Raw genomic sequence first — 115,343 nt, 5'->3', positions numbered from 1 at the left:
TTTAAAATCTTTCCACCTAAATTTAGTATTATTTCTTCATTAATACCCTTACTGCTTAATGTAACTTTTAGACCTAGAGTCTTTGTAGCCTTTTCAAGTTCAATTACATCTATTATTTTTCCCTCTTTTATTACAGCTACCCTATCACATAAACTTTGTACTTCGTTCAAATTGTGAGATGATAAGAAAACAGTATTTCCTTTTTCCTTCTCTTTCACTAATATATTAAATAACTTTTTTTGCATTAGAGGATCTAGACCATTAGTAGGTTCATCTAAAATTAAAAGTTTTGGATTTTGAACTAAAGCTTGTGCAATTGCTACTTTTTTCTTATTTCCTAAACTAAGTTCTTCCATTTTCTTTTCCATGTCTAATTCTAAATCTGTACATATTTGTGATAATTCTTCATCACTAACATTTGGATAAAAACTTTGAGCATATTTCATTATATCCTTTACTTTAACTGTGTCGTAATATTTAACTTCACTAGGCACATATCCTATGCTTTCTTTTATTTTACAATTATCTTTTACAATATCCATTCCAAATATGGTTGCACTTCCACCAGTTGGATATATGAAGTTTAGTAATGTCTTTATTGTAGTAGATTTTCCTGCACCATTTGGTCCAATAAATCCGTAAATTTCTCCTTCATTTACACTTATATTAATATTTTCAATTCCTCTATTTTTCTTATACGATTTTGTTAGGTTCTTAGTTTCAATTATCTTCACTACAAATCCCCCATTTTCATTTTATTTTATAATATTAGTATAGAGTTAGTTGCCTAGGCTTTCAAACATTATATTCTAATATATAAAAAGATTTACTAAGTCTTATAACCTAGTAAATCTTTTTAGCTTGACTAAATCTAAATGGATTTAATCTAATTGCATTGTTGTATAAAAATGGATAAGATTTATTTAAATACTTTAAGTAATCAACCCATTGCATAGCAATATTTTTATAAACTCTTAAAATATCTTTTTCTAAATGACTAATATCTAACTGATTGTTTTTATCATTTTTGTAAAAAATAATCTCGTCTCTTAAATGTATTACGGACATAAGTAAATCTGTAAATATTTCATGTTCTGTTATATTTTCATTACTGATTAAATTCACTAATAGGTTGCTATTTTCAAGTAAAACATCCTTTATTTCATCCAGATCTATATCCTTCATATCAATAGTATAATTATGTTTTTCCACTTGATTTTTTACTTCATCCAAATTATTAAAAGAAGTTATAGAGTTTTTACCTCCTTTATCTGCTTTTATAATTAGACGCATCAATTTGTATCCTACTTCAGTAAAAAATAGTCCAATTAACATACTAAGCTTTTCCATTCTTTCTTGCTTAGCTTTATAATCTATTAATCTTTCCAATATTAATGTGACAACTAAACTGTTTACAGGAATAAAACATAAATTCATTAATGAATAATATGCTGTGTTTACAGCTTGGCCAAATACTAAGTAATGTATTAGAAACATAATAGCAGATAAACCTACTAATACTAGTGATACTACAATATAATATTTTTTATTCTTCATTATTTTCCTCCTAATTTTACCAATACCTTGATTATTATATCATAGGAAGAAATCTTTGACTTATTATATTTATAATATTCTATCACTTATATTTATTATCCTAGTAAAACATCATTCATATCGTATAATCCATTTTCTGCATTTACAATAAACTTAGCTGCCATAACAGCGCCTTTGGCAAATATCATATTTGAACCAGCTTTATGTTTTATTTCTAGTACTTCATCATCTCCTGCAAAAATCACATCGTTGTCTCCTATAATTGTTCCACCTCTTATAGTATGTATGCCTAGTTCATTTTCTTGTCTTTTAGCATTTTTTCCATGTCTTCCATAAATATTTGTAAGTTCATTTCTTACTTCTTTTATAGCATCTGCTGTCATAAAAGCCGTTCCACATGGACAATCTTCTTTTCTATTGTGGTGTTTTTCTATTATTTCTATATCAAATCCATCTAATAATCTAGTGGCTGTTTTTACTAATTGAAGCATTACAGTTATACCAATTGATGTATTTGAAGATTTAAATACTGGTATTAATTTTGATACTTCTTTAACTTTCTCATTTTGTTCATCACTGTGAGCTGTAGTACCTATAATTACTGGTGTTTTAGTACTTACACCATAGTCTAAAATTTCTTCTAGTCTAGATGCTTTCGAAAAATCTATTATTACATCTGCTTTTCCTTGTATATCACTAAACTTTGGATATATTTTAAAATCTACCCCTTTTAAATCATGATCTGAAACTGCACAAAATACTTCTACTCCCTCAGTTTCATTTATACATTTTACTATTTCTCTTCCTGTATTTCCAAGACCACTTACTATTATTTTTATCATCATAAAATCTCCCCTGTACAATAATATGTATTTCCACTATAATGGTAATTTATTTTATGCATTTATGTCAATTAATTCACATAAAAATACCCTATTCTCCAAATGAAAATAGGATATTTTAATTATTTTTAAATATCGTCTTCTCTTCTATGAATAGATTTTTCACTATCAAATCCATCAGGATATCTTTTTTTCAATTTATCAATATTCATTTTAAATATATCTTCTAATGAATATCCTAAAGCAGTAGCTGTTTCAGCTAAATACCAAGCAACATCACCAAGTTCCTTTGCCAAATGCTCTTTATCCAATTCATGATTATGAGCTATATGTTTTTTTACAATGTCTATCGCCTCTCCTGATTCACCACAAAGTCCCATAACTCCATTTATTAACATATCTTTTTCACTTAAATCTTTATTCATTGTTCTCTTTGCCAATTCTTGATATTCATTAATTTTCATATATTCCTCCCAAAATAATACTATCCTTGAAGTCCGCTGGCTTGTCTATCCATATTTTCAATTACAACATCATGAATATCTCCCTTTGAAACGCAGTATTCAAGAACCTTCCATGGAGTGTTAGTGTGGAAGTGAATTTTAATTAAACTTTCATCACCAACAGCCAGTAAACAATCTCCTTCAATATTTTCTGTTATGTAGTCATTTATTTCATTTTCACTAAGATCAGTTCCTTCAATTAATAATTGTGTATCAAATTTATACTCTAACATATTCATACTCCTTTTTCTAATTTATTATCTTATGTAATATATTTTTACTAATAATTATATTATACACTAGTAATATAGGGTTCTAAACATTTTACTATTAAAAGAAATAAAACCACCACCTCCTTAATTTGAAAGTGATGGCTAAATGTTTTTAATATACTAATAAGACATTTTATTTTTTTTATTTTTTTCAGCTACAAGATAAATCATAATAAGTACTACTGAAATTGACATGGCCACAAGTAAATCTATAAATATTTTTGAATTACTTCCATTATTTAAAATCTGGTTAAATGCTGAATTTACCCAAGTTAAAGGTAGTACTAATGAAAAATTCTGTACCATTTGTGGCATAAAATTAGTTGGAACAAATCCTCCACTTAATAAGCATATAGGTATGACTATCATAGATAATAAGGTGTAATACATACTTGAACTATTTGATATACTAAGTACAGTTAACGCTAGGGCTATTCCTACAACAGAAAGTACAAATGACAATAAAATCATATAGAAAAAGTTAACATTAAAATCAGGATTAAAAAAATAAAATGATGCAACTAATGTAATACTTTGAAGTAAAAGTAAAATAAAACATCCTAATATATGGCCTAGGGCATATTCAACTTTACTCACCTTTGAAACTAAAATTCTTTTATCAATTTTTAATTCTTTTTCTTTCAATAAAGGATTTATTCCCCTCCCTGCTATAAATAAAAATGCCATTGTAAATAAACCAAACATGTTCATATAAAGAACTACTTCTTGTATATTTGTCTTTTCATATACAAATTTATATTTTTCATTTTCATATTTTTTATAAAGATTGTTGTATTCTTCTAGATTATTTCCAAAAGCCCATATTTGACTAAGACTTGTGTTTAAAACACTAAGCACATATTCTTTGGCGCTGTCATTTTCACTTCTTATAACTTCTACAATATCTTTTTCATTATTTTTTACATCTTTGTATATATTCTCGCTGTTTATTACAACTCCAACTGACACATTTTCTTTTTCGAAGGTCTTTTTTACATCTTCTTTACTGTTAACATAAAATACCTTAGAAAACTTTTCTTTAGGCATAATTTTATTTACAATTTCACTTTTGTCTTTAGAATAAACTACTATATTAAATGAATCGTTCATTATATTCTCATTTGTATTAACTCTATTTATCATTACATTTACAAATAAATTTATAGCTATGGGAAAAACAAGTATTAATAAAAACCATCCCTTCATTATTGACTTTAAATTATGTTTAAGTATTACTAAAATATTCTTCATTTTATCTCACCACTTTTCTTTTTAATAATATTGTAGATATAACCATTAAAATTAATGATGCAGTTAAAGTTATGACTACTGTCATAAGTAAGTTTTCACTACTATTGTAGGCTACAAGATTATTTAATTCTTTACTTATCCATAAAAAAGGATTTAATTTTATTAAAGATATCTTATCAAAACTATCACTCATTTGTGGCATAAGCTGTCCTGATGCTAAGGCAAGTACTGTAACTATAAAAGAGCAAATATTGTCTCCACTGTTTTTTTTATTACCTAAAGCTGTGGTAAAAATGCCTAGACAAACAGCAAATAAACTAAGTAAACCGATTATGGATAATATTGGTAAAATATTGTTTATGTTTACATTTACTCCGTAAAATATAACTGCAGCTCCTAGCATTACTAACCCTTGGGAAAATATAAGGAAAAATGATCCTACTAATTCTAAAGATAGAAGTGATGAAACTTTTGCAGGAGATATTTTCACCCTATTTCCTAACTTCTCTTTAATATAAAATGTATTTTTAAAAGCATGAATACTTCCTACTAAAATCGCCATTTCTAACATTACTAAGGCAAAATACTCACCATATTCCATATCATCTAATATGGATTTTGATTTTTCACTTACATTATACTTTTCATTTTTTATCATGTTTGTTACATTTGTTGGTGTATAATTCTCTTTGTTTAATGACTCATATACAGATATAGAATTGAAAAACTCTTCAGTAAGTTTTTTTACTGATTCTTGTCCCATACTAATATCGCTACTTTCACCAACGTTAACTTTTTTATCTTTCTCATCAATATTTACTATTAAGCTATTGCTTTTTGGTAAATTATTTTTATCAAATTCATTTTCACTGTAAATTTTATAATCTATGTTTATTTTACTATTATTATCATCAAATTTTTCTAAAGCTTCGCAATAAGAGTTTATAATTGAACTTTTAGTATTACCAACAATAGCTAAGTTAATATCTTCTTTTCCACCTTCAAAAGAGAATATTATTGAAAATATATAAGGAAGGAGAAGAGCCAAAAATATATTTGATAAGACTGTGTTTTTATCTCTAAGTCCTCTTTTTATGGAGGATAATATTATATTCATAAATACGTCCCCCTTAATCCCTAAGTTTTCTTCCTGTTAAGTTTAAAAATACATCTTCTAAAGTTAGTATTTGACTTTTTATATCTAAAATTTTAATATCTTTACTACTTAAATATAACAAAAGCTCATTTAATCCATTAATTTCTCTATCAATACTTACAATTACTTTGTTGTCTTTAAATTCAACGCTATCTATACCTTTTATATTATTAAAATCTTTTTCGTTTACAGAAGTAATATCATTTACTATAACTTCAAATTTGTTTTTGTTAGTGATTAAATTTTTTAAACTTTCTTTACTTCCCTCTGCTATTACTCTTCCCTTATCAATAATTGCAATATTATTACAAAGTGCTTCAACTTCCTCCATATAGTGTGTTGTATAAATTACAGTACATCCATTTTTGTTCAAAGTTTTAATGGACTTCATTATATGATTTCTAGACTGTGGATCTATGCCAACAGTAGGCTCATCCAGAATTAAAAGTTCTGGATTATGAACTATACCACAAGCTATATTTAGTCTTCTTTTCATACCTCCAGAAAAAGTTTTACTTAATTTCTTACTTTCTTCCAATCCTACAAACTGTAATGCACTTAATGATTTCTCTTTTAAATCTTTTCCTTTTAATCCATACAAACTACCAAAAAACATTACATTTTCCAATGCCGTCATATCTTCAAATATAGCTAAGTCCTGAGGTACTATTCCTAGCTTACCTCTCATATTTGCATCATTTTTTCTTACTTCTTCATCACATATTTTTATGATTCCCTTGTCTTTTTCAAGTAGAGTTGTAAGTATATTAATAGTTGTACTTTTTCCAGCTCCATTTGGTCCAAGCAAACCAAATATTTCACCTTTTTCTATAGAAAGGTTTAAGTTTTCTAATGCATTTATTTCCCCAAAATTTTTATATAATCCTTTTATCTCCACATACTTCATTTCATCACCCCTCATATTTTTTCTTTATGCTTTAATTATATGAAAATTAATGAATAGTTTTAAGTACACATGGTCATAACTTCAACATGACTAAAGTCACGAATAATAAACTTAATCATTCTAAAATCTGTATTTTTAATAAAAAAAGCTGACATTTAATTTTGTCAGCTTTACTATTTTCCATTTAAATATGTAATAGCAATTTGAGTTCTATGTTTTAAATCCATTTTAGATAAAATAGAAGTTATATGATTTTTTACAGTTCCTTCTGATAAGAATATTTCCCCGGCTATTTCCTTATTGGAGAAACCTTTTGCAATAAACTTTACTACTTCTTTTTCTCTTTCACTTAAATCATATTTTTCTAATATATTGCCTTTAGTATTATCATCACTGTTGTTATTATTAATCACAAGTTTGGATACTATGTCAGCTTCAAAAACTCCGTTACCCATATACATTGACTTTATTCCACTTATTATTTTGTCTGGTTTGCTGCTTTTTAATAAATATCCATTGCTACTATGTTTTATGGCTGATGAGATTAAATTTTCTTCATCAAAAGTTGTAAGTATAAGAACCTTCACATCTATTTTTCGCCTTCTTATTTCTGCTAATACTTCTTCTCCACCCATTATTGGCATTCTCATATCAAGTAAAATTATATCAACTTTATTTTCATTTAAAAATTCAATACATTCCTTCCCATTTTCTAATGTTGCCACAACTTCTATTTCCTCATCTATTCCAATAATTATTTTTAAACTTTCTCTTATTAATATATCATCATCAACAATAACCAAACGTATCATATTTTCACCTCTTAAGTATAATTAAACTTGAAAAACCTTCTTCATTATTAAAATGTACATCTCCACCTAAATTTACAATTCTTTCTTCAATACCAAGAAGTCCCATGCCTTTTTTTATTTCCCCTTGGTAATTACCATTATCTTTTATATGAACTCTAATAATTTTATTGAAAACACTTATATGTACATTAATTGAGTCTCCGTTGCAGTATTTAATACTATTCGTAAAAATTTCTGACATACATTCTAAAATATTCTTCCAATATATTAAGTTGATTTCATTTAAATCCCCCTCTAGCGTCAACTCTGTTTTAATGTTTGATTTTTTAGAGAAATTATCCATCATAACTTTTAAATTATTAATATTTAGCTCCTCCACATTAGGCTTTATCTTTTTTAAAGTATATCTAATATCATCCATACCTTCTCTTAAATTTTCTATTATTTTATCTAAAATAATAAATCCTTTTTCTTCATCACTTTTTATAATAATTTTAAGAGCCTCTAACTGCATAATACTTCCAGCTAACGTATGACCAATTTTGTCATGAAGCTTTTGAGAAATATTATTTCTTTCTTCAATTTTTACCGACTGTATACTATTATAGTTAATTTTATTTTCTTCTTTTCGTGTCTCTTCCAAATGAAAATTTTTATCCTTTAAATCATAATTGTACTTTTCCAACTTATATATTTTTTCTTCATATTTTATAATATTATAAATAAAAATACATGCAACAAAACCTAAGAATATGTTAGTATAGCTGAGATTAATCTTAATAGCCCCTAAAAAATATACAATTATAAGAGAATATAAATAAAATACATCATATTTTTTCTCTAAAATATACTCAACACTCAAGATTACCAAAATCATAAAACATGGATTATAAAAGTAAGTAACTATTAACATAAATATAATATTTATGAGTAGCAAATTGTCATTTATTTTAATTATATATAACATATACAATGATAAACTAATGCAAATTAAAATAGCTACTATTGGGTAACTAATTTTATTAAGCAACACATGATTTTCTAAACCATATATAAATATATTTACACTAATTATCAAATTCAATATTATTTTATATATCATCTTTTCTCTCCCATGAAAAATAATGACCACCCCCAAAACCATGAAGGTGGTCGTAAAAGTTTATAACTCACAAAATATTTTTTACTTATTTAGTTGATTTTGCCATAAATTTAGCCATGTGTCTGTTAATATAATCATCAATGTCATCTTTATCACTATCAAATCCCCAGTTGTCTTCTAAAACTCTTATACTTCTATATGTTAGTCCTACGTCACCTTTTAGTTTAAAATCTATTAAATCATATAGCCAACATTCACGAGCATTTTCTTCCCAAAGGTTATTAGATTTAATATACTCATCTAAAATTAATTTGTATCTCAATAGAGTGAAACGGTCTATAGTTATATTATTTATTCCCACATTAAATTTACTTCCCCTTGTCATATGTTACCCCCTAAGATATATTTTCAATTAAATTATAGCATAGGTAAGTACATTTTAGGATTATTTGTCAGTATAAACAATTTTTCCTTCACTAATTGTGTATTTAACTTTTCCTAATAGTTTTTCACCTATAAAAGGAGAGTTGCTTGATTTAGAATCAAAATCTTTTACTATCCATTCTTCACCTGGATTAAATATTAAAATATCTGCAATAGCTCCCTCTTTAATATATCCTCTGTCTAAATTATACAGTTTTGCAGGGTTTATAGTCATTTTTTCTAATAAGCTCATTAAGCTTAAATGGTTCTCTTTTACTAAAGATGTTATGCCTAAAGCTAAAGATGTCTCCAAACCTATGATACCACTTGGACAAGCGGCAAATACACGATTTTTTTCTTCCATAATATGTGGTGCATGATCTGTTGCTATTATTTCTATTGTATTATCTTTTAATCCTTCAATTATTGTTTGATTATCTTTATCTGTTCTAAGTGGTGGATTCATCTTTGCCAATGACCCATGTTTTAGTACATCTTCTTCAGTTAAAGTAAAGTGGTGAGGCGCCGCCTCTGCATAAACTTTTGCTCCAAGTGATTTTGCAAACCTTACTGTTTCTACTGCTACACCTGAACTTATATGCTGTATACTTACTTTTGCTCCTGTTTCCAAGGCAATCATACAATCTCTAGCTACCATAATATCTTCTGCACAAGTTTTTGCTCCACCTTTAAGACCTAATTTTTTAGCTATTTCACTGTCATTTACACCAGCAGTTTCTATAAAGTTAGAATCTTCTTCATGAAGGCTTATCGGCACATCAAGTTCCTTTGCTTTATTCATTGCTTCATACAAGATTTCTGTATCCATTATAGCTATACCATCATCACTAAATCCTACAGCACCATTTTCTAAAAGTTCTTCAAAGTTTGTTAATTCTTTTCCTCTAAAACTTTTTGTTATACTACCAACTTGAAGTACATTAATGCACGCTTCTTTTGCTTTTTCATTTATATAATTCAAAGTTTCAACATTATCAACTACAGGTTTTGTATTTGCCATACAAATAACAGTTGTAAATCCACCTCTTGCTGCAGATTTTGCTCCAGTTAATATGTCTTCCTTGTATGTGAAACCTGGATCTCTAAAATGCACATGAACATCAATTAGCCCTGGAGAAACTATATATCCTTTTGCATCTATTATTTCCTTAAATTTTTCATTAACTTCTATTTTGCCAATTTTTTTAATTTTTCCATCTTCAATAGCTATATCTACTACTTCATCTTTTTTACTCAATGGATCAATTAATCTACCATTTTTTATTAAAATCATAAATATCTCCTTTGCAATATCTATTTATATATAAATTATAAATATTGTACCATTTTTTATAAAAAAATAAAAAAGAATTTTACTAATACATATATAAAATTCTTTTTATTTAATATTATTCAGTTTTTACCATAATAGACACTTAAATGAATTCTTAAAAATATTCATATTTTAAACTTTATAATTTAATGAAATTTTTAGAATTTATATAAAATTTTGCTTTTTGAAATTTTTTGTCGAAAAATGTGTTTACAAATTAATAATTATAATGTAAAATGTTTTTTATACGTAAGAGGAAATCTTTCATCAATTGAGGAAAGGCTTATCCTTGAAAATTTAATTCCTTAAACTATTTCAGAGGAATTAGCAATAATTTTAGGAGGAAATCGATATGATTCAAATTTTAACAGGTACTGCTTTATTATTAGTAGTATTAGCACTATTTACTTTATTTAGTTACAAAGCGCCACAAGGTATGAAGGCAATGGGTGGACTTGCAAACGCTGCAGTTGCATCATTCTTAGTTGAAGCTTTCCACTTCTCATTCTTTGGTGAAGTTTTAGGAATAAAATTCCTTGAAAACGTTGGAGCAGCAAACGGTTCATTAGGTGGTGTTGCAGCTGCAACTTTAGTACCATTAGCTCTTGGAGTTTCTCCAGTATATGCTGTAATGGTTGGTCTTACATGTTTAAACTTCAAGATACTACCAGGATTTATAGCTGGTTACCTAATATCATTTGTAATTAAGAAGTTAGAGGAAAAAGTTCCTGCTGGACTTGATTTAATCGTTATAATATTAGTTGCTGCACCACTTGCTTTCGGTATAGGACAATTTACTAGTCCAATTGTAAACGGTGTTCTTGAAACTGTTGGTACAGTATTAACTCAAGCATCATCTGCATCTCCAATATTAATGGGTGTAATACTTGGTGGTTTAATAACAGTTGTTGCTACTGCTCCACTTAGTTCAATGGCTTTAACAGCTATGATAGGTTTAACTGGTGCTCCAATGGCAATAGGTGCATTATCAGTATTTGGTTCTTCTTTCATGAACTTTGTATTCTTCTCAAAAATGAAGTTTGGTTCTAAGAAAGATAATATATCAGTTGCTATAGAGCCATTAACTCAAGCTGACTTAATATCTGCTAATCCAATACCAGTATATGTTACTAACTTTATAGGTGGTGCAATGTCTGGTGTAATAATAGCTTTAATGGGACTTGTAAACAACTCTCCAGGAACTGCTACTCCAATAGCTGGTTTCGCAGTAATGTTTGCTTACAACCCACCAATGCAAGTTTTAATAACTGCTGCTGGTTGTATCGTAGTATCAATAGCTGCTGGTTTCATAGGATATGCAATATTCAAAAATTACAAAATAACTACTGCTGATGTAGTTCGTGGAACTAACTCAGATGATATAGCTGCTTAATATATTTAAATAGCAAATTAAAAAGCTTAAAGGTTTAATATAAATTATTCCTTTAAGCTTTTTTTTTATTCAAATAATCAATTTCCATATTTTAATTTAAATATTATCCTTTCTCAATTATTTTTTACAGTTTATTTGCATAAATTTTCTCTTCTCATTGTAGATTTTATAAATAATTCTTCTAATCCTTTTTTATCTTCATCTTCTATACATTTTTTTATTTTATTTACTTCCTTTTCAAAGCTATTTATAACAGTAAGCACATTTTCTTTATTTCCTAAAAATAATAAACTCCACAATTCCTCATTCATATTTGCAATTCTAGTTAAATCTTTATAGCTATCACCAATAAATGCTCCTGTATTTCTATCGTCCCAATCACTATTTATTAAGGCTACAGCAAGAACATGTGGCAATTGGCTTGTAAATGCTATCATTTCATCATGAAACTTAGGAGTAGTTCTTCTAATATGCTTAAAACCCATTTCATAGGCAAGTCTTTCTATTAGTTTTAAATTTTCTTCTTTATTTTTATTATTTTCAATTATTAAAAAATTTGCACCTTCAAATACTTTATTTGTAGCATAATCTATGCCTTTTTTTTCTCTTCCAGCCATGGGATGAGCAAATACAAAATCAATATTTTCTGGCAAGATTTCAGTTATATCATGAATAAATAACTCTTTTATTCCTGTCACATCTGTAATTAAAGCATTTTTCTTAAATTTATTTTTATTTCTAATAATAAATTTTTTTACTAAATTAGGATATATGGCAAGAACGATTAAGTCCATCTTAGAAATTATTTCATCTTCATTTATAAAACCTTCTTTTATAATACCTAGTTTTTTTGCTTTATCTAAAGTGCCTGCATTTTTGTCTACTCCATAAACTTCTTTATATCCTGCTTCTTTTAGGGCCATTGCATATCCTCCACCAATTACGCCAAGGCCTACAATTAATATTTTCATAAAACACCTCTTAAATTTCTTTCTTTTTATAACACCCCAGTAACTTAAAATACTTACTTTTTATTTCGATTATATTTATGGCATTTTTTACATTTTCATCGTTAATATTACCTTCAAAATCAACATATAAAACATATTCCCACAACTTGCTTTTACTTGGTCGAGATTCTATTTTTACCATGTTAATTTTATTTTCTGCAAAATGTTTAAGAAAATTATATAAGGTTCCTGATTTGTTATCTAAAGAAAATGTTACAGTCATTTTATTACAATCATTACTTAACTCTAGTTTTTTGCTAATTATTACAAACTTTGTATTGTTACTTTCATTGTCGTTTATTTCTTTGTCTATTATATCCAGTCCATAAATTTTTGCTGCTCTTTCACTGGCAATAGCTGCCTTGCTTTTATCATTTAAATCTGAAACATGTTTTGCACTTATGGCTGTGTTGTAAAAGTATATCAATTTCAAGTTATCATGATTTTTCAAGAAATTTTTACTTTGTTCAAAACCTTGAGGGTGAGAATAAACTTCTTCAATATCCTCAAGTCTAGAACCGTTTATCCCCAACAGATTCTGTTTTATTTTTATACACTCTTCTCCCACAATGTAGAATCCATATTTTGATAACAGATCATATACAGCAGTTATTGCTCCAGTACATGAATTTTCAAAAGGTAAAATCCCATAATCTATTTCATCTTTTTCTAAAGCTATAAACACATCTTCAAATTTGTCATAGCTTACTTCATTTTGATTTTCTCCAAAGAATTCAATCATTGCTTCTTCGCTGAAAGATCCTTTTATTCCTTGGTATCCTATTTTTATATTACTTTTGTTTTTAATTAAAGCTTCTTTTCTATAGTCATATAAATCCACTATTCTTCCCCCTATTTTATCTATTTTTAATAAGATCTAAAATTCCAATGGCACTAACTCCTTCTATAACAGGTAACGCTCTTTGAACAATACAAGGATCGTGTCTTCCTTCAATTTTTAAAGTAGTTTCTTCCATAGTTCGTATATCCACAGTACCTTGTTCTTTATATATTGAGGGAGTTGGTTTTATTGCCACCCTAAATATTATTGGCATACCATTTGTTATTCCACCACTTATTCCACCATTATTATTAGTTTTTGTTTTAATTTTTTTTTCATCTAAATAATACTCATCATTGGCTTTTGAACCTTTCATCTCTGTTATATTAAATCCTCTTCCAAACTCAATTCCTTTTACAGCTGGAACTGAGAACATCAAATGAGCTAGAGTTGATTCAACAGAGTCAAAAAAAGGACTTCCTATCCCTGCTTCCACACCTAAAATTATACATTCTATAACTCCTCCTACTGAGTCACCTTCTTTTCTAGCATTTAGAATTTTATTTTTCATTTTATCTTCTAAATTTTTATTTATTAAAGGAAATTCTCCATATTTTAAAGAGTTTATTAATTCTTTATCTAAATCACAGTCTAGAAAACTTTTATCCTTTATCTCTCCTATGGATTGAATATGAGCTACAATTTCAATTTTTTCTTTTCTTAATATTTGCTTGCAAATTGCTCCTGCAAATACCATAGGTGCTGTTATTCTTCCAGAAAAATGACCTCCTCCTCTATAATCATTAAATCCACTGTATTTTACAAAGCCTGGATAATCTCCATGGCCAGGTCTCATCACATCCTTAATCTTAGAATAATCCTTTGATTTATTATCTTTGTTTCTAATAATTGCACAAAGAGGAGTTCCTGTAGTTTTCCCTTCAAAATATCCACTTAATATTTCATGCTCATCATCCTCTTTTCTTAATGTTGAAAGATTATTATTACCAGGAGATCTTCTTTTCATTTCCCTAGTAACTTCTTTCATATCTAAAGTGAATCCAGAAGGCAAATTATCTACATTAATTCCAATAGCACTTCCATGAGATTCTCCAAAAATAGAAATCTTTATATTATTGCCCCACATTCCACTCAACACTTATACCTCCTATTTTTTCAAAATCTTCAAAAAACTTCGGATAGGATTTTGATACACAGTCATAGTCTTTAATTACTATAGGTTTTTTGCATCTACTTGATACTATGGCTAGCGTCATGGCTATTCTGTGATCCTTATGACTCCAGACTTCTACATTACCTTCCAATTCATCTACACCCTCAACTATTATACTGTCTTCTTTTTCAATAATATTTGCTCCAAGTTTATTAAGTTCACTAGTTATAGCAGAAAGTCTATCACACTCTTTTATTCTAAGTCTTCCCACATTTACTATTTCAGTTTTTCCCTTTGCCAAAGCTGCTACTGAAGTAATAATAGGTATTATGTCTGGACACTGACTTCCATCAATATAAGTTGATTTTAATTTTTTTCTTCTTTTACCTTCAATCTCATTTTTTTTTGCTATAATATCCACATTCATTTTTCTTAAAATATTAATAATTTCTTTATCTCCTTGAAGAGAGTCGATATTAATATCCTTACATAAAATCTCATTACCTATGGCATCAGCACATAAGAAAAATGCACCTTGAGAATAATCACCTTCCACTCTGTAATTACGTCCTTCATATTTTTGATTTCCCTTTATTATAAATTCTTCGTAATTATTATTACTTATTTCTATTCCAAAATCTTTTATTACTTTTAAAGTTAAATCTACATAAGATTTTGACTCCAAATCAGTGGTAATTATTATTTTTGAATTTTCTTTTAATAGTGGTAGTGTAAATAATAAACCACTAATAAATTGGGAGCTTACATTCCCCTCAACTTCAAAAGTTCCACCTTTTAATGCTCCTTCTACTTCCAAGTTTAGAATATCTTTTTCAAAAGAGTATTTTATATTTTGTTTATCAAAGATATTGTAGTATGTGGTAAGTGGTCTTTTTCTTAGGTTTCCTCTTCCAATAAATCTACTAGCCCCTTCAAATAACAAAGATATTGGAATTAAAAATCTTAAAGTAGATCCTGACTCATTACAATCTATTACTTTATTTTTTCTTGTATCCTGTATATCTTTGTATACTCCAACTACCTCCACATAATCTTCATATTTTGTAATTATTACTCCTAAAGACTTCATGCCCTCTATTGTTGCGATAATATCATCTGAATAATCTATATTATCAATTCTACATAATTTATCACTTAAAGCTGCACAAATAATTGCTCTATGTGCCATACTCTTTGAAGGCGGTATTTTTAATTCTCCTTTTAACTTTGATGGATAAATTTTTAAATTTCCCATTTTTGCCCTCCTTTCTTTATTTAAGGTGAAATTTATATTTCTCTTCCCACTGCATTTGCAATTATTTTAAGTTCACCCATTAAATCTGCAAATACCTCTGGTTTTATAGATTGCGCCCCATCACACAATGCATTTTTAGGATCGTTATGAACTTCTATAATAAGACCATCCGCACCTACAGCTATGGCTGCTTTTGAAAGAGATTCAACCATCCACCATTTTCCTGTAGCATGACTTGGATCTACTACTACTGGAAGATGGCTTAATTTTTTAATAGCTGGAATTATGCTTAAGTCCAGTGTATTTCTTGTATAAGTTTCAAAAGTTCTTATTCCTCTTTCACAAAGAATAACATTTTCGTTTCCTCCAGCCATAATGTATTCTGCACTCATTAATAACTCTTCAATCGTTGCTGATAAACCTCTTTTTAATAAAATAGGTTTATTTATTTTTCCCAACTCTTTTAGCAAATCAAAGTTTTGCATATTTCTAGCGCCTACTTGAATTATGTCTGCACATTCTACGAATTTTGGTATATCACAAGGAGACATTATTTCTGTTACTATTGGAAGTCCAGTTTCTTTTTTCGCTTTGTTTAACAAATCAAGTCCTTCGTATTTCAGACCTTGGAAACTGTATGGTGATGTTCTAGGTTTGAATGCTCCACCTCTTAAAAATCCTCCTCCATATTTTTTAACTTCTTTTGCAACTAATTTTATTTGTTCTTCATTTTCCACTGAACAAGGACCAGCTATCATAGCAATTTTCTTTCCACCAATTTTTTTACCACAAACATCTACAACTGTATTTTCTGGGTGAAACATTCTATTTGCTTTTTTAAAAGTTTCTTGTACCTTCATAACCTTTTGCACACATTCATGAGATTCAATAAACCACGGATCTATGTTTCTAGTTTCTCCAACTAATCCTAGTATGGTGCATTCTGTTCCCTTACTTTTGTCCACTGATACATTTAAACTTCCTAGTTCTTTTATTATCATTTTTATCTCCTCTTCACTAGTCCCTGGTTTTAAAATCACTACCATTTTTACTTCCTCCTTAATTTTTTGTAATAAAAAAGAGAACTCGTAATGAGTCCTCTGGAATAAACAAATTTAAACTACACTTAATTATTCATGCTTATAGATATATTAACACCTATAATAACCCATTAGAAAAGATTTTATATTTTTTTCTGCAAAATAAGTAGCCAGCGCTAAAATAAAAGCCCCAGAACATAAAATAGAAAAAGTTATAAAATTTTGCAGTTAAATTCTTTTCTAATTTTTCCATGATTTTTCCCTTTCTAAATTTTAATTTAAAACATTAAATTTATTTTGTTAGTTTTTATTAATGATATGCATTTTTTTTCATATTGTCAATCATTTTATTAAAATAATTTTTTTATTATAATATCCACTATATAAAAAAATATGCTCATCCTCACAATAAATAGTTAATAAAACCACTCATTATAAGAAAAAGCATATTTTAATTTGTTGCTAATTTATTTATAGGAAATCTTATCCAAAGTATCTTTCTAATAATCCTAAGAATGCTTTACCATGTCTAGCTTCATCTTTACACATCTCATGAACTGTATCATGTATAGCATCTAATCCTAATTCTTTAGCTCTCTTAGCTATTTTTAATTTTCCTTCAGTAGCTCCATATTCAGCATCAACTCTAACTCTTAAGTTTTCTTTAGTATCAGCAACTACTACTTCACCTAATAATTCAGCAAATTTAGCAGCATGTTCTGCTTCTTCGAAAGCTATTCTTTTGTAAGCTTCAGCAACTTCTGGGTACCCTTCTCTATCAGCTTGTCTACTCATTGCTAAGTACATACCAACTTCTGTACATTCTCCAGTGAAGTTTGCTCTAAGTCCTTCAACTATTTCTTCATCAACTCCTTGAGCTACACCTATTCTATGCTCGTCAGCCCAATTCATTTCACCTTTCATTTCTTCGAACTTTTCAGCTCCTACTTTACATACTGGACATACTTCTGGAGCAGTTTCTCCCTCATGAATATATCCACATACAGTACATACAAATTTTTTCATAGTATTATACCCTCCCAATAAATATTATCTTTTTTACTTATAAGTAATAGATACCCCATGACTTTTTAATTAAACAAATTCTACAAAATTTTTAAAAATATTTTCGATTTTGATAAAATTAATCATGGTTATAGATAATATTACCATTTTTTGCAATTAAAAGCTATAATATAATTATTCTTTTATTATAAATCATATCCTAACATTAAAACTATTTTTTCAACCTCTTCTTTATTTTCTTCATTGCCATTTTCCCCTAAATGGATACATCTGTTTGGTTTAAAACTTCCATTTATTAATTTTGTTGAAAATGCAAGACATGTAGCAACTCCACATTTACCACAGTTTATTTTGGGCAAATATCCATATACATCGATAGGACTTGGAAGTCTTATCATATCTTCATTTGGAGTAATTTTATCTGTTTTATCAGCACAATCATTTATAATATTTTTTATGTAATCTAAAGTTTCAAAAGCATCAGTTTCATTTAATAATTTTGAAACAGCCACTTCTTCTTTGTACATAATAATTATCTTAGGTCCATAATTAAATGTCAGCGTTCCTGCCTTTTTATTATAAATGGCAGTTTTTAAATATGTATTTAAATAAGGAAATAAATCTTCAATATTTCGTGAAAAGCTTCCTTTAATTCTTATCCTGTTTGAATCTGTCGTACAAGGTTGAATAAACTTTAAATCTAATTTTTCTATGTACATTTATTTTCTCCTTTTACAAATTATTTAGTGCATAAGCTAATTTTTCTATTTCTTCTTTTTCATTAAAATAACCCATACTAACTCTTACTGTTCCTATTTCTTTAGTCCCAATTACTTCATGAGCACAAGGAGCACAGTGAAGACCTGCTCTTACCATAATATTATATTTATCGCCAAGTATATGAGCTACTTCTTCAGATTTTTTATTTTTTATATTAAAAGATATTACTGGTGTGATTTTTTCACTATCCTTTGGTCCATAAATTTCTATATTATTTACTTTAGATAAAATATTTAAAGCATATTTAGTTAAGGATTTTTCCTTTTCATAAATATCTTCTACTTTTTCTTTTAATAGGAATTTAATAGCAGATCTTAAACCACAAATACCACTCACATTAAGAGTTCCAGTTTCCAACTTATTTGGATAATAATCTACTTGATACTCATATGCAGAATCTCCACCAGTTCCTCCACTTTTTATAGGTTCTATATTATAATCACAATTTATAATAATACCCCCAGTACCCATGGGACCTAGTAAGCTTTTGTGCCCAGTAAATGTAAGTATATCTATATTATCTTTTTGAATATTTACTTTATAAGCTCCACAAAGTTGTGCTCCATCTACCACAAAAGGAATTTCATTTTTTCTTGCGATTTCGCCAATTTCTTTAATAGGTTGTATGGTCCCAATAACATTTGAAGCTGCAGTGAATATAATAAGCTTGGTATTTTCTTTTATTAATTTTTCCACATCATTTGCTTTAGTCATGCCATTTTTATCACACTTTACTTTACTTATATCTATATTTTTTTCTTTTTCTAAAGTTTTCAACGTTCTCCACACTGCATTATGTTCTAATGAACTTGTTATTACATGATCATTTTCTTTTATCATCCCTCTAAGAACCATGTTTATCGATTCTGTTACATTTGAAGTAAATATAACATTTTTAGGATTATTAAAATTAAATAATTCGCCAATAAGTTTCCTGCATTCGTATATTATAAAGTCTGATTCCATTGCTTTTTTATATGCCCCTCTACCAGAACTTGTACCATTGTTAGTCATAAAATCATACACTGCCTCACTTACTTCTTTTGGCTTTGGAAAAGATGTTGCTGCATTATCTAAATATATTTCCACATTAATTCCTCCCAGATACATTCCTATAATATTACATCTTATATAAATGATAGCATAATTATAATAAGTAAATATGCCATATACACCTTAATTTCATTAATTTTTCACTTTTTTAAAATTATATAAAGTCAACAGTAGAATAATGTTTTTTTTTCTGATAAAATACTAAGGACATTATTTTTAGAGGGTGATTATATAAATGAATAATAAAGGTATATTTATAGCAATAGAAGGCCCTATTGGTGCTGGTAAAACTACTTTGGCAAACTTACTTAACGACTATCTAGGCTATACTCTACTTAGAGAAATCGTAGAAGAAAATCCATTTTTATCGAAATTTTATACTGATATTAAGGAATATGCTTTACAAACAGAAGCATTTTTTTTATTCAATAGAGTAAAACAGCTTGAAGACGTTAATAAAAATATACTTAGCAAATGTAATGGAGTTGTAAGTGACTACCATATAGTAAAAAACCTTATTTTTGCAGGTATTACACTTGATAATAATCAATTTCACAGATACAAGCAAGTTTATAATATATTCGTGAATGATTTACCACAACCAGACATTATCATATATTTAAATTCAAATACGGATGTATTGATGAGAAGAATAGCAAGTAGAGATAGAAGTTTTGAGAGACAAATGGACAGAAATTATATTGATAATCTTCGTAATGAGTACAAATATTATTTCAATCCACTTTCTATTAAACATAACTTTACTGGTAAAGAACCTATCATTATAGAAGTTGATAACTCTGATTTAGACTTCTTAAATAACCAGTCAGACAAAAAATACATTATAGATAAAGTTGAAAAAGCTATATCATCTTTAGGGGGAAATTTAGAATGTTCAAATTAGAAAACAAAAGTGACAAATGTGCAAATAGGGATTTATTTATAACTGTTGCAGGAAATGTGGGAGCAGGAAAATCCACATTAACAAAATTAGTAGGAGAAAAACTTGGATTTGAAACTCACTTTGAAAAAGTTGACGGAAATCCTTATTTAGAAGATTTCTACAAAGACCAAGACAAATGGGGATTCCATTTACAACTTTATTTCTTAGCTCAAAGATTTAAACAGCAAAAAGAGATACGTGCTAACGGACTTAACAATATACAAGACAGAAGTATATATGAAGACGTTGAAATATTCGCTAGAAACTTATTTGACAATGGCAAAATGACTAAAAGAGATTATATAACTTATAGAGATTTATTCAACGATATGGTTCCTCACCTTAGAACTCCAGACTTGATGATTTATCTTGATGGTTCAATAGACACTATAATAGGTCGTATAAAATTAAGATCTCGTGACATGGAAAAAGATGTGGATGTGGCCTACTGGACAAATCTTCATAATAGATATGAAAACTGGATAAAAGAATACAATTATTCGCCAGTATTATATGTAAATATTAACGAAGTTGACTTAATAAACAAACCAGAGCATTTAGATATGTTATGTGATAAAATTAAAGAAATTTTAAATATATAATTATTTATAAAAAAAAGGAATCACCTTAATAAAAAGTGATTCCTTTTTTATTTACTCCATCTGAGATTCCATTATTTTATTTGTGGATTCTTCTACACATTTCTTCTTAAGAAAAGATAATTTAGTTTCAGCAACTATAATTGACACAAAAATTATTATACATCCAACTACCATTCTAGTAGTTAATATTTCATGGAAAATTATCACAGACATTATTGTTCCAAATACTGCTTCAGTAGATAAAATTATAGCTGTTCTTGTTTGATCTACTTTTGATTGACACATAGTTTGCAATAAAAATCCAATGGCAGTAGAAAATATTCCTAAGTATAATGCTCCCATAAGCCCTACTGGCGTTGCATTAAGATTGGTTTCTCCCGTTACCGTTTGTAAAATTAAGGACAATAAAAAAGCTACTACAAACTGTGTAACTGTTAATACGTACGAATTATATTTTTTACTAAATTCTCCTGTAAAGAAAATGTGAAATGCAAAACCAATAGCACATATAAATGTTAAGAAGTCTCCAAAATTAATACTTAAATCAGCTTCTAAAGATAATACTGCAATTCCTACAAGTGCCATAAAACTACTTATAACACCAATTTTATCAAGCTTTCTTTTATATAAAATAAAACCTATAAAAGGTACTATCACAACATTTACAGCTGTAATGAATGCATTTTTTGAAACAGTAGTATATACAAGACCTAATGTCTGTGTCGCAAACCCTACAAAAGAGAATACTCCAAGTAATGCTCCTGCTATTAAAGATTCTTTTGATATATTTTCCTTGATTTTCTTATAAAATATTATTCCTAGTATTAAACTTGCAATGAAGAATCTAAGAGTTAAAGTTTGTACGGTACTAAGTCCTCCATCTAAGGCTAACTTGGTTCCTATAAACCCACTTCCCCATATTATTGCTATTCCAAATAGTCCTATTTCTCCTAAATATTTTTTCATTTAATCCCTCCCTCTTTATGTCTACAATTCTATCATAATCTAGTTACATTTATTTGTAAATCTATAATTAGTTTATTCACTATTATCTTTAATATATGAAACTTAATCCTATAAAAAATACGCCTAGAAACGACATAGTTACATTAAAATTCACTAATGTTTAATATAAGTATCAAGTTTTACATAAGAATATTTTTATAATCAGTATCTAAATAACTCTTTTAAAATCCTACTGTTTTGTATAACCGAAATATTTATAGTTTATATCTTTTCAAAATAAAAATACATTGAAGTAAAATCAATGTATTTTAATAATCCATATTTTTAATTTTTTCTAAATTTTGTTTAAATATCTCTACGATTTTAGGGTCATACTTTGTGCCACTTCCATATAAAATTTTATCTATAGACCTTTGGATAGGATCATCAGCCCCTACATACATACCACGTATCATCTCTAGTACATAGTCATCACATACATGTATAATTCTAGAATAAATAGATATATTTTTTCCCCATAATCCAAATGGGAATCCACTACCATCCCAGTTTTCATGATGTGTTAGTATAGCTCTAGCAACTTTATAATATTGTTGATTTAACTGCATTATTCTAAAGCTTGCTTCCACATTGCTACTTACTATTTTATTAAGCTTATAGTCGTTACTAATAATAAATATTTCTGATATATCTTCATCAGTCATTGTGATCATTCCAATATGATGATATCTAGCAGATAATTCTAAGTCATACATTTCACTCTTAGATAACTTTATTTCATTTCCAATAATTTGAGCACATTTAAGTACATTTTTTGAATGTATTTTACAATATATATTTTTATTTTCTAAAATATTAATAATATCATCTAGTTTTTGTATCACTGAAACTTCATTTTTCAAAATTAATTTTTGCTTATATATTTCTTTATCCGCTCTTTTTATTACGTTTTTCATATTATCATCAGTAGACTTCTTACATGCAACACCTAAAGATATACTACATGGTATTTTATTGCTATCTAGACGTTTGCAATTTTCTATTATACGAAACTCTATTTTTCTTGCAATTTCTTCACTTGTATGTGGCATTAGTATGGCTATTTCATCTCCACCAATTCTAAAAATCAAATCATCTTTTCTACATGACTTTTTTAAAATAGAACATATATTATGAATAAGATTGTCTCCTTCAATATGTCCAAGGGCGTCATTTGTAAGCTTTAAATCATTTATATCTCCTAATATTAAGCTCAGTGGGTAGTTTAATGGTGTATCAAGTTCTTTTATTTTTTTATTAAAATAATCTTTGTTTAGTAATCCCGTATCCCCATCTGTTATACTAAGCTTACTTAGTTCTTTTATTAAATTATTTTTTTCTGTTACGTCTTCTGATATACCTGCTATCCCTAGTAACTCTCCTTCATCATTAAGAAATGGATTTTTAGTAGTTTTTACACATTTCTCTCCAATATTATAATATCTGTGAACACCTTGTTTTGTTTCCAGAACAAATTCATCATCTTTTATATATATATCTGCTTCTTCTTTATTTAATATATCATAATCCGTTTTATTCAAGATATCTTCTCTTTTTAATCCAGTTTCTATTTCAAACTCTTTATTTACAAATACATATTTTCCTTCTAAATCTTTAAGCCACATGGAAAATGGAATTGTATCTATAAATTTAGTCATTAAATGATGTTTTTCCTTATAATTTTCGCATTCATCACCCAGTCTCTTCACCATTTGTTCCTCCTATAATTTTCACGATTCCGTGTATAAACTTAGGATTTGATTTTAATAAGTCTATACAAGCCTTATCTATTTTTATAATATCAAAAATTAAAGCTATTATCTAATCCTTATTTATTAATAGATAAACTTATAGTTTTATTTAATGTTTTTTTAATAGTTTATTCAGTTATTTTCGTTGTTTATGCACCTAGCGAAATTATCTGTTTATTTTAATATAAAAAGTGTGTATATTCTCAATGAATAATACACACTTTTTTAATCATCTTATTTATTTATAGTTACATATAAATTAGAAACATAAGCAAAACCTTTATTGTATACTATTTTATACCATCCTGTTTTTGCATCTGTACCTACTATTTTTACTTTTGTTCCACCATTTAAATATCCTACTTTTCCATAACTTGATGATGGCCCACTTCTTACATTTACTCCTGATTTTGTTGTTCCTGTTTTGATTTCAGCTACATATAGATTAGACGCATAAGCATATTCGTTATTATATTTAATTTTGTACCATCCTGTTTTTGCATCTGTACCTATTATATCTACTTTTGTTCCACTATTTAAATATCCTACTTTTTTATAACTTGTTGATGGTCCACTTCTTACATTTACTCCTGATGTTGTTATTCCAGGTCTTGTTGATTCATTTTCAATACTTACATAAATATTAGATACATATGCATATCCATTATTGTATTTTATTTTATACCATCCTGTTTTTGCATCTGTACCTACTATTTCCACTTTCGTTCCACCATTTAAATATCCTACTTTTTTATAATTTGTTGATGGTCCACTTCTTACATTTACTCCTGATTTTGTTATTCCCGGTGTTATAGATTCTTTTTCTACAATTACATAACTATTAGACACATATGCATATCCATTATTGTATTTTATTTTATACCATCCTGTTTTTGCATCTATTTCTACTATTTCTACTTTTGTTCCACCATTTAAATATCCTACTTTTTCATAGCTTGATGATGGTCCGCTTCTTACATTTACTCCTGATTTTGTTGTTCCTGTTTTTATTACACTAAGTTCAGAATCAGTTTGTCCTTTTATTGATGAAGAGTATTCTCCATATAAAGTTTTACTATCGACCTTTTTATACGCTCTTACTTTATAAGTATAAGATGTCTTAGCTTTAAGGTTAGAATCTGTATATGAATTATTTGCATTTCCTGTAATTGTTTTTAATAATTTATATGAACTAGTGCTATCATCATATTTGTAAACTTCATATCCATCTGAATTACTAACTTTTGTCCATGATAATGTTAAAGAGTTTGTAGTTTTAGATTTTAGAGTCAAACCTGTGACCTTATCTGGAGAATTATTAACTATTTTAAATGAAGTTGTTATATTTCCAGTATAATCTCCAATTCCTGTAATTTTTACAGTGGCAGTACCAACAGAAATATTATTAGAGTAACTAGCCTTATAATCTTTGTCTAATACTAGCTCTTTTCCGCTATAACTTACCTTTATACTTGGTTTTATTTCTTTACCTGTATACTCTTGTTGACTTATTGCACCTACAGTTGCATTAGATAAATCAATTGCTTTAATAGGTTTAGGTAATAAGAATGTATAGTTCATGTCAAAGTACTTTGGACTAGTAGAAGTACCAATACCTTCTATTGTACCCTTATCAGTATATTGCCACATCATATATGGTCTTGGATATGTATTGTAGATGAATACTGAGCTATCCATAAATAACTTGATGAAAGCAACTCATCTGAAAAATATCTACTTCCAAAATCATTATTAGTATACAACCCACCCATATATCCTTGACTTTCAACATAATCTAGAAATGCATTAGACATACTCGTAGCTAAACTTTTTGTCACTGTTACACCTTGATTTAATGCATAATCAACACTATCATACTCAAAGTCAAAAAATACTGGATATGATATTTTATCTTTATAAGGAGCAATAGTTTCTACACATTTTTGTGCTTCTATCTTTGCTTTGGCGCTAGTAGTGGCATAACTAAACCAGTAAACTCCAACTTCAACACCTGCATTTATAGCTCCTTTTATATTTTCATGGAAATATGGGTCAACTGTAGAAGAACCGTAACCAGCTCTTATTATTACATAATCTACACCACTTGCTTTTACTTTATTCCAATCTATTGAACCGTTCCATTTACTTACATCAATTCCTAGCTGTGCTGGACTTAAAGTAATATAAGTTCCTGAAACATATCCATATGTATTATTATAAGATATTTTATACCAACTTCCACTTCTGTCTAAAACTTCCACATTAGTACCACTTGTTATTGTTCCTATAACGCCATAAGAAGTTGATGGTCCACTTCTAACATTTAAATTACTTGTCTTAACCACACCTTGCCCAATAAGGTTCGGTTTAGTAATTGGCTTTACCTGTAAATTAGGTAATGCACGAGTTGTACTATAAAGACTCATCTCATCTTGACGCCCCATATTATACTTTGGGTTTTCTTCTGGATCAGGTTGATAAGAATTGTCATTAATAGCTACTTTGTTTGATGATAATTTCTCAGTAATTTGTACAGAATCTGTCTCTTGTGCATTTGTTATTATCATTATATTTTGAGAAACTATTGTAAACGATAATGATAATGCTAGAAATGATTTTGTATATTTTTTCATAACTTCCCCCCTTCTGCAAGAAATATTTCTTGCAAATTTAATGTAAATTTTCGACATTTTAGGTCAAATTTTCAACATATTCTAAATATATAATAAAATTACAAAATTGTAAACAAATTTGTAAATAATAGGTCAATTTACATAAATGATTTTTAATTCCAAAAATTATAAATTATCATAATAAAGTGATGATATTATAAAATCTCATAGAATTCTATTATTTAAATGGAGTTGCTAGAAATAAAAAATGATCCACATATTATTTATGTGAATCATTTTCTATATCGTTATTATTTATTTTGTTAAATATTACTATACTTCATTATTCTAATTGAATTAATAACAGCTATTAATGTTACTCCCACATCTGCAAATACAGCTTGCCACATATTTGCAAAACCCATTGCTCCCAAAAATAAAACTATAAATTTAACAAATAAAGCAAGTATAATATTTTGCCATACAATCTTTTCCGTTCTTTTTGCAATATTTATGCCATCTATTAATTTAGAAGTTTCATCATTCATTATAACTACATCAGCAGCTTCTATAGCTGCATCTGAACCTAATCCACCCATTGCTACACCTACATCAGCTACAACAAGCACCGGAGCATCATTTATGCCATCACCTACAAACGCCAAAGCACCTTTAGCACCTTTTTCTTCATATAACTGTTCTATTTTCTTCACCTTTTCATCTGGTAATAACTCAGATTCAACCTCATCTAAGTTTAGCTCTGTTGCTACATTTTGTGCTACTACTTTACTGTCACCAGTTAGCATAACTAATTTTTTTATACCAATTTTTCTAAGTCCTTTTATGGCTTTTTTCGAATCTTCTTTAATTTCATCTGAAATAATTATATATCCATAATACTTTGAATCTACTGCTATATGAACTACTGTGCCTGTTTCTACCTTTTCATTATATTTAATTTTTTCTTTATTCATTAACTTGGCATTTCCAGCTAATATCTTTTTATTATTTATGATAACACTTAGTCCATGTCCTGATATTTCATTATAATCTTTTATATTATTTTTATCTATTTCTTTTCCATATTCTTTTACTATAGATATACCTATGGGATGGTTTGAGTAATACTCTGCATACGCTGCATATTCTAAAAGCTCATCCTTAGATACATCCACGTTATTTATTTTTGTTACTTTAAATACTCCCTTTGTAAGAGTTCCTGTTTTGTCAAATACCACAGTTTCAACCTTACTCAAAGACTCCAAATAATTACTTCCTTTAATCAGTAATCCATTTTTAGATGCTGTCCCAATACCTGAGAAAAATCCTAAAGGTATGGAAATTACCAGTGCACAAGGGCAAGATACTACTAAAAATACTAATGATCTATATATCCAATCAGACCATAAATTATTTTTTAATAATAAAGGAGGAATTATGGCAAGTCCTAAGGCAATTATAACAACTACCGGCGTATAGTATTTAGCAAATTTAGTAATAAAATTTTCAGTTTCTGCTTTATTACTACTTGCATTTTCCACTAAATCTAATATTTTAGAAACTGTTGACTCTTCAAATATCTTACTTACTTTTATTTCTAAAACTCCATTATTATTTATTGACCCAGATAACACGTTGCTTCCTTCTTCAACTTTTACTGGCACAGATTCACCAGTAAGAGCAGATGTGTTTAGCATTGACTTTCCCTTAATAACTTCACCATCTAATGGTATTTTTTCACCAGCTTTCACAATAATAATATCATTTATTTTTACATCTTGTGGAGATACTCTTATAGTTTCATTATTTGTTTTTAAATTTGCATAATCTGGTCTAATATCCATCAATGATGAAATTGATTTTCTTGATTTATTAACAGCATAAGATTGAAAATTTTCTCCAATCTTATAAAATAACATAACTGCCACACCTTCTGCATATTGTTTTATAGTAAAAGCTCCTATTGTTGCTGCAGACATTAAAAAATTTTCATCAAATATGTTGCCTTTAAATATATTTGATATTGCTTTTATAACCACATCTCCACCTAATAAAATGTAACTTACAAGGAATAATATAAATTCCTCCCTTGGCGAAAGGTTTAGTATTATAGCCAAGAAAAAAATTATAGAGCCTACTATTAATGAACCCATCTGGCACCTTTTATATTTTTCTTCTTTATCCACTTCACTATCAAATTTATTATCTTCAACAATATTAATATTGGGCTCTACTTTTTTTATTATACTTTTAATATTATCTATAATAATTTCATCATTTTTACTCTTATCTATTTCTACTTCCAACTTTGATGATACAAAGTTTACTGACGAATTTAATACACCATCAATTTTTTTCACTTCAGATTCAATTTTACTTGTACAACTTGCACAATCTATGTTTTTGAGCAATAAAAAGATTTTTCGTGATGACATGTCTATAATGCTCCCTTCTATAAGTAATTATTAATAGTATTGATTAAATTCTATTAATAATGCAATTTATGAAATTTAAAACTAAAAAAAGAGCATTTTATATCCATGCTCTTCAAAATTTTTATAATTACTTACTATATTAAATTTAGTATGTTGTTAATAACAATTTCCTAAAGTGTTTTTTATTCATTTTAATTATACTTTTTTTACCATCCTTAAATTCAACGGAAACTACTCTATATAATTCATATGTATTGTTTGCTGTAAATCCTGCTATTACCCCCAAATATCCTATAATATATACACCTATTACAATCCTTACTATAATATCTATAATACTTTTACCATATTCAGTGTGTATAATTTCATATTTATTAATATCCTCACTAGATAGTTCAATACTATGTTGATTATTTTCCAATACTAATCCCCCTGAGTTTTTTGATAAACAAAGTAAAAAATTTTTATAATCACCCTTAATAACTAAATTGTTCATTAGAATCTCCTTATTTATAAATATATATATTTATTATTATAATTCACAATAATTATAACATATTTATATTTAGTATTATCTGTTATGTTATGTAAAAAGAGTTGTCCCTATATAAAACACAGAGATCAACTCTTTACCATACTATATATTTACAATTTTTAATTTTCTAATGCTCTTTTTATATCTGATATTATTAGATCTTCACTTAAATGATAACGTTCATATAATTCTCTCAATGGCACACTATCAGTAAATTCCTTAGTTGCACCAAAGTTTAATACCCTCATATTTTTATCTCCGTAGAATCTAGATATTTTTTCACCAAATCCACCATCTAGTATTCCATCTTCTAAAGTTATCACTAATTTATGATTTTCTTGCAGTTCATTTAATAAATCTTCATCCACACCAGTAATAAATCTTGGGTTTATTAATGTGGCGTTTATACCCAATGATTTTAATTTATTCTTAACTTTTTTACCTAAGTGGAAAAATGATCCAAGACCTATTATAGCTACTTCACTTCCTTCTTCAATTTTAACATATTTATTTAATTGATTAAAATTAGGTTTAACTTCTATACCAGTTGATACTACTTCCATATTTGGAACACGTATTGCAACTGGGTGCTTGTCTTGTTCTATTGCCCAATCAACCATGGCAAGATGCTCCTCTTTTGTAGTTGGAGCCAAGTATACTATGTTTGGAATATTAGATATTAATGGTATATCAAATAATCCTAAGTGAGTTACGTCTCCAGCACTTATTCCTCCCCAGTAAACCATAATAGTTGCTGGGTTATTGTTTATGGCAAGGTCTTGAGATAGTTGGTCATATGTTCTTTGTATAAATGAACTTATAAATCCTGCCACTGGTTTTGCACCTCTTTTTGCCATACCTGATGCAAGTGCTATGGCATGTTCTTCTGCTATACCAACATCTACATATTGATCTTGTAATTCACTTCTAAATCTATTTACTCCAACTATTCCTGGAGTTGCTGCTGTAATTGCTACTATAGACTTGTCCTTTTTAGCTTTTTCTATTAAAAAATCTTCTGTAATATCTCCATAAGTTTTAACATATTCATCTGTTAATTCTTCCTTTTTATTTTCCAAGTCAAAAGGCATTACCCAGTGGAATGATTCTTTGTTTACTTCTGCATCTTTGTAGCCCTTGCCTTTTAATGTCTTCATATGAATAACCACTGGATGGCCTGTGTCTTTAACTTTTTCAAAAGTTTCTATTAAGGATTCTATATTGTTTCCGTCTTTCACAAAGTGATATTCAAATCCTAGAGATTTAAAGAAATTATTTTCTGCTTTTCCTTCACTTTCACGAAGTATAGCCAAGTTCTCATAAAGTCCACCGTGGTTTTCTGCAATGGACATATTGTTATCATTTACTAATATTATTATATTTTTATTAGATGCTGCTGCATTGTTTAATCCTTCGTAAGCTTCTCCACCACTTAGAGAACCATCTCCTATTATTGCTACTATATTTTCTTTTCCTCCTAATGCATCACGACCTTTTGCCAAACCACAAGCCAAACTTATTGAAGTAGATGTGTGACCTATGGTAAAGAAGTCATGGTCGCTTTCCTTTGGTTCACTATATCCTGTAACTGTTTTAAATTTTTCATGGTTTATAAATGCTTCTTTTCTACCTGTTAAAATTTTATGTGTGTATGATTGATGAGAAACATCGTATACAAATTTATCAACTGGTGAATTAAACACATAGTGAAGAGCTATTGTTGCTTCCACCATACCTAAGTTTGGTCCAAAGTGACCTCCTGTTGTACTTACTTTTTTAATTAATACATCTCTTATTTCACATGATAATAAGTTTAAATCATCTCTGGATAAAGATTTTAAATCTTTTGGCTCATTAATTTTATTTAAAATATTTAATGTCATATTTGTCTCCTTGTAGTTTATTTTTTCTTCCTATGTTTGAAATTATAATATTTGGAGTTAACTCCAAGTCAATAGCTTTTTTTAAATTTATTTTTAATTAAATAAATATTAATATTATACCTAAGTTTAATTCATTTAATATTAGCTTTTTTGTTATAAATTAGTAATTAATAAAATAATGTTATATAAGTTTTAAATATGCTAATCCTATATTTATACATGACATAAATTAAGGAGGACACAATATGGATCTTAATGCTAAAATAGCCTTTAATAATCTTAAAATGGAAATAGCTAACGAACTGGGATACAACTATAACAACATTACAGATAAAGTAGAAAGTAATGCACCACAAGACACTATAATGGGTCACGCTAAAAATGTGCTAGCTGGAGAACAAGTTGGCGGTCAAATGAGTAAAAAATTAGTAGAACTTGGGGAAAAAGCTTTATTGGATAAATATAATTCACAAAACTAAGTTATTTATATTTTAAAATAAAGAAGCTGTCTCCCAAAATTGTGAGACAGCTTTATATTCTTAATTTAATAATATGTTTTTAATTTTCTTTGAATACATAATTATTAGTATAAACGTTGAGATTGGTATTGCTAAAAATACGGATAACTGGGGCGAAATATTCATAATATTATATTTTGAGAATATTAAAGGAATAATTATAGTCAGTGGTATAAGTAATACAACCTGTCTTATTAACTCTATCTTGCTTGCACTTACTTCATCTCCTGAAACCTGCATAAATGTAATTAAAGCATATAAGATTCCCAATAATGGAAAACCTACCAGCACTATTCTAATTATAGGTGTTGCTAATCCTAATAAGCTTATATCATTAGTAAACAACTTAGATACATCACCTGCAAATAAATATATTAGTATAGTTGTACTTATAGAATATATTAAGCTATATTTTATAATCTTATGTTTTACATCTCTCTCTTTATTCTTATCATTTTTGCCATGGAAGTAGGCAATTACAGATTGAGCTCCTTGTGTTAATCCTATCAATGGTAAAAGAATAACCATATTTATATTGCTACAAATGGACCAGGCTCCTATGTATGAAACATTACCATATTTTATTAAAACTTTGTTTATTATTAATCCACTTATACTATTTAATGACTGCATTAAGAACTGAACAAATCCTATTTTCACTAGACTAACTAGTATGTTTTTAAACTCTAAATAATCCAGATGACTTCTTTTTATCCATAATTTTTTCTTCATTAAAAATATTATGGACAATCCAAAGTAAAATATTTCACTTATTAATGTGGATAGTGCAATTCCCACAATTCCCATATTAAATACTAATGTTAGTATTATATTAAAAACAATATTTATAACAGTAGATAAAATTCCAACTATAACTTCAATTTTTGGATATCCAAATGCTCTTATATTATTAACTAACATATATCCAACTGAGCTAAATACATTAAATATTATGGCTATGTTTAAAAACTCTTTAGCCAAAACTTTAACTTGCCCACTTGCTCCAAGAATATTTAATAGCTGGTCTTGTAGTAAGAATATAATTATAGATATAACGGTGCTAGATATAACGCTGGAATAAAAACCTACTTTAAAAGTATTATTTACTTTTTCTTTATTATTTTCTCCTAGCCCTTTTGAGATAACTATACTTGTTGAAACTCCAAATATTAATTGAGCTGCAATTAACAATAAAAGTATTGGATTAAGAATACCCATAGCTGATAATGCAGTACTACTCATGCTTCCTAAATGCCCTGCAAATGCAGTATCTATCATTGATGTTAATGATTCAAGAACTAAAGAGCATATAGTTGGCAATGAGTAGAGAGCTATCAATTGTTGTATAGATTTTTTTTCAAATATATTTTCATTAGTCATACTTATTTTCTCCTAAACAAAGCAGTAAATCTGTGTATTTACACAGGAAATTAACAATTAATTTTAGAAGTAGTCTGAAAAGTATGGAGTTTGTTGCTCTATGGAATCCTCCAACATATCTACTGTTTCATGACTACAAGAAATACGTCCTATTTTATATAAATAGTCTGGACGCTTATATCCAAGCAACATTGTTACCATTGTCTGAATATCTATTTTATCATCTGTTTGTTTTGAAGTACGTGTGACTTTTCCCTTTCCATCAGCATCTATGGTAAGTATGAAATTTCCTTGGTTCCATGAAAGAAGAGGATCATCCATTTTAAATATCCATTCTCTTTTTATTGTGTCTGGTTTAAATGGGTATTGTTCGATAAATCCTTCTAAATCCACAATACGAGCCATAAAGTATGGCGATATAGTTTCTTTTATGTCTGCATCTTCAAGTAAAAATGCCAATGGTTCATCTGTGTAAGTATATCCTTTAACTTTAGTTATCATTGAGAAATGTGCACTTATAAAATTCCAAAGTCCAGTACGAGCTTCTTCATTAATAAATATCATATCTTTTATATGGAATATTTCTTCTTTTATCCAATAGAATATATATCCATCTGGTTCATTTTTTGCATTGTAATATATGGCTGCCATCAAGTCATCTGAATCCCAAAGCCAATATTCATTCCAAGCTAAATCATCTCTAAGCAATGCTCCGTGTGTTTGAAGTGCAAATCGTTCATAAGCTTTTTTAACTTCTTCACTATCTGCATCAACTCTCTCCACATCTCCAGATACTTGTTTGATTTTAGGAAGTTGATAATCATTAATTTCATAGGCAATTCTATCAGATATAATCTCCCATCCTTTTCTACGATAATATGGTATAGAGTAAGGATATAAATAAGATATGGTTTGTTTTCTTTCCTTCATATTTTTTAATGCCTGATACAATAGTTTGTGCATAAGCCCCTGATTAGCATACTCTGGATAAGTACCCACACCAGTAAGTCCTCCCATATCATAAGTTCTATTAAATATACGAACTTCCATAGGATAAACAGCCACTTGAGATATTAACTTTTCTCCATCAAACCAGCCAGAAACATCGGCTTTCTTCAATGTTGGGGATTTGGCCCGAATAATTTCTTTTTCTTCCCATCCAATTTCTTGCAAGTCTTGATCAGTTACTTGGAAAACATATCTTAATAACTGATTGTATTGCTCAAGATGCTCTAAGCCTACTGGCTTCATCTTTAATTCTCTCTTTCTTATCATATAATTCCCTCCATTTTAGTCAATTTTCTTATAATATTTAAAATATTATTTAATTTTTACTATTTATATAATTGTAAACCTAAGTGTTACCCCAATGTCAATCTTAATCTTTGATATTTATTTGCAACTCTGTTATATTATTTGATTGTTAATATGAACTATGCACACTCATTATAATAAAATACCTTATTAACTATCTATTACAATTATATCATAATGATTATATTGTAATTAAAAAAGTAGTTACTAGGATTTCACTTCTAGTAACTACTTTTTATACTCTCCACTTCTCACAGTCCCAAACTTTATTAACAATATCTTTGTAAAATTCCTTGTCATGACTTACTAAGATTATGCTCCCTTCATATGAAATAAGGGCCCTTTTTAACTCTTCCTTTGCTTGAACATCTAAATGGTTAGTCGGTTCATCTAAGAAAAGTATATTACTTGCTTTATTTATAACTTGGCACAGTCTAACTTTTGCCTGTTCTCCACCACTTAGAACAGAAACTTCACTGTTAATATGATCATCTGTTAAACCACATCTTGCAAGGATCTTTCTCACATCTGTTCTATTCATATGAGGAAATTCATTCCAAACTTCATCTAGTACAATATTATCACTTGCAAATACTTCTTGTTCATAATAACCAATATCTATGTGATCATCTAAGATTACTTTGCCACCTATGGGATTTATAATTCCCATTAAACTTTTTAGTAGCGTGGTTTTTCCTATTCCATTTGCACCTGTAATTGCTATTTTATCATCTCTTTCCATTTGTAAATTTAAAGGTTTCGTAAGAGGTTTATCATAGCCAACAACAAGATTTTTCGTTTTGAAAAGAACTTGCCATGGTGATTTAGAGTATTTGAAATTGAAATGTGGCTTAGGTTTAATTTTATTAATTTCAATCTTATTCATTTTTTTAAGTTTCTTTTCCCTTGATTTTGCTTGGGCTGCTGTTGCTGCTCTTGTTTTATTTTTTCTAATATAATCTTCCAATTTATTAATTTCATTTTGTTGCTTATTATAATCTCTTTGTAATTGCTCTTTTTGTAATTCATGCTGCTCTAAAAATTTTTCATAATTACCCACATATCTAGTTAATTTCTTATTTTCCAAATTATAAATTATATTTACTACCTCATTCATAAATTCAGTATCATGTGAAATAAGAATAAATGCATTTTCATAGCTTTTCAAATAAGATTCTAACCAATCAATATTTTCTTCATCTAAATGATTTGTGGGTTCATCCAGTAATAAAATATCCGGCTTTTCTAGTAATAACTTGGCTAGTAGCACTTTACTTCTTTGGCCACCACTCAAGTTTTCAGGATTTCTTAATAAAAATTCTTTTATTCCTATACCATTAGCAATTGCATCTACCTTAGAGTCTATGCTATAAAAGTCACTTTCTTCTAGTACACCTTGTAAATTTGATGCTTTATCCATTATTTTCTGTAGTTCATCTTCTCTTTCGAATTCCATTTTTTCGTATAACTTTGTTATTTTAGTTTCTATTAAATACAAATCTTTAAAAGCATTTTTTAAAAATTCCTCCACACTTTCATAGTCATTTATATTAACATTTTGGTCCATATATCCTACACTTATTTTACTATTCCACTCTATAGTTCCACTGTCTGGTAAAAGTTCATTTGTAATAAGTTTCATAAAACTTGTCTTTCCTTCTCCATTTGCCCCTACAAGACCTATATGTTCTCCTCTCAATAATTTGAAAGATACATCATTAAACAATATTTTGTCCCCAAATCCTTGAGTCAAGTTATTTACACTTAAAATACTCATGTTCATCACTTCCTTTGTCTTTTTACATAATGCTTACAAGTATATATTAAGACTTTTGACATGTAATAGCCAAGTTCATACATATTTCTGTATTAAACTTGCACAAAAATAGCTAAATTTATCATATGCAAATTTAGCTATTTTTGTGCCAAGTCTTTATCTAAATGAAATTAAGACAACTCCTTGCCAATATTTTATTTTATTCTCACTACTTCTTTAGTGATCTTATTATTCTTCTTATACTTGATTGTGTAAGATAATACTCATTAGCCAAATCTTTTACAGATATACCACCAGAGTATTTGATTAATATTTCTTCATTACGTTTTTTCAATTCATTTTTTGTGTTTGTATTTTCTCCCCAAGATTTTTTGTTTTTCTTAGGAATATATATATAACCACCTTCAATATACTCTTGTCAAATTTCTATTATATTTGAAGGTAAAATATCTTGCGCTTTTTCATACTTCATAAGTTTTAGCTCCCATCTACATTTTTATTTGTAAATTAAGCAATAACTTATAGAAAACATGCGCTCTTTTTATTTGAAATTTACTCTATACAAATACTACATGTTTTCTTAGTTATTGCATAGAGCTTACTTCATTCATTTTCTTCATAGACATTCTTACCACCTCACTTTAAATTTAAATTTATATTAAAATAATCTATTTATATTCGAATATCCCCTGTTTATAAATATAGTACTAAAAGATATAATAGTAATAATAACAGGTATTTGATAACATGCTAAAGTTAATACTTTACTTTTTAAACTCCCCTTATTTATTTTTGAAAATAATAAAAAAATCATTACTATTCCATATCCGATCATGCAGCCTAAAGTATTATTTATAATATCATCAATCTCAAATATACCTCTCTTACTTATTAATTGAAGCACTTCAATAAAAATCGTCATACATAATCCTAAAAAATAAGTAATATAAAACTTTTCACATTTTTTGAAAAGCAATGGTAGCATAATCCCAAAGGGAACAAACATCAATATATTAAGAATTAAGTTCCTAAGTTCTAGTAAAGAAAATCTATTCCACACTTTTATATAAGAACTAAATATATGTAAATTTATATTTTCATACATTCCAGGTATTCTATGAACAAATGTAGCTCCTAGTACCATAACAGTATAAATTAAAAATATACTCCATAATAAAACTTTACTGGTATTTAATTTTTTAGTGCCTTTCATAATCTTTTTATATATTAAAAAGTATATTATTAAGAATACACTAATTCCAATGGACACACTTCCTATGCCTAGTAAAAAATATTCACTGGCCATGTGAATAATTGATGAGATTCTCAATTTGCTGCCTCCTTATGTAATATATTTCTAGCTCATCTATAAATTCTAGTTACTTTTTTAGTTTATCATATGCTTGCATAACTTTATATTACAATATGGTAATTTGCAATTATTTCTAACTAAAATAAATAAGAATTTATAGGAAGCCCCTCATCTTTCATTCTTTTTAACTTTCTTTACAAGAATAAATTTAATCACCTATATATTTAACTACTTTGTCAAACAAATGTGGTTGAATTTCTACATAAGTTAAATTATCTGGCAGTAAATCAAAAAAGTTGATCTCTCCAATTTCAAGATCAGGCAACTCTCCAAGCTCATATATTTCTGCAAAAAATAACCCACCGAATGTTGTTACATTTTCTATTGTAACTGAATAAGGGCAAATAGGCATAAGTTTAAATTCTCTTGCTCCTGTTTCTTCTTGCAGTTCTCTTGAAGCAGCAAAATCTATTGTTTCTCCTTTTTCTCTATGACCGCCTGGAATTTCCCAAGTTGATCTTTCTTTATGTTTTGACAAAACCCATTTATTCTTAAATCTTGAAACTATTATTGCATAAAATAAATCCTTGTCATTTACTTCATCCCATTTATGATAATTGACTTTAATCATTTTTAAATATCCCCCCAACACATAACTATTGTAACATAGTAATGCAATTGATAAAATCTTGGTATAAATTTAAAATCTTAATAATAAGCTTACTAAAGTTGTTATTCGAAATTTTCTTAATCACTTTATTTCTAGTGATAACACAATAATTACAAAATTTTGTTATCGGTAAATCTAAATAGGCTATTTAATTATTTTCAAAAGAATCTCATCACTTTAATAATCTAGTTTATATAAGTAATCAGACATAAGAATTAACACAATACTGTGTTTTTTAGATAATGCACAACTATTGGAATCCTCTAAATCCTCCACCATTTTGGGAAAATTTATCATTCATGATTATTAACTATATCCAATATTGTGAATTTCAATGGCTTGAAATATCATAAATTATCTCTTTATAGAATTCTGTTATTGGTTGGCTCATCATTTCAGCATTAATAATAATTATTATCTTTAATATAATTTTAATAAATACTATATATCTAATATTTTATCTTCAATATTGGCTAAAACTTCACAGTCACAATATGCACCATTTTCTTGTAACCACTCTATTGACTCTTGAAAAGGTAAGTTGTTCATTTGTAAAAATTCTTTAGTATATTTTAAAGTATCATCACATCCGTAAGTCTCCAAAATTTCATCTATATAATCAAATAACTGTTCAAATATTTCTTTACTAAAATGAAGTGAGTTTTGAAATTCACATCTCTCTTCATTTTTGAATTTTTTTAGTAATTCTTTCTTCCTTGATTTATCCATACTAATCTCCTTACATAAGATTAAAATCTTACTTATTTTTTTCTAATTCTTCAATTCTTCCTTTTGCATAATCTAATTCATGTTTCATAGTAGTTACATCGTGATTTAATTCATTTATCTGATTAGATAATGATAAAAATCCCCAAAATACTATTAATAACAAAACTAAACATACATATAGTTGTTTCCTCACTGCTTTTAAAATTTCATCTTTACTTAAATATTCTTTCATTGTAAACCTCCCTCTATAACTTCCAAATATTAACTACTTATAAAGCAAATTAATATTATATAATTTATTCAAATACTAACATCTAAATAAATTAAAAAAATATCAATCAATAACTATTGTATCATAGTCAATAATTTCACATTTAAATCAAAATAAATTATATATATATATTATTTTTTATATTAAAAAAGAGCACATATGATGCTCCTTTGTTTAGAATATATTTAATAATCATTAATAATATAATAAATCTTGAATTATTCTAGTATTTCACTCCTATAATATTCTATTTGTCGTAGTTGCTCGTAGAATTATTATTTAAAGAATTTTCATCAATTTCATTATAAAAAGCATATCCACTAAGTAATAACCCTAATCCACCTATTAGGGAAATTACCATTCCACCAGTTCTAAAACTTTCTGTATTTGACTTAATAATCATTTCATATTCATTTGTATCCATTGATCCACCGTTGGCTTGAATTGCATTATCTCCCATATTTTGTCCTATAGATGGTGACATAAATACTAAAATAATTCCTATTACAAAGCTAATTCCCATAACAATAATAGAATTTTTTGCAATCTTCTTTTTCATATTGTCCCCCTATAATTAGTAATTTTTATGCATACAAATACTAAGTGTTTGTCATATATATTTTTTAATGATTTCATTGCTATTTTCATCCACCAGATTAAGATAACTATTAGGTGTTCTCACAATATAATTACCATTATTCTGTGAATCTTAATAAGTATCCATCTGGGTCTTGAATAAGAAACTCCTTTTGGACTTCTTTTTTTCCACCACACATATATACTGTTTCTTTCAATTCCCTATAAATTTCTATATTATTGCTTTTTATATTATGATATAGCATGTCAACATCATTGCAGGCAATAGAAAAGTTTATTCCTCTGCCTAAAGGATATTCTAAAATGTCAACATTCCATCCTTGTGAATGAATTTCCTCAAACACAAATTGATTTTCTCCATATGATAAAAACATAAACTTGTCATCTGTTCTTTCATATTCTAATTTAAAACCTAAAATAGATATATAAAATTGCTTTGTAGATTGAATATCACTTACAGATAATTCAGGTATTAAGGCATTAAATTTCATTTTTTCTCTCCTAATATGTAAGATTTAGCTCCATTTGAAGCACATCTTCTTTTACAAGGTTATCCTGCCACACAAATCCACCTGCAACTGTATTTGTTTCTGCAAATCCTAAAGACTTGTAAACATGAATAGCCCTACTATTACTTTTCAGCACATCAAGCTCAATCTTTTTATATCCGTATGATTTTGATAAATCAATAACTTGTTTTAAAGCATTGCTTCCAATGCCTTTTCCTCTATATTCAGGTAGAATACCCATACCTAAATAACCGATTGTTTCTGTTTTAAGTGAAACATCACACCAACCAACACATTTGTCATTTTCTAAATCAATTATGAACAAATGTGGAAAGTCTTTAACTATGGCACCTTTTATAAATTCCACTGTACTTTCAAAAGAAAATGCTTCATTCATGGCTAAATATTTCCTTTCTTTTGCTACTGTATCAAATGTCTCCCAGTATGAGTGAATGTATTGTTCTTGTGGCTTTATAAATTTTACTTTTCCCATTGTCCAATTCCCCTTTTTAATAACTAATTTGTAAGTTTCCATAAAATAGCATACTTACACAGTTTTGCTACTTTACTTGACCTATTTTATCAAACGGAAATATTCTAATAAAAACTTCTCCTACAACATCATTTAATGAAATAGCTCCTATATATGATTGTCTACTATCATCACTGTTTTCTCTATTATCTCCCATGGCAAAAATATGGTTATCTGGTACAATAATATCTATATCTCCATCTGTGTATACATCTACTAAGTAATCTTCTTCTAAGTGTTTACCATTTATATAAACATTGTTATCTTTTATAATCAAATGTTCCCCTGGTAATGCAATAACCCTTTTTACTAAATTCTTTTTTGGGCTAGAGTTATTGCCACTTAAATCTGCTTTAAAAACAATAACATCACCACGTTGTGGCATATGACTTTTATACGCCAATCTATTTATAAATAAATAATCGTTATTTTTTAATGTGGGGTACATAGATTGACCACTTACCATTGTTGGCTGAGCTACTATATTTATACATATAGCTATTGCTCCTGATATACATATAGTTCTAATCCAATCGATAATTTCATCCTTAACCTTTTTATTCAAAATAATATCCTCCTTAGTAGGTTTTCTTATGGAGTATACTTCAACCATATATTTAATATATTGTCGCTATTTTGAAAAAATCCTTTTAAGAATTATATGAAAAATAATACATAAACCCAGTTAATATCTCACTTTGTGACATAGATGATTATCGTTCTTCTTTACTGTATTTTTTACAAGAATTTTCTTACTTACTAAATATATTTTTTAATAACATAGGAGTATATCTTATTCCATCTGTTATTTGTTCTTCTTGCATTACTGAGAACCCGAAGTGTTTATAAATTTCTATAGCATAAGGAGATGAATTAACAGTAATAGAATCACTTGTACTATTTTCTATAACTATTTCAATTAATTTTCGTCCAATACCTTGTCTATGATATTCACCTTTTACAAAAAATAATGCAATATGATTACCTTCATTTCTAGTTGCAATAATACCTATTAGTAATTTTTCTTTATATGCACCATACCATTGCAATGAATCAACCCATTTAACGTCATTAATACATTCTTTAAATGTTTCAATTCCTTTTTGAGAATAATCTGGTGCTTCATATTCCATAAATACATTTAATACTAAGTCCAAAGCTCCTGAAATATCATCTTGTTTTAACTTTTTTATCTCCATATACACACCTCTCACAAATATAAAAATTCCTCATTACTTGGAACTCTTAATAAAACTATATATTATCTCTAATAACCTGACATGGATTCCCATAGGCTATTTTATTTGATGGTATATCTTTTGTTACTATACTCCCTGCACCAATTACCACATTATCGCCAATAGTCACACCCGGCATAATAATTGCCCCACCACCAATCCAAACATTATTTCCTATTGTAACAGGTGCTGTTTGAGTTTTACAAAACTCAAAAGAACTATCTTCCCTTATTTCTCCAAATCTATCTTTTGCATTTACTGGATGAAAGGCCGTATATATTTGGACATTAGGTGCAATGAGAGCGTTATCTCCTATGATAATTTTATTGTCATCTAAAAAAGTACAATTCATATTTACTTCACAGTTATTTCCAAAATAAATATTATTTCCATAATCCACAAAAAACGGTGAGGTGATCCAAAGATTATCACCACGTTCACCCAATAAGTCAGTTAAAATGCGGTTCTTTTCCTCTAATTTTTCTGAATCTAGTTGATTATAATCTCGAATTAAATTTTTTGCTTTATGCCACTGATCTAACAATTCGCTGTCTCCACAATCATAAAGTTTTCCTGCTAACATTTTTTCTCTTTCAGTCATCTTATTCCCTCCACAAAGTTTCTGCTTATCTATAGTGCTATAAATTCAATCAAAGTATAAATATCTAATATATGCTAATTATAATTCCTTTATCTTTATATATAACTGCACGATAAAATTCCTTCAAATCTTGAAAACATGATAGTAGCTCTTCTCTTATTTCATCTTCATCCTCTTCTAACCAAATACTTGGATATATATCCTTTTTGTCAAAATCCTTTGATGAATAATTATTGCTTAAATCATCAATATTTATCTGTTCCAACGCTCTTACAATTTTAGCTAACCTATCAGGATAAATATATGCAATAAAATCTTCTTCATCTTCACTAAAGGTATTTGTCCCTATTATGGCTTCACTTAACAAATTATTTTCCATTGGAGTAGTAGCGGAGCTCCCTGTTAATAAACAATGTAGACCATCCCACATTTTATCAAGTTCAAAAATATCTAGGTCTTCTTCATCTTCCAATTCTTCAATTTCATCTAATAAATCCTCAGAGTTTTTCTTTTTTAAACTATTTAATAATTCTTTATCTGCTTCTATATAACAAGCTAACATTCCCATATAATATCCCTCACTTTCTAATTACGTAAAAATATTAGTATATAATAAAGTTTTGAACTTCATTATATATAGTCTATAAATTCGTTCTTTTTATATCCATATACCTTTATTGAATCTATAAGTATATCTCCTGGTACATGTATTTTTTGCAATATTCTAATAACTTTATTTTTTACAATATCATTATCAACTTTAATTTCTAGTCATTCAATAGTATCATATCCTCCTATATTAAAATGATAAAACCAATCTGCATCCCAATCACTTGTATGATTACAATCAATAATCTTTGTTCTCCAAAATGTTAAAGATTCGTAGTTATACATAGAAAATCTTATTTCTTCCCATTTGGTATTATTCATTAATTTGTTATAATGCATTTATACTAATCTCCTTGCATTTTCTATAATATAAACTTGAATATATTATAGCAATTTTAACATAATTACTAATTTCCTCATATTAATATAGAAAAAATTTGAACTTAAAAATTATTCTGACTCAATGACATTCATCTGCTTTTCTATATCTTTGAAAATCTATTTATATTTTCCAAATACACATAAATCATAAAAATTATTATTTTTGAAAACAGCATTCTTCATAATTCCTTCTAAAGCAAAGCTATTTTTTTCAAGAACACGTTGTGATGCCACATTTGGTTTATACACTAGACCTGTGATCCTTACAATATTCAGCTGTGAAAATGCAATACAAGTAATTTGATTTACAGCCTCTGTCATTATACCCTTTGACCAGTTTTTTGATAGTAAAAGATATCCAATTTCAGCATCTTTCACATATACATCATTCTTTACTTCCACTGATATATTTCCAACGTATTCCTTATCAACAACAATTGCTCTAAAAATACCTTTTTTACCTTCACTTTCTTGAACCATGTTTAGCCACCAGTTTGCATCCTTTTCTGTATATGGAAAAGGTATTCTGTTTGATAAAAATTTCCTGTCTACATTATTGCATATGTCCGCTAATATGTGTTTATCATCCAGTGTCCATTTTTTTAAGATAACCTCCATACATATCCCCCCTATATTTATTTAAATTATATAGAATTATGTATATTATAATCAATATTAAACTAAAAAAGGGAGCATTGCCCCCCTTTTTTATAATAATATGATTAATCATTATATATTTTTATTATTAATCTAGTTTTGTACTACTTTAACCCAAACTTCCATTTTCATTGTATCTTCGTTATGACCTTCATAATAGTCTATACAAAAAAGTTGTGCGATAACATTATAGTTTGGCAACCATACTTGAAAAATATATCTTTATGCTTTATATAATACATCAATTACTAATGTCTTAAAGTTTTCTACTTCAAATGAACAAACAATATATTCTCCAGTAATAAGCTCCCAATTTATATATATGTACCATTTATGAGATAGGATATCAAATAAAAATTGGAAATAAAATAATCATATATAATGCGAATTTATATATAGAACTATTAATATTAAAATTCATAATCCCCCGAAAACTTATATAAACTTTGCTACTATTAACTTTTAGTCTTTGATTTTTTGTAAAAATAAAATCCTGCCCCTACAATCGATATCCCTATAATTACATAAATAAAACTTGTTGGTATTCCCCACGCATAATTAGTCGCTGAATTCATATGCTTTTCCACCTTTGATTTATTTAAAACAATTGTAGCATAGTAATTAATTTATATCATTATACAAAAAATGGTGTCCACAAGAACACCATTTAATCTATTTATAGTCATCTACATTTAATTTTTTAATATATTCTAACTTTGTATCTCTTCTTATCTTAAAGAGTTTTAGTAAAATAGTAGCTTTTCCCTACTACGGGATAATTCCTCCATATAAAGACTTCCTTATATATAAAACAATATTTTCATCTTCTTCTAATTGGTAACTCTGAAAAATCATTAAAAAATAATTTTTTTATCTCATCAGATGAAATTATTAATTTATTTCTTACTATAACATCTTCAAAATCTCTATCCATCGTTTCCACGTAATTTATATATTTTTTTAAAATATTAGTAAACTCTAGAGAAGTTTTAAACTTAATACTTTTAATCCTATCTTCATAGGTAAGTTTGTCTTTAGAACCAAGTATGTATTCCATCATTTCTGAGGATGTCTCTTTTTTAAATTCATCACCTAATTCCTTATGCATATAGTCATTAAATCTTGTTTGATACATATTGTCTTCACCAAGTTGAGGTAATACATTTGAAATATAGTCATTAAAAATATTGTTTGGAGAAAATATTATTATATTTTCAGGTGTTATTTTATCTCTGTGTTTATATAGCAAATATGCTATTCTATGAAGTGCCACAGAAGTTTTTCCACTACCAGCTGCTCCTTGAACAATTAAGTTTTTATAATTTCATTACGAATCACTTGGTTTTGCTCTCTCTGAATAGTTGTAACTATAGCTTTCATTTTGTCATCAGAATTTTTACTCAAAAGTTCTTGCAACATTTCATCATCAATACTTAAGTTACTGTCAAACATATACTCAATTTTTCCATCGCTGATTTTATATTGTCTTTTCCCAGTTATTTCACCAGATATTATTCCTTCTGGACATTCATAACTCGCTTTACCAGTTTCGAAGTCATAAAACATGCTTGAAATAGGTGCTCTCCAGTCATAAATAAGAAAATCAAAATCTTCATTAATAAGGTTTGACAACCCAATATAGCATTTTTCAGTAGTATCTTCTTTATCTTCAATAAAGTCAATTCGCCCAAAACAAGGAGATTCAAGCATTCTTTCATATTTTTCTTCAAGCTTTTCAGTAAATTCATGATCTATTTTTTGATTTTTCATAATATTCATAAATGATATAAAATCTGAAAGTTGATCTAATCCATTTTCTATAGAAATAGACCCAAGATCATTCCATTTTTATTTATGGTATAATTATAGTGGGAAAGAAACAAGACTTACTCCTTTGCATTAAATCATTGATTATAATATATATAGCATAAAGCTCAGTCATGGTAGCTGTATTAACAAAAATATTATAATAATAAGCAAATCATGCTAAAGTGTAAACACTGATGCAAAAATTGATAAAATCTATATTGGCAAGCAGAAATCCTAGGTATCATTATTTCATAATATTCTTAATAATAAAAGGCAGAGAATAAGTCTCTGCCTAGAATAACATTATATTATTAATTTGTTGGAACAACCAAGGGTTCTTCTTCACCATATTTGGGCTATTGCCAACTACATAATTAAATGCAGGCAAATTATTAACATTATTATTAAGCAGGTGATGGAACTTGTATATCAAAGCAAAGTAATGCTCTTGCAGTACCATTTTGAGTGCTTATTGTTACATGATCTATATTATATGCTGTAAGTGCAGCCGTTCCATTTGGAGGTACAATTTTTTGTAAACTATCTACAACAAAAGTAATGTCTCTTTGTCCTAAGTTTGTTAATATTACTGTTCCAGTTACAGTTAGATTAGAAGAGTTTCTATAAACCTCTGTTCCTGTACCTGATGTAGCAGTTGCTCTTATACTAAATTGTTGCTTAACAAATCCTTCGCAACATTCACTTTTTATATCGCATTCTTTTTTCTTATCATCACAGTCTGGTTCTGGATCCCATCCACCGCAACATCTTCTATCCATATCATACATAATAATTTCATCTCCTTTTAACTAGACAACCTTTAAGATTGCCTGTAATATAAGATATTATTTTTATGATATTTTGTTACACATATTTTTACAATTTTCTACTTTTTTCGTAATGTATAACAGTTATATATTTATTGTATCCTTTAATTTATAAACGTCTGACTTCATGATAAATTAGATATAAAATATTAAGTCACAAATTTGAAATTTATATTATTCTCCCTTAATAATTTGTACTCCAACACCGTTTGGATCATTTACAAAGAAGCACTCCATATGTTCACCTAAAACTGCTGGTTCACTAGAAATAATATTATTTTCTCGACCTTTCTTTAAAAGATCATCATAGTTTGATGAATAAATCCCAACGGAAATATTACTATTGGCTGAATTTTCTAATTTTAAATTTTTATCATAAATTAATTCAATTTTCATTCCATTCTCTGCTACAAAAAAAGCTATACACATAGATTCCTTAGGTGAAAATTCCTTTTCTGATTTCATTCCTAAAAAATCCCCATAGAATTCTTTTGATTTTTCAAAATCCTTGACTTTGATAGTAATCCAATTAATTATCATATTTATTTTCCTCCTTAATACTGCTATTTAATGCGCTTTACTTGTTTATGATTTATGAATACTTGCGATAATAAAAATAATCTAACTTTCAATTGCACTATTAGGTTTCATTAAAAATTATAGATTCTTCTTTAAAGTATATAACCTAATGTTATCAGGAAAACCCTTAATTTCACCACAAATTACATATCCTTGCTTTACATAAAAATGTGGAGCTTGAAAAGAATAAGTAGTCAGGTGAGCAATCTGACATCCTACATTCTTAGCCTGTTCCTCGATTTCTTTCAACAAACGAGATGCAATCTTTTGAGCTCTATAATCCTCCTGTACCCAAAGAACCTCTATTTCTAAAGATGATAAATAAGTAACACCTGAAATCCCCCCTACTATAAACCCTTCTTCATTGCGTGCTATATTAACAACCTCCATATTTGGAACCTTTAATTTACCATTTGTTTTTTTCATATTGTAATTCAGTAAACCGTTTATACGAATTGATTTAAAAAACTCTTGTTCATCACAGTCATTACAAATCTTAACATACATCTTTATCACCTCCACAAAACAAATATAAATAGATAGAATTAGAATATATTTGTCAATATATTAAATTAATAAAACAAAACGAAGAGATTATGGATTCACTATGATACAATTTAATTACTATAATATTTTCATGGAGGTACTGTTATGCCAGTATACCTAGCTCTTTTATTAGCAACGGCTATTACTATTTCTACTTTTATTATAATTATTTTTAACTTATGTGATGATATTATTTTAGATAAAATTTTTTCAAAATTAAGCAAAAAATCTCAGTACATTGTATTACTTATTTCAATTAGTTTTATTTTAATTTATATTTGCTTACTTATATATAATTTATAAGCAACCGTTAAATCAATCATTATAATTAAATTATCTCTGCAAAAATTTCATGTATGTTACCATCTGGGTCTGCAAATAATGCAGTCCTTTGGCTCCAGGGCATATTCTGTGGTTCTTGAATAGAAGTTGCACCCATTGAAATCAATTGCTTAAATGATTTATCAACATCATTTGGATTTTCGCATGGAAAAGCTAGTTCAAAAGACTGCCCATCTGCTTTTTTACTATATTCATTACTATATCCGTTCATAACATTTCTCAAGCAAATGGCAAATCTTACTCCCGTATTATCAAATTCCACATATTCTCCAAGGTCATTTTTAATTCTAAATCCAAGAACTTGATTATAAAAACTTCTCATTCTGTCTATTTCATCTGTCCAAATTGTAATAAGATTAATTTCTGATTTCATATAGTTACCCCCTTATTAATTAAAAAACTCTATCATAGTAATTGTAATACATACCAAGATAGAGTTTTATATTTTCATTAAAGTTTTTTATTTATTTTTTACAACTTTTATAGACTTCGATGGACATTTTTCTACACATGTAGGATTTGAGCATTTCACTATGCAAATATCACTATCCACAATAGCCAAGTTGTTTTCAACCTTGATTGCTTCGTGTTCACATTTTTTAGCACAAACACCACACCCTAAGCAAGATACACTACAGAATTTTTTTGAAACTGCTCTTATATCTTTATTGTTGCATTTTACTTGCACATGAGCATCTATAGGGACCATAGAAATAACTTTTTTAGGACAAGCATTTTCACATTTACCACAACCTGTACATCTGTTTTTGTTTACTACAGGCAAATTATTTTCACCCATTTTTATGGCATCAAATGGACAGTTTTTTACACATGTTCCAAGTCCTAAGCATCCATATTCACAAGCTTTTGGTCCATTTAGAAAAATGTTGGCACTTATGCAATCTTGTATTCCATCATATTCATATTTATCAACACTATTATCTTTACAACCATCGCAGTGAATATAAGCATATCTAGGCTCTATTTCTTCTGCAAATTTTCCAGTTAATTCAGCTACTCTTTTTGCTACAACTTCTTTTCCAGGTATACATAAATTAGGCAAAACGTCTTCGTCTATAACTACGGCTTCTGCATAAGCTAAGCACCCTGCGTATCCACAGGCACCACATTGTCCTTTTGGTAATACATCTTCCACCATGTGTATTAATGGATTTACTTCTACTTCAAATTTTTTATTTGCTATGGCTAATATGAAACCAAATAAAAGGCCTACGCAAGTCATCAGTATTACTATTAATATAGCTACTTCCATATTTTATCCCTCCCCTACAACATTCCTGAAAAGCCTAAAAAAGATAGTGCCAACATACCTGCTATGATAAATGCTATTGGCATACCTTGTAGAGCTTTTGGGACATCAGCATAGACTAATTTTTCTCTTAAACTTGCCATTACAGTTATTGCAAGGGCGAAACCTATTCCTGACCCTAGAGCTTCTACTACGCTCATCATAAAAGGATAATTATTTTCTGCATTTATTAGTGGTACTCCAAGTACTACACAGTTAGTAGCTATTAATAGTAAGTATATTCCCCACATTCCATAAAGAGTTGGTGAATATTTCTTTATAATCAACTCCAGAAGCTGAACAAAACTTGCTATTAAAAGTACAAATACAACTGTTTTCAAAAACATTAAGTTCAATGGAATTAGAACAAAATGCATAACTAACCATGATAAAATAGTGCTTAGTGTCATAACGGAAGTTACTGCCATCCCCATACCAACTGATGCATTTAAATTTTTAGAAACTCCAAAGAATATACAAAGTCCTAAGAAACGTGTTAGCACAAAGTTATTTACTAGGATAGTTGAAATAAATAAAAACAAATATTCCTTCATTAATTTTCACCCACCTCATATTTCTTCATTTCTATTTTTTTGTCATACAACTTCATTGCTCCCATAATATATCCTATTAATATAAACGCCCCCGGTGGCAATATCATAATTAATGCAGGATTATACCAAGAACCCATTACAGTCATTCCAAATATAGTCCCATTTCCTAAGCATTCTCTTATTATTCCTATAGTTACCATTGCTATTGTGAATCCACATCCCATTCCAAGTCCATCTAGAAAAGAAGGTAAAACTTTATTTTTTGATGCAAAAACTTCCGCACGAGCTAATATAATAGCAAATACAACTATAAGAGATAAATATATGCCTAGGTCACTATATAGTTTTGGAGCATAGGCTTGTAAAACAAGCTGAACAACCGTAACAATAGTTGCAATAAAGGTTATATATACAGGGACACGTACTTTACTATTTACAAATTTTCTTGTTAAAGATACTACTGTGTTATTTGCTGTTATAACAAATAACACACATAAGCCCATAGTAAGGGCATTTATTGCACTGGACGTAACGGCTAAAGCTGGACATAAACTAAGTGCTAATCTGAATATAGGATTTTCGTTATATATGCCTTTTGAGAAAACCTTCCACAGCTCTTTACTTGTCATATTACTTACCTCCTATATATTCATTTACCTGTTGGACAGCTTCATGTATACCCTTTGTAACTGCTCTTGATGAAATTGTGGCACCTGTTATAGCTTGAACATCATCTTTATCAGAATGATCTTTAGTAACAACTAAGTGGTCTATATTTTTACCTTTAAATTGGTCTTTAAATGGAGATTTAGTTGTTTTGTCTCCTAGACCTGGTGTCTCATTATGGCTTAACACATTGTATCCAATTACTTGACCCTTTGTATCAACGGCTACTAACAATTTAATTGTTCCACCATATCCTTTAGTCTCACTTTGAGTTATATAACCAATAGTTTTATTATCTTTTAATGCTTCATAAAATTCACTTTTGCCTTTTATAGTTTTGAAATCATTCGCTTCTTTAATCAAAGCTTTCATAGATTCATTTTTTAGAATTTCTGCATTTTTAGCTGCAACTGGAGCTGTAACAAAATAAACTAAAGCTATTATCAAGCTGCAAGCAAAACATGCTACGGTTAAATTTAAAGTAATTTTGAATATGGTTCCTTTATTATCTTCTTTTTTAGACATCTTGTGAAACCCCCTTATGACCAAATATCTTTGGTTTCACTAGCCTATCTATCAATGGTGTAAGTGCATTCATTAATAATATTGAGTAACAAACGCCTTCTGGATATCCGCCTTGTAATCTTATTATTGCCGTAATCAATCCTGCTCCAAAAGCAAATATTAACTGTCCTTTTTTCGTTATAGGAATGGTAACCATGTCTGTTGCCATGAAAAATGCACCTATTACCAATCCACCAGCCATCATATGAAATGCTGGATCACCAGTAAAAAATCCATTTGCTCCAAATATCCAAGTGAAAATTCCCACTGTGCCTATCATTACTACTGGAATTTGCCAGTTTACATATTTTTTATAAATTAAATATGCTCCTCCTAGAAGAAGTAAAATCGTACATGTTTCTCCTATACATCCATTTCTTGTTCCAAAAAACAATGCTTTATAAAGTTCCAAATTGCCACCATAAGTTTGTATTAAAACATCATAACCTTGCATTTTTGCTATATTAAGAGGCGTAGCTGAAGTTACTGCATCTACACTTGTTGTAACTTGTGACCAAGTAGTCATAGCTACTGGCCAAGATACCATCAAAGCTGCTCTACCAATATGAGCTGGGTTAAATATATTTTGACCAAGACCTCCCATGGAATGTTTCCCTATAACTATAGCGATGGCTGCTCCGATTCCAACCATATATGCCGGAATTGTAGGTGGCATACACATTGCTAATAATAAACCGGTTAATACTGCACTTCCGTCAGAAATAGATATAAATTGTTTTCTAAATTTTTGTACTAAATATTCGGCTAAGACAGCACTTAAAATACTTACTATAACTATTATTAAAGCATTAGTTTTAAAATAAATCACACCAAATAGTGCTGCTGGAACTAAGGCAAATACTACATTCCACATTATCTTCGGAACTGATTCATCACAACTTATATGGGGTGATGATGATACTGTATTCATAGTTGCACCTCCTTTTCTTATTTTTTATTACCTTGCGCGTGACACTGTCTTTTAGCATATCTTATGCTTTGAACTATTTTTCTCTTAGCTGGACATGAATAAGCACAACTTCCACACTCTATACAATCTAACAAGTTGTATTCTTCCTTTGCTAACAAATATGCATCTTTATCACTAAGATTTGCCAAGGTGCACGGTAATAAGCCTATAGGACATGCTTGAACACATCTACCACATTTTATGCAAGGATATTGTTTTTGAATATTTGTTTCTTTTTCTGTTAGTAACAATATGCCTGAAGTACCTTTTACTACGGGAATGTCTAATGTATACTCTGCAAATCCCATCATTGGCCCACCCATTATTACTTTTTTATATTCTTCCTTTACTCCTCCACAATAGGAAATAGCATCTTCAAAAGTTGTTCCTATTTTTAGAAGTAAATTCTTAGGATGTGCTACTCCTTCTCCACTTACTGTAACTACTCTTTCTATTACTGGTTTTCCACTGCAAACTGCGTCGTAAATTGCAACAATAGTTCCCACATTTTCTACTACTACAGAAACATCTGTAGGCAGTCCTCCTGATGGAACTTCTCTTCCTGTAATAGATTTTATTAGCATTTTTTCTGCTCCTTGAGGATATTTAGTAGGAAGTTGCACAATTTCTATATCTGTTTTTCCTTCATTTATTCTTAATAACTCTTCTTTTAATTTTTCAATAGCTTCCTTCTTGTTGTCTTCCACACCAATGTATACCTTAGTAACACCTAAGATTTTCATAACTATTTTAGTTCCTTTAATTACTTTTTCTGTATATTCCACAAGTATTCTGTTATCTGCATTTAAATATGGCTCGCACTCTGCTCCATTTAAAATAAGAGTATCCACTTTTTTATTTGGTGATAATTTAACATGAGTTGGAAAAGTTGCTCCTCCCATTCCTACTACTCCCAAATCTTGAATTATTTGTTTTAATTCACTTACATATAATTTTTCATAGTCTCTATAAACCAAAGTATCTTCTGCCCATTCATCTTCTCCATTACTTTCTATAATTACGGATAAGCACTTTCCGATAGTGCCATTGTTATAAAGACAAATATCAACCACTTCTCCACATATGGATGAATGAATATTACTCGATACAAATCCTTGTTGTTTCGCTATTAACTGTCCTTTTTTTACTATATCCCCTTTTTCAACTACAGGGACTGCTTCTGCTCCAATATGTTGTCTAATAGGTATTACCACTTTTTTTGGAATAGGAGCTATCTCTATAGGAACTTTACTTGAAAGTTGTTTATTATCTTTGGGATGAATTCCTCCATAAAAATTTTTAAACATTTTCTACCTCCCCTTTATAAGAAATTATTACAGTTGATCTATTTTAAGAAATAATTTTAATTATAGTAGGTAAGTTATTTCTCTTACCTGCTTTTTTATCTGCTACTTTAATAAATATTATTGATATGATAAAGAAGATAGCTCCAAATACTACTTTTAACACTGTGGCTGATTTATGTGTGTATACAGAAACTAAATATCCAATTATAGATCCCATAAATACTAGTAATAGCGGCTGAATATAAACTATATAAACCGACGGAACTATATTATCCTGTTGAATTTGAACACATACCTTATCTCCAACTTTTGCTCCTATGGTATTGTTTACAGATACGATTAAATTATTGTTTCCCGGACAAGCCCCACAGTTTTTACATTCACTATGCCTTCCAAGCTTAATTTTAGTGATATCATCATTTTGCTCTACCACATATCCAACTTCATTCCTTTTCACGGTATTACCTCCAATTCTTTCTTCTAGTGTCTTCCATTACAAATACATTTTTTATAAATAATTATTCTCTTGCCTAAATAATATTAACTCTCGTGTCCATAAACAATAAAAGTTAATTATTTAACCGTTAAATTAAATTAACATTATTTTTTAAAATTTTATATCACGAAAACGAATCTAATACAATAAATAAAAATGTCCAAGACCATATCATCATTGATACAGCCTTGGACATTTTTATTGTTCTAGTATAAAACTTCATTTTCTTTATTTGATTTATACTCTTTAGTGAGTAAGAATGGTGTAAATAATATTGCATAAGTTAAAATACTATATAAAAGAATTTCCCATGTGTATACTGCCGTATATCCTCCTCCAAATATGATCCCAATAACATTGTTTACCATGTGTAACAACATTGGAGCCCATATATTTTCCGTTTTCATATAAGCGTACCCTAAATAAATACCTAAGAATATGCAAGTGAGTGCATGACCAGCTACACAATATAAAGGTGTTTTGGGACTGTAAAGAGTGAAGCAAAGTGGAGCATGCCAAATCCCCCATATAAAACCTAGAATTATTACACCTATTCTTTTACCATAAAGCTTTTGTAATCTAGGCTGTAAGAAGTATCTCCATCCAAACTCTTCTCCAAAGAATAAATTAAACCCGATTAAAAAATTAGCAATTAAACTCATAATGGCCATTACTATATTTTCCATAAGTTTATCTGAGTTCACTTGCCCATTTATAAATTCTGGTATGTTACTAGCTAAAATAATTACTATAAATATTAATATAACGGTTGCAACTTTTTTAGAATTTTTACCAAAACATAAATTTATATCTTTCATTTCATAACTATTTACTAATACTAAATATAAAAGATATACAGATACAATAGTATCTATAATTGATGATAACCACCCACTACTTGGTAAAAATGATTCACCTATTGTAGTAATTATCCTCAAAATTGTAGCTATTGCAAAAACCTTAAAAAATTTGTCTATCTCAGGTTTAAACTCATATTTTGAAATTTTCTTTAAAACTATAATAGTTGAAAATGCTGGAATATACATAAATAATACAGCAAAGTTAGCAGCTAAATCTTCAGCATTTGTTTTTGATGAAGAAATAAATAAAAATATTGATATAAAGGCTATAATCCCAAAATTGATTAGTAGAAAATTTCTTATTTCTTTTTTTATAATTTTAACATCATTACTCATTATAACTCCTCCTTGTGTAGTCTAATATAATTATTAACTTATTGATAAATCTAAATTTTAAATACCTAGAATTCCTATGTATTCAAGATGATTGTATTCCATTTTGTGGTAGTAGTCAAGTAATATAATTTTATTTATCATAATTAAAAATCACTTTTTTAATATTAAAACAGCACCCATATTAATGGGTGCTCTATGTATGTTTATGTTAATCTATTACAAATTATTATAACAAGTTTTTAATAATTATATTTCTTCTTTATATTCTATTTTTAAACCCTTAGAAGATAAGAAGTCCTCAGCAAAACTACTTTTTTCAACTACAAAAGTAGTAAATTTACTTCCTTCTATGTTTTTACCAAAAATCTTATTGCTAATCTTTTCAACTGAGTTTGGAATTGTTAATTTTCTCAGTTTCACAGAGTCAAGTGAATTTTTTCCCATAGATTTTACTGATGATGGCACATTCAGCTCTTTAAGCTTCCCACAAAAAGCAAACATTCCTTCTGGTATTGCCTTTAAATTTGCTGATAACTTTATTTCTTTCATACACATATTTGATGCAAAGGCAAATTTACCTACTTCCTTAATAGTGTCTGGCATATATACTTCTAAGAGATTTCTTCCTTCAAAAGCTTCACTAGCAATTCTTGTTACTGGCTTATTTTCAATTGTTTCTGGTATGTTAATTATTTGTTCTTTACCAATGTATTCTTTGATTATAATCCCTCTGCCTTTTACTTCATAAACATATTCGTCTTTTTCATTCTCTTTTGTCATCTTTCTGTCTCCCCTTAATATAGATATATATATTATATCTATTTTGAAAATAATGTAAAGTTATCTAACTAATCTGATAAATTTATCATTAAATAAATAAAACAAAAAATAAAATATAGGGTTAATTCACCCTATATTTTTATATATATTATTTGATAAACAACTTATTATTATATACAAAACCTACAACCAAATAGGATATAAATAGGCTATTTATAAATGTAACTATTATCCTACCAATACCAACAAATCCCCTTGTTTTCAAGAAGAAAGTAGTAAACGATATTGTAAGTATAGATGTAATAAATATTATACTTAAACAAATTTTCTTTTTATTTATTACTAAGTAATATTTTTTATTCATTGTGTCTCTGTTTTTATAAATATAAACAAATATAATAAAAAATCCAACTAACGTACTGCCATGCTGAAGTATTTTATAAATTGAAATATTAAAATGTGATACAGTAATACTACTTCTCAAAAAACCAATGTTTTGTACAAAAAAACCTGTGTTATGTGTGAAATCATCCCATAATACATGAGTAATCATTCCTATTAAGCATGAATAAACAAAAATAAAAATATCTCTTTTATTTGATAATATATTTTTATTTTTAATCAAGTACATATATTTGTTTGATATAAAATTAGGTAATGTACAAATAAATAACTCTTGTATATATTTATAAAATAAGTAATTCAATAAAAAACACATGGGTAAGTTAAATAATAAAAATCCCCAAAACGTATGGCCTAAATTACTACTTGGACTAAATAATACAAAGTATATTATATCTGGAGCCATGGATCCGAATATTAAACCACTGAAATTAAAATATTTGCTTTTCAATGGTAGTATAATGGACGGATGGGCAAATGTAAACGGCATATTTTTCCTCCTAATATGTGTCTGCTATTCTTCCCACTAAAATCCAATTAATTCATTTTCTTCTGCATACCCCTTCTCTAGAGCCTCTTCTCTAAGAAAAGCATATAGCTCTGCATATGTGCTTTCCACATATGGATTTACATAAAATATAGAAAGTAATCCTAAAGTTAATGCTGATAATAAATACCAACCTATAAAAGATATATCCAGTAAAAGAGCTCCACCTTTATTACCATACATCATATTTTTACTTATTTCAAAAGCTCTTTTTCTGCTTATATTAGGATTTTCACTTAATATATAAGGTATCATTTTATATTCGTAAGATTTTACTATTCCTGGTATTAAAAATAATAGTGACCACAAATATATGAATAAATCCATCATAAACATGGTGAATATTGAACTTTTAAGTTTTCCACTTTTATAAAGAAATAATATACTTTTTACAGGCTTTTCTTTATGCCTAATTCCCATAAAATAATTATTTTTACCTACAGTTATAGGATAGGCTACTAGTAATTTAATAAGCAAACTTAAAATAATAGCTACTATAAATATGTTTACAAAAAGTAGGACTAAACCATCTGCAAATATATTTTCAAATATACTTGTAGCTCCTCCTTTTATATCTACAGATGCATCTTCGTATTCTTCTGTGTAGTTTTCATTGTATGCGCTGTTGTAATCCTCCCTTATTTCGTTAGCACTATTGGCTACCTGTCCCATACCTCCTGCTAAAACAAATGCTATAAAACTTACTAATACTGCTTTCCAGTAACACCTTTTAAAAGTGATTTTTGCTCTTTCTTTTAACTGGCTACTTTTCCACATATTATCTCCCCTCTCTTTGATATGATTATATCGTAAAACACTGTTCTATAACCTTACAGTTTCGTATCTTTTATTTGTAAGGGTGTAATTTTTTAATATTTAGAATTTCTAATATCTTTTCTTTTAGTACTTTCAATTCTTTTTCTAAGTCTTTTATCAAGTCATCTAAAAAAGATATTCCATCACATTGATCCATAGATTCAATATTTACAATATATTCTTTAATAGCACTTTCATAGGAAATTTCATATTTGTACCCAACTGTATCAACATTAATGTGCATTAATTTTTTTAAAAAAGTTTTTACGCAGTCATCTAATACACTCTTATCTATGTTTTTACTTGGATGCCATATTTCTATAGAACGTGGTTTTACATTTGTTTCATTTCTTTCAGCTTCAAAAGGCACTTCATAAAAATCATGTTCATTTATATTATCGTAATAATAATGATACATTATGGAATTATTCTTCAGGAAACAACATATTTTTTTACAAAATCCTTTTAGTTAATATCTTCCCAATCTGTTTTTTCTGTTAATTCATAAATTCCCCCACCAGTAATCTAAAGAATCTATGCTTACATATATTACATTTTGATTTTCTTTTTTATATTTTTTTAATATGTAGTCGTGTTTTAATTTTTGTATATTTAAAATTAAATATTTAAGTTTTCTTATTATTTTATTCTCACCTAAATTTAAATTCATTTTTTATATTGTTTAATCTCCTATGCTGATTATTGTTTTATTTTCTTTAATTGCTTGAGTACATACATTTATTAGATCATTAGCAAAACTAATATATTCTTTTTCATCTACATTGTGTCGTTTGAATAATCTCAAGTATTTAAGATGTTCTATAAGTTCTTCATCTAACATATTTTTACCTAGCATCAATAACTTTTCAACTTGCTCCTTTGAAAGTAGCTCTTCCCCATAAGCATATATACTAAATAGAACATCTGCACTTCCTTTAGATATAACATCTAAGTATTCCTTAATTTCACCAATAAAATAATCAACTTCATCATCTATTGTAAGTAAACACTCTTTGTACATAGCTTCTTCTATACTATTTCCCAGCATAAAATGCATCGACATAAACACTCACACTTTCCTTGTTGTTTTATATACTACCTTATTATACATTTTTATGGACAAATAAAAAACTACTAAATGCCTACCATGAATCTTTATAAAAAATGGCTATGATTTTATAATCATAGCCATTAAAATAAATCTAAATTGATAACTTTTCACAAATCAAAATCAAAATATTTCTTACATTTTATAGCTCTCTGTCATCCATGTAACTTTTTTCTATAAACTTATGTGTATTTAATTTTTTTTACAAAAACCGTATCACTTGCTTATTTTATTTCTATATTCAGCAAAATAAAAAGGTAGATATAAACTTAATTTTTTTGGAAAAAATCTTCTATCACAATGACGGACAAATTTTTTCTTTCCATCTACAAATTTTATTTTATGGTTAAAAACTAAATTTATCAAATATAAATATGTACCTTTATTATGATTATATTTTAATGCTTTTAATTTTGTTGCATATGAAGGAAATATGGATATAGATATAATTGATAATATACAAATAGCTGATATAATTGATTTCTTAAATTTCATAAAAACCTCCTTACTATTTCATCAATCTAACTCATAACTACTTAATAGTTAAAATATAGCTTTGTATTCTTGTGAAAATTTTGTATTATATCTAAAATTAGAATTCATTTGTAAATGTCTTTTTCTTATACTTTCATTTTTATTTTCCAAAATAAAAAATCTTTCATACCAAACTAAAAATACATATATAGTCCAAATTTTTCTAGCATTATTTCTTTTTCCACAGTAATGATCTTCTAGAAGTTTTAATATTTCTTTATTATTAAATATTTTTTTAGAATATCTACTGTCAAACTTACTTTTAACTTTATTGTAGTAATATTCATCCTTTAACCATATTCTTATTGGCACAGGGAAACCTTTCTTTTTTCTTTTTGACCAATCTTTTGGTAATACTCTTTTAGATGCTTCTCTTAAAATATGTTTACTTTCTCCATTATATATTCTATAGTCTACCGGAATGTTTTGGGCCATGGACATAACCTCTTTATCTAAAAAAGGTACTCTTAACTCCAAAGAGTGTGCCATACTAATTTTGTCTGCTTTTAATAATATATCTCCTGATAACCATAATTTCAAATCTAGATATTGCTTCTTCGTTAATTCATCTTTGTTTAGCACATTATTGTAAAGTGGCAATGTTATTTTTTTTGTTGTTATATCACTTTTGTAATTGTCACGAAGTATTTTATTTGCTTCTCTGTCTTCAAATATTTGCGCTTGCCCTATAAAATAATTTTCTGGTTTTCCACAGTTTCTTATTATAGTCGTTCTTCCTTTGAAATTTGGTAATTTTTCTACTATCTTAGCATTCATTAATCTTAAATTCTTAGGTAATTTTCTATATATTTTTGTTCGAGAGTCTTCTTCATACCACTCATATCCTGCAAATATTTCGTCTGCACCTTCCCCTGATAGAACTACTGTTACATGTTCACTTGCAAGTTCTGCTAAAAAATATAATGGTAAAGTTGAAGGATTGGACTGTGGTTCGTCTAAATGGTAAACTACGTCACTTAAGTTATCAAAACAGTCTGCCCCACTTATTTTTCTTCTATGATTTTCTATTTTTAATATATCACTTAAATCTTTTGCTAAGTCATTTTCGCTAAATCCTTCTTCATTAAATCCCACAGAAAAAGTTTTTTCTGGTTTTAATAAAGCTGTTATATAGCTAGAATCTATCCCTCCTGAAAGAAAAGTACCTACAGGTACTTCACTGTTTTTATGCACTTTAATAGAATCTTTTACTACATTTTCCGTTTCACTAATATATTTATCTATATTTTTATCATAAGAATCACTCTTACTTTTAAAATTTATATCCCAATACCTTTCTACCTTAAATTTATCTTTATCAATGTATACTGTATGTCCTGGTGGTACTTTATAAACACCTTTAAAAAATGTTTCATCTAAAATTGCTGAGTATTGGAAACATAAATAAGGTTGTATTAATTTTTCATTTAAACGTTTTTTAAACTCTGGATGATCAAGAAAACTTTTAATCTCCGAACCAAATAAATAATTATCATTTTGTGTTTTATAATAATATAATGGCTTGATTCCAAAATGATCTCTGGCCATAAATAAACTGTTATCTTTAAAATTATAAATAACAAAAGCAAACATACCTCTTAATTTATGTACCATTGCTTTATTTTCTTCTTCATACAAATGTATAAGAACTTCACTATCTGTTTTTGTTTGAAATATATGTCCTTTATTAATTAACTCTTCTCTTAGATCTATGTAATTATATATTTCACCATTGAATAAGAGTGCTAAACTCTTATCTTCATTAAATATAGGTTGGCTAGGTGCTGCAACATCTATTATACTTAGTCTTCGAAATCCCAGTGTAATATTATCATCACTATACACATCCATTTGGTCTGGACCTCTGTGTATTATTCTATCTAACATCTTCTTTATAACGCTTTTATTATCTTTTATTTTTCCAGTGTATCCTACAAACCCACACATAACTTTTCACTCTTTTCTTTAGTTATTATCATTTTTAAAAATACCTAAGCACTTAAATTTATATACAATTTTTCTATATTTTTTTGAATTTTGTCTTTGAAGTGTACATCCATTACTCACGTTTGTCTTAGGAATGATACTTAATATAAATATCAATATAATACTTGTGTTGAATATTAATGATAATTTTTGTATTCCAACCTTAGTTATCATTAATTTTAATTATGATTATATTTTACTGACTTGAGATATTACTTTTGTATTAGAATTGTTTCAAAATTGTAAAATCAATTATTTTTGTATTAATTTATTGTTTTATAGATAATTTTATGGATTTTTCCACCGACTTTATAATAAATTAAAAAATAACTGTACATTAGTTATTACACTAATGTACAGTTATTTTTTAAGTTTGATATGATTCTTGTTAAGAATCACTATTTTAGATTTTTATTTTTACCATATCTCCATTTTCTTCTTCTATATCTACTAGATATAGTCCTCTATGTTCTTTATTTAGGTATTTCAAGCCCTCTATAATAACAGCCGCATCTTTGGAGCTAAATATATAATTTATTTTGTTATTTTTAAATACTTTGTTAAAATCTATTTTTATAAATGGCTTAGACACTCTTAATAAAGTCGTTATAACGTTTATGGGTGCTATTATATTTATGTTAACATTGTCTTCTTTGTTTTTTACAATTATTCTCATATTTAAACACCTATTGTATTTCTACTATTACCTTGTCGTCTCCATTTTCTACTTCCACAATTCTTCCAACAAATCCATTATCTATTGCATCCATTAATTTAGCTATATCTATATTGTATTTTTCAAGTTCACTGCTGTACATACTTCCTATTCCACCCATTATTTTTATAAATTCTAATGGTATATTAACCTTAACTTTGCTTCCATCTTGGCTTTTTACTCTTACAAATAACATTTTTCCTTTTTTACCATCATTTTTTATATCAAAAAAATCATCATCTTCAATAACTTCCTCTTTAACAACAATATCACATTTTTCATTGGAATCTAGCACATCTAATAATTTTATAGCTTCCTCTGCAGTTATTTTTCCCTCTTCAACCATCTTTAAAATTCTCTTTTTATCTTCCATATTAATCACTCCTTCATACTTTATAATTTTTTTAAAAGATTAATAGCTTCTTCTGAGCTTATCTCCTTGTTTTCTAACATTTCCATTATTTTTTCTTTTTCCTTCTCTGTATCTTTTTTAATTACTAAACCTAGATTGTTATTAATATCGTCAAGCTTACCTCTTACAGTTGGATAAGATATGCCAAGTTGTTTTTCCACATCTTTTATGTTTCCTCTACAAGATAAAAATACTTCTACAAAATTTAGTTGCTCTTTTGATAATCTATCAAATTTTGAAATAGAAAACTCATTTTCTATAATCGTGTTGCAATGATTACATTTTAATTTCATAATCTTCATTTCTTCCGCACAAACGGGACATTTAGTTATAATTTTATGCACATTATCACTTCCTTTAATATAAGTATATTAAATTTTATTAAAAACGCAATAGTATTTTTAAATTTATTAATGTTAACTTTAATATTTTTAATTTTTTTCAATGTATAAATTGATAATATTAATTATAATTTTATTAATTTTAATCATTACGAAATATATATAAAGTTATTTAATTCTTTCAACTAAAAAAGGAAGTCAAACTAAGTTTATCTTCCTTCATCTAATATTAATTTATCTATAAATTTACCACTTTAACAAATTCCTTATTTTTTAATAATTTAAAACATATAATTATTGTTATTACTTCTGCAAAAACTATACTTCCCCATATTCCATTTATTCCAAATATATATGGAAGTATAAAAATACCTATAACTATAAACAATATTCCTCTACTTACTGCAACTATTATAGAAGATTTAGGGTCATCTATTGCAGTAAAGTACGATGATATTAATATGTTAATACCATTAAGTAAAAATGCTATTCCGTAAATTCTTGCACCTGCAGTAGCCATTTCTAGTACCGACTGTCCATCCTTTAAGAAAACATTTATAAGAGGCTCAGAGAACATCTCCATAACTATAAATATTATTCCGCCAATTACTAAATTAGCTATAATTGATGTTCTTAATGTTTTATTTACTCTATTCTCATTTTCTGCACCATAGTTATAGCTTATTATTGGCCTTACTCCATCTGCTATTCCAAACAATACCATATACCCTACTTGGGCTATATAGTTTATTATAGAAAATGCAGCTATTCCATTTTCTCCTGCCATCTTCATCAATGCAGTATTAAATAGAAACATTGAAAGTGCATTTGAAAGTGACGAAATCCCTTCCGAAGAGCCATTGTATACCATTGGAAATAAACAACTTTTATCAAATTTTCCTTTATATAAGTTAATAACAGTTTTTTTACTTAAAAAAGGTATTATATTAATAAAAAATGCTGATGTATAAGATATACCAGTAGCCAAAGCTGCGCCTTTTATTCCTAGATTAAATTTATTAATTAAAAGATAATCTAAAACCACGTTTAATAATACTGCTAAAATCATACTTACTAATGAAATATTTGGTTTACCAATTGTTCTGACTATCATTTCAAATAAAAACATCACTGAAACAAAAATTACAAAGCAAGATATAGTTTTAATATAAGTTGAAGCCCCTTCTAAAAGCACTTCGTTAGCACCTAAGAATATAGCAATCTCATCACTAAAGAATATTCCAATCACCATTACTAATATAGAAATTAAAGTAAGCAAAATTAATGAAGTTCTAAAAATATTTTGTGCTTTTTCATTTTCTCCCTTACCTAAGTTTATTCCAATTATACTTTGTGCACCTACGCTTATTACAAGTGCATAGGCCATTATAATTTGCATATAAGGCTGAACTAAGTTCACTGCTGCTAGGGCATTTCCTCCTATAACATTACCTACAAACAATCCATCTATTATACCTTGTACTCCTATAAATATCATACCTATAATACTTGGAATAGTAAATTTAATAAATAATTTCGAAAGCTTTTCTGTTTCTAATATTTTCTGATCCATACTTATCACCTCTATATAAGTATAAAGTTTTGTGTAACACAAATGTCAATAGATTATTTTATTTTTTTTCATAATCATACTTCCAATGGAATAGTAATTTCCATAAAGTTTATAGTTCCTTTTTCGTTGTAAACACTCCATATCCAACTTACATTTATGTTTAAATTCAATTCTTTATCATTTTTATAGTAGTGATTTAAAATAGAAATAATATACTCTTCTAATTCCTCAAAGGTTCCTACAAATTTAGTTTTAATTGCTTTTCCACTATAGGTTTTTTTGAAGATTTTTTTGCTATCTGGTATTATTAAATTATGTGCGTCTTTTTCATATATTCCCATATTCGCTTCATCATAGATTAATGTGTTGCAATCTTTTGCTCTGTATGATATCATCCATTGCTCTAAGTACATTGACTTTGACAAAGCATCTTTTTGTGTAACTTTTCTATTTATAATAGCTTCATTAGGTATATATATTATAGTATTTTCTTCTTGGACTATATTTAATTGTTCAAAGTTATAGTTATTTTTAAAATTCATCATTTCATTTAATATTTGTTTCTTTTCTTTAGCTTGTTCTTTTATTTTTAACAAGTGGTCTATTTTCTCATCTATTGTTTTTTCTTGCAATTCTATTAGTTCTATGTAATTTTCTATACTTTTATTTCCAATAACCTCTTTAATATTTGAAAGCGGCAGCTCTAAATATTTTGCATCTAATATTAAATCTAACATTTCCATTTCTTTAATTGAATAATATCTATAACCATTTTCTTCATTTATCATTGGTTTAAGTAAACCTATTCTATCATAATGTCTAAGGGTCTCTGCAGTGATATTGAATAGCTTACTCATCTGCCCTACTGTCATCTTCCATTCCATATTTTTTGCTCCTTTTGATAGCTAACAACTTTCTTTGCTAACTCTATTCCACGTGTTTTTCTAAACTATTCAAAGTTATTTTCTAATGTTTCATTTATATTTTCATTACTTTTGTATTCTCTACTCATATTACTATTATACATAAATTTTGCACAAATTTTGAGATATTATAATCCTTGTAAAATTAAAAAAGTAGGAGAATGTTCTCCTACTTTGAAGTTCGTAATATAGTAAAGTTGTTAATTAAATCTGCTATATAAATTTCTATTTATAGCTCTAACAAGTAAATTGGAATTTATTAGGCTGTCAGTATTATAAATTTTTAATTAAAATGGTGATGGATTATATTCAACATATATTCCAGTAGCAATAAATATAATTATAAAAACTACCATCAGGCCAGCTATACTTACACCACCTGCTCTACGCAACTTATCACTTTTTAAATCTTCATCTAAATTAATATTATCATTTATCTTTTTTTTACAATGTTTTAAATATAAATAATTGCCATAAATCCCACATATTAAACGAATCATACATGACACTGGTCTTTCATATTGATCTATGTACATTACTAATATTCTTATACCTAAGGCAATAAATCCTTCTACATACATCTTCCTATATACTAACCAACTAGAAGTAAAGAAAAAACCAGCAAAATTCCAACTTTCTTTACTTTTACTTTCTTTCATATCTTCAAATTTTGGAATATAGTAGTCACATTTTTGATGAACTACTTTAGCAAAATCTTCATTATTAATCATAAATTTATCCCCTAACTTTTCCCACCTATTATATGTTTAGTCTTAATTTTACATACCACTATTGGAACAATAGCAGCTATAGCTAATATTATAGAAATTATTAATATTGATAAGTAAAATCCTATAGCTATAGTCATTATACTAATCAAGTTCATCAATATACTCTTTTGCCTCTAATAACGATATTTTTGTTTTATTTCTAAGTAGTTTGATAGCTTCAACAGTTTTTCCATCCTTCTTTAAATCAACAATTCGCCTCTTTACTTCTGACGAAACCCAATTAGAAGATAAATTATCATTTCCTGTAAGCTCACACAATTTGTTTATACACTCTTCTTGGTCTTTAATTTTTTTCTTCAAATTTTGATTTTCAACATATAATAATAAACCTAATATAGGTACAATCAAAAACATGGTATATTCCATATTATTTTTACCTCCATTCAAATTCCTTTTTTCTGCAACAACTATAAATTTATTTAGTAACACTTAAGAACGATTGCTTACTTTTTATCCCTAATTGCTTGTGTAAGTTTTTTTATATTATTATTAATACAGATTAATACAATTATAATAATTAATCCAATACCAGCTAAAGAACCACTATCACTATAATCTTGACTAAATTCATCTATAGCAGTACTGATATCATCAATAGAACTTGATATATCTCCTAATTGTTCTTCTATACCATCCACATTTTTCAAATTATTCCCCCCCTATACTTTCCTTAACATATCAACTATATAGTATTTGACTTCTTATTATTAATCAATAAATTTACATAACCTTATGAATTTGTAAGTTATCTTTAGCAATCTATAATTCTTTTTACAAAAAAACCGCATCACTTACTTGTGATACGGTCCTTCATCTCTTACTGTGCAAAGGATAATTTAATTCAATGTCTCTGTAGATACTTTCATAATTTTAAATTGATATAATATAAATACATATTATATCAATTTAAAATAAAAATTCATTTTCCCAATCAAAATAGCCAGACTCTTCATATGATAGTGGCCAATGACTACACCAATTAGGAACATTAGGTTTTTCTACCCTATCTATACTTGGAGTATATGGCTTTATATCTAAAATTTTGCTATTATTCATTGCATCAATATAAGTAATATAAATTCTACCCTTATCATAGTCAATATGTGTTATTTCAGTTATAGATAATGCTATTGGGTTTGGTCTTTGTGGTGATCTAGTTGAAAAAACTCCTAACTTTTGGGGAGCTTTTTTGTAAGGTTGATTTACTTCTGTAACTCCTCTATTTTTATTATTGTCACACTTATCAAACCACCAGATTACGTCAATGTGAGAAAAGTCTTCTAATCCTTGGAGCCCCTTTACATACTCATTATTAATTTGAAGAAACATATCTTTTCCTTCCACATTTATTTTTCCAATTTCTTTTAATTGCATAATGTTTACCTCCTAGAAAATTATCTTACAAAAATATAATAGACCCTCACATAATGTGAGAGTCAACAAATTTTACTTTAATGGAATTTGTATCTCAGTAAGGTATTTTTCTGGATTCTTAGTATGGTCCACTCCTATATGACATATTTGCCTAGAAGGTTTATCTGACATCTGTTCATTATGACTTTCAAGATAATATGCTAACATTTCATAAGCTTTTGCTAAATTGCTATATGGTCCGTATACCATTGCATAAGCCATTTTTTCTACACCTTTTACTTCTCTATATATAAATCCGTCTTTGTTTTTGCCTAATTTATCTACTATCATACCAACTTCTACATCTACATTTTCATCCTTATGTTCAATATCATGATATAAAGCAACATTATTATATATATGCTGCTTTATATAAATATTTTCTTTACTAATAAAATCACATAATCTATTCCATAAAAGGCCTTCATGAAAATAAGTTGGAATTTTATCCCTAATAGATAGTATGAATATTTTATCTACTTTCTTAAAGTTTATATTGCAATGAATCTTGAAATTTTTGCCCTCTATTTCATTTATTGCATTATCTATTTTTTTAATTATCTGCTTTTCTAATTCAATTTCTTTCTTAATTTCCTCTTTCTTTTTTTCTAATTCATCTGCTATATTTATTTCTTTATCTTTTAGTATTATGTCTTTTATTTTTGCTGTTGAAAATTTCGTATCTCTTAATAAAATTATTTTCTGAAGAATTGGTATCTGAGCTGCAGAATACATTCTATATCCTGTAGACAAGTCCACACTTGCTGGTTTTAATAGTTCAATTTCATCATAGTATCTTAACATTCTGATAGACACTTGAGTAAGTTTCGAAAATTCCCCAATTTTAAACATGATTTCCTCCTTATATCCAATATATTTCACAATTATAACATACTGATATGTTTACTTTTACATATAAATAAAATTGAGTGAGGAGTAATAGTAATAATATCAAGCTTCTTTAAAAGAGAATATCTCTATTTAGCTTTGGAAAAACTAATTTATAATTTAACAATAAAGGAGAAACTATGCATGAATAAAATTTTTAAAAGTTCATTATTATCATTATTTTTGATAACACTTATTTTCATTCCATTTAAGGCTCAGGCTCTAGACGCTATCTCTTCTAATGATGTATCTTGCAATAAGGCAATCTGCGAATTAAAAATGTTACAAAGAAGACTTTGGATAGATCATGTGTCCTGGACTAGAAGTACTATTATTAGTGATTTATCTTCACTGGAAGATAAAGGCCCTGTATTAGAGAGACTTCTTAAAAATCAAAATGATATTGGAAATTCAATTAAACCTTATTATGGAGAAGAGGCAGGAAATAAACTTGCTTCATTGTTAAGAAAACATATAGAACTTGCAGTTAAAGTTACTGATTCTGCTAAAACTGGAAATAAAACTGATTTAGAAAAATACAATAAACTTTGGTATGAAAATGCTGATAAAATAGCTGAGTTTTTAAGTTCTGCTAATCCTAATTATTCAGAAAAAGTTCTAAAAGACATGTTGCATAAACATTTACAATATGTTACAGATCAAGTTGTTGCTAGGTTAAATAAGGATTGGAATGCAGATATAAAGGCATATGATAAAGGCGAGGATCATATGATTGCGTTTGCAGATATTATTACTGAAGGTATTGTAAAGCAATTTCCTCAAAAATTTAAATAGTTATAAAAAGCGCTGTATCACTTATATATGATACAGCTCTCTTTTATTTTTGTGCTAATCAAATTAAAAGATTTAATTTCTTGTATCGACTTTCATTTGAATAAACTTTAGTACATCAGTATAAACTATTCTTAAATTATTAAATTAGAAAGGACACCAAAATGAAGAAAAAATGCATCCTCGTAAGTCTATTATTAATTTCACTTATTGTGACAAATAATTATACAAGCTTTGCTGAACAATCTGAACTATCAGTACCTCCAATGTATAAAAATTTAAAAGGAAAAGATGAACTATTGGGATTTCTTAATGAAATAGAAACATTGAGAGCAAATATAAATACTATCATCATAACTCCAGTTGCAGTAAAAGATAATTCAAGTAAAATAAAAAGAGAAATAAATTTTTATATATCTCAACTAATATCAATAGAAAATTCAATAAAAATGTTCGAAAAAAAATACAATAACTCTCCACCAGATTTATTATTTTCTCAACAAATTAGTATTTTGTTAAATGCTTATAAGATGAGTTTAAATCAACAATTAGCCCTAATTGACGGACTTATAAACAACGAAGTTGAAGCAGCTTATCTTTTCCATTCCCAATATTTAACATATATATATTATTATTTGAATCTAGGAGATCAGATGATTTCATATATTGAAACATTTTATAATTTATAATATTCTTTTAATTCAATTACTTATTATAAATAAAAAGGTAGATATGGACTTTTATTTTCCACACCTACCTTTTTATATGTAATAAAGTTACTTTTTTATACATTTTATTATTTAATAATGAATTAATCCACGTCTTCCTTTGACTTTCATAAATCCAAAGTTAAATTTTATAGGATAAAATCTACCATCAAAATACCGCACTAATTTTTTCTTCCTACCTGCAACTTCAATTTTGTTTCTAAAATTTGAATTAGTCCAATATAAATGTATTCCCCTCTTTTGATTATATTTTAATATTTTGGGTCCAGTTGTATATGATGGCAACATGAATATAAAAATAATTGATAATACACAAATATATAGTATAATTGATTTCTTAAATCTCATAAAAACCTCCTTATTAATTCCACCTATAATATATACGACGAAATAAGCAATAAGGTTTGTTATATTTTAAAAATTTATTTAATAAGCTACAAACAACTACTATTTCATCAATTTGTTTCATAAATACATAATATTTGAATTCTAGCTTTTAATCATTCTCGAGTAAAAGTATTAACCCCTATATTGTTGCATTATTTAATTCTATAACTTTATTAAAAAAGTTAGATAATAGTACGCATACAAATCCAACTACTAACAATGATATTGAAATTATTCCAGACTCAGCAATTATAGAAAAAAATGCATTTTTATCATGGATATATAAAAATGCTATGATAAAAGTAATAATATTTATCAAACAAAATTCAATAAAAGCACAAATGGAAATTCCTTTAAAAATAGAAGAAACCTTTTTTATCAATTGATTTTCTGATGACAATGATTTACCTAATCTTTTTAATAAAAACAATGCAATTACAAAAGGTACAGAACATATATAAGTTCCTATTGTAACTCCAGTTACTATATTAGGATTTGATAATTGTAGTAATGTAGTACCCTTAAATGCTGCATCTATAATTGATGGTAGTGAAAAAAGAATTACACCTGTAATTATCATACACAGTACTAATAAAGTATTTAATATTTTATAGCTTGTATTCATTTTGTCACCTCTTTTCTTAAGTAGTATATGATTATATCATACCACTCTATTTATTGATAATCAATAAATAAAGGTTGTAAATCAATATATTTTTATTTATAAACATATAATAACTCTCTTGTATTTATTAATAAAAGTGGCAATATTACTAATATTTCTTTACCTGCAACCATAAATATGGTTTTAAATAACATTACAATGCTTAGTAATATATTTTTACTGCTCCTTTTTTAGGTAGTGAGAATATTTTCTTTACTCCGTCAAAACCAAATACTAACCAGAAGCCAATTAATTCAGATAATAAAACAATAAAAAACTTACAGGGATATTATTCATCATCAATATGGCAAATCCTATAATTAATAATAAAAATGCCACTAATAATCGGCTTACTTTAACTTCATCTTTAAATAATAACTTCATTTTTTATACCTTTTTTTAATTTTTTATAATATTAACGCATAATCTTTGATATGGATATATTCTTTATGTTAAATTAATCCATTATATCATTAACTAGTGTATTCTAGCTATTAATATAACTTCTGACTTATTAGTACAATTGCTACATTCATTTACATATATAATTTTATTTCACATGAAAAAAGAGCTTCTCACTGTTTTTCAGTATGATAGCTCCTTAATATTATATTTGCAAATTACATTTTTTTATAAGTTTCTAATAGTCTAATATAATGATTAGCTTCTCTTAGTACATGATCTCCAAGTAGTGGTAATATTATGGATCTTATTTTACAGCTGGCAATACCTTCTGTTCCTGCTTGTTTAAAATTCTTAAGTTGAACAGTTTGATTTAATGTTTGGTCTGTAACACTATTTATGGTCATATCAGTCATAGCCTGAGCCTCTTGCATCAAATCCTTAAATACATCTGCAAATTCATCTGCAGTATCAATTAAACTATCTTCAGTAGGATCAAGTAATCCCCTTATAAATTGTGAATGTTCCATCATAATTTGATCCCAAAATAACTCAGTCTCTCTAGCATCCTTAGAGTCAATATCAACCCTATTCTCAAGGTCATTTACTAATGATAAATATAACTCTGCTTCACGAGTTATATGTTCAATAAGTAATGGATAATTGACTGTAAATAAATTACATGATAAGACATCATTTAATATTCTCTTCTTAAAATTAATAAGTCCATTAAGAAGCCTTTTTGCATTCATATTAAGTTGATTTACATAGTTTACTAAATTAGGGCTAACCTGAGGATTATTTCCACTATGCAACCTTGATTCCATAATAGTTATATTTTGATCTATATCTATACCTGTCAATACTTGAGTTTTTTCTTCTGCTCCCAATGTATAATCAGTTATAATTTCTCCAGAGTTTAAAACATCTGATCTTATTATGCCATTGCTGGCACTTACTGCAAATGATAATAATTTTTCAAATTGATTTTTATAATGTTCTGCCTCTTTAGCAAGCTCTGAGTCTTTAGCTGTAAATCCAGCTTCTAAAAAAAGGCTGTGTTCCTTCATTATCCTTCCAAAGAATAAATGTAGTTCAAGTGATAAAATAGCATACCTTTGATTGTTTATCATATTGCCTCCTAAAAATAACTTTTATACATTTTATGTATTAGAATATTAATTTATGATAAAATTATTATCTTTATATTTTTCAATGTACCTTGTAATATTAAAATGTCCCATAGTAAATATAATTTGGATTTTTAAATAAAAATGAAGCCAACAGTTATAATAAATTTACTTATTTAACTGTTAACTTCATTTTTTATAACTATCTATTTCTTTTTAGACTCACCAATTAAAAAACCAATGGAGCTACACATTAAATCTCTAATTTGAGAAACTGCTGGCAAATTGTCTAAATTATTTGTAATTATTAATATACATATTATAGCTATACATATTATACAAATTGATAATGCTATAATTATTTGAACCAAGTTGATATCTTTATAAGTGTATAATTCCTCTAATTTACACTCATTATCACTTAATTCCATAGTATCATCCAATGAGTCCAATTCTTTTTGTACACTTAATATCTTTGATTTTATTTTTTCTATTTCATTATTTCTTTTACTGCTATTTGCTTTTATATTAGAACTTAATAAAAATCCAAATACAGATGCTAGTGTTGACCTAAAAACAACTTCAAATGAATTTCGCACTTCATCTACTCCATCACTATAGATTGCTGTGAATATTACTACTATAAATAAAATCATTCCAATAATAATTAATGCTTTAAAGGATATATTAAGTTCATCCCAATCATTTATTAATTCTTTAATTAAAAGCTTTTTTCTATTACATTTATCATCTCTTTTTAACATAGCAAATCACCAAACTTTTTACTATATACATATATAATATTAATGATGGTTACATAATGTTACAAAATATGAGTAATTTTCATTCTCCCATTGCATGCTGTATAATCTATGTATCCTACACCCTAGATTGTATTATTCTAACCTTACGTCTCATATATGCGAAGATAAACATTATAGTAGAAAATCAAAAGAACACAGGATTATCCAGTTACAAACAATGTTCTCTGGTTAAAGCTACTTTTTATGCTTTTAGGTGACGAATTATTAAGTTTTTTGTTTTTGCTATTGTTGCAAGTTTATTAAAAATCATAATAAGAACTCCCTTATTGCAACTATTAGTAGTGCTCCATTGAAATCTAATTCAATTATTACTCCTTAGAAAATTATTAAATTACTTAGACAAAGTAGATATTTTATATGGACTTTCTACATAGTCAGGAAACACTTAGTACCATTGGCTGGATACTTCGTGCTATTATTGCTCATCCTTTGTCTGATTAAAGACTTGGATTAGAAAATTTATTAATCATTCACCAATTATGATTGTTAAAAATAGTGAAATTCTTTATAAGGAATTGACAAAATCAAGAATATCAATTGACATATTATTAGAAAAATTACGCAAAAAAAGTAGATGATATGAAAAAAGTAACACTAGCGACTTGGGAGCCTAATGATAAAATTTCTGTTTTTTATATACAGAATACGAACCAATTACACCTTCATCTTTGAATATAAAAATGAATATTGGGTTATTTCCAAATTTAAAAATTTGTATCAAACTGATGCAAAAATGTTTTTCTTGCTACACTTGATAATAAAAACAACTTGAAAGTTCTTTTCTATAAGTAATCTATGTAGGCGTAAACCTATCTATTTATATATAGATTAGTTTAAGTCTCTTTGATTTACTTTAACTTTCTAAAACTCTCAGTTATAACTAATTCGTTTATTGCTATTTTAGCACCATTATATTTTTTTGTAAATTATCATGTTATGAATCTGCAATTGAATATATACTCAACTAATAACTATTTTTTGTTCAGTTACTTATTTTAAAATGATTATTTAGAATTTATTAATAAGATTAAAGTAGTATCTTTATATTTTTAAACGAATAATATTATATATGAATAGTGTTTTCAATTAAAAGCTTCTATTTGTAATTAAATTGTTTATTTAAATTTGGAGGATAAAAATATGAAAAAAATAATTTCTAATATTTATCATAAAACCATATTTCATAAGCCAAACAGGAAGAGCCTAAAAATAAAGCCAATTAAATCAAGACAATCCCCTTATAATGTTGAAGTTGTTGCTGAAAATTTAAATGTTCCTTGGGCTATGGATGTAAGCGACAAGGGCAACATCTATTTTACAGAGAGGCCTGGGTCAATTAGAGTTATTGCAAATGGTATGCTAATCCCCCAACCACTTATTATATTTACACCTCCATTTATAGGCCAAGGAGAGGGTGGCCTAATGGGGATTGCTTTAGATCCTGATTTTTCACAAAATCATTATTTCTATGTTATGCATTCATACTCAGAAAGTAATAGAATCTATAACCGTGTTATTAGATTAATTGAAAACAATAACAAGGCATACACTGACAAGATTCTTATAGATAAAATTCCCGGAGGACAAATACATAATGGAGGCAGGATAAAAGTAGGCCCAGATAAGAAGTTATATATAACAACAGGAGATGCGGGCAACCCTTCATTATCTCAAAATCTTTCAAGTACTGCTGGTAAAATACTTCGAATAGAATTAAATGGTAGTATACCTAAAGATAATCCATTTACTAATTCACCGATTTATAGCTTTGGTCATAGGAACCCACAAGGTTTAGCATGGAATTCAAAAAATATACTATATTCATCAGAACATGGACAATCAGCACATGATGAAATAAATATCATACATCCAGGAAGCAATTATGGATGGCCTCTTGTTCAAGGAGATGAAGAATCTACAGAAGTTACGGTACAAAACCCCTTAATACACAGTGGTGAAGATACATGGGCACCATCTGGTATTACCTTTGCAAGCCAAGGCCCTTGGCAAGATAAATTATTGGTTGCTACACTTCGTGGACAACAACTCCTTTCTATCTCCTTAAATGAAAATGGAAGTGTAGTGGAAAGTGTAGAATCATGGCTTAAAAATGAATACGGACGTTTACGTGAAGTAATTCAAGGAAAAGATGGGTCAATTTATATTACAACAAGTAATAGGGATGGACGAGGAAATCCTGGTATAAGTGATGATAAAATTATCCATATCGTTCAAAAATAGATATATATTAAAATATAGTAAAAACCGTATCGCTTATTCGTAATACGGTTTTTATATGTTTAGTATTTAGTATTTAACCCAGTTTTCTGTTTTAATAATTTTTCATAAAAATTCTATAATATATTTATATAATACTTTGTTTAATATGGAAAAAATGGATAATATGGATATGGCAATAATGATAGTGCTAGTAAAGTAGTAAACGGAAAAACTCTACGTCTAAAACGTCTAAATCTTCTAGGTCTACCAAATTGTCGTTGTTGACTACATGGATTTTCAAGTTCTTCCTCCATTACATCCTCACCAACTAAAACAGTAACACCATTTGAATCTACACTTTCAATAATCCCATCAAATACACTTCCATCTCTCATTGTAAATAAAGTGTGATAATTCATTAACCTTCTACATTCATCATGTAAATTCTGTCCATTTCTATCCTTATTATTTTTTTCTGAATACACTTCTAATCAACCCCTTTCTACTACTATAATATTGGATATTAGAAAGAGTGTTCTCATTATAAGATATAAATCGTTATAAAAAGTTCTACAAATAATTTATATTTCTTTTTAACAAAAAAATTCTGGATAATCCGATATCCAGAATTTCTAATAATGTATAAGTGCTTAGCGTAATCTATGAATAGAGAAAATTTTAGTACCTCTAGATTGTAGACATGCTTTCAAATTTATATACATATTCTTATTAATACTTAATATTTAAAATCCATTTCTCAGCATCTTCAGTGTCACTAAAAACTCTAAAATTATTTGATCTGTTTAATTCATATATTAACTCTCCAAACCTTCCATCAATTTTCTTCTTGTCTTCAATTATGCCTGAAACTTTTATATTATAATTAATAAATTTTTGTAAAGCTATACCTGCTAGGCCTAACTTAAGTAATAACCTAATATCATTTGAAATACATATATCAATAATATCTAATACATCAGACTCACAGGTAATTGACTGTTTTACTTCTATATATTTTTTGTTTGTTTTATCTATAATTTTATAATTCATTTTATCACCTAATTCCTATTTAAATCTTATTATCATCTGTAAATGTAGATATAAAAACTCGTTATATTTAACTACACGCTCTTTGTCAATGCATTTTTCATATAATCTTACTCAATTATTCAACTGATTTTTTCAAATAAAAAAGTATGTATTAACTTTTACATCAATACATACCATAATCATTGCAAGCTACATACTTCATTACTTTTATATAACTTCATATATTATATCCTATATATTTCTAATATTTGAATTCTAAAAATATATCCTCAATAAATCTCTCGAAATTTTCCCTTTGTGTATGATTGTTTCCATAATATTTTTCTCTTAGTGCTAAAACTCTGTTAACTTCCATAGCACTTAAGCTTTTCATTAGTTTATAATTTTTCTCATTATAAAGACGTTGCAATGTCTTTCCTATATAGTAAAGCGATTCGTAATGTTTGGTATTTGAAAAACCTGGTGTCTTCCAATTTTCATCTTGTTTTCCAAAGAATATTGATTTTGCAAGCCAGCCTTTTACTGCTGTGGCATCTAATGTAGTACTTGAAAGAACATAATTTATATACTCACTAAATTCCGTAAATCCTCCTTCTTTAGTTTTTATACCTACAATAGGATACCATAAGCCTTTAATCTTGTTATTATTTGTACCTGAAGATCTGTAAAAAGCTAAGGTAACTCTTTCTATTCCATAGTAAAATTCCATGTCTACATCAATTAATCCAATCACTCTAAATGGCTTTTTGGAGTACTTGTTTACTCTAAATGTATCCTCATATACCTTTACTATTTTAACAACATTTTTTATAACAAAGCGCCTCCTTAATATAAATTATTATTAATAAACCATATAACTTTAAATTTTAAAGCTATATGGTTTATCCTTCTATCTAGATATTTGAATTTTTAATTATAAAAAGATCTCTCATTATTTCATCTGTATTTTCATATGATTTTTCCATTCCCATTAATCTCTTTAAGAAAATTAATTCATCATTTTTCAAATCCAATTCTTCATACCATGGCTTATCTTCTAATTTTAATTTTTCATCATCATAAGATGAATAATATAGGTGTATCAGAAAGTCTGCCATATACCAATAATCTATTTCTTTTTTATATTTATCCTTGTCAATATATCTAGCTAATCCAAAATCAATTAGTACTAAATCTTTTTTTTCGTTCATTATTACATTGGAAATTCTAATATCTCTATGAACAATTTTTTTTTCTTGTAAGGTAATTATGATTTTTAAAATTTTTTCTGCAATATCATATATTTCATTCTTAGTAAATTCATATTCATCAAAGGACAATAACTCATAAAAATCTTTTCCTTCTATGAATTCAATAACATAGAATTTTGTGTCATCATAATCAAATTTATCTATAAAGTTAGGAAACTTTTTATCATCTAAAGACTTCATTATTTCCTCTTCATAAAATAATTTTTCTTTACTTTTTTTCATCATGTCTTTTTTCAATTGTTTTATTACATATTTCTCATTTGTATTTTTTTCACAAAGATATGTTATTCCATATCTACCTTCACCTATTATTTTTATAATAGTATAATCTTTTATTTTTTCACCAGGTGTATAATATTTGTCTATACTATCACCTCCTAGTGTGGTATTTTCTCATACTACTTATAAATTACTCACTATATGGTCTGCTATATGAATCACTTGCACTTGAAGCACTTTGTGATGCACTTGAGCCACTTCCTGATACGCTGGATCCACTTCCTGATACACTAGATCCACTAACAGAGACACTCGTTCTTCTTCTTCCTTTTTTATTGTAATATTCATGACCTCTATCTGATTGATTTTTTAAAGAATCCATTATATCACTCCTCAATCATATATTAATAACTAGGATATCCTAGTCATTAATATAACATATGACATATTAATGCAATTTGCTACATTTATTTTTGCATCTTATAATATTATCATTAATTATTGGATCATCTAAAGTAACATCAAATATATCTCTTAATATCACAAGGTTTTCTATATCTGGATATGCTTTTATTGATAAGTTATCAATCATTGTGTAGTTAAATTTTGTTAACTAATGGTTTCATACTGATATAATATAAAAAACCGTATCGCTTACTCATGATACGGTTACAGTGCTTACTCTAAATAGATCAAATTCGTTTTATTTTATTCTTTTACTTCTCTTGTAGCTTTGCATTTATTTTTTTAGCTTCGTTCTTATTGTAAATATAAAAAACAAACCAAATGATAAATGATATAATTATCATTATAATGATTGAGGTAATAACTACCAGTATTCCTCTTTCTACTGGAATCCACCCTGCATAAAATGCACATACTAAATAAACAGTTAATCCTACTCCCATATGAACCAATACTTGAAGCCCCTTTGAAATTTTATCATTTTCATATACAATGGATGGCAGATAAAATCCTACTCCTGAAACAATCGAACACATAGCATTTATTATAAATTCTTCACTCGTCATTATTAAATATTTATTATCTATAAAAGCAAGGATTATTCCTAAAAGTGTAAATACGCTACATCCAAGAGCGATTCCACATATAATATTACATACTATCTTTTTTATACTTATTGTATTTTTCATATTCGTACTCCTCTCAAATTCCTAAATATTTCTTAAATGCAGGAAGATATTTTCTTGATATATACTCAGAAGTTCCATTTTTTAGTTTTAAACTCATCATACCATTGAAAAATGGCTCAACACATTGAATTTTCTTTAGATTTACAAATGCAGATTTTGAAATTTGTATAAATCCACTACCTAGTTGCTCTCCTATTTCGTATAACCTTTTCTTAGACTTATATTTTTTGTCCTTGCAATGTACTATTACTTCTGACACTTCAATACGAGCCATATAGATTTCATCTTTTTGCAGTACTATAATCTTATCTCCGTCATTTACAGTAATAATACTTTCATCTTCCCCTAATGCAGAGATTATTTTTTGTATTTCAGCTGTAATAGTATTTGTTTGTATAATTACATAAGGCTCTTTTACATCTTGCGACACTTTTACTTCAACCTTCAAATACTTGCACCTCCTTAGATTTTATTTATACATTAAGTATATTTCAACTCTTCATAAATTTATATTGATTTACTACAAGTGGTGTATATTTAACTACCAAATTCAAAAACATACTCTTAAAATACATTTTCTATCACTTCAAATTAATTCTATATATGAAAATTTATTTCTTCCAGCTACTGCGAAATAACTTTGTTCATTATCTTCAAAATTAAAAGTTCTACCAAGGTAAAAAATTCAAAATAAGTCATAGTATTCTCGAAGGATTCATTACGGTGCTAAGAAATATTTAGGCTAAACTTATTTAACATTATAAAAGGTCATATCTTTTTTGATATGACCTTTTAGTCGGCAGTTTTACAAACTCTCCAACTTATTATGATAATGTTTTTTATATTTTACTTTGTCTTAGACTTAATTTTGCTTACTTTTCTTTCTACCAAACTAACTATGCTTCCTAAAACCATTGCAGATATAATTAATAAAGGGAAATAAAAAATAAAGTTATTGCCGCCAGGTTTAGACTCTGCTGCATGTACTACCACAGTATTCGTTCCTATTATCATTAGAAAACTAATAACTAAGGTGAAGATTAAACTTTTGCAATATTTCATTTTTTTCGCCTCACTTTTTATGAATATATCTTTGAAAAATATACTCTTTGTATATTATATTGTCAGGCGTAGAAAAAATTTCATTTATTTATAAATATATAACATGTCATTTGTGTATTGGCATAATTGATGAGAAGGTAATTTTTCCTCTTGCTAAAAAGTCATTTTTAGCAACTCCAGTTTATTTTTGCTGGATTCGACTCATCTGTTATAGCTACTTTGCGTAAAGCATCTTCCATGTTTTTGCACTCTCTTGCTGCAATTCCATCATAAACATCAAGTGTTTCGTTAACACCAACAGTTGAATATGCTATGGATGCACTACCGTAAAATACAAGCCCTAAAGAACTTGTTACAGTGTTAATTGTTGCTGTTGTTGCTCCAATTGCCCTAGCTGCGGCTTGTGCTACCGGATTTCCTTCTGCTTCTCTTGCTGCTATTTGAGCTTCCTTAATAATTTTCTTTGCTTCTGTTAATTTTATGTTTCCTTCCATATATTCATTAATTGCATCTAGTGCATTTTTTAAACGAGAATCTTTTGGATAATATTTTTCATAAATAGGTAGAATGTGCTCCCTTGCATATTCATTGCACCATTTTATAATTGTGTTTTTACTTTGTGTTTCTATTAATCTCATAAGAGATAGAATACATGGTGAGTCTGCTTTTCCAATCATTTTTCGTACTTTAGCCATAATAACTCCTTTTTTAATATATTTTTTAGATTATTATACAATATATCATATTTAAAATCTGAAACCATTTTGTCTAAAATCTAAGGAGCAAGATTATTAAAGTTTTTATTATTTTTCAGCTTTTTTATTTAAATAACTTAATATTGATAAATTTGAACCTAAAGTTATTGTTCCCAAGATAATAATTTTCCCTGCTATGGTATAAAATTTAATCAAATAAGAAACTCCTCCAGCTAACATTAAGATTATACCTATGTAGCTACCAGTTATAGATCTTTTTCTTTTTACCTCTATTGGCGCATTTAATATATCAAAGCTTTGTCTACTAGCATTTTTAGAAATTTCCTTAGAAAAATCAAGAGCCTTTCTCCTACTTTGCAAAGCTTTATCATTTATTGATTTCATTTATACTAATCCCCCTAAGATTGTTTTCAATATTTTTTATTAGCATATCATCTATTACATCTACCCCTAATTGCTTCATAGTAAATTGAATAAATTTGATTCTATTAATCGTTTCTTCATGGGTTCTATTAAATAAAACTGGATTTAGCCATATATTGCATAATAGAAGTAATAATTCAGAACATTCTTTTGGAAAATCTGTTTCTAGTGAGCCGTCTTCTACGCCTTCTTGAATTAACTTATAAAACTTTAGTGAATCTTTATTTACAGTTTGAATGATTGTTTCTACTATTACCTTACTATTATTACTTAGATTAATTAAAAATCTATTTGTTGTATTAATATCATTATTAGTAATTAATTTATTTAATATTTTTGTTAATTTCTCTTTTACACTGTATCCCTCTATTTTAGAAATTATACTATCTAAAAATATATTGTTCTTTTCTTGCTCTCTATTTAAAACAGCATACAGTATTTCTTCTTTTGATTTAAAGTGATGATAAATAGCACCTTTAGATACACCTAGCTCGTTAATAATATCTTGTATGCTTGACTTCTCATATCCCTTTTCTACAAAAAGCTTGTATGAAACCTCTATTATATTATCAACTGTATTCTCTGAAACTTTATTTTTAATCATATTACACCTCCAAAACCGACCGTCGGTATGTTAAGTATAGCATTATATTATAACTAGTATCAATATCTTTTTATTAAAAAAACGTATCACTTGATTGTGATATAGTTCATTCTTATTTATTCTAAACTCTCTATAAATTCGCTCTAAAATATATAGAATATATGTAAAGAGGACTATAAAATTTGTTTTATAGTCCTCCGTAAATTTAATTATTATTTTTTATACAATCGTATTTTTAATCACAATAGATTTTATCTGTTTGGATTGAATTTATACTAAAGACACTTGAAAGTCAATAATAAAATTGAATCTATGGAAATAATTGTAAACACAAGTAGTTTTCAACACGCTAAATAAAAATATTTACTAATACCATCTTTTGCATCTACAATCATCATCATGTTTTTTACATTCACAATGACATTCACACTCATGTTTCTTACATTCACAATCATCATCATGATCATGTTTTTTACATTCACAATGGCATTCACACTCATGTTTCTTACATTCACACTCATGTTTTTTGCATTCACAATGGCATTCACAATGGCATTCACACTCATGTTTCTTGCATTCACACTCATGTTTTTTACATTCACACTCGTGTTTCTTGCATTCACAATGACATTCACACCCATGTTTTTTGCATCTACAATCATCATCATGATCATGTTTTTTGCATTTACAATCATGGTCCATACCTCTATCTACTCTATAATTATAATCATCTTCTATACTTCTATAACTTTTAAACATGATTTTATATCACTCCTATATCTTATATTTAGAGTTCCTCATAGAAACTCTTAATGTAAGATATACATTTCCGACAAAAATGTTCATATTTTTTGTATATTTTACATAATTTTTATTTTTCATTTAGAGATCACATTATCTAAAAATATATTATTCTTTTCCTACTCATTATTTAAAACTGCATATATTATCTGAAACTTTATTTTTAATCATATCATACTTCCAAAACCTACCGTCGGTATATTAAGTATAAGATTATATAATAACTAGCATCAGTATCTTTTCATTAAAAAACCGTATCACTTGCTTGTGATGTGGTTCGTTGCTATTTATTCTAAACGTTCTATAAACTTGCAAAAAATATAGAATATATGTAAAGAGGTCTATAAAGTTTGTTTTATAGACCCCCGTAAATTTAATTGTTATTTTTTATACAATTATATTTCTAATTACAATAATTTTTTTCTGTTTTGATTGGATTTATACTCAAGACGCTTGAATGTCAATAATGAAATTGAATCTATAAAAATAATCATCAATACAAGTAGTTTTTCTACATGCTAAATGAGCATGATTACTAGCACCCTCTTCTGCATCTACAACAATCATGTCTTCTACATCTACAACAATCATGTCTTCTACATCTACAACAATCATGTCTTCTACATCTACAGCAATCATGTCTTCTGCATCTACAATCATCATCAAAATCTTCATCTCTATCTCTTCTGCATCTACAATCACAGTCAATATCTCCATCTCTATCTCTTCTGCATCTACAATCACAGTCAATGTCTCTGTCTCTATCTCTATCTCTATCTCTATCAATGTCTCTATCTCTTCTGCATCTACAATCTCTATCTCTGTCTCTATCTCTTCTGCATCTACAATCACAATCAATATCTCCATCTCTATCTCTTCTACATCTACAATCACAATCAATATCTCTATCTCTATCTCTATCATTTTGTCCAAAACGTATACATCTACGATTTTCAAACCTCATTTTTACCACTCCTATATCTTATATTTAGAGTTTTTTATAGAAACTCTTAATATAAGATATACATTTTCCGACAAAATAGTTCATATTTTTTGTATAATTTACATAATTTTTATTTTTTTACTTTTCTAATATTGGAATATAAATCTCCATGACTGTATCTTTTCTGCCATGACATCGCTCATCATAAAACTCAAAATCCATCTTACTTTCATCAAATATATATTTGCTATCTTTAAACCATTCTTTAAAAATATATTTCCAAGTTTCCCTTATTATATCAGCAAATTCCCTTTGTTTAATATCATCTGACGTGTCTACTGGCGGGGTTGTAAATACTGCATATGTTGCTTCAGGTATATCTATCATCATCATATCATCTGTTACATGTTGAAAATCATCAACTATAACTCCTAAAAGATATATAGTTTCTCCATCTTCATTTTTTGATGGTATGCAAAGCCCAACTTCACCGTGCTTTGGTGGTTCTAATATTCTATACATCTTACTTTCTAAATTTTCTCCATTATAATTACTCCAAAATAAAGCAACATCTTTAGTGTAATTTCCATTAAAAATATTCGTTTTTATACCGTATCCTGCAACTTTAAATGCAGGTTTTTTTACAATAATAGGATTCATAATATAACCTCCAATTTTATATATTGATTCTTTTGAAAAATAGCCATTCATCCACTTTATATATTGTTTGGGACTAAATCCATATTCTTTTTTAAATGCTTTTGAAAATCCATTATGCGTATCAAATCCAAACTCCAGGGCTATATCTATAACTCTATTTCCCTCAAATAGTTTTGCAGCTGCCAATGATAGCCTTCTTTTTTTAACATATTCCATTAAAGTTATCCCTTGGTGGATATTGAATATCCTACAAAAATGAAAAGTTGAATATCCACATTTATTGGCTATTAATTCTGGTGTTAAATCGCTTTTAATATTTTCTTCAATAAATTCAATACATTGTGATATTACATTACTATAATTCAATTTGTACACCTACTTTCATCACGCTATACTTAAAGTATATCAACTATATTAATGATATATTGTTCCTAAATTGCTAAGTTTGTTTTTTAATATTTATATAAAAAACCGTATCACTATTTATGATACGGTTCTGCGTTATACCTCTAAAGGAGATTATTCTATCTTATATTTACTTTTCTTTTTACCTACAGCTGCAAGGTATATTATAAATTCTTCTTCTCCGTCTAATTGTAATAGATTATCTACACCCTCCTGATCATATATGCCAATTGCGCAAACACCCGCATCCACAGAGTCACCTGCTAAATAAAGATTCTGACAAACATGCCCAACATCTATTAATATTTTCTTATGAGCTGAAATATCAAACTTCCACTCAGATCTATAAGGTGTTGTACTCCATGCAAAGGTAACAGCGGCTTTTTTTGCAAAGTGAGGCACAAAAGGCTGGTCCAGCGTAATCGCATCTATTTTTTTATCAGCATCTTCTAATTCAAACATGAATAATAGTTTATGCTCCTTTGGAAGATATCTATATATTCCTTTTTCTAAACCTACCACATTCATTATGAATAAATAAGTTTCAAAAGAATGAGTTGCTCCACTGCAAGGGACGGTTCTATAAGTCATTCCTGATTTATTAGTACCAGTTATACCTTGAGTTGCCCATAAAAGATATGATAATTCCTCTAGACTAATTGATTCGTCGCTATAAAACCTAGCACTTCTTCTCTCCTTTATACATTCATAAATATTTTGCTTCTTTATAATGTCATCACTTAAATCCGGCAAGTTTATTATCATTGAATTAGGATCGTAAGACTTAACATCTTCTGGTTGAGGTAATTTCTTCATTTTATCAGTTTTAATATTTTTGAATTCATTAAAATTGGATTTTAAAAAACTTCTTTCTTTTTCATATCTTCCCATTTTATTTTCTCCTTAGTTTTGTTTCTCAAAAATAAATATACCATAATATGTGAAAAGTTTATGTAACTTACGTTACAGTTTAGTTAAATATTTAGAATATGCTAATATTTTATGATAACTTGTAATATTGTTATTAATAAATAGAAAGAAGGATGGATTCCCTTATTTATTTGATAATCCATCCTTCTTTCTATGCGTTTTAACATCATTGTATTTTTATCTATATATTATTTATTTTTATCTAAATCTATAGTTATAAATTCTTGTTCTGTTACTTTTCCTGTTTCAATATTTGTAACTACTGGTATAAGTTTGATTTTTTTACTACCTTTAAATATATTTCTATATTCTATTACAACCTTACAACTATTTTTTTCTTCATTATATTTTGGAGTCATCTGATGAATTTGATATTCTTCTCCATCTTCATTTTCTAACTTAATGTTAATATCATACTTATCGTCTATATGATAACCATCCAAATCCGTAGTATATTGAACTTTTGCATAAATTGGTGATAAATGTAAACTATCTATTTTAAGTTTTTTGTCTCCTCCACCTATATTTATTTTAATGTTTTTATTTATTTTATAATCATCATAATTAACTGTAGCTTTTATTAAATCTTCACCTTTTATAGGTAAGTCTATACTCCAGTCACTTCTTATAGCTCCTGCATAACCTGCTTTTTCATCTCCCAGTTTTTCAGCTGCTATATGTATTTTTTTTGTATTTAATTTTATATTGTAAATTTTATCCTTATTTATAGTATAAGGAAACTCTTTATCTCCTACTTTATCTACACCAGGCCCTCCTTCTATTTCATTTAAGGGAATTATTGTGACAATATTTGTTAGACCATTTGAATTACTGGCTTTTTTTTCATAATCAGTTTGACCTGAATTTAAAATTCCACGCTTTTCTCCATCTACATAAGTTTCTATATTTCCTAAGCTAATGTAAAGCTCTCTATTTCCCCATTTATCTACATTCCAATCCTTCTGTTCTTTTTCAGTAAAATCTTTAAATGGGTCAAACTTACTATCATCCACATCTACTTCAACTATTAAATTTCCATCATCTATCATTAGATTTTTATAAGTTACTTTTATATTTTTACTTGCCACACTTTTATTTATTTCATATTTATAATTTGTTACTTCATTACTTTTTAAATCCAACACACTTTGCAAAGTGTACCACATTTTTTGTACATTTGCCCAAACAGTTTCATTACACAATATACCTCCACCTAATACAACAGTTAAAGATGCTGCTACTATTACTTTTTTATATGATGATTTTCTTTTCTTAATCTTTGATTTCATTCTTTTTTTAATTTCATCATTGTTGTCAAATTTAACTTCTTTGTATTCATCAACATCTATTTTCACATCATTTAATATATCAAAGTCCTTCTTCATAAAATTTGCCTCCCTTATTTTATTACACTTTGTCTTATTTTTTTTCTTCCTCTTGATAGCCGGTTATATAAATTAGATACCTTTGTATTATTTTTAATAGCTATTTCTTCCAAAGGCTCCCCTTTTAAATAATGCTCTTTAAATAATCTTCTATCACTTTCATTTAGATAACTTAATATATCATTTATTTCTTCTTCCATTTCAGATTTCAGTAATTCTTCATCTATGTAGTAAATTTCTTCACTCATATCAACATACTCTATTTTTGATAAATACTTTTTCTTATAATCAATTGCCTTGTATTTAGATATTGCACATATCCAATTTTTACAGGTGTTTTTACTGCTATCAAAACTTTTTATATTATCCCAAATAGACATGAGTACATCATCTACACATTCTTCTTCATAATTTGTAAGTACTCCTAAATGCCTTCTTACTATAGCCGTTATAATCCCTCTATAATTATCTATTAAAAGTTCCATTCCCTTTTCTTTTTTCTTCTTTATATATTTAATCATTAATTCATCCTGCAATTTATTTTCCTCCTTCTGTAAAAGCTTTTACACTAATTAATACGATAATTAATATAAATTCCTATCAAAAATATTTTAATATTTTTTATTTATTTAAAAATGTATGTAACGACCTTACTTAATAATCAATTCTTCGCTACTACAAGTACGTTACTATTACTTACACCTATTATCAATAAGTTTTAAAATTGATATAGTATTTTAGTACGTAAAAAATAGCTATGTCATATTTACTATGAAATAGCTATATTCAGATTACTATACTTTTTAATTTTCCTATCTTAATTTACATCGCAATACTGTTACACAATTGGAAATAATAAAGATATTTCAAAACCATCTTTATATTGTTCTGAAACTACCATTTTGATATTTAAATTATCAGCCACTTGCTTTGCCAAATAAAGCCCCATCCCTGTTGATTGCTTTCTCTGTTGCCCTGCATCTCCAGTAAATCCTTTATCAAATAAAAAAGGTACATCATAAGATTTAATTCCGATTCCATTGTCTCTAATTGTAAGTATTATGTCTTTACTTTCTTCATTAACTGTAGTAAATATTGATATGAAGGAATTCTCCTTCTCCATATCCTTGTATTTTATAGCGTTGCTTAAAATCTGTCTTAAAATAAATAACAATCCTTTTTTATCTGAAAATACTTGTATATTTTTTACATTATTATTTATACTAATTTTTTGCTCATCTATTAATATTTTATATTCATCAAGTAGATCTTCATATATTTCATCTAGCAATATATTAGAAAAAAGGTAGTCTAAATGTTCAGATTTGACTCTTGCATAATATAGCATTCTTTCGATATCCTCTTGCATTTTTGTTCTTGCATATTCTAATCTTTTATATGTTGGAAGTGAAATTTCATCCTTTCTATTATCAAGAACAAAGGTCATAAGTGATAATGGTGTCTTTATTTCATGTGCCCATTTTTCTATATATTCTTCATATTCTTTTAAGTTTAAATCTTGTTGATTAATTAAATCATCTTTTTCACGGAGCTTTTCACCAATTGCATGAATTGTATTTTTTTCTTCATTAGAAAAAAAGCTAAGACATAGTTCTTCTTGCTTAATTTCTGGATTTTCTATAAAATTTAATATCTCTTGTTTCTTTCTTTTGTCCACATTGTAAACTTTAAATCCAACAAAACTGTATAATATAATAGAACCAGTTATTGTAGTTGGAAAAATATAAGTAAAACCTTTAACATCCATAATCCAAAGAAAAACACCAAACATAATATTTAAAATACCTATTGTAACAATCCATATTTTATATTTTGATAACATGTTAACAAATTTTCTAATCATTTTCTTTTCCCTCTACTGATACAAGATTATATCCTTTGCCTCTTACTGTTATAATTTTATACTTCATGTTTAAATTCCTAATAGTCTTTTTCAATCTTGTCATATTAACTTGTAGTGCATTTTCATCAATATAATCTGTTGTACCCCATAGTTTTTGAAAAAGCATATCCTTTGTAACAATATTTCCTTGATTTGATAAAAGAAGTTCCATTATTTTTCCTTGATTCTCAGTTAATACAATAGATTTCTCATTAACATATATGGTATAAGTCTGTAAATCTAATTTTACACCATTTATTTCAAGAAAATAGTTCCTATCTTCATATCTACGAAGTAAGTTAGAAATTCTGGCTAACAATCTATCTTTATTGCATGGTTTTGTAAGATATTCATCTGCACCTAAGCCCAGTGCATGAAGTTCATCTCTTAGTTGATCTCTACTTGTTAAAATTAGTATGGGTATTGTACTTTTGGCCTTAATTTCTTTACAAATCTCAAAACCAGTTACTCCTGGTAAATTTAAATCTAATAATACAAGATCAGGAGATTCGTCTAAGATGTTTTCAGCTATATTTATGAAATTAGTAACACAATAAGTATCATATCCACCCTTTTGCAATATGGATACAAGCTCTTCTCTCATAAATAATTCATCTTCAACTATAACAATCTTTTTCATTTGAATCTCCTTTCTATTTTCCACTACTTAGTATAACATTATATTCATGTTAATTATCATCTCTTTTTATATCCATTAATTCATATATTTGTTTATCACTCATTTTCATTACAGAAATCATATAACTAAATTCTATCACACAAAGTATAATAACAGTAGGCACTGCAATTATCATTAATTCACTAATATTACCTTTCATTGCTGAAGTAGAAATACCCACGAATAATCCTCTTATACCAAATATACTTCCAATTGCTGCCACTAATATTGGAAGAGAAAAATACCACTTTATTTGTTTTCTAGCTGACTTTCGTAATTGGCTATAATCACATCCAATATGCAACATTGTTTGATATCTTCTTGTTGTATTTTGTTGTTGCATCAAAAATTGAACTCCTATGACAGTATTTGCAATAATTAAAAATATCACTGCCAAATAAATTGTTGTATAACTAGCTGCCACCGTATAGAATAATTGTCTTCCCATATTTTGTAGATAACTTTCATACTCTAAGTTTGTTTTATCAAGCAATTTATTTACATGTCTAATTGATTGCATTAATCCTTTATCTTTTACAACATGCTCCTTTAAAGTTGCATTCCAATAAGAAGTACTATCTCCCCTTGTAAGTATTTCAAATTGTTTATCAGGAACAATTAATGCATACATAATATTTATGGAACGGTCTGTAACTATATTATCTTGATAAAGCTTATCTACAAGATGAAATTCTTTATTTTCTATTTCTACACTTACATTTTTCTTAAGCGCTTTATTCAAAGAATCCACCATGTTGGCATTTGAAAATTCTAAGCCGTTAAATAAGGCCGCTTGATTATCTTTAAGTTTAATAGGTTCTTTTCCCGCTACTTTTAATATATTATTATATCCTGATAAAGAAAATAAAAATGGTTCGTCAAAATACTCCAAATTATTTATAGCGTCCTCACCCTGTTTGACAGCCTTTACTAGTCCTTTTGCAGAAAAATTAACTCCATCATTTGGGTCATTACCTTCATGATATAAATCACCTACTTTAACATCAAAAACTTCATTAATATAATCTTTTATTTCAAACTTATTTAACTCTTTTTTTATTTCTTTTTCATCTCCTGTAAATGTATAATCTAGAACATGTTCATTTTTTGAACTAGAATTAAAAGTTACTGAAATTCCATATCCAAAACAACAAAGTGCTATTAAAACTAGTAAAGATGAAATTGCTAAAGAATTTGATTTATAAAACACACTTTCTTGTAACTGTCTAAAAGTGAATATTTCTAAACCATTTTTATTCTTTCTATTTTTAAGTATGATTTCAAATAGTACTACCATACCATGGAATATAAGAAAAGTTCCACCTATGCCCAAAACAACAGTAATTCCCATAGACTTCATAGATTGCCATGCATATCCATTAATAGATAGTCCATAGGCAATGAATAGTAATATAATTCCTAGTAATAGTTTTATTGTAGTAAATAATTTATTATGAACCTTATGTTTTTTGTCTTGAGACTTAGATATTAGTTTATCTATATCTTTTTTTGCTATACTTCCACTTAATATCAACAGAGCTACTAATCTAATAAGAAAGAAACCTACAACTGTCCATAATACTGCCTCTATAGAAAAGGAAAATTTATGTCCTATAATACCTATACCTACAACTCTAGCTGTGATCATACTTATCATTTCTGAGATAAAAATAGCTATAGGAATTCCAATAAGTAAAGATAATATGCTGTTGTAAATTTCCTCCATTAAAAGCATGGAAAATAGTTTCTTTCGACGCATCCCTAACATCAAATACATTCCTAGTTCATGACTTCTTCTTTCTAGCTGATATTTCCCAGCAAAGTATACTAAGAAAAATAAAATAAATAATGAAACTGCATATAAAACAGGTGTCAGAAGTAATAAACGATTTATTGCATCACTTTCCATTTCTTTCAAAAATATTATTACATCTTGATTTTCGAGTGACAAAATAATATAAAATGCTACTATTGACACAATCAAGGAAACGAAAAACATTCCATTTTCTTTTCTATTTCGTTTGCTATTTTTCTTCACTAAATCAAAGAACATTTGCACTTCCTCCCCCTAACTGCGCCATTGCCGAAATAATTCTTTTGTAGAATTCCTGTTGTGATTCTTCTGGAACTTTTCTTCTAAGTTCATGGAAAACTTGTCCATCTTGAATAAATAAAATCCTAGAACAGTAACTTGCTGCATTTGCATCATGAGTTACCATTAAAATAGTTGCATTTTGTTCTTCATTTAAACCAGAAAGCTTTTCCATTAATAATTTTGCATTTTTTGAATCTAGTGCTCCTGTTGGCTCATCAGCAAGGATTATTTCAGGATTTAGAATTAATGCTCTAGCAGCCGCCACACGTTGTTTTTGTCCTCCTGACATTTCAGATGGAAACTTTGTCATTACCTCTTTAATTTCTAAATATTTTACAATCTCATCAATTCTTTTTTCATCTTCTTTTCCCATCATATTATGAATTGCAATAGGTAACATAATATTTTCTCTAGCATTTAAGTTATCAATTAACTCAAAGTTTTGAAATAAATATCCAATACGATTTCCCCTATAATCAGCTAATTTATTTCCTTTAAAACTTGCTATATCTTCTCCCTTAAGAAGAATTTTCCCTTCTGTTGGGCTAGTTGTTGTTGCAATACAATTTAATAGTGTTGTCTTTCCTGATCCACTACTTCCCATAATTCCAACAAACTCTCCATCTATAATTTGAAAGGTAATACCATCTATAGCCTTTGTAATATTATCTTTTTTTCCATAGTATTTTTTTAGAGATTGTACCTCTAATATCTTTTTAGCCATTTTTTACTTCCTCCCTTTTTCATAAACTTTGCTATGTTTTTTGTTACTCAACTTTTTAATTTTTAAATTGATACTTTTTACTGGGTCTTTATTTAAGTCTATTATACAAAACAATAATCGTATATAACACTTACAGTTTATGAAAGGTTTATCTATAAACTAAAAATCGCATCACTTATTTGTGATACGATTTTTTAATTCCATATTATTATCAAATTATTTTGCTATAATGTTTTTCTTATAGATACCTTGTACCCTAAATTAACCATTAAATTATATAAAATATTAGCTTTTGATTTTTTTAATCGAGCAGTTATTGATTTTAAGGAATAGAAATTCCTTCTAAACCACATATACCCATTAAATAATTACTCTGCACTCATATTTTTAGGTTTAAATGCCACTCTAGTTTTCCCATTATAATATGACCAATCATCAGTTAATAATCGACCTTCTTCCTTTAGTTGATAATATAGTGGTGTTTTTGGAAGTGGTGTTAGTATACTAACTGTGACTCCATCAATTCCTAGGTAATTGCACATATGTAAAGTTGTTTTAAATACTTCTTTTGTATCAGTATCAAATCCAAATATTATTCCTGCTTGTATGCAAATTCCATATTTATGAACAGAGTCTATTAACTCTTTATATTTGTCTACATTATTCAGTCCTTTATTTACGCTCTGTAGAGTTTCTTTTGAAAAAGATTCTAATCCAACAAAGAAATAAATACATCCTGCCTTTTGAGCTAACTTCAATACTTCTTCATCCTTGCATCTTTCTAAAGTAACTTGAGCTGCCCATTTTTTATTTAATTTACTAAGCTCTTTTAATAGCTCTTTTGCATATTCTAGATCTCCAAAGAAATTATCATCCCAAAATACAAAAAACTTACTTTTGCAGTTTTTAATATCTTCTATTACTTCATTTATTGGTCTTTTCCTAAATGAGTCTTCGTATATTTGCTTTAGATTGCAATAAGAACAACTATAAGGACATCCTCTTGTTGCAAAAACTGCACCTTTAGTAAACCATCTTCCTTTTATTAAATCCCTTCTCGGTATTGGAATTCCTTTTAGTGTTGGAATGTTTAAGCATCTATACTCTCTATCATAACTTCCTTGATAAAAATCATCTAAAAATCTTGGCCAACTCTCTTCACCCTCCCCTATAATTACTGCATCACAATGTTCTTTTACTTCTTCTGGTAAGAGAGTTGCATGTGGCCCTCCAAAAGCAACCTTACTTCCTTTATTTCTAAATATGTCACCAATATTATAGCAATGAGGTGCATTTGACGTATTAACTGTAACCACCACTAAGTCATAATATTTTTCAAAAGGTATCTTTTATTATATTCATCTATTAATGTAACATCATATTTATTTTCATCAATAAATGCTGCCAAATATGGCATGGTTATTTGTATAAAATTGTTTATCTGCCTTTTTCTAAATCTGTTAATCTCCTTATTTTCAGGAGTTACCATTAATATACTCTTTTTCATATCTCCTCCAAATAATACTTTTTATATAGAATTTGCTATACTTCTTCTTTTTTTAACTCATATTATTTATAATAACATAGCTTTTGACAGTAAAAACCGTATCACTTATTTGTGATACGGTTTTTATACATATTTTTCACTTGACTTACAAAGAGCAAGTTAAGTAAAAACTCAACTTGCTCTTTGTTAAATACTATAATTTTTATGCTCCAAGTTTATCATTTTCTGCCTTAGAATCTTTCTTTGATGATATTTTAGGCCAGCCTATTAATATAGACACTACTCCAAACGCTACCATTAACATAGAATACCAACAATAAGGTAAAATTGAAGCTGGTGATATACTTGCCAAAGCACCTGCTGTTATAATTGATATAGTGTTATTTGTTGTTGATATATCTATTAAACTTACTAATGCGGCTATTGATAGCTCTGAACCACGAGCAGTTTTAGTCTTCTTAGTTAAATTATAAAGTAACCAGTCTATACCACCAAGATAGTTCATCAATACAACTAAGCCACCCACTAATATAGCTATTAAAGACATATCTTCCATCCAAGTCATACCTTCATGAATAATAGCTAAAGATCCTATTAAAGTAAAATCTCCATGCATAACCCCTATTATTACTCCTACAAACACATCTACGCTCATGACTGTTATCACATTTGCTCCTAATAGTGATAATGCTATAACTATTACATAAGGAAGCATATTTACAAGGTTATATTCTCCCTTTACTCCAGCAAATGAACCACCTGTTGTTTGTAAAGCTAATAAAATTAAAGTAATAATAACTGCTGGCAAAACCATTAACATGTTTGCCTTGAATTTGTCTCTCATTGGTATATCTTGAGTACGAGTAGCTGCTATTGTAGTATCTGATATTAATGATAAGTTATCACCAAACATAGATCCCCCTACAACAACTCCACATACTAAAGCCATATTAAATCCTGTTGCATTAGCAAGAGATATGGCAATTGGCATTAAAGCTGATACTGTTCCCATTGAAGTTCCCATAGAGAAACTTAATATACATCCTATAAGGAACAAACCAGGTAATACCATACTAGATGGTAATATACTTAAACAAAAGTTTGTAATAGAATCACTAGCATGCATTGCCCCAACTATTCCATAAAACGCTCCTGCTAATAAAAATATTACTACCATGAGTATTAATGTGTCATCTCCAGCTCCCTTACAAATCATTGTAACCTTTTCTTCAAAAGATAACTTCTTTTCCCCTTTTTTATTTAAGACTAAAGCTACACCAATTGCAATTGATATGCCTATCATTAAAGGCATGTTTTCAAAACTTACTGTTCCTATGCCAATTGCAAAATATAAAACTAAAAATACGCATAATGGCACTAATCCTAAAAAAACTCCCCTTTGATTTTTACTTTTTTACCTGATAAATGTATCACACAAATAAGGAGTTAACAACAAAAAACGACAATTTTCAATAATGCTTATATATGTATCAAATTTTTTTATAGTAATATTTTTGTTTTTAAATTTATTGTTGTTTTTTGTAAAAATAATATAGGCTATCTCACTATTTTAGTAAGATAGCCTTGTTTTATTATATAGGTATATTTAATATCATTAACTCTACAAATCCTGCAAGTAATTCTATATCTTTTATTCAAAATTATTTGGATTTATCGGCCATTTACCGTACTTTCTGGCAGCGCTCATCATGGCATCTATATTTTCAACTGGTGAGTTGATAGGTATACCACAACCTGTACTTAGTAAGTATTTTTTAGGGCTATCATAACCATCTTTGATACAGTTTTTTACAGCTTCGTATACATCTTCATTAGTCCCAAGCATAATTGCTTCCACTGGATCCACATTTCCTACAATAGGTAGTATATGTCCTACTAATTTTTTTGTCTCTAATAAACTAACTTTATTATCTATACTTAACATATCACATCCAGTTTCAACTAGGTCTAGAGTCATATGAGAAGTATCTCCGCAAACATGATATGCAACAGTTCTTCCATATTTATGAACATAATCTATTAATTCTTTTGTGTATGGAAGTACAAATTCTCTGTAAGTTTTCTTATCTATAAGTGTTCCTGAAGCAATTGGATCGCATAAAGATATATCTGATCCTGCTTTTAAAAAGTCTTCCATTACTATTTTTAATGCCTCTGTGCTAAATCTTAATAGCTCATGTACTTTTTCTGGTTCTTTTCTAATTGATCTTAACAATTCTTCCACTGGATAAAGACTTCCTGCTGCTGTTATAGGACCAACCATACTAAATGATGGTTCCACTTCATCTCCACATTCATCTAGGGCTATATTATAGGCATCATAATTTAGTTGAAGCCATGGATCATTCTTTCTTTCAACTTTTGATAAATCTAAACCACTTAAGTCATTAAGATTTTTTAAAAAGTGATCTATTATAGCTGGTACACTATCTTCTGGATTATTTGTTTTACTTCCCATAGCTGTTCCCACTCCATGTAATCCATATTCTATAGAAATACCATCATTTCCAAATCTTTTGTAACATGCAATTTGTGCATTTGCGTGATTTCTTGCACAGCTAGTTTTTTCTCTAAATGTCATTCCCACTACCTTACCTGATATTGATGTAACAAAAGGCATTGTTGGTATTCTATCTATTTCTTTTCCTTGGAAAAACGCTGCTGATCTTTCCTTCGGTGTCATTTTATCATCTTTATGCATTATATACTCCTCCTAAAATATCCTATATTCTCAATTTGTTGTAAACTTCAAATATTTTAAAAACAATCTTTCGTGTCCTTCAGATGCTTCATTAATTTCCTCAACTACACACTTATGTAAATCTTTCAAAGATTTCTTCAGTCATCCCCTTTTTTATTTTGTAAAATGATTTTATATTCCTGCTAGTTTATAGGGTACCATATAAAAAAGATTTATAAAAATCGATAATTTTTATAAATCTATATCATATATTAATTAAATTAATATTTAATTTCTTATTGTTTTTTGCATAGATAACAGTCATCTTTATCGTTGTAAGACATATTATCCATTTTACAAATATGATTTTGAAATATTGAATATACTACAAAAATAAAAAGTATGTATCAACTTTTACATTAATACATACTTAACTATTCTCTATAATATTTTTATTTGTATCCATTACTTCTCATATAACTGTTTGTCATATCTAAAAATTAGATTGTTCTATTACATAGCTCTAGCGGGAAATACTGCATCTAAAATTCCAATAACAACCGCTGCCAATACTGCTCCTAAAATAGATACTCCCATATGAGGAACGAAAAATTGTGTTGCATATATTATTATCGCTGCGATTATAAATCCTTTTATTCCTTTTCCAAAAGGAGATGCATCAACTCCCATAAACAATTCTACAAAATAGTCTAATAGTGATATTACAACAGCAGCAATTAAAAATGACCACATTCCTCTAATCGTAAATCCTGGAGTTACATATGATGTTATCATTAGGATAACCGCAACTAATATAAATCTTCCTATCCATCTTATTAGACTACCATCATTTCCTCTTTCATTATTATTAGATTCCATAGAAGACACTCCTTTAATAAAATAATATTTTAGATTTCTTATAAAATTTATAACTTATTATTATAAGTTAACCATTCTATCAGATATTATCCTTATAATATTACTAAAACTTAAAATTAATAATTTTTTGACTTATTACGATATTTTTTCATATCTATTTTTTATATTTACTCTTATGTCTTCTATTCTTCTTTTATTTACATTTTCAATTAAAAACTTAACATCATCTAGCTCGATTTCTCTACCTTCTTCTGGGAAATCACCTAACAGTGTAAGTATGTATCCATTTAAGGTATCATAATCTCCTTGTTCTATATCTATATCAAATTTATTGTTAAATTCATTTATTGTCAAATATCCTTTTACAATAAAATTATTATCATCAACTTGTGTTATGGTAGATTTGGTTTTATCGTGTTCATCCTCGATATCTCCCATAATTTCTTCAATTAAATCTTCTATAGTTACTAATCCTTCTATTCCACCGTATTCATCAATCAATAATGCCAGGTGTACTTTTTTATACTTTAGAAGTTTAAATAACTCGTTTGTTCTAATTGACTTTGAAACAAAATATGGCTCATGAAGCATTGTTTTTAAGTCTATATTTTCAAATCCAATCTTTTTGGCTTTTGCTAATAAATCTTTTTCATATAGTATACCTATTATATTGTCCTTATTGTCTTCATATACAGGTATTCTAGAATATCCTGAAGTTATTACACCTTCTAATATCTCTTCAAAATCATCATCAATATCTAGGGCAAATATATCATGTCTAGATGTCATAATTTCCTTAGCAGTTTTATCATTAAATTCAAATATGCTATATATCATTTGTTTTTCTTCATTTTCAATACATCCATCTTCTTGAGATTGTGATACCATAGATCTAATTTCTTCTTCAGATACACTCTCCTCAATATCTGTATCATTATTTCCTGTAATTTTTAAAACCGTACTAGTTGAAAATGATAAAAGGTTTATAAATGGTTTTGTAATTTTTGATAGGATGTAAATTGACTTTACCGAAAATAAAGATATCTTTTCTGGTTTTTTCAGGGCAATTCTTTTAGGTACTAATTCTCCAAATACTAATGTAAAATATGAAAGTATTAACGTAACTCCAAACATACATATTTCCTTAGAATAAGGTATATTTAATGGAGCTAATACCGTTGAAAGGTGTATAGATATTCCTGTGGCAGCAGATGCACTTGAGAAAAATCCAGCTAAAGTTATGCCAATTTGAATAGTTGATAAGAAGTTACTTGGATCTTCCATTAACTTTTCAAGCAATTGAGCTTTCTTGTTTCCATCTGCACTTAATTGTTTTATTTTTGACTTATTCACAGAAACTATAGCCATTTCTGCTGATGCGAAAAATGCGTTAATAGCAGTAAGTAATGCTATTAAAATTATTTGAGGCATAAAGGCCCCGGGGTCTGAATCTAAATTATCCATTTCTTCCTCCTTAAAATAATAATTAAAATTTAAAATAAAGATTCATTAATTACCATTGGGTAAAATTTATTTAATATACATTATAATCTATCAATTATCTTTTATCAATATTATATATATTAAAATATTTTAACTTAACAAAAGGACTACAAAAATAAATAATAAAAGGCCCTTTTAGTTATCTTTTTAATTTCTAAAAGGGCCTTTTATTATTTATTGGATAAATTTTTAATCAATAATTTGTTTATTCTTTTTCTATCACATTTTAATATAATAAACTCATAATGTTCATAAGTAAATTTATCATTAACTTGTGGATATGACTCTAATTGGGTATAAGCCCATCCTCCCATAGTATCGATATTTTCCTCTTCAATATCTATATGTAAAAGTTCGCTTATATCTTCAATAAGTACCTTTCCATCCACAATATAGCTGTTGTCTTCAGTTTTAATAATTGCATCTTCTTCTTCATCAAACTCATCTTGAATTTCACCAACAATTTCTTCTAAAATATCTTCAATAGTTACTAAACCAGCTGTCCCTCCATATTCATCAATAATTAATGCAACTTGGCCTTTATCTTCTTTAAATATTTTAAGAAGTTCACTTATTGACATAGATTCTGGCACAAGTTTAATCTCACGAATAATATTTTTTATATTTTCATTATTACCCTCAATCTTTTGCTTATATAAATCCTTAATATGTATAAATCCAATAACATTGTCTTTATTACCATTACACACAGGATATCTAGTAAGCTGTTCATTAAATGTGTAAGATATAATATCCTCAAAAGAATCTTCTATGAAAATATTTCTAATATCAGTTCGTGGTACCATTATTTCTTTTACAGTTTTATCAGTAAAATCGAATATATTAGATACAAGATTTAATTCAGTTTTATCTACTAAACCGTGGTTATAACTTTCTTCAACTAATAACTTTAGTTCCTCATCAGTATGAACTGATTTATGTTCATCAACTTGAGAAAGTCCAAATACCTTTAGTATCCAATTTGTGCTATGGTTAAATATCCACATAACTGGATAGGTTATTTTATAAAAAAGTATAAGTGGAAGGGCTGTACTCAAAGCTACTTTTTCTGAGCTTATAATTGCCAGTGATTTAGGAACCAATTCACCAAGTACAATATGAAAACCAGTTATAATTGAAAACGCAATAACAAATGAGATTGAATGTGCCAAACTTGATGGCAAATGAAATAGATTAAATATTGGCATTAACAAACGTAAAACAGCAGGCTCTCCTACCCATCCAAGTCCTAAAGATGCTAAAGTTATTCCAAGCTGACAAGCAGATAAGTATGAGTTTAAGTCTTTAACAATAATTAAAGTATTATTAGCACGTTTATTACCTTGAAGTATCAGTGTTTCTATCCTAGATTTCCTCACTTTTACCATAGCAAACTCAGTAGCAACGAAAAATCCATTTAAAAATACAAGAAAAAATACTAAAAGTATATTTATAAAAATAATCATATATATTATTCACCTCTAAAATTAGTATAAATACAAATTACTCTATAACATATTATTAACATTTTACGATTAAATAAAAGTATAACTATTCGATAAATTACTATTTTTAGTTTTACTATATTTTAAATAAGTCATAGCCTTGATATCTGCTAAATAAGCCTATTTGTAAATTCTAAGTAATTTATTTGAAAGTTCATCATATAATTCTATAAAGTTCATAAAAGGAGTGATAAATAAATATGCCTGATATTCCTAACCCATATCCATATCCTTGTATTATGCCACCACCAATGTACAACATGTATTCATACCCTTATTGGGGTAACCAACAAATATATAATATGTACCCATACTCTTTTGAATACACTAAACCAATATATAAAAGAGCTGATATTATATTAAAGGATTATGGTCCAAATCCTATTGTGGTTAATATTGAAGATGCAACCAAACAAAACAATACTTTCCGTACAGCCTTGTGGACAGGAAATAATTTGCAAGTTACTCTAATGAGTATTGATATTGGTGATGATATAGGTCTTGAAGTTCATACAATGGGAGATCAATTTATAAGAATTGAAGATGGTGATGCGCTTGTTCAAATGGGAGATAGCCAAGATAATCTTAGTTTTCAAAAAAAAATATCTGCTGACTATGCTATTATGATACCTGCTGGCACGTGGCACAATGTTAAAAATATAGGAAGTAGACCACTTAAACTCTATGCTATCTATGCTCCGCCTCAGCATCCAAAAAATACAATACATCAAACTAAAGCAGATGCAGAAGCTGCCGAGTCTAGTGGGCATGAATTTAGATATTAATTAATTACAATGTGTAATAGGAGCTAAATAATTTATTTTATTTAGTTCCTATTTTAATATAAAAAGCTACTTAATTATATTAGTTTATAGAAATATAAACATGAATTTCTTGGTTTTGCATATCTTCTGTATTATTTTGATATTCTTCAAAATCACAAGAATACTTCCTATCTAAATCCATTTGCCATAATTCCATCCAAAATTCTCCTACTGAATTTTGAACATCACCATTTATAATAAATTTAGCATATTTTCCACTTGGGATTGTTTTACTTACTAATGGACTTTCTATGCTATCAATTTTGTTCACTTCACAACAACAAATAAAGTTATATTTCTGAGTAAAGTCACCTTGATAATCTGTATATAGCCCAATAGTTTTATTATCTTTTCTGTTTTTTATCTTTTCATAATGACCTTTCATTAAAAACTCTTCCCATAATGTTTTAATATCCTCAACTGCCTTATTGTTGTTATTAGTAGTTTCTTTTATTAAACCTACAACTTGTTTCTCTTTTAAATTGACTATTTCATAATTCATATCCAATTCTCCTATCTACTTTTTCTTAAAGTATATCTAAAGTGATATGACATGAGTGTGTCATATTATAAATATTTATTTAAATAAAAGCAAAAAAATAATCTTAATATGGTATGAACTTCATGTATATAATTGTATATTCTATGCAGCTATTAATTTAATAAATCTTTCACATCTTCTTTTTCTTTATCACTAAATTGTTGTTTAAAGTATGTTGGTATATCATCAATTTTTTTCATTTCTATTATATTACCATTATTTATCTTATGTATATTTAGATTGAAAGAATTATTTTGTTCCAATTTAATTTCTAATTTTCTTTTATTACCTTTTAATTCATATGTATTATCTTTTAAATTTTCATATGTTCCTTTATTGACTTCTATATTATCAATATATTCAACGAATGTATTATCATCTATTTGGAATGAGAGTTGAATAAAATGACCATTTATCTGATCACTTTGATAAAATCCATGTAATTTAGGTGTTACAGCACTTGAACATCCAACTGTTAATAATATAACTATAAAAGTTATAAATAAAACTAATCTCTTTTTCATTTTATTCCCCCCAAATAACTTGTCTATAATTTATAACGATTCCGCTTCATAACTTATTAAATCTATTTATTTCTCCATAACATAATTCTCTAGCAAAACCCCATTTCTTTCTAGATTTTGTTTCTTAATAACTTTGTACCCTCCTTTCTCAAAAAATGATTTTGCCGTAATTGAAGCATGTGTAGTTACTTTTCCCACACCAAAAATGTATTCCAATATACTATATTATAAAACAGTTCTGCTAAATCTTTACAATCTGATGTTTCATACCTTCTTATAAGCATTCCTAATCTCCTCCACAAACTTACTATTTATAGCTTTAGCAAATAAATTGGAAGTTATCAATCCATAAAAAAATTTATTTTTTCTATAAGTTTAAATCCTACATAATTATTTTTCTCTATGTGTCTGTGATATTCATTCCAATAGCTTAATATTCTACATTGATTTAATTTAATGAAATCTTTATTATTATTAATAAAATCTTTTAAATCATTTACATTTATTAAATCTATATTTATATAAATATCTTTAAGAATACCTTCTACATATTCCCCTGTTAATCTTAAAATATATGGAATCATCCATTTTTCCACATTTTCGCTAAAAATATTTCTTAATGCACTTTGCCTTACATAACCATTATGATGGCGTGTAAGATAACAATTAAATATACGCCTTTGAAATTGTGTTAATTTCTCAATTTGGTATTCTTTGGGTTCTTCACAATAAATTCTTTCTGGAATACTTATTTTTTCTTTATCAATTTGGATTTCAAATGTGGAACTTCCATCTATTTTTTTATTTAAATTAATATTTTCCCAAATAACCCTAATATCAATTTCTAATTCTTTTGGAAAAGCATCTGAAAATTTTTGTATATTATTATTCAATATTTATATCCCCTTTACAAATTCTTACTTTTAAGTCTGCTCTATATATTGGAATTTATTTTATGATTTTTTAAATAATTTAACCTTATAGATTTTATTTATGTGGGTATTTATTATAAAGCTGATAAAGCTCTTTTACAAATGTTTTTAAGTAAGTTTGGTCAAACTCATTCTCAAAACTTAATTCTTGTTCAAAACCATTTCTACAATGGTTATTTAGACAACCTTTTACAACAATATGCCCTTTACCATTTCCAAAAAACTCTATGTAATTAGATATACTATATGCTTCCTCTAGTTTTGCTGAACCATCTAAAAAATCATATAAGTGTTTTAAATCGCACACAAACACTACAAAGTCTTTTATATCAATATCCATAGTTGTTCGAGCTCCAAATTTATCACTTTCTACATAGATGTTTAAAGTTGAATTTTCAGGATAATCTATTTCTTGTTCAAATATATTAATTTCTATTTCAATAGTAAAGTCTTCTGTACTTAACATATGCTTCATTTATTTTTCTCCTTATACTAAATAATAACAATTTTATTTATAAATTTTTATTCTAATTAAATACAATCTGTTAAATCATTGTAATATTAAAAAAATGTGAGACTTCAATATTTATACCACTCTATAAAAAACTTCTTGCGCAAATAGCATAGGTACATTTTTATTTCTTTCAAATATATCTCTATAATTTTCTACAGGAACTTTCTGCTCCCCTACATATGGTGATACTTCTAGAGTTAGTCCTGGTTTTTCATAATTTTCAATAAACCAATCTTTATATCCACTACCTGTAACATGCTCTTTTTCTTCTTCTAAAACATATCCTGTCTCCTTAGATATTTTGCTAGCTATAGCCAAATCCCTTTCTATATTTAATTGATTATACCTATAGTAAATTATCTCTCCTGAAGAATGATAAGAAATTGTCCCATCAAATAAGTATTTTTCTGTCAAACATTTTAAGGAACAGGTTTCTGGTTCCGAGAAATAATACGGTCCTTTATAAAAAGCATAATGTGGATGGGTTACACTATCATCATCAGGGTACTTGGTTGGGTAATTTCTATTTAAATCTACTCCATTTATATTAGCTTTCCAACGAGAAAATAATTCTTCTTTTAGATAGAGTTTATATTTATACTCTGAAGGTATATATTTACCTCCGTTTATTACTAAATCTGCACCATCTGGATTAACTAATGGCACAAAAACAAAAGTTACATATTTCAAAAGTTTATTAATACTCATATTATTTATACTTTGATCCATTTTATATAATTTTAAAAGATAGTTGATTTGGTCTAATATCAATATGGTTGTAATAGATTCTCTAGCATGATGTGTTCCTTGAATTAATATTTTTGTACTTCCTTCACCTATAGTTATAGATAGTATAGGTGTTCCTTGTACCGATTCCCCTATTTTATTTATACTTAATAATTTTTTATTATGCTTGCATAGATTATAAATAGCTTCGTTGATGCTTTTTGAAAAGTGGCTGGATTGGTATAAGTTTATATAACTTTTAATACGTCTATTTATCATATTATCACTCCATCATTACATTTTTTGTGCATATATAATATATATTCTATGATATTTAAATAAATTCACTGTATAGATAGAGTATTTGGAAATTAAAATCAATAAACTTATCTCTCTCATTTTCACTAGCAAAAACATGAGTTGTCATCATAAAAAGAAGTACATTTATGGTATTATTTTTTAAAACAACCTTTTTCATATTATTAAAGCCAATTTTTCTAAGTGATTGTCTCAAGGTGGTTTTATATTAATCATTTTTTCTATGTCATTTAAAGTTAAATCATTATTATCACACATATCTTCAACAATTTTATTATATGTATCATAAAGTGGTGACTGTTTATCATCTACTATTTTTTAGAAAACTTTTTAAACATACCAATATCATAAGTATTGTAAATCATATTAAGCTTCCCAACATTATCTGTATTTTCATAATTGTCATAGCTTAAATATATTATTGACAGTAACCCCTCTGTGCTTTTATCTTTTTCAATTATATAGTTTATTGATTCTATATTTTCGACTTTATTATTTTCTGTTTTTTAAATGATTCGTTCTTTCCTTCTTTATAGAACATCCTGTTATGCAAATACAGGTTAACAGCGTAAATAGTATAATTATCTTTTTCATGCATTTCTCCTTTTGAATATTATTTTCTTTAATTTCATAGTATATTAACCCCCATTTCTAAAGTTTTCCCTGACTCTACTCACTTTCTATACTATAAATAGTAATATCATCAGTCATATTCATCAATTATTGTTTTCCTTAAAAATAAAAAAATAGTTAATACCTTAATATTAACTATTTTTAGTCTAAACTTAGTTACTTGTTATAGGGTTCTCCTTGTCTTAATCTATAAAACATAATTTTAAATTTAATACTTTTTAATTATGTATTAAATGTTTTTGTACATTTTGTAACGCTGTTTCAATAAGTATTGTTGCTGAATTGCGATTTAAAGGAAATACTCTTCTGTAATAAATATAATATATTAACATTGACCAATATACTTCATAACCACCTTCATCAAACTCATACTCTGTTGGCAAATAACCTGTACAACCATTTGTATATCCACCTAAATAAAATTTATCATTGTTCATTATAGTCATGGCACTTAAGGCAAACTCACACATTATTTCATTGGCTACACCACAAATACAGCCATTATTCAAAACAAAGTACTGAATTTCCATATTATCAATTTGTTTTTCAACTTTTGCATGGATTAGTTTTTTAACTTCTTTTAACCACCTTGTGCCATCTATATTACATTCTATTTTTGCTTCTTTTGCAATTTCTAAAGCTCTTTCATAGGTAGGAACTTCAGAATAAAACTCTTTATAAACTGAATATATTTCAAGATTTGTAGTGTTTTTCGTTTCTATGAGATTTATTACTTTGTCTACATTTTCGTATACTTCTTTTGCCATATCTTCAAGAGCTGTTTTAGATCTAACAAACTTCTTATTATTTTGTGCGTCTATTACAAAATCTAGATTTGAATTAAAATATTTAGGTGAAACATTACCTGATGCCCCTTGTGTAACCATTATGTGACAGTTGTATTTTAACACTAAAAGTTCTCTTACAGCACCAAAATAATCTGGTGAAATCATATAATTATCAGCTTTTAATACATTGCTATGAGCTGTTAATCTTAATAATAAAAGACGTAACTGCCCACTATCTGCATCAGTGACTTTTAAGATTCCTATTCTTCTATCAATTTTTTCGTTACTTTTATCACAATTATCCCTTCTATTTATGCCTATATCTCCATATGCATTTCCCCATCCTACTTTAACTGGAGTCATATCTTTTATAGCCTCTTTAATACCAGACTTTATTTGACTACAAGCAAATCTAAAGTATTCAATTTCAGCAGTTTCATTAGGTGCAGAGTGAGTATGAGAAAAGCAAATCATTACATTTTCTTTTTTAATATTTAATATATTTCCAATATCAGTTCGCAATAAGTCTGCATGGTCCGTTGAAAAGCAAATGTGATCTATTGCTATAAGACAATACTTTTTATCTTTAAATTCCCATAATAATATTTGGGCTAATAATGGCTTTAACACTCCTCTAGATATTTCATCTTTGCGACCAAATCCAACTGTTTCTACTGGTTTGTTAGGTGTTATATCTACTTCTACAAAACCTAACTTTGCACTATATCTATCATTAAATTTATTATTTTTCATATTTTTTCTCCAATTGTTTTTATTTATAATTAGAGTCTAGCAATATGAAATTATTTGTTCAATGTCCTAAATGATTCTGTAACGTTTAGTATAAAAAAGCTATGTATTCGTATTCATTCCATAGCTTGAGTTCTTAATTTAATAATTTGTATTAGATTTGTAAAAATACTCCAATCTCTCTTGTGAGTCTTTGCTGGTTTACTTTTAAAAATTCAATTATTATTTTAAAAATAAAATAATAATTATACATTCAATTGGAAACATCAATTTACTATTATTCCCCCTCGAATATACTACAGAATTAATAGAAACTAGCTGCTTCGAGAATACACCATGAACTACCTCTAAAGAATCTCCTTCACTCATAAATGAATTAGAATCTATTTTGACCTTAACTTCTCTTTTATTTGTATAATCTGTAATCACTACTTTATAATAACTTATGTTAGACCTAGTTCTACGTTCATATATACCAGTACAAGTCCCATTTATAGACGTAAATATATTAAATATATTTTCTATAAGAGCAAAAGAATTTTGCAATATAAAATATATAAATAATAATTCAAAAAATCCAAATGTATAGCTTCTAAGTATGATCACATTTAGTAATATATATAATATATTTACAATAATTTCTACTTTTCTATATTTAAATTCTACCGTCTCTTTTTTATCATACCAAACTTTTAATCTCCACAATGCGCTATTAATATTATTTTTAGTGTTTAAATTTGATAATTTATCTATCTCGCATGCTTTATAATATAACTTTCTACCATAAAATATCAATCCACTAGTAATCAACATTAATAAGCTTGGTAGAAGTAGACTTTTATCACCTGTTATATAAAGAATAAATATAGAAAAAATTATAGTAACGAAGAAATTTAATTTATAGGGAAAAATATTTTTATTTATTCTCTCTTTGCATACTTCATTTTCCAATGTTATTAGTTGCTTTTCACTAGTTTTTATAGGATAAATTAGAAACATTCCATATATAAAATATAGTATCTTACATACCCCATCTAATGAATTTTTCATACTTATCCTCCATTAATACTCCTTTAAATTCTTATTCATAATATAATCAAACGTTTATTTATTTCCAATTATATAATAATTGTGAATTGCTCATTTGTAACTAATTATTCAGCCTCTAATTCTTTATCATTTTTATCAAAATATTTACAATCAAAATCTATTGATTTTTTTGGTTCATCATCTGATAATACGTTCTTTAGTAAAACCATTGATGGTTTGCCAGTTTTAAGCTTTTTATTAAATATGTGGTTATTTATTGACATTTCTACAGTGGAAACATTACTTCCATTAGATATTACTAGGTATGCCAGATACTTGTTATCTAGTCCATCATTATGATTATATCTAACTGCAAAATTAGTTACTCCTAGATCATCTGAGTCAATACCCTCTAATTTATTATCAGTCATTATGTAATTTCCTTTTTTATTTTTTTCGTATACAAGATATCCTTGTCCAGTATCTGATACAAAAACTACTATTTTAGAGTTATCAATATGTACAGTATCTAAAATAGTTAAATTATCATTGCCAATAACATCTAAAAAATCACCTTCATTTAAGTATTGTAATATTTCTTCCTCTGTGTTGCCTATTGTATCATTATTAGTACAACCTGTTATAAATATTATTGATAGAATCGCACTAATAAGTATTATAGTTTTTTTCATTTTGTTCCTCACTATTCTTTTGATTTCGTAGCATACCACATTTATCTTCTGACAAATACTCAAATTTATGTTTGCTGTATAGCAAATCAGCAGGATTATTTGCTATTAAACAAATATAGCTATCTTCATATGTATTTTTCTCAAAGTAATTATCTAGCGCTTTCATTATTAAATCTGCTAATCCTTTTCTACGATAATTTTTATCTACCATAATGTCACTTACCACATAGGTTATGCCACCATCACCTACTATTCTTCCAAAAGCAATTAATTTATCTTCATCATATATTGATACTGTAAATAAAGAGTTTTGCAAAGCTATTTCACTTCTTTGTAAATCTTTACTCCCCATGCCTGAACGCAATCTTAGACTTACATAATCTTTTGCAGTTGGTACTTCATAAATAAGTTGTATATCCATAATTCACCTCAATTAAAATTCTTATTTAACTATTTCATATTATAATAAAATTGTATACTAGATTGTATATTTAAGTAATAATTTTATACTTTTATCCATGTTTATATTAAATTTTTCATTGCAAAGGTTTAATATAATAATCTATAAATATACTAAAAAAGGTAAAACTAAATAAAAAGTAGTGATATAATATTAACTAAAAAACATCTGGAGGTATTATGACTTTATTTTTTAATATTTTATTTGCCTGGATAGCAGTAATATCAGGAATACTCCTAAGCATCATATGGATACTGAAAATTCTACAAAAGAAAATAAAAATAGATTGTAATAATGAGCTATTAATAAAAATAAATAAGTTTTTAAGAAAGAATCACATTAACTTGGGATACTTGTTTTTACTATCATCATTTATTCACGGAGTTCTTTCATCATATTCAATTATAAGCTTTAATTATGGAACAGTCGGTCTAATAATAGGGCTCCTTTTATGGTATACATTTATTAATAAGAAAAACATTGGAAAAACATGGATGCAAAGGCATAGAGAGTTAACTGCCTTGCTTATTATTGTTACAACATTACATATATTTGAAGTTGGAGGGTTTGTTGGACTTGATAAAGTTGTCAATAGTATTAAATCAGATCTAAATCCTAAAATAAGTACAAATGAAAGTAATATAAGAGGTGACTATAAAGATGGAGTATATGAAGGTACTGGATATGGATATGGTCCAGACCTTAAAGTTCTAGTTACTATAAAGGATGGAGTCATAAATGAGATTTCAATAGTTAGTCATAATGAATCAGGCGAAAGATTTTATGGACCGGCTTTTGATTCTATCCCTAAGGAGATAATAGATAAACAGACATATAATGTTGATGTGGTAAGTGGTTCAACTTATTCTTCAAAAGGAGTTATAGAAGCTGCGAGAGATGCCTTATCCAAAGCAGGTAAATAAAAATTAGCTATTAATTTTGTATAATATGAATTTAAAAATACTCCCTTCATGACAACAATTTTATTATTAAAACTGTATGTCTTAGAGGGAGTATCTTCATTTTAATTAACTATTTATTAACCTAAAACTCTTTTATAACCCTTTATTAGTGCCCTTTCAGGATGTATTAATGGCCAATTTACAACTTTTTCTGGCCAAGACTCTATTACTCTATTATTTCCTAAATATATAGCTACATGTATTACTTGCCCTGCACTATTTTTATAGAATACTAAATCTCCTCTTTGTGGAGTTTGAACTGTTTTTAGTGTTGGAAGATTCCAAAGGTTTCTAGACTCATACTCATACCCTGGTTGAGTGTGACGAGTTACACTCACTGGAGCTGGGTCAATTCCTATTGAATACATAGCTTGCATAACTAAACCACTACAATCAATTCCACTTCCTGGAGGACCAGCAGCACCAACTACATATTCTGTACCTAAATAACTTTCTGCAGTCCTTATCATTTGTTCCACAAGGTCTGATCTTGTTGACTTTGAGTTTGTCTTAACTGGAGTTACATATGAATCTAATGAATACCAAGAAGACTCACTAAATCCCATTTTTTTCCACGTAGTAAGATCAACTACACCAGTTACTTTTAGGCCATTTTTCTTTTGAAAAGCTTTGACCTTAGACATTGTATTTGGTCCCACAATTTCCCATACGCGACCCATACCTAATTTTCTTTGAACTTTTGCAACTCTAAGTCCCATTGTTCCTTTAACTAGGCTTTTTCCCGCACCACTTACACTTATCTTATCTTTTAATTGAATATATCCTGGTGGATTTTTATAAACTCTATCTGATTCACTACTAGAGTCTATGTCTACTACATATGATGAACTTATATATCCATAACCTTTCTTATACTTAATTTTATACCAGCCATTTTTTTCTACTTTTACTATCTCAACTATAGTACCTTTTGATAATGTTCCTATTTTCGAACTATTTGTTGACGCACTACTTCTTACGTTAAGTGTATTTGTATTTATTTTTCCTTTTTTTATTACTGTTGTTCCACCTGATGAATCATTTAAATCTACTACGTATTGTCCACTTACATAGCCATAGCCTTTTTTATACTTGATTTTATACCAGCCATTTTTTTCTACTTTTACTATCTCAACTACAGTGCCTTTTAATAGTGTTCCTAATTTTGAGCTACTTGCTGATGCCTCACTTCTTACGTTAAGTATATCTGCATTTATCTTTCCTTTTTTTATTACTGTTTCTCCATTTGATGTATCATTATCTGTATTATCGTTAGAATTTATATCTATAACATATGATGAACTTACATATCCACAGCCTTTTTTATACTTAATTTTGTACCATCCATTTTTTTCTACCTTTACTATTTCAACTATCGTACCTTTTGATAATGTTCCTATTTTCGAACTATTTGTTGACGTACCACTTCTTACGTTAAGTGTATTTGTATTTATTTTTCCTTTTTTTATTACTGTTGTTTCACTTGATGTATCATTATCTGTATTATCGTTAGAATTTATATCTACTACATATGATGAACTTACATATCCATAGCCTTTTTTATACTTAATTTTGTACCATCCATTTTTTTCTACTTTTACTACTTCAACTATCGTACCTTTTGATAATGTTCCTATTTTCGAACTATTTGTTGACGCACCGCTTCTTACATTAAGTGTATTTGTATTTATTTTTCCTTTTTTTATTACTGTTGCTTGCACTGATGAGTCATTTGAATTATTTAAAACCTCTACATATTGTCCACTTACATATCCATGTTTATTCCCATACTTAATTTTATACCACCCACTAGATGACATACTTTCTATCTGAACAATTGCCCCCTTTTTCAGTGAGCCAATCTTAGAACTACTACTTGAAGCACCTGATCTTACATTTAATGAACTTGCTATAACTTTTCCTTTTTTTATCGTATTTCTTTCATTTAAATTCTGTATTGATAGCTCAGATGTTGCTTCATCATTATTTTCTGCATGAGAAAGAACACTTGTTGATAATACTCTACTCATTAAGACCCCTGATAGTACTATCATTAAGCGTTTATTTATTCTTTTATCCATAATTTGGCTCCCCCCTTTCCATTTTATGACACATTATACCTATAGTATATCAGTATATACCTTTTTAAACAACATAGTTCATATTCTTATCATTTATGCCAAATTAATTCTATTTTACTCATATATTGACATTATTACACAATTATAGACCCTATAGAGTATCTTCTTAAGTTATTTAAAAATAAAGTTTGTGAAGATATACAGACTTTATTATTTTTGTCGTAAATAAAAGATAAGTAATATTAAAAATCTTGTACATGAAAGCCAGAGGAGAAGCTAAATGAAAAGTATAAAAATTAAAATTATTTCTAGTGTATTAGTGATGTTTATTATTTCCTTATTATTGGTAGTAGGAATTGGAATTAAAAAAAGTTCATCAACGATTGAGCAAGTTGTAGGATATGAATATACTGAAAGAATAGAAGGTAGTAACAATATGTTACAATTATACTTAAAAGAACAATTTGGAACTATAAAAAATAACAATGGTGAGTTAGTTAATGCTAATGGTAAATCAATAGAAGATAGTCATGAATATATTGATAAATTTTCTAAAAATATGAATTTAGTTGCAACAGTCTTTGCTAAAAATAATGATACCTATACGAGAATACTATCAACTGTAAAAGATGAACAAGGTAAAAGGGCTATTGGAACAACTTTAGATCCAGCAGGCGAAGCACACAAAGCATTATCAAAAGGTGAATCTTATTTTGGAGAAGCAGAAATACAGGGTAAAAAATATTTAACAGGTTATGTACCAATGCATGATGATAGCAACAATATAATAGGTGCTTACTTCTGTGGAGTTCCTATGGATACTGTAGATGGATTAATAAGTGATGGTAATAAAAAAACAATCATGGGAGTAGTAGGTGTAGCGCTGATAGTGTTAATCCTTGTAGCTGGTATAATCTATATTATTGCTAGTTCAATAACTAAACCAATAAAAAAAATAACTAAAATAGCTCATGATATAGCACAAGGAGATTTTGATGTTGATTTAGAAGTCCATTCAAATGATGAGGCTGGACAGCTGGCGGAGGCTTTCAATGAAACGATTTCTCAACTTACTAATTATCAAGATTACATAGATGAAATATCTACGGTTTTAGAAAAAATGGCTGGTGGTAATCTAGATATAAAACTTGAAAAAGAATATGTAGGCCAATTTAAAAAATTAGAAACTAATATAAATGATTTAATATATGGGCTAAACTCTATGGTATCTCAAATTTCATCAACTTCAGATCAAGTTGCTATAGGTTCTCAGCAAGTATCTGCTGGAGCACAAGAACTCGCTCAAGGAGCTACAGAACAAGCGAGCTCTGTTCAAGAACTAGCATCAACAGTAAATGAAATTTCAAATCAAATAAATGATACCGCTCAAAACGCACAAAGAGCTCAAGAAGTTTCCAGGGAAGCAACTGTAGCTACAACTAAAGGACATGAACAAATGAATGAAATGATTGCAGCTATGAATGATATAAGTAATGCTTCAAATGAGATTAGTAAAATAATAAAAAATATTGATGATATAGCTTTTCAAACTAATATATTAGCTTTAAATGCAGCAGTTGAAGCAGCAAGAGCAGGAGAAGCTGGTAAAGGATTTGCAGTTGTTTCAGATGAAGTTCGTAATCTAGCAGGTAAATCTGCAGAAAGTGCAAAAAATACTGCAATATTAATTGAAACTGCCCTTAATGCAGTAGAAAACGGAAGAAATATTGTAGGTGAAACAGCAAAATCATTGCAACTAGTGATAAATAGCTCTAATCAAACTGCTCAGGTAATACAAAATATTGCAGATGCAAATAGCCAGCAAACAGTAGCCATAGCACAGGTAAACATAGGCGTTGAGCAGATATCAGACGTAGTACAAAACAATAGTGCAACAGCAGAAGAAAGTGCTGCATCAAGTGAAGAATTATCAGCGCAAGCTCAAGTACTAAAAGATACAATTAGTAATTTTAAGATGAAAGGGGAATTTGTAAAAGGCCAGATTTAAGATAAAATTAAGTGAGCAAATCTTATTATACAAATATTATATAAACCTTATAATGATGAGGTTTTAGATTATATACAAAATAAAAAAGCATACCTTAAAGGTATGCTTTTTTATTTTATTTCATTTTTAAATTATCAAGTCTTTCATTTGCTTCTTCTAAACCATAACCAGCAGACTCTTCATATAATTTTTTAGCTTTATCTAAATCAGTTTCCGTTCCATATCCTATTTCATATATTTCAGCCATATTAAATAAAATTATTGACATTTCTTCTTTATCACCAATTTCTTTGGCATCAATTAATGCCTCTACATAAAGATGTAAAGCTTTATTTAAATTTACTTCTACTCCATGACCAAAAATATACATCTCTGCCAAATTACTTTTTGC

137 protein-coding genes (2 of these 137 cut by a window edge) are annotated in these 115,343 nt (G+C 27.7%); 12 read left to right on the top strand and 125 right to left on the bottom strand.

The annotated features are described in order from the left end of the window. The 12 genes from TEGL_RS08015 to TEGL_RS07960 form a co-directional block, all read right to left on the bottom strand. Positions 1-734 carry the 5' portion of an ABC transporter ATP-binding protein gene (locus TEGL_RS08015; RefSeq protein WP_018591343.1) on the bottom strand. Its footprint begins 160 nt before the window's first position, so only the first 734 of its 894 coding nucleotides appear in the window; it begins with the start codon at positions 732-734; its stop codon lies off the left edge, out of view. Between the two features lie 109 nt (positions 735-843). Next, positions 844-1,557 (bottom strand): hypothetical protein, encoded by a 714-nt coding sequence (locus TEGL_RS08010; protein ID WP_018591344.1) that lies wholly within the window; start codon positions 1,555-1,557, stop codon positions 844-846. 95 nt (positions 1,558-1,652) lie between these two features. After that, a complete protein-coding gene (dapB, locus tag TEGL_RS08005; RefSeq protein WP_018591345.1) occupies positions 1,653-2,402 on the bottom strand; it encodes a 4-hydroxy-tetrahydrodipicolinate reductase in 750 nt (249 codons plus the stop codon). Positions 2,403-2,527: 125 nt separating this feature from the next. After that, a complete protein-coding gene (locus TEGL_RS08000; RefSeq protein WP_018591346.1) occupies positions 2,528-2,863 on the bottom strand; it encodes a nucleoside triphosphate pyrophosphohydrolase family protein in 336 nt (111 codons plus the stop codon). 20 nt (positions 2,864-2,883) lie between these two features. Next, complete coding sequence (locus TEGL_RS07995; protein WP_018591347.1) at positions 2,884-3,135, bottom strand: hypothetical protein; 252 nt, start codon at positions 3,133-3,135, stop codon at positions 2,884-2,886. A gap of 159 nt (positions 3,136-3,294) precedes the next feature. Beyond that, entirely contained in the window at positions 3,295-4,425 is a 1,131-nt protein-coding gene (locus TEGL_RS07990) for an ABC transporter permease (protein WP_018591348.1), read from the bottom strand. Between the two features lies 1 nt (position 4,426). Further along, positions 4,427-5,542, bottom strand: coding sequence for an ABC transporter permease (locus TEGL_RS07985; RefSeq protein WP_018591349.1), 1,116 nt, complete (start codon positions 5,540-5,542; stop codon positions 4,427-4,429). Positions 5,543-5,555: 13 nt separating this feature from the next. Continuing rightward, positions 5,556-6,488 (bottom strand): ABC transporter ATP-binding protein, encoded by a 933-nt coding sequence (locus tag TEGL_RS07980; RefSeq protein ID WP_018591350.1) that lies wholly within the window; start codon positions 6,486-6,488, stop codon positions 5,556-5,558. 173 nt (positions 6,489-6,661) lie between these two features. Further along, a complete protein-coding gene (locus TEGL_RS07975) occupies positions 6,662-7,300 on the bottom strand; it encodes a response regulator (protein ID WP_018591351.1) in 639 nt (212 codons plus the stop codon). A 4-nt stretch (positions 7,301-7,304) separates the two neighbouring features. Next, positions 7,305-8,402, bottom strand: coding sequence for a histidine kinase (locus tag TEGL_RS07970; RefSeq protein ID WP_018591352.1), 1,098 nt, complete (start codon positions 8,400-8,402; stop codon positions 7,305-7,307). Positions 8,403-8,487: 85 nt separating this feature from the next. Beyond that, positions 8,488-8,787 (bottom strand): hypothetical protein, encoded by a 300-nt coding sequence (locus TEGL_RS07965; RefSeq protein WP_018591353.1) that lies wholly within the window; start codon positions 8,785-8,787, stop codon positions 8,488-8,490. Between the two features lie 60 nt (positions 8,788-8,847). After that, complete coding sequence (locus tag TEGL_RS07960; protein ID WP_018591354.1) at positions 8,848-10,119, bottom strand: dihydroorotase; 1,272 nt, start codon at positions 10,117-10,119, stop codon at positions 8,848-8,850. Between the two features lie 391 nt (positions 10,120-10,510). Here TEGL_RS07960 and TEGL_RS07955 point away from each other — a divergent pair, with 391 nt between their 5' ends. Beyond that, the gene (locus tag TEGL_RS07955; protein ID WP_018591355.1) at positions 10,511-11,551 is read left to right on the top strand and encodes a PTS sugar transporter subunit IIC; all 1,041 of its coding nucleotides are present in this window, start codon (positions 10,511-10,513) and stop codon (positions 11,549-11,551) included. Between the two features lie 131 nt (positions 11,552-11,682). Here the strand turns inward: TEGL_RS07955 and TEGL_RS07950 are convergent, their stop codons facing one another. From TEGL_RS07950 to TEGL_RS07915, 8 genes are all read right to left on the bottom strand, one after another. Beyond that, entirely contained in the window at positions 11,683-12,522 is an 840-nt protein-coding gene (locus tag TEGL_RS07950) for a prephenate dehydrogenase (protein ID WP_018591356.1), read from the bottom strand. Between the two features lie 10 nt (positions 12,523-12,532). Further along, positions 12,533-13,402 (bottom strand): prephenate dehydratase, encoded by an 870-nt coding sequence (pheA, locus tag TEGL_RS07945; RefSeq protein WP_018591357.1) that lies wholly within the window; start codon positions 13,400-13,402, stop codon positions 12,533-12,535. 16 nt (positions 13,403-13,418) lie between these two features. Next, positions 13,419-14,498 carry a chorismate synthase gene (gene aroC, locus TEGL_RS07940; RefSeq protein WP_018591358.1) on the bottom strand — a complete coding sequence of 360 codons (1,080 nt, stop codon included), beginning with the start codon at positions 14,496-14,498 and terminating at the stop codon, positions 13,419-13,421. After that, positions 14,476-15,771 carry a 3-phosphoshikimate 1-carboxyvinyltransferase gene (aroA, locus tag TEGL_RS07935; RefSeq protein ID WP_018591359.1) on the bottom strand — a complete coding sequence of 432 codons (1,296 nt, stop codon included), beginning with the start codon at positions 15,769-15,771 and terminating at the stop codon, positions 14,476-14,478. The genes aroC and aroA overlap by 23 nt, the downstream gene beginning before the upstream one ends. A 32-nt stretch (positions 15,772-15,803) precedes the next feature. Then, positions 15,804-16,817 (bottom strand): 3-deoxy-7-phosphoheptulonate synthase, encoded by a 1,014-nt coding sequence (gene aroF, locus TEGL_RS07930; protein ID WP_018591360.1) that lies wholly within the window; start codon positions 16,815-16,817, stop codon positions 15,804-15,806. A gap of 477 nt (positions 16,818-17,294) precedes the next feature. After that, the gene (locus TEGL_RS07925; RefSeq protein WP_027626947.1) at positions 17,295-17,837 is read right to left on the bottom strand and encodes an NADH peroxidase; all 543 of its coding nucleotides are present in this window, start codon (positions 17,835-17,837) and stop codon (positions 17,295-17,297) included. A 185-nt stretch (positions 17,838-18,022) separates the two neighbouring features. Then, positions 18,023-18,556: a (Fe-S)-binding protein gene (locus TEGL_RS07920; RefSeq protein WP_018590232.1), complete on the bottom strand. Its 534-nt coding sequence runs from the start codon at positions 18,554-18,556 to the stop codon at positions 18,023-18,025. 13 nt (positions 18,557-18,569) lie between these two features. Then, entirely contained in the window at positions 18,570-19,706 is a 1,137-nt protein-coding gene (locus TEGL_RS07915) for an aminotransferase class V-fold PLP-dependent enzyme (protein ID WP_018590233.1), read from the bottom strand. Between the two features lie 199 nt (positions 19,707-19,905). On the opposite strand from TEGL_RS07915, the gene TEGL_RS07910 reads away from it, so the two are divergent. Beyond that, complete coding sequence (locus tag TEGL_RS07910; RefSeq protein WP_018590234.1) at positions 19,906-20,574, top strand: deoxynucleoside kinase; 669 nt, start codon at positions 19,906-19,908, stop codon at positions 20,572-20,574. Beyond that, complete coding sequence (locus TEGL_RS07905) at positions 20,562-21,215, top strand: deoxynucleoside kinase (RefSeq protein ID WP_018590235.1); 654 nt, start codon at positions 20,562-20,564, stop codon at positions 21,213-21,215. Before TEGL_RS07910 ends, TEGL_RS07905 begins: the two co-directional genes overlap by 13 nt. A 51-nt stretch (positions 21,216-21,266) precedes the next feature. Here TEGL_RS07905 and TEGL_RS07900 read toward each other — a convergent pair whose 3' ends face one another. The 7 genes from TEGL_RS07900 to TEGL_RS07870 form a co-directional block, all read right to left on the bottom strand. Then, on the bottom strand, positions 21,267-22,181 hold the full coding sequence (locus TEGL_RS07900) for a DMT family transporter (protein ID WP_018590236.1): 915 nt from the start codon (positions 22,179-22,181) through the stop codon (positions 21,267-21,269). Between the two features lie 308 nt (positions 22,182-22,489). After that, positions 22,490-23,932, bottom strand: a complete 1,443-nt coding sequence (locus TEGL_RS07895) for a sensor domain-containing diguanylate cyclase/phosphohydrolase (protein ID WP_018590237.1) — start codon at positions 23,930-23,932, stop codon at positions 22,490-22,492. A 273-nt stretch (positions 23,933-24,205) separates the two neighbouring features. After that, positions 24,206-25,669, bottom strand: a complete 1,464-nt coding sequence (locus TEGL_RS07890; protein ID WP_081650691.1) for an SH3 domain-containing protein — start codon at positions 25,667-25,669, stop codon at positions 24,206-24,208. After that, a complete protein-coding gene (locus TEGL_RS07885) occupies positions 25,621-26,604 on the bottom strand; it encodes a GH25 family lysozyme (RefSeq protein WP_051149955.1) in 984 nt (327 codons plus the stop codon). The genes TEGL_RS07890 and TEGL_RS07885 overlap by 49 nt, the downstream gene beginning before the upstream one ends. Positions 26,605-26,906: 302 nt before the next feature. Continuing rightward, complete coding sequence (locus TEGL_RS07880; protein ID WP_018590239.1) at positions 26,907-29,018, bottom strand: heavy metal translocating P-type ATPase; 2,112 nt, start codon at positions 29,016-29,018, stop codon at positions 26,907-26,909. 145 nt (positions 29,019-29,163) lie between these two features. Continuing rightward, positions 29,164-29,514, bottom strand: coding sequence for a hypothetical protein (locus TEGL_RS07875; protein WP_018590240.1), 351 nt, complete (start codon positions 29,512-29,514; stop codon positions 29,164-29,166). Positions 29,515-29,672: 158 nt separating this feature from the next. After that, positions 29,673-31,436 (bottom strand): 1-deoxy-D-xylulose-5-phosphate synthase, encoded by a 1,764-nt coding sequence (locus TEGL_RS07870; RefSeq protein ID WP_018590241.1) that lies wholly within the window; start codon positions 31,434-31,436, stop codon positions 29,673-29,675. 245 nt (positions 31,437-31,681) lie between these two features. On the opposite strand from TEGL_RS07870, the gene TEGL_RS07865 reads away from it, so the two are divergent. Beyond that, complete coding sequence (locus tag TEGL_RS07865; RefSeq protein WP_018590242.1) at positions 31,682-31,915, top strand: small, acid-soluble spore protein, alpha/beta type; 234 nt, start codon at positions 31,682-31,684, stop codon at positions 31,913-31,915. A 60-nt stretch (positions 31,916-31,975) separates the two neighbouring features. Here TEGL_RS07865 and TEGL_RS07860 read toward each other — a convergent pair whose 3' ends face one another. The 23 genes from TEGL_RS07860 to TEGL_RS07750 all read right to left on the bottom strand — a co-directional run bounded on the left by TEGL_RS07860 (position 31,976) and on the right by TEGL_RS07750 (position 48,253). Beyond that, positions 31,976-33,334: an MATE family efflux transporter gene (locus TEGL_RS07860; protein WP_018590243.1), complete on the bottom strand. Its 1,359-nt coding sequence runs from the start codon at positions 33,332-33,334 to the stop codon at positions 31,976-31,978. Positions 33,335-33,397: 63 nt separating this feature from the next. Further along, a complete protein-coding gene (locus TEGL_RS07855) occupies positions 33,398-34,609 on the bottom strand; it encodes a GNAT family N-acetyltransferase (protein ID WP_018590244.1) in 1,212 nt (403 codons plus the stop codon). 274 nt (positions 34,610-34,883) lie between these two features. Next, positions 34,884-36,425: an ABC-F family ATP-binding cassette domain-containing protein gene (locus tag TEGL_RS07850; RefSeq protein ID WP_018590245.1), complete on the bottom strand. Its 1,542-nt coding sequence runs from the start codon at positions 36,423-36,425 to the stop codon at positions 34,884-34,886. A gap of 208 nt (positions 36,426-36,633) precedes the next feature. After that, a complete protein-coding gene (locus TEGL_RS07845) occupies positions 36,634-36,834 on the bottom strand; it encodes a CD3324 family protein (protein WP_330360089.1) in 201 nt (66 codons plus the stop codon). Positions 36,835-37,083: 249 nt separating this feature from the next. Continuing rightward, positions 37,084-37,755 carry a VanZ family protein gene (locus TEGL_RS07840; RefSeq protein WP_027626945.1) on the bottom strand — a complete coding sequence of 224 codons (672 nt, stop codon included), beginning with the start codon at positions 37,753-37,755 and terminating at the stop codon, positions 37,084-37,086. 190 nt (positions 37,756-37,945) lie between these two features. Further along, positions 37,946-38,368, bottom strand: a complete 423-nt coding sequence (locus TEGL_RS07835; RefSeq protein WP_018590247.1) for an NUDIX hydrolase — start codon at positions 38,366-38,368, stop codon at positions 37,946-37,948. A 480-nt stretch (positions 38,369-38,848) separates the two neighbouring features. Further along, on the bottom strand, positions 38,849-39,136 hold the full coding sequence (locus tag TEGL_RS07830; RefSeq protein WP_018590248.1) for a DUF2695 domain-containing protein: 288 nt from the start codon (positions 39,134-39,136) through the stop codon (positions 38,849-38,851). Between the two features lie 28 nt (positions 39,137-39,164). Further along, positions 39,165-39,368, bottom strand: coding sequence for a hypothetical protein (locus TEGL_RS07825; protein ID WP_018590249.1), 204 nt, complete (start codon positions 39,366-39,368; stop codon positions 39,165-39,167). A 286-nt stretch (positions 39,369-39,654) separates the two neighbouring features. Then, complete coding sequence (locus TEGL_RS07820; protein ID WP_018590250.1) at positions 39,655-39,966, bottom strand: hypothetical protein; 312 nt, start codon at positions 39,964-39,966, stop codon at positions 39,655-39,657. Between the two features lie 136 nt (positions 39,967-40,102). After that, the gene (locus TEGL_RS07815) at positions 40,103-40,495 is read right to left on the bottom strand and encodes a bleomycin resistance protein (RefSeq protein WP_018590251.1); all 393 of its coding nucleotides are present in this window, start codon (positions 40,493-40,495) and stop codon (positions 40,103-40,105) included. A 10-nt stretch (positions 40,496-40,505) separates the two neighbouring features. Further along, positions 40,506-41,006 (bottom strand): GNAT family N-acetyltransferase, encoded by a 501-nt coding sequence (locus TEGL_RS07810; RefSeq protein WP_018590252.1) that lies wholly within the window; start codon positions 41,004-41,006, stop codon positions 40,506-40,508. A gap of 67 nt (positions 41,007-41,073) precedes the next feature. Next, positions 41,074-41,610 (bottom strand): signal peptidase I, encoded by a 537-nt coding sequence (lepB, locus tag TEGL_RS07805; RefSeq protein WP_018590253.1) that lies wholly within the window; start codon positions 41,608-41,610, stop codon positions 41,074-41,076. Between the two features lie 187 nt (positions 41,611-41,797). Beyond that, positions 41,798-42,244, bottom strand: a complete 447-nt coding sequence (locus tag TEGL_RS07800) for a GNAT family N-acetyltransferase (protein WP_018590254.1) — start codon at positions 42,242-42,244, stop codon at positions 41,798-41,800. Between the two features lie 55 nt (positions 42,245-42,299). Next, complete coding sequence (locus tag TEGL_RS07795) at positions 42,300-42,884, bottom strand: sugar O-acetyltransferase (RefSeq protein ID WP_018590255.1); 585 nt, start codon at positions 42,882-42,884, stop codon at positions 42,300-42,302. A 64-nt stretch (positions 42,885-42,948) separates the two neighbouring features. Continuing rightward, on the bottom strand, positions 42,949-43,452 hold the full coding sequence (locus TEGL_RS07790) for a YfbM family protein (RefSeq protein WP_018590256.1): 504 nt from the start codon (positions 43,450-43,452) through the stop codon (positions 42,949-42,951). 203 nt (positions 43,453-43,655) lie between these two features. Then, on the bottom strand, positions 43,656-43,832 hold the full coding sequence (locus TEGL_RS07785; RefSeq protein WP_018590257.1) for a DUF6678 family protein: 177 nt from the start codon (positions 43,830-43,832) through the stop codon (positions 43,656-43,658). 159 nt (positions 43,833-43,991) lie between these two features. Next, positions 43,992-44,492: a GNAT family N-acetyltransferase gene (locus TEGL_RS07780; RefSeq protein ID WP_018590258.1), complete on the bottom strand. Its 501-nt coding sequence runs from the start codon at positions 44,490-44,492 to the stop codon at positions 43,992-43,994. Positions 44,493-44,986: 494 nt separating this feature from the next. Continuing rightward, positions 44,987-45,106, bottom strand: a complete 120-nt coding sequence (locus tag TEGL_RS07775; protein ID WP_018590259.1) for an LPXTG cell wall anchor domain-containing protein — start codon at positions 45,104-45,106, stop codon at positions 44,987-44,989. A 245-nt stretch (positions 45,107-45,351) separates the two neighbouring features. After that, complete coding sequence (locus tag TEGL_RS07770) at positions 45,352-45,804, bottom strand: hypothetical protein (RefSeq protein WP_026255063.1); 453 nt, start codon at positions 45,802-45,804, stop codon at positions 45,352-45,354. Positions 45,805-45,839: 35 nt separating this feature from the next. Beyond that, positions 45,840-46,310, bottom strand: coding sequence for a hypothetical protein (locus tag TEGL_RS07765; RefSeq protein WP_026255064.1), 471 nt, complete (start codon positions 46,308-46,310; stop codon positions 45,840-45,842). A 434-nt stretch (positions 46,311-46,744) separates the two neighbouring features. Next, positions 46,745-47,128: an S-Ena type endospore appendage gene (locus tag TEGL_RS07760; protein ID WP_018590260.1), complete on the bottom strand. Its 384-nt coding sequence runs from the start codon at positions 47,126-47,128 to the stop codon at positions 46,745-46,747. 213 nt (positions 47,129-47,341) lie between these two features. After that, a complete protein-coding gene (locus TEGL_RS07755) occupies positions 47,342-47,707 on the bottom strand; it encodes a VOC family protein (RefSeq protein ID WP_018590261.1) in 366 nt (121 codons plus the stop codon). A 117-nt stretch (positions 47,708-47,824) separates the two neighbouring features. Next, positions 47,825-48,253: a GNAT family N-acetyltransferase gene (locus TEGL_RS07750; RefSeq protein WP_018590262.1), complete on the bottom strand. Its 429-nt coding sequence runs from the start codon at positions 48,251-48,253 to the stop codon at positions 47,825-47,827. Between the two features lie 144 nt (positions 48,254-48,397). On the opposite strand from TEGL_RS07750, the gene TEGL_RS07745 reads away from it, so the two are divergent. Next, positions 48,398-48,595, top strand: a complete 198-nt coding sequence (locus TEGL_RS07745; protein WP_018590263.1) for a hypothetical protein — start codon at positions 48,398-48,400, stop codon at positions 48,593-48,595. A 25-nt stretch (positions 48,596-48,620) separates the two neighbouring features. Here TEGL_RS07745 and TEGL_RS07740 read toward each other — a convergent pair whose 3' ends face one another. From TEGL_RS07740 to TEGL_RS07605, 28 genes are all read right to left on the bottom strand, one after another. Continuing rightward, positions 48,621-49,007 carry a VOC family protein gene (locus tag TEGL_RS07740; RefSeq protein WP_018590264.1) on the bottom strand — a complete coding sequence of 129 codons (387 nt, stop codon included), beginning with the start codon at positions 49,005-49,007 and terminating at the stop codon, positions 48,621-48,623. Between the two features lie 87 nt (positions 49,008-49,094). Continuing rightward, positions 49,095-49,907, bottom strand: coding sequence for an RnfABCDGE type electron transport complex subunit B (rnfB, locus tag TEGL_RS07735; RefSeq protein ID WP_018590265.1), 813 nt, complete (start codon positions 49,905-49,907; stop codon positions 49,095-49,097). Between the two features lie 14 nt (positions 49,908-49,921). Continuing rightward, positions 49,922-50,497 (bottom strand): electron transport complex protein RnfA, encoded by a 576-nt coding sequence (locus TEGL_RS07730; RefSeq protein WP_018590266.1) that lies wholly within the window; start codon positions 50,495-50,497, stop codon positions 49,922-49,924. Further along, positions 50,497-51,126 carry an electron transport complex subunit RsxE gene (rsxE, locus tag TEGL_RS07725; protein WP_018590267.1) on the bottom strand — a complete coding sequence of 210 codons (630 nt, stop codon included), beginning with the start codon at positions 51,124-51,126 and terminating at the stop codon, positions 50,497-50,499. Before rsxE ends, TEGL_RS07730 begins: the two co-directional genes overlap by 1 nt. A gap of 1 nt (position 51,127) precedes the next feature. After that, positions 51,128-51,688 carry an RnfABCDGE type electron transport complex subunit G gene (locus TEGL_RS07720; protein ID WP_018590268.1) on the bottom strand — a complete coding sequence of 187 codons (561 nt, stop codon included), beginning with the start codon at positions 51,686-51,688 and terminating at the stop codon, positions 51,128-51,130. Next, positions 51,681-52,658, bottom strand: coding sequence for an RnfABCDGE type electron transport complex subunit D (locus TEGL_RS07715; RefSeq protein WP_018590269.1), 978 nt, complete (start codon positions 52,656-52,658; stop codon positions 51,681-51,683). Before TEGL_RS07715 ends, TEGL_RS07720 begins: the two co-directional genes overlap by 8 nt. 17 nt (positions 52,659-52,675) lie before the next feature. Beyond that, the gene (gene rsxC, locus TEGL_RS07710) at positions 52,676-54,004 is read right to left on the bottom strand and encodes an electron transport complex subunit RsxC (RefSeq protein WP_018590270.1); all 1,329 of its coding nucleotides are present in this window, start codon (positions 54,002-54,004) and stop codon (positions 52,676-52,678) included. A 43-nt stretch (positions 54,005-54,047) separates the two neighbouring features. Beyond that, entirely contained in the window at positions 54,048-54,461 is a 414-nt protein-coding gene (locus tag TEGL_RS07705) for a SoxR reducing system RseC family protein (RefSeq protein ID WP_018590271.1), read from the bottom strand. A gap of 245 nt (positions 54,462-54,706) precedes the next feature. Further along, complete coding sequence (locus TEGL_RS07700; RefSeq protein WP_018590272.1) at positions 54,707-55,696, bottom strand: CPBP family intramembrane glutamic endopeptidase; 990 nt, start codon at positions 55,694-55,696, stop codon at positions 54,707-54,709. Positions 55,697-55,942: 246 nt separating this feature from the next. Then, positions 55,943-56,476, bottom strand: a complete 534-nt coding sequence (locus TEGL_RS07695; protein ID WP_018590273.1) for a leucine-rich repeat domain-containing protein — start codon at positions 56,474-56,476, stop codon at positions 55,943-55,945. Between the two features lie 148 nt (positions 56,477-56,624). After that, on the bottom strand, positions 56,625-57,368 hold the full coding sequence (locus TEGL_RS07690; RefSeq protein ID WP_018590274.1) for a DUF4184 family protein: 744 nt from the start codon (positions 57,366-57,368) through the stop codon (positions 56,625-56,627). A gap of 36 nt (positions 57,369-57,404) precedes the next feature. Continuing rightward, positions 57,405-58,202: a DUF975 family protein gene (locus TEGL_RS07685; protein ID WP_018590275.1), complete on the bottom strand. Its 798-nt coding sequence runs from the start codon at positions 58,200-58,202 to the stop codon at positions 57,405-57,407. Between the two features lie 70 nt (positions 58,203-58,272). Beyond that, the gene (locus tag TEGL_RS07680) at positions 58,273-58,659 is read right to left on the bottom strand and encodes a hypothetical protein (protein ID WP_018590276.1); all 387 of its coding nucleotides are present in this window, start codon (positions 58,657-58,659) and stop codon (positions 58,273-58,275) included. An 84-nt stretch (positions 58,660-58,743) separates the two neighbouring features. Next, positions 58,744-58,911 carry a hypothetical protein gene (locus TEGL_RS07675; protein ID WP_018590277.1) on the bottom strand — a complete coding sequence of 56 codons (168 nt, stop codon included), beginning with the start codon at positions 58,909-58,911 and terminating at the stop codon, positions 58,744-58,746. A 12-nt stretch (positions 58,912-58,923) separates the two neighbouring features. Further along, the gene (locus TEGL_RS07670; protein WP_154650620.1) at positions 58,924-59,289 is read right to left on the bottom strand and encodes a hypothetical protein; all 366 of its coding nucleotides are present in this window, start codon (positions 59,287-59,289) and stop codon (positions 58,924-58,926) included. A 276-nt stretch (positions 59,290-59,565) separates the two neighbouring features. Next, positions 59,566-59,844: a hypothetical protein gene (locus TEGL_RS07665; protein WP_018590279.1), complete on the bottom strand. Its 279-nt coding sequence runs from the start codon at positions 59,842-59,844 to the stop codon at positions 59,566-59,568. A gap of 48 nt (positions 59,845-59,892) precedes the next feature. Then, the gene (gene asnB, locus TEGL_RS07660; RefSeq protein WP_018590280.1) at positions 59,893-61,830 is read right to left on the bottom strand and encodes an asparagine synthase (glutamine-hydrolyzing); all 1,938 of its coding nucleotides are present in this window, start codon (positions 61,828-61,830) and stop codon (positions 59,893-59,895) included. Between the two features lie 442 nt (positions 61,831-62,272). Continuing rightward, positions 62,273-62,545, bottom strand: a complete 273-nt coding sequence (locus tag TEGL_RS07655) for a hypothetical protein (RefSeq protein WP_018590281.1) — start codon at positions 62,543-62,545, stop codon at positions 62,273-62,275. 10 nt (positions 62,546-62,555) lie between these two features. After that, positions 62,556-62,957: an SHOCT-like domain-containing protein gene (locus tag TEGL_RS07650; protein ID WP_018590282.1), complete on the bottom strand. Its 402-nt coding sequence runs from the start codon at positions 62,955-62,957 to the stop codon at positions 62,556-62,558. Between the two features lie 20 nt (positions 62,958-62,977). Next, entirely contained in the window at positions 62,978-63,340 is a 363-nt protein-coding gene (locus TEGL_RS07645) for a DUF2089 domain-containing protein (RefSeq protein ID WP_018590283.1), read from the bottom strand. Between the two features lie 235 nt (positions 63,341-63,575). After that, positions 63,576-64,910, bottom strand: coding sequence for an MATE family efflux transporter (locus tag TEGL_RS07640; protein ID WP_018590284.1), 1,335 nt, complete (start codon positions 64,908-64,910; stop codon positions 63,576-63,578). 74 nt (positions 64,911-64,984) lie between these two features. Then, positions 64,985-65,794, bottom strand: coding sequence for a MerR family transcriptional regulator (locus TEGL_RS07635; RefSeq protein ID WP_018590285.1), 810 nt, complete (start codon positions 65,792-65,794; stop codon positions 64,985-64,987). A gap of 326 nt (positions 65,795-66,120) precedes the next feature. Beyond that, positions 66,121-66,564, bottom strand: a complete 444-nt coding sequence (locus TEGL_RS07630; RefSeq protein ID WP_018590286.1) for a DUF2628 domain-containing protein — start codon at positions 66,562-66,564, stop codon at positions 66,121-66,123. A gap of 11 nt (positions 66,565-66,575) precedes the next feature. Further along, entirely contained in the window at positions 66,576-66,719 is a 144-nt protein-coding gene (locus tag TEGL_RS07625; protein WP_018590287.1) for a hypothetical protein, read from the bottom strand. After that, a complete protein-coding gene (locus TEGL_RS07620) occupies positions 66,706-67,053 on the bottom strand; it encodes a hypothetical protein (protein WP_242827346.1) in 348 nt (115 codons plus the stop codon). The genes TEGL_RS07625 and TEGL_RS07620 overlap by 14 nt, the downstream gene beginning before the upstream one ends. A 14-nt stretch (positions 67,054-67,067) precedes the next feature. After that, on the bottom strand, positions 67,068-67,271 hold the full coding sequence (locus TEGL_RS07615) for a hypothetical protein (protein WP_018590289.1): 204 nt from the start codon (positions 67,269-67,271) through the stop codon (positions 67,068-67,070). A 259-nt stretch (positions 67,272-67,530) separates the two neighbouring features. Next, positions 67,531-67,998: a tRNA (N6-threonylcarbamoyladenosine(37)-N6)-methyltransferase TrmO gene (gene tsaA, locus TEGL_RS07610; RefSeq protein ID WP_018590290.1), complete on the bottom strand. Its 468-nt coding sequence runs from the start codon at positions 67,996-67,998 to the stop codon at positions 67,531-67,533. 72 nt (positions 67,999-68,070) lie between these two features. Further along, the gene (locus TEGL_RS07605) at positions 68,071-68,889 is read right to left on the bottom strand and encodes a MerR family transcriptional regulator (RefSeq protein ID WP_018590291.1); all 819 of its coding nucleotides are present in this window, start codon (positions 68,887-68,889) and stop codon (positions 68,071-68,073) included. Positions 68,890-69,069: 180 nt separating this feature from the next. Between TEGL_RS07605 and TEGL_RS07600 the strand changes: the two genes are divergently transcribed. Further along, the gene (locus TEGL_RS07600; protein ID WP_018590292.1) at positions 69,070-69,720 is read left to right on the top strand and encodes a hypothetical protein; all 651 of its coding nucleotides are present in this window, start codon (positions 69,070-69,072) and stop codon (positions 69,718-69,720) included. Between the two features lie 209 nt (positions 69,721-69,929). Beyond that, on the top strand, positions 69,930-70,406 hold the full coding sequence (locus tag TEGL_RS07595) for a hypothetical protein (RefSeq protein ID WP_154653291.1): 477 nt from the start codon (positions 69,930-69,932) through the stop codon (positions 70,404-70,406). A 111-nt stretch (positions 70,407-70,517) separates the two neighbouring features. Here TEGL_RS07595 and TEGL_RS07590 read toward each other — a convergent pair whose 3' ends face one another. The 5 genes from TEGL_RS07590 to TEGL_RS07570 all read right to left on the bottom strand — a co-directional run bounded on the left by TEGL_RS07590 (position 70,518) and on the right by TEGL_RS07570 (position 73,792). Then, entirely contained in the window at positions 70,518-70,793 is a 276-nt protein-coding gene (locus tag TEGL_RS07590; RefSeq protein WP_018590294.1) for a hypothetical protein, read from the bottom strand. A gap of 178 nt (positions 70,794-70,971) precedes the next feature. Beyond that, the gene (locus tag TEGL_RS07585) at positions 70,972-71,457 is read right to left on the bottom strand and encodes a DUF2975 domain-containing protein (protein ID WP_018590295.1); all 486 of its coding nucleotides are present in this window, start codon (positions 71,455-71,457) and stop codon (positions 70,972-70,974) included. Between the two features lie 288 nt (positions 71,458-71,745). Then, positions 71,746-71,880 carry a hypothetical protein gene (locus tag TEGL_RS07580; RefSeq protein ID WP_278244878.1) on the bottom strand — a complete coding sequence of 45 codons (135 nt, stop codon included), beginning with the start codon at positions 71,878-71,880 and terminating at the stop codon, positions 71,746-71,748. A gap of 236 nt (positions 71,881-72,116) precedes the next feature. Beyond that, positions 72,117-73,031 (bottom strand): DUF2935 domain-containing protein, encoded by a 915-nt coding sequence (locus tag TEGL_RS07575; protein WP_018590297.1) that lies wholly within the window; start codon positions 73,029-73,031, stop codon positions 72,117-72,119. Positions 73,032-73,234: 203 nt separating this feature from the next. Next, positions 73,235-73,792, bottom strand: coding sequence for a hypothetical protein (locus TEGL_RS07570; RefSeq protein ID WP_018590298.1), 558 nt, complete (start codon positions 73,790-73,792; stop codon positions 73,235-73,237). Positions 73,793-74,301: 509 nt separating this feature from the next. Between TEGL_RS07570 and TEGL_RS19785 the strand changes: the two genes are divergently transcribed. Both TEGL_RS19785 and TEGL_RS07565 read left to right on the top strand, forming a co-directional pair. Then, a complete protein-coding gene (locus tag TEGL_RS19785; protein ID WP_416389617.1) occupies positions 74,302-74,430 on the top strand; it encodes a YetF domain-containing protein in 129 nt (42 codons plus the stop codon). 562 nt (positions 74,431-74,992) lie between these two features. Next, entirely contained in the window at positions 74,993-76,093 is a 1,101-nt protein-coding gene (locus tag TEGL_RS07565; RefSeq protein ID WP_018590299.1) for a PQQ-dependent sugar dehydrogenase, read from the top strand. Between the two features lie 140 nt (positions 76,094-76,233). Here TEGL_RS07565 and TEGL_RS07560 read toward each other — a convergent pair whose 3' ends face one another. The 30 genes from TEGL_RS07560 to TEGL_RS07415 form a co-directional block, all read right to left on the bottom strand. Further along, positions 76,234-76,557, bottom strand: a complete 324-nt coding sequence (locus TEGL_RS07560) for a hypothetical protein (RefSeq protein ID WP_018590300.1) — start codon at positions 76,555-76,557, stop codon at positions 76,234-76,236. 244 nt (positions 76,558-76,801) lie between these two features. After that, complete coding sequence (locus tag TEGL_RS07555; RefSeq protein WP_018590301.1) at positions 76,802-77,122, bottom strand: DUF4180 domain-containing protein; 321 nt, start codon at positions 77,120-77,122, stop codon at positions 76,802-76,804. Positions 77,123-77,363: 241 nt separating this feature from the next. Beyond that, positions 77,364-77,855: a hypothetical protein gene (locus TEGL_RS07550; RefSeq protein ID WP_018590302.1), complete on the bottom strand. Its 492-nt coding sequence runs from the start codon at positions 77,853-77,855 to the stop codon at positions 77,364-77,366. Between the two features lie 160 nt (positions 77,856-78,015). Beyond that, on the bottom strand, positions 78,016-78,690 hold the full coding sequence (locus TEGL_RS07545) for a protein kinase family protein (protein ID WP_330370762.1): 675 nt from the start codon (positions 78,688-78,690) through the stop codon (positions 78,016-78,018). A gap of 91 nt (positions 78,691-78,781) precedes the next feature. Next, a complete protein-coding gene (locus TEGL_RS07540) occupies positions 78,782-78,973 on the bottom strand; it encodes a hypothetical protein (RefSeq protein WP_018590304.1) in 192 nt (63 codons plus the stop codon). Positions 78,974-79,039: 66 nt separating this feature from the next. Further along, positions 79,040-79,183, bottom strand: a complete 144-nt coding sequence (locus tag TEGL_RS07535; RefSeq protein WP_154650621.1) for a hypothetical protein — start codon at positions 79,181-79,183, stop codon at positions 79,040-79,042. 124 nt (positions 79,184-79,307) lie between these two features. Further along, positions 79,308-79,745, bottom strand: a complete 438-nt coding sequence (locus TEGL_RS07530; RefSeq protein ID WP_018590305.1) for a DUF3021 domain-containing protein — start codon at positions 79,743-79,745, stop codon at positions 79,308-79,310. 13 nt (positions 79,746-79,758) lie between these two features. Next, a complete protein-coding gene (locus TEGL_RS07525; RefSeq protein WP_018590306.1) occupies positions 79,759-80,193 on the bottom strand; it encodes a LytTR family DNA-binding domain-containing protein in 435 nt (144 codons plus the stop codon). 398 nt (positions 80,194-80,591) lie between these two features. Then, entirely contained in the window at positions 80,592-80,807 is a 216-nt protein-coding gene (locus TEGL_RS07520; RefSeq protein ID WP_018590307.1) for a hypothetical protein, read from the bottom strand. Positions 80,808-80,974: 167 nt separating this feature from the next. Continuing rightward, on the bottom strand, positions 80,975-81,502 hold the full coding sequence (locus tag TEGL_RS07515; RefSeq protein WP_018590308.1) for a putative immunity protein: 528 nt from the start codon (positions 81,500-81,502) through the stop codon (positions 80,975-80,977). A gap of 108 nt (positions 81,503-81,610) precedes the next feature. Beyond that, positions 81,611-81,907 (bottom strand): hypothetical protein, encoded by a 297-nt coding sequence (locus TEGL_RS07510; RefSeq protein WP_018590309.1) that lies wholly within the window; start codon positions 81,905-81,907, stop codon positions 81,611-81,613. Then, positions 81,891-82,550, bottom strand: coding sequence for a TetR/AcrR family transcriptional regulator (locus tag TEGL_RS07505; protein WP_018590310.1), 660 nt, complete (start codon positions 82,548-82,550; stop codon positions 81,891-81,893). Before TEGL_RS07505 ends, TEGL_RS07510 begins: the two co-directional genes overlap by 17 nt. 366 nt (positions 82,551-82,916) lie before the next feature. Beyond that, positions 82,917-83,309 carry a hypothetical protein gene (locus tag TEGL_RS07500; protein ID WP_154650604.1) on the bottom strand — a complete coding sequence of 131 codons (393 nt, stop codon included), beginning with the start codon at positions 83,307-83,309 and terminating at the stop codon, positions 82,917-82,919. A 486-nt stretch (positions 83,310-83,795) separates the two neighbouring features. Then, positions 83,796-83,918 (bottom strand): hypothetical protein, encoded by a 123-nt coding sequence (locus TEGL_RS07495; RefSeq protein ID WP_278244860.1) that lies wholly within the window; start codon positions 83,916-83,918, stop codon positions 83,796-83,798. Continuing rightward, positions 83,887-84,315: a hypothetical protein gene (locus tag TEGL_RS07490; protein WP_081617839.1), complete on the bottom strand. Its 429-nt coding sequence runs from the start codon at positions 84,313-84,315 to the stop codon at positions 83,887-83,889. The genes TEGL_RS07495 and TEGL_RS07490 overlap by 32 nt, the downstream gene beginning before the upstream one ends. Before the next feature lie 117 nt (positions 84,316-84,432). Then, on the bottom strand, positions 84,433-85,329 hold the full coding sequence (locus TEGL_RS07485; protein ID WP_416389612.1) for an AraC family transcriptional regulator: 897 nt from the start codon (positions 85,327-85,329) through the stop codon (positions 84,433-84,435). Positions 85,330-85,473: 144 nt separating this feature from the next. Next, entirely contained in the window at positions 85,474-86,250 is a 777-nt protein-coding gene (locus TEGL_RS07480) for a SagB/ThcOx family dehydrogenase (protein WP_018589587.1), read from the bottom strand. Positions 86,251-86,477: 227 nt separating this feature from the next. After that, positions 86,478-87,674 carry a DUF4179 domain-containing protein gene (locus TEGL_RS07475; RefSeq protein WP_018589586.1) on the bottom strand — a complete coding sequence of 399 codons (1,197 nt, stop codon included), beginning with the start codon at positions 87,672-87,674 and terminating at the stop codon, positions 86,478-86,480. A 14-nt stretch (positions 87,675-87,688) separates the two neighbouring features. Further along, positions 87,689-88,210 carry a sigma-70 family RNA polymerase sigma factor gene (locus TEGL_RS07470; protein ID WP_018589585.1) on the bottom strand — a complete coding sequence of 174 codons (522 nt, stop codon included), beginning with the start codon at positions 88,208-88,210 and terminating at the stop codon, positions 87,689-87,691. 302 nt (positions 88,211-88,512) lie between these two features. Further along, positions 88,513-89,538, bottom strand: coding sequence for a sensor histidine kinase (locus TEGL_RS07465; protein ID WP_018589584.1), 1,026 nt, complete (start codon positions 89,536-89,538; stop codon positions 88,513-88,515). Continuing rightward, positions 89,531-90,217: a response regulator transcription factor gene (locus tag TEGL_RS07460; protein ID WP_018589583.1), complete on the bottom strand. Its 687-nt coding sequence runs from the start codon at positions 90,215-90,217 to the stop codon at positions 89,531-89,533. Before TEGL_RS07460 ends, TEGL_RS07465 begins: the two co-directional genes overlap by 8 nt. Before the next feature lie 49 nt (positions 90,218-90,266). Continuing rightward, positions 90,267-92,309 (bottom strand): FtsX-like permease family protein, encoded by a 2,043-nt coding sequence (locus tag TEGL_RS07455; protein WP_018589582.1) that lies wholly within the window; start codon positions 92,307-92,309, stop codon positions 90,267-90,269. Next, a complete protein-coding gene (locus tag TEGL_RS07450) occupies positions 92,299-93,075 on the bottom strand; it encodes an ABC transporter ATP-binding protein (RefSeq protein WP_018589581.1) in 777 nt (258 codons plus the stop codon). Before TEGL_RS07450 ends, TEGL_RS07455 begins: the two co-directional genes overlap by 11 nt. A gap of 368 nt (positions 93,076-93,443) precedes the next feature. Then, positions 93,444-94,394: a B12-binding domain-containing radical SAM protein gene (locus TEGL_RS07445; protein ID WP_242827305.1), complete on the bottom strand. Its 951-nt coding sequence runs from the start codon at positions 94,392-94,394 to the stop codon at positions 93,444-93,446. Then, complete coding sequence (locus TEGL_RS07440) at positions 94,394-94,582, bottom strand: hypothetical protein (protein WP_242827304.1); 189 nt, start codon at positions 94,580-94,582, stop codon at positions 94,394-94,396. The genes TEGL_RS07445 and TEGL_RS07440 overlap by 1 nt, the downstream gene beginning before the upstream one ends. A gap of 202 nt (positions 94,583-94,784) precedes the next feature. Next, entirely contained in the window at positions 94,785-95,960 is a 1,176-nt protein-coding gene (locus tag TEGL_RS07435) for a Na+/H+ antiporter NhaC family protein (protein ID WP_018589580.1), read from the bottom strand. Positions 95,961-96,233: 273 nt separating this feature from the next. Then, positions 96,234-97,304: a uroporphyrinogen decarboxylase family protein gene (locus TEGL_RS07430; protein WP_018589579.1), complete on the bottom strand. Its 1,071-nt coding sequence runs from the start codon at positions 97,302-97,304 to the stop codon at positions 96,234-96,236. Positions 97,305-97,796: 492 nt separating this feature from the next. Then, entirely contained in the window at positions 97,797-98,162 is a 366-nt protein-coding gene (locus tag TEGL_RS07425; protein ID WP_018589578.1) for a phage holin family protein, read from the bottom strand. A gap of 135 nt (positions 98,163-98,297) precedes the next feature. After that, the gene (locus tag TEGL_RS07420) at positions 98,298-99,626 is read right to left on the bottom strand and encodes a hemolysin family protein (RefSeq protein ID WP_018589577.1); all 1,329 of its coding nucleotides are present in this window, start codon (positions 99,624-99,626) and stop codon (positions 98,298-98,300) included. Between the two features lie 209 nt (positions 99,627-99,835). Beyond that, positions 99,836-101,131: a hemolysin family protein gene (locus tag TEGL_RS07415; protein ID WP_018589576.1), complete on the bottom strand. Its 1,296-nt coding sequence runs from the start codon at positions 101,129-101,131 to the stop codon at positions 99,836-99,838. Positions 101,132-101,370: 239 nt separating this feature from the next. Between TEGL_RS07415 and TEGL_RS07410 the strand changes: the two genes are divergently transcribed. Then, positions 101,371-101,955 carry a cupin domain-containing protein gene (locus TEGL_RS07410; RefSeq protein ID WP_018589575.1) on the top strand — a complete coding sequence of 195 codons (585 nt, stop codon included), beginning with the start codon at positions 101,371-101,373 and terminating at the stop codon, positions 101,953-101,955. Between the two features lie 79 nt (positions 101,956-102,034). Here TEGL_RS07410 and TEGL_RS07405 read toward each other — a convergent pair whose 3' ends face one another. The 10 genes from TEGL_RS07405 to TEGL_RS07360 all read right to left on the bottom strand — a co-directional run bounded on the left by TEGL_RS07405 (position 102,035) and on the right by TEGL_RS07360 (position 109,862). After that, positions 102,035-102,496 carry a GyrI-like domain-containing protein gene (locus TEGL_RS07405; RefSeq protein ID WP_018589574.1) on the bottom strand — a complete coding sequence of 154 codons (462 nt, stop codon included), beginning with the start codon at positions 102,494-102,496 and terminating at the stop codon, positions 102,035-102,037. A gap of 152 nt (positions 102,497-102,648) precedes the next feature. Further along, complete coding sequence (locus TEGL_RS07400) at positions 102,649-103,059, bottom strand: hypothetical protein (protein ID WP_018589573.1); 411 nt, start codon at positions 103,057-103,059, stop codon at positions 102,649-102,651. 341 nt (positions 103,060-103,400) lie between these two features. Continuing rightward, a complete protein-coding gene (locus TEGL_RS07395; RefSeq protein ID WP_018589571.1) occupies positions 103,401-103,952 on the bottom strand; it encodes a hypothetical protein in 552 nt (183 codons plus the stop codon). 94 nt (positions 103,953-104,046) lie between these two features. After that, positions 104,047-104,466, bottom strand: coding sequence for a WapI family immunity protein (locus TEGL_RS07390; protein WP_018589570.1), 420 nt, complete (start codon positions 104,464-104,466; stop codon positions 104,047-104,049). A 111-nt stretch (positions 104,467-104,577) separates the two neighbouring features. Continuing rightward, positions 104,578-105,510: a M14 family zinc carboxypeptidase gene (locus tag TEGL_RS07385; protein WP_018589569.1), complete on the bottom strand. Its 933-nt coding sequence runs from the start codon at positions 105,508-105,510 to the stop codon at positions 104,578-104,580. Between the two features lie 55 nt (positions 105,511-105,565). After that, positions 105,566-105,709, bottom strand: coding sequence for a hypothetical protein (locus tag TEGL_RS07380; RefSeq protein WP_154650603.1), 144 nt, complete (start codon positions 105,707-105,709; stop codon positions 105,566-105,568). Between the two features lie 691 nt (positions 105,710-106,400). Continuing rightward, positions 106,401-107,723, bottom strand: coding sequence for a hypothetical protein (locus TEGL_RS07375; protein ID WP_018589568.1), 1,323 nt, complete (start codon positions 107,721-107,723; stop codon positions 106,401-106,403). Between the two features lie 219 nt (positions 107,724-107,942). Beyond that, a complete protein-coding gene (locus tag TEGL_RS07370; RefSeq protein WP_018589566.1) occupies positions 107,943-108,770 on the bottom strand; it encodes a hypothetical protein in 828 nt (275 codons plus the stop codon). Positions 108,771-108,874: 104 nt separating this feature from the next. After that, the gene (locus TEGL_RS07365) at positions 108,875-109,441 is read right to left on the bottom strand and encodes a hypothetical protein (protein ID WP_018589565.1); all 567 of its coding nucleotides are present in this window, start codon (positions 109,439-109,441) and stop codon (positions 108,875-108,877) included. Further along, the gene (locus TEGL_RS07360) at positions 109,416-109,862 is read right to left on the bottom strand and encodes a GNAT family N-acetyltransferase (protein ID WP_018589564.1); all 447 of its coding nucleotides are present in this window, start codon (positions 109,860-109,862) and stop codon (positions 109,416-109,418) included. Before TEGL_RS07360 ends, TEGL_RS07365 begins: the two co-directional genes overlap by 26 nt. Before the next feature lie 218 nt (positions 109,863-110,080). On the opposite strand from TEGL_RS07360, the gene TEGL_RS07355 reads away from it, so the two are divergent. Further along, positions 110,081-110,824, top strand: coding sequence for an FMN-binding protein (locus tag TEGL_RS07355; RefSeq protein ID WP_018589563.1), 744 nt, complete (start codon positions 110,081-110,083; stop codon positions 110,822-110,824). A gap of 116 nt (positions 110,825-110,940) precedes the next feature. Here TEGL_RS07355 and TEGL_RS07350 read toward each other — a convergent pair whose 3' ends face one another. Next, positions 110,941-112,944 carry an SH3 domain-containing protein gene (locus TEGL_RS07350; protein ID WP_018589562.1) on the bottom strand — a complete coding sequence of 668 codons (2,004 nt, stop codon included), beginning with the start codon at positions 112,942-112,944 and terminating at the stop codon, positions 110,941-110,943. A 280-nt stretch (positions 112,945-113,224) separates the two neighbouring features. Between TEGL_RS07350 and TEGL_RS07345 the strand changes: the two genes are divergently transcribed. Further along, positions 113,225-114,952 carry a methyl-accepting chemotaxis protein gene (locus TEGL_RS07345; protein ID WP_018589561.1) on the top strand — a complete coding sequence of 576 codons (1,728 nt, stop codon included), beginning with the start codon at positions 113,225-113,227 and terminating at the stop codon, positions 114,950-114,952. Positions 114,953-115,067: 115 nt separating this feature from the next. Here TEGL_RS07345 and TEGL_RS07340 read toward each other — a convergent pair whose 3' ends face one another. Next, positions 115,068-115,343: the 3' portion of an SEL1-like repeat protein gene (locus TEGL_RS07340; protein WP_018589560.1), read on the bottom strand. Its footprint extends 957 nt past the window's final position; only the last 276 of its 1,233 coding nucleotides appear in the window; its start codon lies off the right edge, out of view — the gene reads right to left on this strand; the stop codon is at positions 115,068-115,070.

The organism is Terrisporobacter glycolicus ATCC 14880 = DSM 1288 (assembly GCF_036812735.1).
Lineage (GTDB): Bacteria > Bacillota > Clostridia > Peptostreptococcales > Peptostreptococcaceae > Terrisporobacter > Terrisporobacter glycolicus.
The sequence above is the reverse complement of the archived record's forward strand: the minus strand, read 5'-3'. Positions and strand labels throughout refer to the sequence as shown.

Bases quoted from the DNA above. Each gene is read 5' to 3' on its own strand.
- TEGL_RS08010 (WP_018591344.1), bottom strand. From the start codon at position 1,557: ATGAAGAATAAAAAATATTATATTGTAGTATCACTAGTATTAGTAGGT.
- dapB (WP_018591345.1), bottom strand. From the start codon at position 2,402: ATGATGATAAAAATAATAGTAAGTGGTCTTGGAAATACAGGAAGAGAA.
- TEGL_RS08000 (WP_018591346.1), bottom strand. From the start codon at position 2,863: ATGAAAATTAATGAATATCAAGAATTGGCAAAGAGAACAATGAATAAA.
- TEGL_RS07995 (WP_018591347.1), bottom strand. From the start codon at position 3,135: ATGTTAGAGTATAAATTTGATACACAATTATTAATTGAAGGAACTGAT.
- TEGL_RS07990 (WP_018591348.1), bottom strand. From the start codon at position 4,425: ATGAAGAATATTTTAGTAATACTTAAACATAATTTAAAGTCAATAATG.
- TEGL_RS07985 (WP_018591349.1), bottom strand. From the start codon at position 5,542: ATGAATATAATATTATCCTCCATAAAAAGAGGACTTAGAGATAAAAAC.
- TEGL_RS07980 (WP_018591350.1), bottom strand. From the start codon at position 6,488: ATGAAGTATGTGGAGATAAAAGGATTATATAAAAATTTTGGGGAAATA.
- TEGL_RS07975 (WP_018591351.1), bottom strand. From the start codon at position 7,300: ATGATACGTTTGGTTATTGTTGATGATGATATATTAATAAGAGAAAGT.
- TEGL_RS07970 (WP_018591352.1), bottom strand. From the start codon at position 8,402: ATGATATATAAAATAATATTGAATTTGATAATTAGTGTAAATATATTT.
- TEGL_RS07965 (WP_018591353.1), bottom strand. From the start codon at position 8,787: ATGACAAGGGGAAGTAAATTTAATGTGGGAATAAATAATATAACTATA.
- TEGL_RS07960 (WP_018591354.1), bottom strand. From the start codon at position 10,119: ATGATTTTAATAAAAAATGGTAGATTAATTGATCCATTGAGTAAAAAA.
- TEGL_RS07955 (WP_018591355.1), top strand. From the start codon at position 10,511: ATGATTCAAATTTTAACAGGTACTGCTTTATTATTAGTAGTATTAGCA.
- TEGL_RS07950 (WP_018591356.1), bottom strand. From the start codon at position 12,522: ATGAAAATATTAATTGTAGGCCTTGGCGTAATTGGTGGAGGATATGCA.
- aroA (WP_018591359.1), bottom strand. From the start codon at position 15,771: ATGGGAAATTTAAAAATTTATCCATCAAAGTTAAAAGGAGAATTAAAA.
- aroF (WP_018591360.1), bottom strand. From the start codon at position 16,817: ATGGTAGTGATTTTAAAACCAGGGACTAGTGAAGAGGAGATAAAAATG.
- TEGL_RS07925 (WP_027626947.1), bottom strand. From the start codon at position 17,837: ATGAAAAAATTTGTATGTACTGTATGTGGATATATTCATGAGGGAGAA.
- TEGL_RS07920 (WP_018590232.1), bottom strand. From the start codon at position 18,556: ATGTACATAGAAAAATTAGATTTAAAGTTTATTCAACCTTGTACGACA.
- TEGL_RS07910 (WP_018590234.1), top strand. From the start codon at position 19,906: ATGAATAATAAAGGTATATTTATAGCAATAGAAGGCCCTATTGGTGCT.
- TEGL_RS07905 (WP_018590235.1), top strand. From the start codon at position 20,562: ATGTTCAAATTAGAAAACAAAAGTGACAAATGTGCAAATAGGGATTTA.
- TEGL_RS07900 (WP_018590236.1), bottom strand. From the start codon at position 22,181: ATGAAAAAATATTTAGGAGAAATAGGACTATTTGGAATAGCAATAATA.
- TEGL_RS07895 (WP_018590237.1), bottom strand. From the start codon at position 23,932: ATGGTGAAGAGACTGGGTGATGAATGCGAAAATTATAAGGAAAAACAT.
- TEGL_RS07890 (WP_081650691.1), bottom strand. From the start codon at position 25,669: ATGGATAGCTCAGTATTCATCTACAATACATATCCAAGACCATATATG.
- TEGL_RS07885 (WP_051149955.1), bottom strand. From the start codon at position 26,604: ATGAAAAAATATACAAAATCATTTCTAGCATTATCATTATCGTTTACA.
- TEGL_RS07880 (WP_018590239.1), bottom strand. From the start codon at position 29,018: ATGTCATCACGAAAAATCTTTTTATTGCTCAAAAACATAGATTGTGCA.
- TEGL_RS07875 (WP_018590240.1), bottom strand. From the start codon at position 29,514: ATGAACAATTTAGTTATTAAGGGTGATTATAAAAATTTTTTACTTTGT.
- TEGL_RS07870 (WP_018590241.1), bottom strand. From the start codon at position 31,436: ATGACATTAAATATTTTAAATAAAATTAATGAGCCAAAAGATTTAAAA.
- TEGL_RS07865 (WP_018590242.1), top strand. From the start codon at position 31,682: ATGGATCTTAATGCTAAAATAGCCTTTAATAATCTTAAAATGGAAATA.
- TEGL_RS07860 (WP_018590243.1), bottom strand. From the start codon at position 33,334: ATGACTAATGAAAATATATTTGAAAAAAAATCTATACAACAATTGATA.
- TEGL_RS07855 (WP_018590244.1), bottom strand. From the start codon at position 34,609: ATGATAAGAAAGAGAGAATTAAAGATGAAGCCAGTAGGCTTAGAGCAT.
- TEGL_RS07850 (WP_018590245.1), bottom strand. From the start codon at position 36,425: ATGAGTATTTTAAGTGTAAATAACTTGACTCAAGGATTTGGGGACAAA.
- TEGL_RS07835 (WP_018590247.1), bottom strand. From the start codon at position 38,368: ATGATTAAAGTCAATTATCATAAATGGGATGAAGTAAATGACAAGGAT.
- TEGL_RS07830 (WP_018590248.1), bottom strand. From the start codon at position 39,136: ATGGATAAATCAAGGAAGAAAGAATTACTAAAAAAATTCAAAAATGAA.
- TEGL_RS07825 (WP_018590249.1), bottom strand. From the start codon at position 39,368: ATGAAAGAATATTTAAGTAAAGATGAAATTTTAAAAGCAGTGAGGAAA.
- TEGL_RS07820 (WP_018590250.1), bottom strand. From the start codon at position 39,966: ATGAAAAAGAAGATTGCAAAAAATTCTATTATTGTTATGGGAATTAGC.
- TEGL_RS07815 (WP_018590251.1), bottom strand. From the start codon at position 40,495: ATGAAATTTAATGCCTTAATACCTGAATTATCTGTAAGTGATATTCAA.
- TEGL_RS07810 (WP_018590252.1), bottom strand. From the start codon at position 41,006: ATGGGAAAAGTAAAATTTATAAAGCCACAAGAACAATACATTCACTCA.
- TEGL_RS07800 (WP_018590254.1), bottom strand. From the start codon at position 42,244: ATGGAGATAAAAAAGTTAAAACAAGATGATATTTCAGGAGCTTTGGAC.
- TEGL_RS07795 (WP_018590255.1), bottom strand. From the start codon at position 42,884: ATGACTGAAAGAGAAAAAATGTTAGCAGGAAAACTTTATGATTGTGGA.
- TEGL_RS07790 (WP_018590256.1), bottom strand. From the start codon at position 43,452: ATGGGAATGTTAGCTTGTTATATAGAAGCAGATAAAGAATTATTAAAT.
- TEGL_RS07785 (WP_018590257.1), bottom strand. From the start codon at position 43,832: ATGCATTATAACAAATTAATGAATAATACCAAATGGGAAGAAATAAGA.
- TEGL_RS07780 (WP_018590258.1), bottom strand. From the start codon at position 44,492: ATGGAGGTTATCTTAAAAAAATGGACACTGGATGATAAACACATATTA.
- TEGL_RS07775 (WP_018590259.1), bottom strand. From the start codon at position 45,106: ATGAATTCAGCGACTAATTATGCGTGGGGAATACCAACAAGTTTTATT.
- TEGL_RS07765 (WP_026255064.1), bottom strand. From the start codon at position 46,310: ATGAATATTATGAAAAATCAAAAAATAGATCATGAATTTACTGAAAAG.
- TEGL_RS07760 (WP_018590260.1), bottom strand. From the start codon at position 47,128: ATGTATGATATGGATAGAAGATGTTGCGGTGGATGGGATCCAGAACCA.
- TEGL_RS07755 (WP_018590261.1), bottom strand. From the start codon at position 47,707: ATGATAATTAATTGGATTACTATCAAAGTCAAGGATTTTGAAAAATCA.
- TEGL_RS07750 (WP_018590262.1), bottom strand. From the start codon at position 48,253: ATGTATGTTAAGATTTGTAATGACTGTGATGAACAAGAGTTTTTTAAA.
- TEGL_RS07745 (WP_018590263.1), top strand. From the start codon at position 48,398: ATGCCAGTATACCTAGCTCTTTTATTAGCAACGGCTATTACTATTTCT.
- TEGL_RS07740 (WP_018590264.1), bottom strand. From the start codon at position 49,007: ATGAAATCAGAAATTAATCTTATTACAATTTGGACAGATGAAATAGAC.
- rnfB (WP_018590265.1), bottom strand. From the start codon at position 49,907: ATGGAAGTAGCTATATTAATAGTAATACTGATGACTTGCGTAGGCCTT.
- TEGL_RS07730 (WP_018590266.1), bottom strand. From the start codon at position 50,497: ATGAAGGAATATTTGTTTTTATTTATTTCAACTATCCTAGTAAATAAC.
- rsxE (WP_018590267.1), bottom strand. From the start codon at position 51,126: ATGACAAGTAAAGAGCTGTGGAAGGTTTTCTCAAAAGGCATATATAAC.
- TEGL_RS07720 (WP_018590268.1), bottom strand. From the start codon at position 51,688: ATGTCTAAAAAAGAAGATAATAAAGGAACCATATTCAAAATTACTTTA.
- TEGL_RS07715 (WP_018590269.1), bottom strand. From the start codon at position 52,658: ATGAATACAGTATCATCATCACCCCATATAAGTTGTGATGAATCAGTT.
- rsxC (WP_018590270.1), bottom strand. From the start codon at position 54,004: ATGTTTAAAAATTTTTATGGAGGAATTCATCCCAAAGATAATAAACAA.
- TEGL_RS07700 (WP_018590272.1), bottom strand. From the start codon at position 55,696: ATGAGTAATGATGTTAAAATTATAAAAAAAGAAATAAGAAATTTTCTA.
- TEGL_RS07695 (WP_018590273.1), bottom strand. From the start codon at position 56,476: ATGACAAAAGAGAATGAAAAAGACGAATATGTTTATGAAGTAAAAGGC.
- TEGL_RS07690 (WP_018590274.1), bottom strand. From the start codon at position 57,368: ATGCCGTTTACATTTGCCCATCCGTCCATTATACTACCATTGAAAAGC.
- TEGL_RS07685 (WP_018590275.1), bottom strand. From the start codon at position 58,202: ATGTGGAAAAGTAGCCAGTTAAAAGAAAGAGCAAAAATCACTTTTAAA.
- TEGL_RS07680 (WP_018590276.1), bottom strand. From the start codon at position 58,659: ATGTATCATTATTATTACGATAATATAAATGAACATGATTTTTATGAA.
- TEGL_RS07675 (WP_018590277.1), bottom strand. From the start codon at position 58,911: ATGAATTTAAATTTAGGTGAGAATAAAATAATAAGAAAACTTAAATAT.
- TEGL_RS07670 (WP_154650620.1), bottom strand. From the start codon at position 59,289: ATGCTGGGAAATAGTATAGAAGAAGCTATGTACAAAGAGTGTTTACTT.
- TEGL_RS07665 (WP_018590279.1), bottom strand. From the start codon at position 59,844: ATGAAATTTAAGAAATCAATTATATCAGCTATTTGTATATTATCAATT.
- asnB (WP_018590280.1), bottom strand. From the start codon at position 61,830: ATGTGTGGGTTTGTAGGATACACTGGAAAAATAAAAGATAATAAAAGC.
- TEGL_RS07655 (WP_018590281.1), bottom strand. From the start codon at position 62,545: ATGAGAATAATTGTAAAAAACAAAGAAGACAATGTTAACATAAATATA.
- TEGL_RS07650 (WP_018590282.1), bottom strand. From the start codon at position 62,957: ATGGAAGATAAAAAGAGAATTTTAAAGATGGTTGAAGAGGGAAAAATA.
- TEGL_RS07640 (WP_018590284.1), bottom strand. From the start codon at position 64,910: ATGGATCAGAAAATATTAGAAACAGAAAAGCTTTCGAAATTATTTATT.
- TEGL_RS07635 (WP_018590285.1), bottom strand. From the start codon at position 65,794: ATGGAATGGAAGATGACAGTAGGGCAGATGAGTAAGCTATTCAATATC.
- TEGL_RS07630 (WP_018590286.1), bottom strand. From the start codon at position 66,564: ATGATTAATAATGAAGATTTTGCTAAAGTAGTTCATCAAAAATGTGAC.
- TEGL_RS07625 (WP_018590287.1), bottom strand. From the start codon at position 66,719: ATGAACTTGATTAGTATAATGACTATAGCTATAGGATTTTACTTATCA.
- tsaA (WP_018590290.1), bottom strand. From the start codon at position 67,998: ATGCAATTAAAAGAAATTGGAAAAATAAATGTGGAAGGAAAAGATATG.
- TEGL_RS07605 (WP_018590291.1), bottom strand. From the start codon at position 68,889: ATGTTTAAAATTGGGGAATTTTCGAAACTTACTCAAGTGTCTATCAGA.
- TEGL_RS07600 (WP_018590292.1), top strand. From the start codon at position 69,070: ATGAATAAAATTTTTAAAAGTTCATTATTATCATTATTTTTGATAACA.
- TEGL_RS07590 (WP_018590294.1), bottom strand. From the start codon at position 70,793: ATGAGATTTAAGAAATCAATTATACTATATATTTGTGTATTATCAATT.
- TEGL_RS07585 (WP_018590295.1), bottom strand. From the start codon at position 71,457: ATGAATACAAGCTATAAAATATTAAATACTTTATTAGTACTGTGTATG.
- TEGL_RS07580 (WP_278244878.1), bottom strand. From the start codon at position 71,880: ATGAAGTTATTATTTAAAGATGAAGTTAAAGTAAGCCGATTATTAGTG.
- TEGL_RS07575 (WP_018590297.1), bottom strand. From the start codon at position 73,031: ATGATAAACAATCAAAGGTATGCTATTTTATCACTTGAACTACATTTA.
- TEGL_RS07570 (WP_018590298.1), bottom strand. From the start codon at position 73,792: ATGTTAAAAAGAGATGATAAATGTAATAGAAAAAAGCTTTTAATTAAA.
- TEGL_RS07565 (WP_018590299.1), top strand. From the start codon at position 74,993: ATGAAAAAAATAATTTCTAATATTTATCATAAAACCATATTTCATAAG.
- TEGL_RS07555 (WP_018590301.1), bottom strand. From the start codon at position 77,122: ATGAATTATAAAATTATAGATAAAACAAACAAAAAATATATAGAAGTA.
- TEGL_RS07540 (WP_018590304.1), bottom strand. From the start codon at position 78,973: ATGGATTCTTTAAAAAATCAATCAGATAGAGGTCATGAATATTACAAT.
- TEGL_RS07535 (WP_154650621.1), bottom strand. From the start codon at position 79,183: ATGATTGATAACTTATCAATAAAAGCATATCCAGATATAGAAAACCTT.
- TEGL_RS07530 (WP_018590305.1), bottom strand. From the start codon at position 79,745: ATGAAAAATACAATAAGTATAAAAAAGATAGTATGTAATATTATATGT.
- TEGL_RS07520 (WP_018590307.1), bottom strand. From the start codon at position 80,807: ATGAAATATTGCAAAAGTTTAATCTTCACCTTAGTTATTAGTTTTCTA.
- TEGL_RS07515 (WP_018590308.1), bottom strand. From the start codon at position 81,502: ATGGCTAAAGTACGAAAAATGATTGGAAAAGCAGACTCACCATGTATT.
- TEGL_RS07510 (WP_018590309.1), bottom strand. From the start codon at position 81,907: ATGAAATCAATAAATGATAAAGCTTTGCAAAGTAGGAGAAAGGCTCTT.
- TEGL_RS07505 (WP_018590310.1), bottom strand. From the start codon at position 82,550: ATGATTAAAAATAAAGTTTCAGAGAATACAGTTGATAATATAATAGAG.
- TEGL_RS07500 (WP_154650604.1), bottom strand. From the start codon at position 83,309: ATGTTTAAAAGTTATAGAAGTATAGAAGATGATTATAATTATAGAGTA.
- TEGL_RS07495 (WP_278244860.1), bottom strand. From the start codon at position 83,918: ATGATTGTTGTAGATGCAGAAGAGGGTGCTAGTAATCATGCTCATTTA.
- TEGL_RS07490 (WP_081617839.1), bottom strand. From the start codon at position 84,315: ATGAGGTTTGAAAATCGTAGATGTATACGTTTTGGACAAAATGATAGA.
- TEGL_RS07480 (WP_018589587.1), bottom strand. From the start codon at position 86,250: ATGGGAAGATATGAAAAAGAAAGAAGTTTTTTAAAATCCAATTTTAAT.
- TEGL_RS07475 (WP_018589586.1), bottom strand. From the start codon at position 87,674: ATGAAGAAGGACTTTGATATATTAAATGATGTGAAAATAGATGTTGAT.
- TEGL_RS07465 (WP_018589584.1), bottom strand. From the start codon at position 89,538: ATGATTAGAAAATTTGTTAACATGTTATCAAAATATAAAATATGGATT.
- TEGL_RS07460 (WP_018589583.1), bottom strand. From the start codon at position 90,217: ATGAAAAAGATTGTTATAGTTGAAGATGAATTATTTATGAGAGAAGAG.
- TEGL_RS07455 (WP_018589582.1), bottom strand. From the start codon at position 92,309: ATGTTCTTTGATTTAGTGAAGAAAAATAGCAAACGAAATAGAAAAGAA.
- TEGL_RS07450 (WP_018589581.1), bottom strand. From the start codon at position 93,075: ATGGCTAAAAAGATATTAGAGGTACAATCTCTAAAAAAATACTATGGA.
- TEGL_RS07440 (WP_242827304.1), bottom strand. From the start codon at position 94,582: ATGAAAAAGAGTATATTAATGGTAACTCCTGAAAATAAGGAGATTAAC.
- TEGL_RS07430 (WP_018589579.1), bottom strand. From the start codon at position 97,304: ATGCATAAAGATGATAAAATGACACCGAAGGAAAGATCAGCAGCGTTT.
- TEGL_RS07425 (WP_018589578.1), bottom strand. From the start codon at position 98,162: ATGGAATCTAATAATAATGAAAGAGGAAATGATGGTAGTCTAATAAGA.
- TEGL_RS07420 (WP_018589577.1), bottom strand. From the start codon at position 99,626: ATGGATAATTTAGATTCAGACCCCGGGGCCTTTATGCCTCAAATAATT.
- TEGL_RS07415 (WP_018589576.1), bottom strand. From the start codon at position 101,131: ATGATTATTTTTATAAATATACTTTTAGTATTTTTTCTTGTATTTTTA.
- TEGL_RS07410 (WP_018589575.1), top strand. From the start codon at position 101,371: ATGCCTGATATTCCTAACCCATATCCATATCCTTGTATTATGCCACCA.
- TEGL_RS07405 (WP_018589574.1), bottom strand. From the start codon at position 102,496: ATGAATTATGAAATAGTCAATTTAAAAGAGAAACAAGTTGTAGGTTTA.
- TEGL_RS07400 (WP_018589573.1), bottom strand. From the start codon at position 103,059: ATGAAAAAGAGATTAGTTTTATTTATAACTTTTATAGTTATATTATTA.
- TEGL_RS07390 (WP_018589570.1), bottom strand. From the start codon at position 104,466: ATGAAGCATATGTTAAGTACAGAAGACTTTACTATTGAAATAGAAATT.
- TEGL_RS07385 (WP_018589569.1), bottom strand. From the start codon at position 105,510: ATGATAAATAGACGTATTAAAAGTTATATAAACTTATACCAATCCAGC.
- TEGL_RS07380 (WP_154650603.1), bottom strand. From the start codon at position 105,709: ATGAAAAAGGTTGTTTTAAAAAATAATACCATAAATGTACTTCTTTTT.
- TEGL_RS07375 (WP_018589568.1), bottom strand. From the start codon at position 107,723: ATGAAAAATAATAAATTTAATGATAGATATAGTGCAAAGTTAGGTTTT.
- TEGL_RS07370 (WP_018589566.1), bottom strand. From the start codon at position 108,770: ATGAAAAATTCATTAGATGGGGTATGTAAGATACTATATTTTATATAT.
- TEGL_RS07365 (WP_018589565.1), bottom strand. From the start codon at position 109,441: ATGAAAAAAACTATAATACTTATTAGTGCGATTCTATCAATAATATTT.
- TEGL_RS07360 (WP_018589564.1), bottom strand. From the start codon at position 109,862: ATGGATATACAACTTATTTATGAAGTACCAACTGCAAAAGATTATGTA.
- TEGL_RS07355 (WP_018589563.1), top strand. From the start codon at position 110,081: ATGACTTTATTTTTTAATATTTTATTTGCCTGGATAGCAGTAATATCA.
- TEGL_RS07350 (WP_018589562.1), bottom strand. From the start codon at position 112,944: ATGGATAAAAGAATAAATAAACGCTTAATGATAGTACTATCAGGGGTC.
- TEGL_RS07345 (WP_018589561.1), top strand. From the start codon at position 113,225: ATGAAAAGTATAAAAATTAAAATTATTTCTAGTGTATTAGTGATGTTT.